Annotated in this window: 112 protein-coding genes and 1 tRNA gene (1 of these 113 running past the window's edge); 44 read left to right on the forward strand and 69 right to left on the reverse strand. The window is 41.3% G+C overall.

Going from position 1 to position 115,343, the window contains the following annotated elements:
• Positions 1–546: 546 nt before the first annotated feature.
• The 10 genes from J4E76_RS13700 to J4E76_RS13745 form a co-directional block, all read right to left on the reverse strand.
• Complete coding sequence (locus tag J4E76_RS13700; protein WP_208505089.1) at positions 547–897, reverse strand: hypothetical protein; 351 nt, start codon at positions 895–897, stop codon at positions 547–549.
• A gap of 286 nt (positions 898–1,183) precedes the next feature.
• Entirely contained in the window at positions 1,184–2,029 is an 846-nt protein-coding gene (locus tag J4E76_RS13705; protein WP_208505091.1) for a hypothetical protein, read from the reverse strand.
• Between the two features lie 56 nt (positions 2,030–2,085).
• Positions 2,086–3,381: a hypothetical protein gene (locus J4E76_RS13710; RefSeq protein WP_208505093.1), complete on the reverse strand. Its 1,296-nt coding sequence runs from the start codon at positions 3,379–3,381 to the stop codon at positions 2,086–2,088.
• Positions 3,382–3,847: 466 nt separating this feature from the next.
• Positions 3,848–4,708 carry a toxin-antitoxin system YwqK family antitoxin gene (locus J4E76_RS13715; protein WP_208505096.1) on the reverse strand — a complete coding sequence of 287 codons (861 nt, stop codon included), beginning with the start codon at positions 4,706–4,708 and terminating at the stop codon, positions 3,848–3,850.
• Positions 4,695–5,537: an RHS repeat domain-containing protein gene (locus J4E76_RS13720; RefSeq protein ID WP_208505098.1), complete on the reverse strand. Its 843-nt coding sequence runs from the start codon at positions 5,535–5,537 to the stop codon at positions 4,695–4,697. Before J4E76_RS13720 ends, J4E76_RS13715 begins: the two co-directional genes overlap by 14 nt.
• A gap of 264 nt (positions 5,538–5,801) precedes the next feature.
• Complete coding sequence (locus J4E76_RS13725) at positions 5,802–6,413, reverse strand: hypothetical protein (RefSeq protein WP_208505099.1); 612 nt, start codon at positions 6,411–6,413, stop codon at positions 5,802–5,804.
• Between the two features lie 178 nt (positions 6,414–6,591).
• Positions 6,592–10,827, reverse strand: a complete 4,236-nt coding sequence (locus tag J4E76_RS13730) for a DUF6443 domain-containing protein (protein ID WP_208505101.1) — start codon at positions 10,825–10,827, stop codon at positions 6,592–6,594.
• A gap of 5 nt (positions 10,828–10,832) precedes the next feature.
• On the reverse strand, positions 10,833–14,177 hold the full coding sequence (locus J4E76_RS13735) for a hypothetical protein (protein WP_208505102.1): 3,345 nt from the start codon (positions 14,175–14,177) through the stop codon (positions 10,833–10,835).
• Between the two features lie 13 nt (positions 14,178–14,190).
• The gene (locus J4E76_RS13740) at positions 14,191–15,342 is read right to left on the reverse strand and encodes a hypothetical protein (RefSeq protein ID WP_208505104.1); all 1,152 of its coding nucleotides are present in this window, start codon (positions 15,340–15,342) and stop codon (positions 14,191–14,193) included.
• Entirely contained in the window at positions 15,332–16,405 is a 1,074-nt protein-coding gene (locus J4E76_RS13745) for a hypothetical protein (protein ID WP_208505105.1), read from the reverse strand. The genes J4E76_RS13740 and J4E76_RS13745 overlap by 11 nt, the downstream gene beginning before the upstream one ends.
• Positions 16,406–16,742: 337 nt before the next feature.
• Here J4E76_RS13745 and J4E76_RS13750 point away from each other — a divergent pair, with 337 nt between their 5' ends.
• Positions 16,743–17,591, forward strand: a complete 849-nt coding sequence (locus J4E76_RS13750; protein WP_208505107.1) for a hypothetical protein — start codon at positions 16,743–16,745, stop codon at positions 17,589–17,591.
• A 361-nt stretch (positions 17,592–17,952) separates the two neighbouring features.
• Here the strand turns inward: J4E76_RS13750 and J4E76_RS13755 are convergent, their stop codons facing one another.
• The 3 genes from J4E76_RS13755 to J4E76_RS13765 all read right to left on the reverse strand — a co-directional run bounded on the left by J4E76_RS13755 (position 17,953) and on the right by J4E76_RS13765 (position 19,034).
• Positions 17,953–18,207, reverse strand: a complete 255-nt coding sequence (locus J4E76_RS13755; RefSeq protein ID WP_208505108.1) for a GIY-YIG nuclease family protein — start codon at positions 18,205–18,207, stop codon at positions 17,953–17,955.
• Between the two features lie 36 nt (positions 18,208–18,243).
• A tRNA-Ala gene (locus J4E76_RS13760) sits at positions 18,244–18,320 on the reverse strand.
• A gap of 240 nt (positions 18,321–18,560) precedes the next feature.
• Positions 18,561–19,034 (reverse strand): C40 family peptidase, encoded by a 474-nt coding sequence (locus J4E76_RS13765; protein ID WP_208505109.1) that lies wholly within the window; start codon positions 19,032–19,034, stop codon positions 18,561–18,563.
• A gap of 89 nt (positions 19,035–19,123) precedes the next feature.
• On the opposite strand from J4E76_RS13765, the gene J4E76_RS13770 reads away from it, so the two are divergent.
• On the forward strand, positions 19,124–19,783 hold the full coding sequence (locus tag J4E76_RS13770) for a CAP domain-containing protein (RefSeq protein WP_208505110.1): 660 nt from the start codon (positions 19,124–19,126) through the stop codon (positions 19,781–19,783).
• A gap of 4 nt (positions 19,784–19,787) precedes the next feature.
• Positions 19,788–20,381 carry a hypothetical protein gene (locus J4E76_RS13775; protein WP_208505111.1) on the forward strand — a complete coding sequence of 198 codons (594 nt, stop codon included), beginning with the start codon at positions 19,788–19,790 and terminating at the stop codon, positions 20,379–20,381.
• A gap of 90 nt (positions 20,382–20,471) precedes the next feature.
• Here the strand turns inward: J4E76_RS13775 and J4E76_RS13780 are convergent, their stop codons facing one another.
• The 3 genes from J4E76_RS13780 to dnaK form a co-directional block, all read right to left on the reverse strand.
• The gene (locus tag J4E76_RS13780) at positions 20,472–20,972 is read right to left on the reverse strand and encodes a thioesterase family protein (protein ID WP_208505112.1); all 501 of its coding nucleotides are present in this window, start codon (positions 20,970–20,972) and stop codon (positions 20,472–20,474) included.
• Between the two features lie 47 nt (positions 20,973–21,019).
• Complete coding sequence (locus J4E76_RS13785; RefSeq protein ID WP_208505113.1) at positions 21,020–21,568, reverse strand: TetR/AcrR family transcriptional regulator; 549 nt, start codon at positions 21,566–21,568, stop codon at positions 21,020–21,022.
• A 325-nt stretch (positions 21,569–21,893) separates the two neighbouring features.
• A complete protein-coding gene (gene dnaK, locus J4E76_RS13790) occupies positions 21,894–23,816 on the reverse strand; it encodes a molecular chaperone DnaK (RefSeq protein ID WP_208505115.1) in 1,923 nt (640 codons plus the stop codon).
• A 166-nt stretch (positions 23,817–23,982) separates the two neighbouring features.
• Here dnaK and J4E76_RS13795 point away from each other — a divergent pair, with 166 nt between their 5' ends.
• The 10 genes from J4E76_RS13795 to J4E76_RS13840 all read left to right on the forward strand — a co-directional run bounded on the left by J4E76_RS13795 (position 23,983) and on the right by J4E76_RS13840 (position 36,783).
• Complete coding sequence (locus J4E76_RS13795) at positions 23,983–24,849, forward strand: lysophospholipid acyltransferase family protein (RefSeq protein WP_208505116.1); 867 nt, start codon at positions 23,983–23,985, stop codon at positions 24,847–24,849.
• Positions 24,850–24,920: 71 nt separating this feature from the next.
• On the forward strand, positions 24,921–25,790 hold the full coding sequence (locus J4E76_RS13800) for a lysophospholipid acyltransferase family protein (protein ID WP_208505118.1): 870 nt from the start codon (positions 24,921–24,923) through the stop codon (positions 25,788–25,790).
• A gap of 110 nt (positions 25,791–25,900) precedes the next feature.
• On the forward strand, positions 25,901–28,255 hold the full coding sequence (locus J4E76_RS13805) for a PSD1 and planctomycete cytochrome C domain-containing protein (protein WP_208505119.1): 2,355 nt from the start codon (positions 25,901–25,903) through the stop codon (positions 28,253–28,255).
• A 1-nt stretch (position 28,256) separates the two neighbouring features.
• Positions 28,257–29,711 (forward strand): DUF1501 domain-containing protein, encoded by a 1,455-nt coding sequence (locus J4E76_RS13810; RefSeq protein ID WP_208505121.1) that lies wholly within the window; start codon positions 28,257–28,259, stop codon positions 29,709–29,711.
• A 5-nt stretch (positions 29,712–29,716) separates the two neighbouring features.
• Positions 29,717–30,751, forward strand: coding sequence for a 6-bladed beta-propeller (locus tag J4E76_RS13815; RefSeq protein ID WP_208505123.1), 1,035 nt, complete (start codon positions 29,717–29,719; stop codon positions 30,749–30,751).
• On the forward strand, positions 30,748–31,533 hold the full coding sequence (locus J4E76_RS13820; RefSeq protein ID WP_208505125.1) for a chitobiase/beta-hexosaminidase C-terminal domain-containing protein: 786 nt from the start codon (positions 30,748–30,750) through the stop codon (positions 31,531–31,533). Before J4E76_RS13815 ends, J4E76_RS13820 begins: the two co-directional genes overlap by 4 nt.
• Positions 31,534–33,654 carry a c-type cytochrome domain-containing protein gene (locus J4E76_RS13825; RefSeq protein ID WP_208505127.1) on the forward strand — a complete coding sequence of 707 codons (2,121 nt, stop codon included), beginning with the start codon at positions 31,534–31,536 and terminating at the stop codon, positions 33,652–33,654.
• Between the two features lie 82 nt (positions 33,655–33,736).
• Positions 33,737–35,317 carry a peptide chain release factor 3 gene (locus tag J4E76_RS13830; protein ID WP_208505129.1) on the forward strand — a complete coding sequence of 527 codons (1,581 nt, stop codon included), beginning with the start codon at positions 33,737–33,739 and terminating at the stop codon, positions 35,315–35,317.
• Positions 35,317–36,042 (forward strand): RluA family pseudouridine synthase, encoded by a 726-nt coding sequence (locus J4E76_RS13835; RefSeq protein WP_208505131.1) that lies wholly within the window; start codon positions 35,317–35,319, stop codon positions 36,040–36,042. The genes J4E76_RS13830 and J4E76_RS13835 overlap by 1 nt, the downstream gene beginning before the upstream one ends.
• Before the next feature lie 54 nt (positions 36,043–36,096).
• Complete coding sequence (locus J4E76_RS13840; RefSeq protein ID WP_208505133.1) at positions 36,097–36,783, forward strand: hypothetical protein; 687 nt, start codon at positions 36,097–36,099, stop codon at positions 36,781–36,783.
• Between the two features lie 7 nt (positions 36,784–36,790).
• On the opposite strand, the gene J4E76_RS13845 is transcribed toward J4E76_RS13840, so the two are convergent.
• From J4E76_RS13845 to J4E76_RS13860, 4 genes are all read right to left on the reverse strand, one after another.
• Entirely contained in the window at positions 36,791–37,381 is a 591-nt protein-coding gene (locus J4E76_RS13845) for a 2OG-Fe(II) oxygenase (RefSeq protein ID WP_208505135.1), read from the reverse strand.
• Between the two features lie 109 nt (positions 37,382–37,490).
• Positions 37,491–37,739: an ATP synthase F1 subunit epsilon gene (gene atpC / locus J4E76_RS13850; RefSeq protein WP_069842771.1), complete on the reverse strand. Its 249-nt coding sequence runs from the start codon at positions 37,737–37,739 to the stop codon at positions 37,491–37,493.
• 8 nt (positions 37,740–37,747) lie between these two features.
• The gene (gene atpD / locus J4E76_RS13855; RefSeq protein WP_208505137.1) at positions 37,748–39,259 is read right to left on the reverse strand and encodes a F0F1 ATP synthase subunit beta; all 1,512 of its coding nucleotides are present in this window, start codon (positions 39,257–39,259) and stop codon (positions 37,748–37,750) included.
• Between the two features lie 118 nt (positions 39,260–39,377).
• Positions 39,378–40,604: a PAS domain-containing sensor histidine kinase gene (locus tag J4E76_RS13860; protein ID WP_370592810.1), complete on the reverse strand. Its 1,227-nt coding sequence runs from the start codon at positions 40,602–40,604 to the stop codon at positions 39,378–39,380.
• A 137-nt stretch (positions 40,605–40,741) separates the two neighbouring features.
• Here J4E76_RS13860 and J4E76_RS13865 point away from each other — a divergent pair, with 137 nt between their 5' ends.
• On the forward strand, positions 40,742–41,458 hold the full coding sequence (locus tag J4E76_RS13865; RefSeq protein ID WP_208505139.1) for a Crp/Fnr family transcriptional regulator: 717 nt from the start codon (positions 40,742–40,744) through the stop codon (positions 41,456–41,458).
• Here the strand turns inward: J4E76_RS13865 and J4E76_RS13870 are convergent, their stop codons facing one another.
• The 14 genes from J4E76_RS13870 to J4E76_RS13935 form a co-directional block, all read right to left on the reverse strand.
• Positions 41,459–42,700 (reverse strand): pyridoxal-dependent decarboxylase, encoded by a 1,242-nt coding sequence (locus J4E76_RS13870; protein WP_208505141.1) that lies wholly within the window; start codon positions 42,698–42,700, stop codon positions 41,459–41,461. It abuts the gene before it with no gap.
• A gap of 53 nt (positions 42,701–42,753) precedes the next feature.
• Positions 42,754–43,536, reverse strand: a complete 783-nt coding sequence (locus tag J4E76_RS13875) for an ABC transporter permease (RefSeq protein WP_208505143.1) — start codon at positions 43,534–43,536, stop codon at positions 42,754–42,756.
• A complete protein-coding gene (locus J4E76_RS13880) occupies positions 43,529–44,233 on the reverse strand; it encodes an ABC transporter ATP-binding protein (protein ID WP_208505145.1) in 705 nt (234 codons plus the stop codon). The genes J4E76_RS13875 and J4E76_RS13880 overlap by 8 nt, the downstream gene beginning before the upstream one ends.
• Complete coding sequence (locus tag J4E76_RS13885) at positions 44,220–45,425, reverse strand: nitrous oxide reductase family maturation protein NosD (RefSeq protein WP_208505147.1); 1,206 nt, start codon at positions 45,423–45,425, stop codon at positions 44,220–44,222. Before J4E76_RS13885 ends, J4E76_RS13880 begins: the two co-directional genes overlap by 14 nt.
• 38 nt (positions 45,426–45,463) lie before the next feature.
• Positions 45,464–45,898, reverse strand: a complete 435-nt coding sequence (locus tag J4E76_RS13890; protein WP_208505149.1) for a nitrous oxide reductase accessory protein NosL — start codon at positions 45,896–45,898, stop codon at positions 45,464–45,466.
• Complete coding sequence (locus J4E76_RS13895) at positions 45,873–46,481, reverse strand: hypothetical protein (RefSeq protein ID WP_208505150.1); 609 nt, start codon at positions 46,479–46,481, stop codon at positions 45,873–45,875. Before J4E76_RS13895 ends, J4E76_RS13890 begins: the two co-directional genes overlap by 26 nt.
• Positions 46,482–46,597: 116 nt before the next feature.
• Positions 46,598–48,568 (reverse strand): Sec-dependent nitrous-oxide reductase, encoded by a 1,971-nt coding sequence (gene nosZ, locus J4E76_RS13900; protein WP_208505152.1) that lies wholly within the window; start codon positions 48,566–48,568, stop codon positions 46,598–46,600.
• Between the two features lie 21 nt (positions 48,569–48,589).
• Positions 48,590–49,159: a fasciclin domain-containing protein gene (locus tag J4E76_RS13905; RefSeq protein WP_208505154.1), complete on the reverse strand. Its 570-nt coding sequence runs from the start codon at positions 49,157–49,159 to the stop codon at positions 48,590–48,592.
• A 24-nt stretch (positions 49,160–49,183) separates the two neighbouring features.
• Positions 49,184–49,654, reverse strand: coding sequence for a cytochrome c (locus J4E76_RS13910; RefSeq protein WP_208505156.1), 471 nt, complete (start codon positions 49,652–49,654; stop codon positions 49,184–49,186).
• 195 nt (positions 49,655–49,849) lie between these two features.
• Positions 49,850–51,175, reverse strand: a complete 1,326-nt coding sequence (locus J4E76_RS13915) for an ABC transporter permease (RefSeq protein WP_208505158.1) — start codon at positions 51,173–51,175, stop codon at positions 49,850–49,852.
• Complete coding sequence (locus tag J4E76_RS13920; protein ID WP_208505160.1) at positions 51,172–52,083, reverse strand: ABC transporter ATP-binding protein; 912 nt, start codon at positions 52,081–52,083, stop codon at positions 51,172–51,174. The genes J4E76_RS13915 and J4E76_RS13920 overlap by 4 nt, the downstream gene beginning before the upstream one ends.
• Positions 52,084–52,240: 157 nt before the next feature.
• A complete protein-coding gene (locus tag J4E76_RS13925; protein WP_208505162.1) occupies positions 52,241–53,125 on the reverse strand; it encodes a hypothetical protein in 885 nt (294 codons plus the stop codon).
• 152 nt (positions 53,126–53,277) lie between these two features.
• Entirely contained in the window at positions 53,278–54,396 is a 1,119-nt protein-coding gene (dnaJ, locus tag J4E76_RS13930; protein ID WP_208505164.1) for a molecular chaperone DnaJ, read from the reverse strand.
• Between the two features lie 2 nt (positions 54,397–54,398).
• The gene (locus J4E76_RS13935) at positions 54,399–54,980 is read right to left on the reverse strand and encodes a nucleotide exchange factor GrpE (protein WP_208505166.1); all 582 of its coding nucleotides are present in this window, start codon (positions 54,978–54,980) and stop codon (positions 54,399–54,401) included.
• Positions 54,981–55,195: 215 nt separating this feature from the next.
• Between J4E76_RS13935 and J4E76_RS13940 the strand changes: the two genes are divergently transcribed.
• On the forward strand, positions 55,196–56,329 hold the full coding sequence (locus tag J4E76_RS13940; protein WP_208505168.1) for a DUF2911 domain-containing protein: 1,134 nt from the start codon (positions 55,196–55,198) through the stop codon (positions 56,327–56,329).
• A gap of 44 nt (positions 56,330–56,373) precedes the next feature.
• Here the strand turns inward: J4E76_RS13940 and obgE are convergent, their stop codons facing one another.
• The 4 genes from obgE to J4E76_RS13960 all read right to left on the reverse strand — a co-directional run bounded on the left by obgE (position 56,374) and on the right by J4E76_RS13960 (position 59,531).
• Positions 56,374–57,366, reverse strand: a complete 993-nt coding sequence (gene obgE, locus J4E76_RS13945; protein ID WP_208505170.1) for a GTPase ObgE — start codon at positions 57,364–57,366, stop codon at positions 56,374–56,376.
• A gap of 61 nt (positions 57,367–57,427) precedes the next feature.
• Complete coding sequence (locus tag J4E76_RS13950) at positions 57,428–58,006, reverse strand: adenylate kinase (protein WP_208505172.1); 579 nt, start codon at positions 58,004–58,006, stop codon at positions 57,428–57,430.
• A gap of 42 nt (positions 58,007–58,048) precedes the next feature.
• A complete protein-coding gene (gene hpt, locus J4E76_RS13955) occupies positions 58,049–58,588 on the reverse strand; it encodes a hypoxanthine phosphoribosyltransferase (RefSeq protein ID WP_236017473.1) in 540 nt (179 codons plus the stop codon).
• A gap of 28 nt (positions 58,589–58,616) precedes the next feature.
• Positions 58,617–59,531, reverse strand: coding sequence for an aminopeptidase (locus J4E76_RS13960; RefSeq protein ID WP_208505173.1), 915 nt, complete (start codon positions 59,529–59,531; stop codon positions 58,617–58,619).
• A 93-nt stretch (positions 59,532–59,624) separates the two neighbouring features.
• On the opposite strand from J4E76_RS13960, the gene upp reads away from it, so the two are divergent.
• From upp to J4E76_RS13975, 3 genes are read left to right on the forward strand one after another with little or no spacing between them, the layout of a single operon-like run.
• Positions 59,625–60,269 carry a uracil phosphoribosyltransferase gene (gene upp / locus J4E76_RS13965; RefSeq protein ID WP_208505175.1) on the forward strand — a complete coding sequence of 215 codons (645 nt, stop codon included), beginning with the start codon at positions 59,625–59,627 and terminating at the stop codon, positions 60,267–60,269.
• Between the two features lie 8 nt (positions 60,270–60,277).
• A complete protein-coding gene (locus J4E76_RS13970) occupies positions 60,278–61,219 on the forward strand; it encodes a calcium/sodium antiporter (RefSeq protein ID WP_208505178.1) in 942 nt (313 codons plus the stop codon).
• Entirely contained in the window at positions 61,219–61,677 is a 459-nt protein-coding gene (locus J4E76_RS13975) for a hypothetical protein (protein ID WP_208505180.1), read from the forward strand. Before J4E76_RS13970 ends, J4E76_RS13975 begins: the two co-directional genes overlap by 1 nt.
• Positions 61,678–61,811: 134 nt before the next feature.
• Here J4E76_RS13975 and sdaAA read toward each other — a convergent pair whose 3' ends face one another.
• From sdaAA to J4E76_RS13990, 3 genes are read right to left on the reverse strand one after another with little or no spacing between them, the layout of a single operon-like run.
• Complete coding sequence (sdaAA, locus tag J4E76_RS13980; protein ID WP_208505539.1) at positions 61,812–62,711, reverse strand: L-serine ammonia-lyase, iron-sulfur-dependent, subunit alpha; 900 nt, start codon at positions 62,709–62,711, stop codon at positions 61,812–61,814.
• A 59-nt stretch (positions 62,712–62,770) separates the two neighbouring features.
• Positions 62,771–63,472 carry a LytTR family DNA-binding domain-containing protein gene (locus J4E76_RS13985; protein ID WP_208505182.1) on the reverse strand — a complete coding sequence of 234 codons (702 nt, stop codon included), beginning with the start codon at positions 63,470–63,472 and terminating at the stop codon, positions 62,771–62,773.
• Positions 63,469–64,494 carry a sensor histidine kinase gene (locus J4E76_RS13990; RefSeq protein ID WP_208505184.1) on the reverse strand — a complete coding sequence of 342 codons (1,026 nt, stop codon included), beginning with the start codon at positions 64,492–64,494 and terminating at the stop codon, positions 63,469–63,471. Before J4E76_RS13990 ends, J4E76_RS13985 begins: the two co-directional genes overlap by 4 nt.
• Before the next feature lie 168 nt (positions 64,495–64,662).
• On the opposite strand from J4E76_RS13990, the gene J4E76_RS13995 reads away from it, so the two are divergent.
• The 3 genes from J4E76_RS13995 (at position 64,663) to J4E76_RS14005 (ending at position 67,880) form a co-directional block, all read left to right on the forward strand.
• Positions 64,663–65,421, forward strand: a complete 759-nt coding sequence (locus J4E76_RS13995) for a hypothetical protein (protein ID WP_208505186.1) — start codon at positions 64,663–64,665, stop codon at positions 65,419–65,421.
• Positions 65,422–65,446: 25 nt separating this feature from the next.
• Complete coding sequence (gene hemE, locus J4E76_RS14000) at positions 65,447–66,496, forward strand: uroporphyrinogen decarboxylase (RefSeq protein ID WP_208505187.1); 1,050 nt, start codon at positions 65,447–65,449, stop codon at positions 66,494–66,496.
• Positions 66,497–66,563: 67 nt separating this feature from the next.
• The gene (locus tag J4E76_RS14005; protein ID WP_208505188.1) at positions 66,564–67,880 is read left to right on the forward strand and encodes an amidohydrolase; all 1,317 of its coding nucleotides are present in this window, start codon (positions 66,564–66,566) and stop codon (positions 67,878–67,880) included.
• A gap of 93 nt (positions 67,881–67,973) precedes the next feature.
• On the opposite strand, the gene J4E76_RS14010 is transcribed toward J4E76_RS14005, so the two are convergent.
• The 7 genes from J4E76_RS14010 to J4E76_RS14040 form a co-directional block, all read right to left on the reverse strand.
• Entirely contained in the window at positions 67,974–68,297 is a 324-nt protein-coding gene (locus tag J4E76_RS14010; RefSeq protein ID WP_208505189.1) for a cupin domain-containing protein, read from the reverse strand.
• 65 nt (positions 68,298–68,362) lie between these two features.
• Positions 68,363–69,088, reverse strand: coding sequence for a hypothetical protein (locus J4E76_RS14015; protein ID WP_208505190.1), 726 nt, complete (start codon positions 69,086–69,088; stop codon positions 68,363–68,365).
• Between the two features lie 317 nt (positions 69,089–69,405).
• The gene (locus J4E76_RS14020; protein ID WP_208505191.1) at positions 69,406–70,299 is read right to left on the reverse strand and encodes a PD40 domain-containing protein; all 894 of its coding nucleotides are present in this window, start codon (positions 70,297–70,299) and stop codon (positions 69,406–69,408) included.
• Between the two features lie 28 nt (positions 70,300–70,327).
• Positions 70,328–71,065: a formylglycine-generating enzyme family protein gene (locus J4E76_RS14025; protein ID WP_208505192.1), complete on the reverse strand. Its 738-nt coding sequence runs from the start codon at positions 71,063–71,065 to the stop codon at positions 70,328–70,330.
• Between the two features lie 75 nt (positions 71,066–71,140).
• Entirely contained in the window at positions 71,141–71,659 is a 519-nt protein-coding gene (locus J4E76_RS14030) for a DinB family protein (protein ID WP_208505194.1), read from the reverse strand.
• Positions 71,660–71,744: 85 nt separating this feature from the next.
• Positions 71,745–72,521: a LytTR family DNA-binding domain-containing protein gene (locus tag J4E76_RS14035; RefSeq protein WP_208505196.1), complete on the reverse strand. Its 777-nt coding sequence runs from the start codon at positions 72,519–72,521 to the stop codon at positions 71,745–71,747.
• Positions 72,518–73,612 carry a sensor histidine kinase gene (locus J4E76_RS14040; RefSeq protein WP_208505197.1) on the reverse strand — a complete coding sequence of 365 codons (1,095 nt, stop codon included), beginning with the start codon at positions 73,610–73,612 and terminating at the stop codon, positions 72,518–72,520. Before J4E76_RS14040 ends, J4E76_RS14035 begins: the two co-directional genes overlap by 4 nt.
• Positions 73,613–73,714: 102 nt before the next feature.
• On the opposite strand from J4E76_RS14040, the gene J4E76_RS14045 reads away from it, so the two are divergent.
• Positions 73,715–74,155 carry a hypothetical protein gene (locus tag J4E76_RS14045; protein ID WP_208505199.1) on the forward strand — a complete coding sequence of 147 codons (441 nt, stop codon included), beginning with the start codon at positions 73,715–73,717 and terminating at the stop codon, positions 74,153–74,155.
• On the opposite strand, the gene J4E76_RS14050 is transcribed toward J4E76_RS14045, so the two are convergent.
• From J4E76_RS14050 to J4E76_RS14070, 5 genes are read right to left on the reverse strand one after another with little or no spacing between them, the layout of a single operon-like run.
• The gene (locus J4E76_RS14050; protein WP_208505200.1) at positions 74,152–75,144 is read right to left on the reverse strand and encodes a bifunctional heptose 7-phosphate kinase/heptose 1-phosphate adenyltransferase; all 993 of its coding nucleotides are present in this window, start codon (positions 75,142–75,144) and stop codon (positions 74,152–74,154) included. The two genes, J4E76_RS14045 and J4E76_RS14050, sit on opposite strands and share 4 nt — an antisense overlap.
• Complete coding sequence (locus J4E76_RS14055) at positions 75,145–76,341, reverse strand: pyridoxal phosphate-dependent aminotransferase (RefSeq protein ID WP_208505202.1); 1,197 nt, start codon at positions 76,339–76,341, stop codon at positions 75,145–75,147. It abuts the gene before it with no gap.
• Between the two features lie 8 nt (positions 76,342–76,349).
• On the reverse strand, positions 76,350–76,955 hold the full coding sequence (recR, locus tag J4E76_RS14060) for a recombination mediator RecR (RefSeq protein WP_208505203.1): 606 nt from the start codon (positions 76,953–76,955) through the stop codon (positions 76,350–76,352).
• A 27-nt stretch (positions 76,956–76,982) separates the two neighbouring features.
• Positions 76,983–77,264 carry an ATP-dependent Clp protease adaptor ClpS gene (locus J4E76_RS14065; protein WP_208505205.1) on the reverse strand — a complete coding sequence of 94 codons (282 nt, stop codon included), beginning with the start codon at positions 77,262–77,264 and terminating at the stop codon, positions 76,983–76,985.
• Between the two features lie 54 nt (positions 77,265–77,318).
• Positions 77,319–78,104: a helix-turn-helix domain-containing protein gene (locus J4E76_RS14070; RefSeq protein ID WP_208505208.1), complete on the reverse strand. Its 786-nt coding sequence runs from the start codon at positions 78,102–78,104 to the stop codon at positions 77,319–77,321.
• 232 nt (positions 78,105–78,336) lie between these two features.
• On the opposite strand from J4E76_RS14070, the gene J4E76_RS14075 reads away from it, so the two are divergent.
• From J4E76_RS14075 to J4E76_RS14115, 9 genes are all read left to right on the forward strand, one after another.
• Positions 78,337–78,732, forward strand: a complete 396-nt coding sequence (locus J4E76_RS14075; protein ID WP_208505210.1) for a YbjN domain-containing protein — start codon at positions 78,337–78,339, stop codon at positions 78,730–78,732.
• 11 nt (positions 78,733–78,743) lie between these two features.
• Complete coding sequence (locus tag J4E76_RS14080) at positions 78,744–79,451, forward strand: PspA/IM30 family protein (protein ID WP_208505212.1); 708 nt, start codon at positions 78,744–78,746, stop codon at positions 79,449–79,451.
• 37 nt (positions 79,452–79,488) lie between these two features.
• Entirely contained in the window at positions 79,489–79,704 is a 216-nt protein-coding gene (locus J4E76_RS14085; RefSeq protein WP_208505214.1) for a hypothetical protein, read from the forward strand.
• A gap of 168 nt (positions 79,705–79,872) precedes the next feature.
• The gene (locus J4E76_RS14090; RefSeq protein WP_208505216.1) at positions 79,873–80,373 is read left to right on the forward strand and encodes a hypothetical protein; all 501 of its coding nucleotides are present in this window, start codon (positions 79,873–79,875) and stop codon (positions 80,371–80,373) included.
• Complete coding sequence (locus J4E76_RS14095; RefSeq protein ID WP_208505218.1) at positions 80,360–80,905, forward strand: DUF4178 domain-containing protein; 546 nt, start codon at positions 80,360–80,362, stop codon at positions 80,903–80,905. Before J4E76_RS14090 ends, J4E76_RS14095 begins: the two co-directional genes overlap by 14 nt.
• An 80-nt stretch (positions 80,906–80,985) precedes the next feature.
• Positions 80,986–81,747 (forward strand): hypothetical protein, encoded by a 762-nt coding sequence (locus J4E76_RS14100; RefSeq protein WP_208505220.1) that lies wholly within the window; start codon positions 80,986–80,988, stop codon positions 81,745–81,747.
• A 24-nt stretch (positions 81,748–81,771) separates the two neighbouring features.
• The gene (locus J4E76_RS14105) at positions 81,772–82,632 is read left to right on the forward strand and encodes a DUF350 domain-containing protein (protein WP_208505222.1); all 861 of its coding nucleotides are present in this window, start codon (positions 81,772–81,774) and stop codon (positions 82,630–82,632) included.
• Between the two features lie 141 nt (positions 82,633–82,773).
• Positions 82,774–84,312: a polyamine aminopropyltransferase gene (locus J4E76_RS14110; protein ID WP_208505223.1), complete on the forward strand. Its 1,539-nt coding sequence runs from the start codon at positions 82,774–82,776 to the stop codon at positions 84,310–84,312.
• A gap of 9 nt (positions 84,313–84,321) precedes the next feature.
• Positions 84,322–85,095: a hypothetical protein gene (locus J4E76_RS14115; protein WP_208505225.1), complete on the forward strand. Its 774-nt coding sequence runs from the start codon at positions 84,322–84,324 to the stop codon at positions 85,093–85,095.
• Between the two features lie 11 nt (positions 85,096–85,106).
• Here J4E76_RS14115 and J4E76_RS14120 read toward each other — a convergent pair whose 3' ends face one another.
• From J4E76_RS14120 to J4E76_RS14135, 4 genes are all read right to left on the reverse strand, one after another.
• Positions 85,107–86,141 (reverse strand): hypothetical protein, encoded by a 1,035-nt coding sequence (locus J4E76_RS14120; RefSeq protein WP_208505227.1) that lies wholly within the window; start codon positions 86,139–86,141, stop codon positions 85,107–85,109.
• 92 nt (positions 86,142–86,233) lie between these two features.
• A complete protein-coding gene (locus J4E76_RS14125; protein WP_208505229.1) occupies positions 86,234–87,745 on the reverse strand; it encodes an FAD-dependent oxidoreductase in 1,512 nt (503 codons plus the stop codon).
• A 14-nt stretch (positions 87,746–87,759) separates the two neighbouring features.
• Positions 87,760–89,196 (reverse strand): hypothetical protein, encoded by a 1,437-nt coding sequence (locus tag J4E76_RS14130; protein ID WP_208505231.1) that lies wholly within the window; start codon positions 89,194–89,196, stop codon positions 87,760–87,762.
• Positions 89,197–89,204: 8 nt separating this feature from the next.
• On the reverse strand, positions 89,205–89,996 hold the full coding sequence (locus J4E76_RS14135; RefSeq protein ID WP_208505233.1) for an ion transporter: 792 nt from the start codon (positions 89,994–89,996) through the stop codon (positions 89,205–89,207).
• Positions 89,997–90,078: 82 nt separating this feature from the next.
• Here J4E76_RS14135 and J4E76_RS14140 point away from each other — a divergent pair, with 82 nt between their 5' ends.
• Complete coding sequence (locus J4E76_RS14140; protein WP_208505235.1) at positions 90,079–91,509, forward strand: sodium:solute symporter; 1,431 nt, start codon at positions 90,079–90,081, stop codon at positions 91,507–91,509.
• On the opposite strand, the gene J4E76_RS14145 is transcribed toward J4E76_RS14140, so the two are convergent.
• The 10 genes from J4E76_RS14145 to J4E76_RS14190 form a co-directional block, all read right to left on the reverse strand.
• Positions 91,499–92,236 (reverse strand): TerC family protein, encoded by a 738-nt coding sequence (locus J4E76_RS14145; protein WP_208505238.1) that lies wholly within the window; start codon positions 92,234–92,236, stop codon positions 91,499–91,501. The two genes, J4E76_RS14140 and J4E76_RS14145, sit on opposite strands and share 11 nt — an antisense overlap.
• A gap of 38 nt (positions 92,237–92,274) precedes the next feature.
• On the reverse strand, positions 92,275–92,613 hold the full coding sequence (locus tag J4E76_RS14150) for an MGMT family protein (RefSeq protein ID WP_208505240.1): 339 nt from the start codon (positions 92,611–92,613) through the stop codon (positions 92,275–92,277).
• A gap of 65 nt (positions 92,614–92,678) precedes the next feature.
• Positions 92,679–94,076 (reverse strand): sodium-dependent transporter, encoded by a 1,398-nt coding sequence (locus J4E76_RS14155; protein ID WP_208505241.1) that lies wholly within the window; start codon positions 94,074–94,076, stop codon positions 92,679–92,681.
• 94 nt (positions 94,077–94,170) lie between these two features.
• Positions 94,171–95,070: an NAD(P)-dependent oxidoreductase gene (locus J4E76_RS14160; RefSeq protein ID WP_208505243.1), complete on the reverse strand. Its 900-nt coding sequence runs from the start codon at positions 95,068–95,070 to the stop codon at positions 94,171–94,173.
• A gap of 7 nt (positions 95,071–95,077) precedes the next feature.
• Entirely contained in the window at positions 95,078–95,950 is an 873-nt protein-coding gene (locus J4E76_RS14165) for a peptidylprolyl isomerase (protein ID WP_208505245.1), read from the reverse strand.
• A 145-nt stretch (positions 95,951–96,095) separates the two neighbouring features.
• The gene (locus J4E76_RS14170; RefSeq protein ID WP_208505247.1) at positions 96,096–97,004 is read right to left on the reverse strand and encodes a peptidylprolyl isomerase; all 909 of its coding nucleotides are present in this window, start codon (positions 97,002–97,004) and stop codon (positions 96,096–96,098) included.
• Positions 96,994–97,926, reverse strand: coding sequence for a hydroxymethylbilane synthase (hemC, locus tag J4E76_RS14175; RefSeq protein WP_208505249.1), 933 nt, complete (start codon positions 97,924–97,926; stop codon positions 96,994–96,996). Before hemC ends, J4E76_RS14170 begins: the two co-directional genes overlap by 11 nt.
• Before the next feature lie 32 nt (positions 97,927–97,958).
• A complete protein-coding gene (locus tag J4E76_RS14180) occupies positions 97,959–99,080 on the reverse strand; it encodes a DNA polymerase III subunit delta (RefSeq protein WP_208505251.1) in 1,122 nt (373 codons plus the stop codon).
• Positions 99,077–100,234, reverse strand: a complete 1,158-nt coding sequence (locus tag J4E76_RS14185) for a GlmU family protein (protein ID WP_208505252.1) — start codon at positions 100,232–100,234, stop codon at positions 99,077–99,079. The genes J4E76_RS14180 and J4E76_RS14185 overlap by 4 nt, the downstream gene beginning before the upstream one ends.
• Before the next feature lie 69 nt (positions 100,235–100,303).
• Positions 100,304–100,549, reverse strand: coding sequence for a type B 50S ribosomal protein L31 (locus J4E76_RS14190; protein ID WP_069842835.1), 246 nt, complete (start codon positions 100,547–100,549; stop codon positions 100,304–100,306).
• Positions 100,550–100,706: 157 nt separating this feature from the next.
• Between J4E76_RS14190 and J4E76_RS14195 the strand changes: the two genes are divergently transcribed.
• The 7 genes from J4E76_RS14195 to J4E76_RS14225 all read left to right on the forward strand — a co-directional run bounded on the left by J4E76_RS14195 (position 100,707) and on the right by J4E76_RS14225 (position 109,268).
• On the forward strand, positions 100,707–102,365 hold the full coding sequence (locus J4E76_RS14195) for a hypothetical protein (RefSeq protein WP_208505254.1): 1,659 nt from the start codon (positions 100,707–100,709) through the stop codon (positions 102,363–102,365).
• 36 nt (positions 102,366–102,401) lie between these two features.
• Positions 102,402–104,234 (forward strand): ABC transporter ATP-binding protein, encoded by a 1,833-nt coding sequence (locus J4E76_RS14200; RefSeq protein WP_208505256.1) that lies wholly within the window; start codon positions 102,402–102,404, stop codon positions 104,232–104,234.
• Between the two features lie 62 nt (positions 104,235–104,296).
• Positions 104,297–104,881: a D-sedoheptulose 7-phosphate isomerase gene (gene lpcA, locus J4E76_RS14205; protein WP_208505258.1), complete on the forward strand. Its 585-nt coding sequence runs from the start codon at positions 104,297–104,299 to the stop codon at positions 104,879–104,881.
• The gene (locus tag J4E76_RS14210) at positions 104,874–106,409 is read left to right on the forward strand and encodes a YifB family Mg chelatase-like AAA ATPase (RefSeq protein WP_208505541.1); all 1,536 of its coding nucleotides are present in this window, start codon (positions 104,874–104,876) and stop codon (positions 106,407–106,409) included. The genes lpcA and J4E76_RS14210 overlap by 8 nt, the downstream gene beginning before the upstream one ends.
• A gap of 293 nt (positions 106,410–106,702) precedes the next feature.
• Positions 106,703–107,941 (forward strand): hypothetical protein, encoded by a 1,239-nt coding sequence (locus J4E76_RS14215; RefSeq protein WP_208505260.1) that lies wholly within the window; start codon positions 106,703–106,705, stop codon positions 107,939–107,941.
• A gap of 66 nt (positions 107,942–108,007) precedes the next feature.
• The gene (locus tag J4E76_RS14220) at positions 108,008–108,565 is read left to right on the forward strand and encodes a Crp/Fnr family transcriptional regulator (RefSeq protein ID WP_208505261.1); all 558 of its coding nucleotides are present in this window, start codon (positions 108,008–108,010) and stop codon (positions 108,563–108,565) included.
• Between the two features lie 70 nt (positions 108,566–108,635).
• Positions 108,636–109,268, forward strand: a complete 633-nt coding sequence (locus J4E76_RS14225) for a hypothetical protein (RefSeq protein WP_208505263.1) — start codon at positions 108,636–108,638, stop codon at positions 109,266–109,268.
• A 62-nt stretch (positions 109,269–109,330) separates the two neighbouring features.
• On the opposite strand, the gene J4E76_RS14230 is transcribed toward J4E76_RS14225, so the two are convergent.
• On the reverse strand, positions 109,331–109,705 hold the full coding sequence (locus J4E76_RS14230; protein WP_208505265.1) for a DUF6249 domain-containing protein: 375 nt from the start codon (positions 109,703–109,705) through the stop codon (positions 109,331–109,333).
• Positions 109,706–109,844: 139 nt separating this feature from the next.
• Here J4E76_RS14230 and J4E76_RS14235 point away from each other — a divergent pair, with 139 nt between their 5' ends.
• The 3 genes from J4E76_RS14235 to J4E76_RS14245 are packed head-to-tail and all read left to right on the forward strand — an operon-like array spanning position 109,845 to position 111,634.
• Positions 109,845–110,435: an RNA polymerase sigma factor gene (locus J4E76_RS14235; protein WP_236017475.1), complete on the forward strand. Its 591-nt coding sequence runs from the start codon at positions 109,845–109,847 to the stop codon at positions 110,433–110,435.
• Positions 110,432–110,821 carry a hypothetical protein gene (locus J4E76_RS14240; RefSeq protein WP_208505267.1) on the forward strand — a complete coding sequence of 130 codons (390 nt, stop codon included), beginning with the start codon at positions 110,432–110,434 and terminating at the stop codon, positions 110,819–110,821. The genes J4E76_RS14235 and J4E76_RS14240 overlap by 4 nt, the downstream gene beginning before the upstream one ends.
• Before the next feature lie 51 nt (positions 110,822–110,872).
• A complete protein-coding gene (locus J4E76_RS14245; RefSeq protein WP_208505269.1) occupies positions 110,873–111,634 on the forward strand; it encodes a carboxypeptidase-like regulatory domain-containing protein in 762 nt (253 codons plus the stop codon).
• Here J4E76_RS14245 and J4E76_RS14250 read toward each other — a convergent pair.
• On the reverse strand, positions 111,631–112,278 hold the full coding sequence (locus tag J4E76_RS14250) for an arylesterase (RefSeq protein WP_208505270.1): 648 nt from the start codon (positions 112,276–112,278) through the stop codon (positions 111,631–111,633). The genes J4E76_RS14245 and J4E76_RS14250 overlap by 4 nt on opposite strands.
• A 71-nt stretch (positions 112,279–112,349) precedes the next feature.
• Between J4E76_RS14250 and J4E76_RS14255 the strand changes: the two genes are divergently transcribed.
• Together J4E76_RS14255 and J4E76_RS14260 are read left to right on the forward strand one after the other, a co-directional pair.
• Positions 112,350–113,048: an ABC transporter ATP-binding protein gene (locus tag J4E76_RS14255; RefSeq protein WP_208505272.1), complete on the forward strand. Its 699-nt coding sequence runs from the start codon at positions 112,350–112,352 to the stop codon at positions 113,046–113,048.
• Positions 113,041–115,343, forward strand: partial view of an ABC transporter permease gene (locus J4E76_RS14260; protein ID WP_236017476.1) — the 5' portion only. Its footprint extends 289 nt past the window's final position; the window shows 2,303 of its 2,592 coding nt (coding positions 1–2,303); it begins with the start codon at positions 113,041–113,043; its stop codon lies beyond the right edge, outside the window. The genes J4E76_RS14255 and J4E76_RS14260 overlap by 8 nt, the downstream gene beginning before the upstream one ends.

A 115,343-nucleotide genomic window follows, 5' to 3' on the forward strand; every position in this document is an offset into this window, starting at 1 on the left:
AGTTTGACTTGCTCGATGGTTAAGATTTCTCCCAAGGTCGAAATGACATTCTAACTTAGAAGGAAGTAGCTATCAAATTCTTTCATTCGGAAATAGAAAAGGATATTAGGATGTAGTTACAAACTACATCCAGTGGGGACCCTGAAATCAATTCAGGGTGACGTAAGTTTAGGGGGCTTAGGTAAAATATTCAAATGTTTTACACCTGTCTGCCGACAGGCAGGAGAAGCGTAAGAATCTCCTTATTTTGACTACAAAGCCCGACTTGTAGGATGGTTAAGATTTCTCTCCCGAAGCCTCGGGATCGAAATGACGTGCTAACTTAAAATAGGTGGTAACCCTTCTTTCTTCGTCATTCCGGGCTTGACCCGGAACCTCGTAATTAAGTGGAGAGAAGTCCTAAGAGATAGAAATACTAAAGGATATTGGGATGTAGTTGCAAACTACATCCAGTGGGGTTACACCTGTCTGCCGACAGGCAGGAAGTAGCAGAACCTTCCAAACAGTTCGTCATTCTGAGCCTGCCGGGTGTCAGGGATAATTGATCTAACTACCCAAGATTTGTTCAATATGTTCTTCATCAATGATATATGGATACGCCATGGTTCTTAAAGATTCTTTTTTCACTCCCAAATCCAGATTTTCCCAATCATGTAAGTTTTTAGTTTTAGATATTATCAATTCTTCAATGTGTTTAGAATCACGAAGTAAGCGTTTTTTGCCAATGTCAATCTTTAAACCGTGATTTTGAACCATTTCCTTTTGGACAGAATCAAAGAGGTTATTCAAAAAAGGGCTGTTAGACAAAAAAGTGCTCTCCTCATCATTTGACGTGAACTTTATATAAAGAATAGCTTTATTGAGAACGATAAGCTCTGGTAGTTTTTTTATTTCCATGTCAGTTACTTTTAAATGCGTTCCCTCCTCTCCCGAAGCCTCGGGATCGAAATGACGTACTAATATCTATTTCGAAAGCTATAAAGTTTAGTCATCTCGAAGTATGAGAGATCTTATCACACCAGCGTAAAGAGCACTTTTTAAGGTATGAAGAACCTACAAACCTAAATGTAGTTTTGGTCCTTACTCATTTTTATCTAAGTCAAAGCCAAGTCGCATGACCCAGGCTTGATCATTAGGGGTGCTATTTCATTGGACCCTGAAATGAATTCAGGGTGACGTGAGTTTAGGGGTGCTTCTTTTCAGACTTCAACGCCTCTATCTCAGCCGATTGCTTTTTTACCGTCTTTTCCAGTTCAATCATATACAAAGTCAACTCCTCAACCTTCTCCAACAATTTTAGCTGCATATCTCCTACATCCTGGCCATTGGCTTCAACTTCTTTGGCACTGGGAATATTGGGTAGGTGTGAATACTTGTTGATAAAAGCTTCCAACTCTGACAGACTTCTTAGTTTGTAGTCAGCACTGAAGACATAATCCGGAACGGTGCCTGGTGTTGCGGTTACTTTGACTTTTTTGGATTCGATATCACCATGTACGTGCAAAGGTATATACGATGTAACAACAGTATTTGAGATACGCATTCGCGTATCTTGAGATGCAGTGGAACCGGCAATAAAAGTTATATCTCCAGTCCTCGACTTTAAACTTATCTCATTGGCCTGACTGGTATGGTTAGGACCATAACCGATGACGTATTTGTCATTATTAAAAAAATAGGAAACTCCATAGTCGCTTGTCGTCAAAACCGTGGTATGGCCGTTGAATGTGGTGTTACTTTCCATCAAAATCCCACCTCCAGCAAACATTCTAAGCTTTCCTCCTACTTCATTTTGCCAATAAAGGTCTGTATTACCAGAACTCCCATCTCCAAGCCAGCCTGTTCTCGTATTGTTAAACTGTCTCCATTCTATGTATCCAGAAGTAGAGGCTCCATTGGTATTGTTGTCTTTGAATATAAAAAGTGGGCTTGCATGATTGATAGTAAGACTACCGTATACAGTTTCATCCTGAGCATAAGACATTGTACTAATCAATAGTAGAGCAAGGGATATAATTCTAATTTTCATGTGCATAGATTTTTGAGGTGTTCTAGTTTCACTAGCCTGAAACAGTTGTTCAGACTTTACTTATCTTTTTTCAGATCAAAGCCCAATCGCATGACCCAGGCTTGATCATTGGGGCTTTTAGTGGCATCAAAAAAGAAGTCGTAAAACAGGCCAAAGTTCATTTGAATCTTTTTGGCTATGCTAAACTTCCTACCAATACCCAGAAGAGCTGTCTGAATCCATTGCTCACCCAGTTGATTATCATTCAAATCTTCTGTGATTAGTTTGGTCACTTCGTAATTAGCTTGTAGGTAGAAAGACTTGTAAATGGTATGGCGATAGAAGCTTCTGAAACCTGTCGCTTGATCTCTGGTGCTGGCTACCTTGGCTTTTTCTAGAAAAACGCGGGTGCCACCTGAAACCCCGATTGCTGATTTTTGTCCTAAGGGAAAGGTCAAACTTAATGAGAGATCAGCAGAAACCGGCTCTTGTCGGTTTACCTGTAAATTGCCTCCTAAGATAATCCGTTGTAAAAAGGGCTTGCCCTTGTGTGGGTTGTATCGTTTAGGAGCATCAGCTATACTTTCTAGACTAGGAAATTTTTCTTTGGCTTCGGTGACTCTAGCTTGGGCCTGGTCAAACTTTTCTTGCAGTGTAGTCTCTCCTATTTTCTTAAACTCCTCAGCCTTCGCTTCTAGCTTTTCCTTGACAAAATCATTAGTCTGAAACTGATCAATATTATCGCGATAACCCTCCGGCAAGGGCTTGTAGGCCTTCATCTTTTCTACCTGCTCTTTGAATAGTTTGGCTTGTGGTAAATTAGTCACTTCTTCGAGCAGGGCATCTTCCCATCCGTCAAACTCCGATTTATATTCTTCAAAAGAGCCCTTTAGGTCCACAACCTGCTTATTGAGTTTCTTGATTTCAGAGACATCCAACATTTCCACCAGTTGATCTTTGTCCTTCAACACACCTTGCATTTGCTTGAGCTGATCAATCTTTTCGACACTCTCTCTGATCTCACCTGCAATGGGAAGTTTCTCTGGGGTTTCCTTCAGGTCGGCCAGCAGGTCTTGCTTTAAGGTTTGTAGATAATTGGCTACACTGTCCTTCGCTTCGCCTTTGATTGCCTCTTTTTTAGCGGCCATGGCGTTTACTAAAGAATCCACTTTATCGACTGGCAGGTCTGGGTATAGTTCGCTAACGCTTTTACGAAGTTTCTTTGAGAGTTTATCCAGTTCTTTCTGGACCTTCTTATTTGCCTTTTCCAGTGATTTTGTACTGGTTTCAAGCGATTCGTCCTGCACCATCTCTTGCGCTAAAGTGGGCAAGGCGAGGAGGCCACAAATCAAAAAGGTCAATAGAATACGCATTCCTTGAATATGGCAGAAAAAGACAGATTCTTCAAGGATTATTTACAACAATATTTGAATGGTAAATGGAGAGAATCTACACTTAGTTGGGATAATAGGTTGTAGTTACAAACTACAACCAGAGAAGCTAGATCTAGTGGTAACCCCATAGTGTAACGTCATTCCGAGCAGGGCGAAGGAATCCCTTATCATTGACGTCATTCTGAGCGGAGTACAGCGAAGTGACAGAATCTCCTTATTTTGAATACAAAGCTTGACTTGCTCGATGGTTAAGATTTCTCTCAGTGCCTGCCTCTCGGCAGACAAGCTCGAAATGACGTGCTAATAAAGCTTATTTATCTACCCCGAGGTTTCGGGAGAGAGATATAAAAACTCCGCACCCCCCACAGAAAAAGCCCTCTCTCGAAGGCTTCTTTAATCTTTGTTTATGTTACTAGATAATTGATTGGATACTTTACTACCAGTTTTACATACTATTCCTTACAATTTTATAAACAACCCTTTTCAAGCTTCTCACAACAACTTCATCATCATTATTTTCCAGTGTCTCTAACTCCATCAATGTACCTTCCAAATTAAGTTCACTCCTGTCATCAGGCCATTCAAATTCATAAGTAAACCCTGAATTATCTGAGTACAATCTCTCTTGGAGAATGTCTAGAGTATCATTCTTTACTTTAAAATCATAAACATCGAAAATGTGTTTATCATAAAGTGGTTCAATAATTTCAACCTTCAATATGGTTCTATTCGAACCTTTAAACTCATGGCTAATGGCATAATCAATTGACTTAGCAACCAACTTTCCATTTTCATCAAAGTTCTTAGACTGAATTAAGCTGTCTTGGTCATACCTCTCAATACGAGTCAGTTTCTCATCCTCATTAAACCTTGACACATCACCATGTAACTTCCCTTCAGAATAGAAAGCACTGGTTTTTACCACACCATTTGTATGATATTCTAGATTCTCATCACTTAGAAGGTTTTGATCAAAATATGCCGTTTGATACTTCCTTCCCAATGAATCAAAATAGTCAACTTTACCATTTTTGACACCCTTGTCAAAATCAACTCTCCAGTGAACTGTTCCATTAATATGAAAGAATTCAGAAATCCCATCCAGAGCACCTTGGTTATACCTTGCAATAGACTCAAGTTTACCATTCGGGTAATATTCTTTACATAAACCATCTGGCTTACTTGAGCTCATTTGACACTCTTTTTTTATCAAGCCATTGTCATGATATTCTAAAACTTCGAATTCTCGATTACAAGATTGTAATAGTATCACCACAATCAGGATATAGAAATTACTTCTCTTCATTATTACTGTTGGTTTTCTTCCAACCTATGGTATCTCCTTCGTTTGTTGCAACTTTGATATCAACATATCCCCCATTCTGGGTATATAACCTTTGCCCTACAAATCTAACATCTTTTGGGCCAGCAATGATTGGTACGCTATCAGGTTTAACTACTGTAGATTTAACCTCATCTATCACATCAATGGTTTTGTCAATAGCTGAAGGAATACCTTGTTTTTGATTTGTTTTAATTTTACCCATCGTACCTCCTCTAGAAATCAAAGGTAGGAATCCAGTAGCATCTATTCTATTAGGCCTCATTCCATCTTCTATTTCAATACTTCCTCCAACACCCTCAGGAGCATCATCTGCATCAATTACGAGTCCATTTGGTTGAGTTTCATCCCCGCTACCTTCAGGAATTAATGCATCAGCAGCAGCCAAAAATCCTTCAACTTTCTTACTAGCAGCCTCAAGCAAAGCACTTCCAAAATCAGTCAAACCTTGTTTAATATTATCAACTGTTTGCTTTACCGTTTCTGCTACTTCTTGAGTTTTCCTCTCAATGGTTTGACAATTAATACCAGGAGGACAACTACCCTTCATACTTGGCATCATACCATCTGGATCAATAAACCTTATAGGATTATCAAAGGCATAGTTATAAGGAGAATGTCTTCTCATTAAATCAGCAGCAGGGTCTACACTTAAGAACCTTCCTAACTGTGGATCATATTGTCTTGCTTGATAATCATACCAGTTCAGATCAAAGCTTTCCTCTAGTTCAAAACCATTATACTTAAACTGATTAGGTTTACTGAGTGGAGCAGTACTAGAGAGTAGTTGCAAACTACACCTAGTCTCGTTTTTTATAACGCAAAGTAACCTGATAATTGATCGCACTTAGAATGAAAAAGGCCATTTAAAAGCAATATGTCGCATCATTTCAACCTGTCTGACATCTACATACCCTGCCAAAACTAAAGAAGCTGATCTTAAATCAGCCTCTATTATCTCTATTCTAACCCTTTTCCAAAAACCAGATAATTGATCGTACTACCAAACCAGATAATTGATCGTACTACCCCAGATGATTAGACTAATGAGTGTGTATCACCATTTACTCTCAGGTTCTCTTTTCTCAAAAAAATACCCCAAAGCAACTAACCAAATAAAATATAGTCCTATAGACAAATTTGTCCTAATCCAAGTGTCACTATTAAGAACAAATAAACTTAAAAATGTCAAGGAGAAAACTATAATTGTCGCAATCAAGGTAATATTGAATATCTGTTTCTGTTTAAAAATTAACCCAAATGATATTGTCAAGATCAGCAAAATCAGTAAGACAATAGTCAGAAAAACCACTGTTAAAAAAACCAATTTTGGATATTCATTTTCATTAAAGGGACTATAGGGTAAAAAGCCTAGAACAAGCCATAAAAGTCCGCTCAACAACACTAGCACTTTCACCAATTTGTATAATAACACGCCATTTGGGCTATTCATGAATAGTTGCAGAGAAAAGACTATAATAAGTCCGCCTGGAATTATATATAAAAACAATGCAATTAGACTTCTCAATTCCAACTCTTGCAAATTCAGGGCCGTTAAAGGCAAGTTTTTCAGTTCCTGAAGAGCATTTGGGTTGAAAAACACCAAAACTACTAACCCAAACAAAAAGGTAAATAAAGAGAAAATTAATACTGATGTACTTGACTTCATATTTAAACAAACGCCTTTACTAACAAATAAATGGAGCATAAAAGCATAAACCATCCCATGATGTTTAATGTCTGCTTTGAAGCATAAATATCTGTTTTGCTATACTCCATTTCTCTCGACCACAGAATAGCTATTAAACCTATTAATGCAAACAACAAACCATAAATCAATTCTTCCATTAATTATCTTCTCTATCATTTGTAACTTCTTTTACTACTTCTTTTATAGCTTCTTTGTTAGCATCTATTACAGCACCTGCTTGTTCAGAAATTCCTTGCTTCTTTAAAGCAGCATTTATCTTTCCTGATATACGGCGATCCAGTATTAAAGTCAGACCTCTAAGTAAAGCTTTTTTATAGTCCCCATTAGCAACATCGACAGTTGCAAGAGCAACAGTTCCTGCGCTTTCAGCATACCCCCCAGCTGTTGCAATTGGTACTCCAACCTCTGGAAGTCCTACTAAACTTACCACAATTCCAGCTTTTTGCAGTGCATCTCCTGACTCAGTTGCTGCTTCACCAAAATCAGTAAGCACCTCCTTTGTCACTTCCTCTGCTGACTCCATCACCTGTTGAGCATCATCTGCAATTGATGTAACCTTGACAATCTTGCGTGTATTATCATCAACACCTACAAAGTCTGGAATATCACCTGATTTATTACTAAATATTCTTTGACCTGCCTCTCTGCCTGGTTTTGAAATATCCGAATAGCCTTTCGCCTTTCCATAAACCTTTGCTGCAATAGATCCAATACATCCAAAAGGACATTTACCATCAGGGTCATTTAAATTATAAGGATTATTCCAACTAAACTGATATGGGCTTAGTGCTACTTGTTCTGGAGCATCAGTTAATGGATCAACAGAGATAAATCTACCAACAGCAGGATCATAGAACCTAGCATTGAAGTCAAATAAGTTTAGATCAAACTCTGTCTGCTCTTCATTACCATTAAACTTGTATTTATTAGGCTTACTCAATGGCGCAGTAGAAGAGAGTGCATTAATGTTCATCCCAAAAGGATAGTAATGATCTTCTTGTAAGATGGCTCCCTTGGTATGAGTGATTTGAAATTGATCAAAATAAACGGGTAAACTACTGGCACTCTCGTTGGATAAATACACATACAGAAACCCTCCTTCATCAAAAGTCAGTGTTTGACTTAGTATTTCATGCGCAGTTGCCGCACCTATACTTATTTGTTTAAACCCTGATTTAATTGAGTCAAGCTCAAAATTCTGATCAAAGAACAAATAATTCATATAGGCCCTTGGAGCATTGCTGTATTCTTCGCCTCCTGCTATCAAAACATTCCCTGAGTTGCTATTGAACAGGTCATAAATGGCCTGACTTTCTGCACTACCAGAGTTGTTAACCCCTCCGAAGACTGATGCAATTGCAGAAATCATAGCACTGGTGTTGTGACTACCTGAGAAAGTTCCGCTATACCTACCTTGTACGACTAAATCCATTTGGTCACCCGCTGATACCACAAGCATCTTTGCTGGTCCTACCTGTCCACCCACAAGCTGAGCGGCCTCGTTGGAGTTTATTGTTAGGTCTTGTGTGTTATCTCCCAGTGTGGAGACTACTCTAGTTGAAGGTAGGTTTAAGAATATTTGCTCTTCAAAATCCTTGTACTCAGTTTCCATTGTAGCCTCATAGATCGTTACATCTATGTCTTCAGTCAAAGTCATTCGGGTATTGCCCAAATGGTCTTTTACAAAGTAGTCATAGACCAAGCTGTTGTTCTTATTCTTCCTTACTCTACCTTCTTCATTGGCAAAGTGTTGCAGTTGGTTATTCTCGTAGGTAAAGCCACTTACATAGTCAGTGGTTGTTATCTGGCCATTGTTGTTGACGGTTTTCTTAAGCTTAATACCTGCTGCATCATAGGTATAGGTGATGGTCTTGCTCGCATTGTTGCTAAACTCTATGCGCTCTGGCAGGTTGAGGTGGTTGTAGCTAATGTCTCCACCGTTGATATCCTTGTTCAGGTCTTGGGTCATATTACCATTCAGATCATAGACATAATCGTCCCCTGAATTGGTACCATCTTTAAAGTCTCCCTGACCTAAATCGCCTGCTGCATCTGCAACAGCTGCCAGTTGGTTACTCTTATTGCTATTCAAGTAGGAGTAGGTAAGGTTATCAATGGTTTCTATACTACCTGCTACCACACCTTCTCTTTGAAGGGTTAGTATGTTGCCATTGGCATCATAAGTATAGTTGGTACTAAAATCATTGGTTGTATTTATCCAACCACTGCCTTGGCTGTAGTCTGCACTAGTCAGACGGTTTACTTTATCATACTCAAAACCGTAAGCTCTTTGGTCGGAGTGCGATGCACTGCGCCATTTCACCCCTGCTATATTTCCATTGAGTTGATTGGTATCGAAACCAAAGTCATAACTCAGGTCCATACCGAAGTAATGACCTCCAGTACCACTGGCTACATAAGCTTCATTAATACCTTCTAACCAGCCTCGGATGTTATAGTCATAGTTAAGTGTTTCTAGGCTATTACCATATACTTTGCTTTTTAACTGGCCTAGTTCGTCATAAGTATTGGTAGCTATGATTTTATGGTTGCCAGAAGCATTGTTTAGTTTCTCCTGAACGGTCAGTAGCCTGCCTGTGCCTGAACCATCATAGGTATACCTTTTCGCAATGGTGGTTTGTGCTGGAGTGGCATTGGGGTTATCGTGCACTGTATAGGTATTGAGCACCTTACCGCTAAAGTCATACTGAGTAGTGGCAATATCTCTGCCTCCTACATGATTGTCTGCCTGAGTTTGGATTACTCTGCCCCTATCGTCATAAAACATTACTGTGGTTAGCCATTCGTCAGCAGTGCCAAGTACTTTTACTTTGCTACCCGTGGCCATACCCGTTACGTTGGTATACTCACTTGGAGTCACTGCATTATTAACACCTTCTGCATAGAAGTCATTATAGCCTAGATTATAGGTTTGGGTAGTGAAGTCATAGTTGTCGAAGTAACTAAGGCTTAACACCTCGTGGGTATAGTCTTTCAACATTGGAAAAGTAGCATCATGATAACCCTGCACAAAAGTATAATCAGAACTGATAGCAGCATCGACTTCTGTTTCAAACTCCTCTCCGTTCGAATCAAAACCAGTTAGAAACTCAATTGTCGTTTTACTCCTGTATTTGACAGTTCCGCTTACATGAGCCGAAAGGCTAATGCTATGGCCTTCTAATACATTATAAGTATCTAAAGGTTCGGTACTTACATTGAACACGCCAGAGGCATCGGCTTGAAACTGCATGGTTGCTCTGCTGTTGGTACTGGTTACAAAACCTGTCATCACTGGCCTGTTCAAGTCGTCATATTTGGTAAAGAGCCATTTACCTTGAGTAGTCATATTAGCATCTCTGGTCGCTACCAGCCTGTCGAGCTTGTCATAGACCATTTCTACTATACCAGCGCCCGGTACTTTTTTAGTAATCATGCGATTACGGTCATCATAAGTATACTTGAATACCAGGGCATCCATATCAGTGGTATTCCAAGACCAACTGCTACCTGAGAGTAAGTCTACTGCTCTTGGGGGTAATACATGACTAAGGTTGCCGTAGACGTCATATACATAGTAGGTATTCAACCAGTCGTTATGCCCATCTGCAGAACCGCTGCCTTTTTGTACTTGCTTGAGTATGACTCTACCCAGCTTATCGGTGAACTGTTTTACCTGATTGCCTTCTTCATCAGTAGTAATGCTCACAATAAGAGCACCAACAGCATAAGTACTTGAAGTGGAAGGGTTGGTACTTAAGGTCCAAACACGAACAGCATCACCTGAGACATTAGCTCTCGAAGTGCTTGTAACCCCTACACCACTACCTGCCCAGCTATTACCCGGGGCCATTTGCTTGGTTACCCTACCCAAAGGAGAGTTATCATATTCGGCAAGGCCATAGAAGATATCTTCATCGGTATAGTGCCCATTCATAAATGTGCCCTGTTGCGTACTTGGCGTTAGGTGCAGTCGTCCATCGTTATGGTTAGACTGAAATGGTAGCGGTTGATAAACCTGTCTACCAAACTCATCATAGACACTGAACTGTACCATATCATAGCCACCTGGCAAGGCCCTGCGCGCTACAGATTGGATTGGCCTACCCAAGCCATCCACATACTGGGTGGACTGCATAACATTACCATTGGTGATTTCAGTACTTAAAGTACCATCGGAAGTAAGTGCTTTGTAGAAGTCGTAGCTTCTAACATAACTTACTTTATCTGTTGAGCCTATGATGACGCTGGGTAGTGCCGAAGTCTTAGCGGCTTTAGTACTGGTAGCATCTGGTTTGTTCTGGGCCAAGGCTGTTTGACAAACAATAGCCAACAAGAAAAGAACTGGGGTGATTTTATTTAGCTTTCTCATGGCTCTTAGTTGTTTGTGGTGTTAGCGTTTACTTTGTAGGCGTATTCATTCTTTTTCAGAATGTTACCGTCCTTGTCTTTGACATATTCAAGCCTACCGAATGAGTCATAGTGATAATAGACTGTTAATCCATTAGGACTGGTTTGTGAAGTCATCCCCACCCCTGGTCGGTAGGTCATGGTGGTGACCAGGGCTCCTTTCAGATCGGGGTCCGTCCGCAGTTTTTGGAGTTCCGTTCGAAGCGCATCATCATCCGTTGGGTCATTCAAAATAGTCTGACTGATCGCTGCGATTACATCGGCCTTGTCAGCATTCTGTATTTGTGCCACTGGTAGGGTATGATCGTAACCCCAGAGGTAAACAATCTTGGTTCCGTTGGTTTGCTGAAGTTCGACAGGATTACCATAGACATCGTAGTCATTGTATTCTACCCTGTTTTCAAGGCTATTGGTTCCTTTTGCCGTTTGCACCTGCTGAGGAAGGTAATGACCATTGCTATTGAAGCCTGCGTATTTTGTAAGGAGTGTTGAAAGCTTGGCAGTGCCTTCATAAGACTCTTGTTTCAATACTGCAGAAATCATATTCTTTGTATTGAGCATGGCCGTACGGGTAGCGGCCGGAACCTCGGTTACATTGTCATAAGGGAAGAAGTACTTGGTTTCCTGGGTATTGCCTTCACTGTTGGTCATGGTGGTTCGGGAGACGTTGAAGTAGTTGGTTCCCGTTTGACTCAAACCATCATAGTGATTAGTGCTAACTGTCTCTAAATATTCGCTCGTATTTCCGGTCAGATTGTACTGACGTGTTGTAGAATTTATGAGGTCCAAGCGCCCTGAATAAATTCGATAGCGTTTATACCTTGTATGACTGCCACTACCATCGAAAATTATTCCTTCGGCATAGGCATTGGTATTATTTTCTGCTGCATCGATCCAAATGCCCACACTAGCGTTAGTTTCACCATTGTCCTGAGGCAGTTTATAGGTAAGCTTATATTCGTTTTCGACCTCCTGAACTTTTTCATAGGCAGTTCCTGTCCATCGATAATCCGTTTGTTTCTTTAAAAGACCTCTCATAAAGTCCCTATTGTCTACCGGAGGCAAAGGCATGGTCTCATGACTTCCCGCACTGCCAAGACTATAATAGCTTTCTCCTACGAGGGGCGTTTCATAATAACCATCATAAAAATCAGGACTATCAGTAGAGGTCGAAAATTCATAGACACTCTTACCTTTTCCACTACCATCTCCGGTGATCACAGTCACCTTTCCATAACCCACATAAGAACCGTTGGTACTCATTAGGGGATAATGCGGTGTAATTGTTCTTATAAAACCAAAGGCCCTCATATCTGGTACCGATGTGGTTGAGGCATTATATACGGTCTGATAACCGTATTGTGGGGCATTCACTACGCGACCTGTAGAATTTCCTGCATCACCGTCCTCATTATAGTAGAAATTCCTGACAATGTCGTTGACAGAAGAAATGCCGTCATGATCTTTGATTGATTTAACCCTTAAACCTCCTACGGCTTTATTGGTTGTAGTTACCTCATCAGTGTATCTCAAATCCAGTCCATCGGTTATGTTGGAGTAACTACAATTGCCTACATAATCCAGGGTAACGTAGAAATCTCCTGCTTCCTCTAAATAGACATCTTTGTTATAGTTATAACTACCTGCTGAGAATTGTCTATTGATGGTAAAGCTCTTTACTTGACTGTCATTACTCTGTCTGTAAATACCACCTGTCACATCACAGTCCTTTGAAGTAACTCCATTGAAATTCAGGATGACAAAGGGTTCAGCAATTAGAGTAACGTTGTTAAGGTTATGGCGGCTTATACCATCAATCTTTACATTCGTAGGTCCATGACTATTTGTAGCATTAGGCAATTCATCAGCCTTAGCCGTATTGCCTTCCATTTCAAACTCTGTATAGCCACCTGTAGGATAGGTAACTTTCTTCAGCACACCTGACTTGGCCATGGCCACATCTGACCACTTGTCTGCAGAACCAATCTCAACATAGTTGGGATCATTATTTCCAAATACATAGTACTTTGATCTATAGTAAGGCTCTGGTGAAGTATTAGACGTTTTACCATTATAATAACCCCAATGGTCTGTAGCAAAGCTATAGCGGTGTGCCAGATAGTTGGTTGTATGATACTCAAAAAGGTAAGGGGGTAGTGACTGGGTCCCATTATTGTTCCACTCTTGTACTTGGTCAAGCTTCAAACGCTTTTTATAATCACCAATATTGGCTCCATTGTAGGTGATGTTTGTTGGTGTGGCATTAATGGCTGTAGTACCAGACTCATCAAAGTAGCTATAGCTCATTACGTACTCTTTGATCATGTTGTCTTCACCATCATAGATCTCCACATCCTGGAGGTATTTATCGTTTGTATAATCTTGTCTGGTGCTTGAAGAAAGGTTGAACTTTACTTTACCACCAGGATAGGTAATCTCCTTGATACGTTTGGCGGTTACATAGTGATCTGAGTGCGACATATCAGAACTATTGAAAACCGTGAAGTCATTCTTTTCAGATCTAGGAGCGTAGGTTCTATAGATGAGCCCGGTTATTGTCTCATAAGTAAATGTTAATAGGGTATTGCCTTTTTGATCTTTGATATTCGTCAGGTACCAAGAAGTAGTATTATCAGGCGAGTTGGTAAAGTTGCTAACTGTAGGCGTAGCCGTTGTAGAAACTACTATAGACTTCGTTTTTTCTAACTCACTAAAGGTGTAAACATAGCCATTGGTATCAGTAATAGTCCATGTGGTGATATTAAATGTAGAATTGTATTCAATCTTATGACCGCTCTTGGGTTTTTCTATAAGTGAAACGGTGGAACCATTCTTGTTAAACATAAAGGAGCCACTCATGCCATTGACGTTATAGTGAAACTGATCCGGTTGCCCATCTCTGGTACCATCTGCAAATTCTTGTCCTTCTGTAGTATTTGTAGAGCTAGGCAGGTTTACATGCAGGTATCCATAATCTGATTGGTTATCATCCGCCTTACCCCTTATGCTTCTTGACACAGTACCTGTAGCGTTCAACGACCAGCCTAATCCAGTCCATGGAGCAATAGCTTCTACATTTACACCCTGAAATCCAGAATAATTCAGGCTTATAGGAAACTGATAGCCTCTTACAGATATGGTATGCAAAGGCACCGATAAACTCGGCTGACCCGTGTAGAAACTAACCCCAGTATTACCATACTGAACCATAGAAATGGCCGAAGGTGATGGTGGTATTAAATCAGGAACGGTCTGAGCTTTGATGGTGCCGACCACTAAGATCATCAATAGGGTGATAATTAGATTTTTCATAGACAGGTAGTGTTTACTTATTGTCATTAGATGCAGATTCAAGTTTTTCGATTCGCGCTAAAAGCGCTTTGTATTGGGTAGAGAGTAGTGAGTACTGCGTATTAAGTATTGCGTATTTGGACTTAAGGACTTTGTTTTCGGTATTTAGGTCAGTCAGCTCTTTCAGTTTTTTTTCTTGAGCTATTGTATAGAGGGTTAACTCCTCAATTTTCTCCAATAACTTTTGCTGAATGAGGCCAAGGTCTTGATTGGAAGCCTCAACTTCTTCTGCTGAGGGAAGGCCTGGTAAATGACCATTTTGAGCTATAAATCTTTTAAGTTCTTCAACACTTTTTAGAGGATAGTTCTTATCAAAAACATAATCAGGCCAAGCGGATTCTACCTGCACCTTTACCTTTTCCATAATGGGATCTCCGCCTACCGAAAGCTTATAGCCAGATGGCAAATCGTCTGTCCCCACAGATAGCTGATCCAGGTTATGAAGCCCTATACCAAGCAATTCAGTGATTGAAGGTTCGTTACCATTGACTTCATCTATTCTAGGAGCATAGAAATACTGGCGGTCGGAAGTATTTGTGTCATAATAGAGATAAGAACGAAGTCTTAGACTCGTGGTAGAGATGTGAAACTTAAAATCATTAATGGTGAGTGATTTCTCACCTGTCGTACCGTCATAAATTCCGCCATAGTTTGTCATAGAATTGTCTCCGCTACCGTGCACAAATCCAACCAATAGATACCAACGATCTAAAACTGGTAGATCATTAGCCCAAAAGTAGGGATTGCCATTTGGAGTACCTGACAGAGAAGTAACTGCTGAACCGCCTCCATTTGTCCCGAGATAGGTACCGCCATTGGTTGAGTTGGTCTTTTTAACCCAAACTACCAACCGATACATTTTCGTGTGATCAATGGAAATATAAGAAGTGTTGAACCCACCATCAGGATCACTCGATGCATCAGGTGACGCTTTCCACAAAACTGCTCGCTGACCATGAGGACCAATACCCCATTCTCGAGTGTTTTCAGAAGTAGATCCATTTTGACTAAAACCTGTAGTACTACCTGTACCTATTGTCCAGCCATCCAAATTCAAAAGATTTTGGGCCGATAAGCCTGACATTATTGTGCCTAGCACTAAGCATAAAATGAGTTTATTTTTCATTTTGATTCTTTTCTAATTTTTCAATTCTTTTGAGTAACTCCGCCAGTTGATCTTTGAGTAAAGAGTTTTGCTTTTCCAACTTCCGTCTTCCGACCTCTGACTCATCTATCCTTTTCTCTTGCTTAATTGTATATAAAGTCAACTCCTCAATTTTCTCCAAAAGCTTTTGCTGAATTAGACCTAAGTCCTGGCCATTGGCTTCTACCTCTGCTGCCTTTGGAACATTGGGTAAATGGCCATTAGACTCAATGTAGTTGGCCAATTGGTCAAGAGGCATTAGTGAGTAATCCGGTTTAAAGACATAATCAGGAAAGGAGCCCGGGGTAGCCGTGACTTTTACTTTTTTGGATTCAATATTGCCATCTATTATAGCATCGTTGGCAATTCTAAGGTCACCGTTATCAAAAAATCTGGACATGATTATACCATCCTCCTCATTGTAGAAATAGATAGAGCTGACATCTTTCTCTATGGAAGTGGTCTTGCCTCCTGTTCTTAGAAATCTAGCTTTCTTATCATAAGCGGCATTGTCAAAAGTTGCTACACTCCCAACCAACAGGTTCTCGGCTATGTCTATACTTTTTCCTGTTCTAAGATTGTTCGAAAAATAATTCGTGTTTTGTATATCCCCAGTCTCTACCTGAATAGTTCCAGAACCAACTGGTAATACCCCTGATTTAATAGCAAAGCCTGAGATATACCCTTCTAGATCATAAAGGTAGAGTGAGGCATTGGAGGTGATAGCTCTATCAAAGTACACCTCTACATGATAATTTCCATCATACACTATTCTGACCTTTTCTAGATACTGATTCCTTATTCCCCAAGTTTTAATGGAAAGTCCTGAACTCCAATCTCTAAATACATCTATCACCAAAGATTGAGGAGTATAACTCCCTCCAAGCAGTGATACTACCACTCTAGCAGCTCCTCTATTAGATCCTGTTTCCGTCCAACCCCCTACTCGGTACCACCCAACTCCAGAGGTTGTAAATGAATTTTGAGCAATTGCAGAAATAGATACGACAGAAATGGCAGAGATTAGAAAAAGTAGCTTTCGCATGCGGTTATTGGTTGAGGGTAAAACATCATTCAAACTCACAAGTATAAGATGAAATCAGAGATATTAACTTATATGATTAGTCATGATTCAATCAACCACATTCATATAAGTTTGCATCATTATCAATGATAGAAATTTATTTGATTACTTAAAAGCCGTTCATCATCATTTATTTATTACAATTTATTAGCTCTAATATTAAATTGAAAAATCTCTTCAATGAAGCCATATTGATCAATAAGGGCTCGACAGTAAAATGCATGTAAATTTTAAGCACAACACCGGTTTTAAACCTTCCTTTATCTTTATTGTCAAAACACGGTTAAACCACAACCGCATGAAAAAACTCTTTACTACTCTTTTTGTCTGCTGCTGCTTCATAAGTGGCCTAAACGCTCAAGAAACAACTATAGATGGCCTCTCCTCCGATTGGTCCAGTGACTTACTCAAAGTCGACAAAAAGACCAGGCTCACAACCGCTATCAAAAATGATCAAGAGTACCTGTACATTCTCTTTCAGGCCGATAATCAAGCAAGTATTGGAAAGATGCTTCAGGCTGGTATGGAGATAACTTTTAAAGCCAAGGTAAAACCTAAAGTGAATGCCAAGATCGAGTTCCCATTGGAAGCTGAACGAGGACAAAGGACTCAGGGTGCTCAAGGACAAAGAAGACAAGCAGGTCAAGGTGCCCAGAGAGGTGATAGAGCCGCACAGATGAAAGAAAGAATGGAAGGCTTACTGGCCACTAAGAGTGAGGCTAAGTTCAAAGGTTTCTCTACAACTAATGGGCAAGTTGCCTTAAGCGATGTTGCTGGCATACAAACGGGACTTGCCTTTGATGAAAATGCTGAACAACCTGTGCTTAATTATGAATTGAGAATTCCTCTGACAGAACTATACGGTGCCAGTATGAACTGGGATAAGATTACATCAACTGATTTATCCATTAGCATCAGGGTCAATGGAATAGATGCTCCACAAAGTGCTGGAGGCAGCGTTGGTGGTCGTGGAGGCAGAGGCGGTGCTGGAGGTAGAGGTGGTGCCGGAGGCGGTGCTGGCCGAGGAGGAGCTGGAGGTCGTGGCGGTGCAGGAGGTAGAGCTGGCGCAGGAGCTGCTGGTGGCCAAGGGGGTTCGAGTATGTTTACTGATCAAATTATTAAGCTTAGCTATCGCATTGTAAAATAGTCATTAACTAAAGTTCAAAGAATTAAAAAAGGTCACGGCAAGTCGAGGCCTTTTTTTGTGGAGCATACCAGGGTCTAAACACTCTGATTCACACTTGTGGTGCGGAATATTCAAGTGTTTTACACCTGTCTGCCGACATGCAGGAACTACACCTAGATTAGGTATTTAGTTTAATCGATCGTACTAGCCAAAGGCGTCATCACAACTGCCCACATAAAATCTATCTCTAGAATTGGAATAGATGATATACACATAAAACTCAGTCATAGTAAACCAAAAAAGCCCCGATACATCGAGGCTCTTATTGTGGAGAATACCAGAGTCGAACCGGTGACCTTCCCGAGATGCCTCGGGACGCTCTCTAGTCCAATGAGTTAATCAAATACTCGATATAGTTTCTCGACTTCTTACGCTTGATCTCTGCCTCGCGTCTCCTTGCTTCAGAGCGAGTGTCATAAACCTCTGAATACTTCAAAACCCAGGGCTTACCTCTCTTTGTATAAGTAGATCTGCCAGCATTATGGTCCACCAGACGATTCGTCAGGTTATCACAGCTCCCAACATAATAGCGATCGCGCGTCTCCGAATAAATGATATAAACGTAAAAGTCTTCCATAAAAAAAGGCCAGCCAACGCCAGCCTTTTTAAATAATGGTGGAGAATACCGGAGTCGAACCGGTGACCTCTACACTGCCAGTGTAGCGCTCTAGCCAGCTGAGCTAATCCCCCATTGTAATCTGTTCTTACTTTTAAGAACAGTAAAATTCTTTTCTATTAACCGCTGACCTTCCCGAGCAGTGACTCGGGACGCTCTAGCCAGCTGAGCCTGTCTGCCGACAGGCAGGCTAATCTCCCTCTTAAACACCGAAGCTTTAGCGAAGGGTGCTTGATCTAGTCTCTAACAGACCTTCCTATTCCAAAGCTATCGCTTCGGAAGGGACGGCAAATATAAGTTGGCGATTAATCAATTCAAAGTATTCTTCGGGCGCGAAGGAAACGCTTCATATAATAAGGTGAGTAGAGATTACTCTCAGTCACTCCAAGGGAAGTTGAAGAATGAATAAATCGTATATCTCCTTTGCCTCTTACAGCAGTAACAATCCCAGCGTGGGTAACTTTTCTTTTGCTTTTCCCAGTAGCAAAAAACACAAGGTCTCCAGGCTTCAATTCCTTTAGTCTAACTTTAACTCCACTCTTTGCCTGATCTTGTGATACCCGAGGCATTTCAATATTGATACTCCGATAGGCATGAAGTATAAGTGCTGAGCAGTCTATACCCACACGGGTGGTACCTCCAAACTTGTAGGGTGTTCCTGTGTATGACCTAGCCGTTTGTACTACTGCATCAATTTTCTTCGTCTTGGCTAGGTTGCCAGCACAACCAGAGATAAAGATTAGTAGGATGAAAAGAGAAAGGAAAAGACTTTTGGGTAATTTAGACAAGGCATCAGCGTTGGTTGTAACAAAAATACGAGAATTCGTCTATTTCCTTAGGTAGTCAACCTCACAAGAACTGCTGCGTAAATCAAAACATGAAAAAGGTCTTAGTACTCATTTTGTTGACCATAGCCTTCAGCACCGATTCGTTTGCCCAACGAAAGTGGAAAGATGAGTACTATCAAACTCTCAATGATGATAACTTCCGTGATTTCAAACTCTTTAATAAGTCACTGGATCTTAAAAGAGTCGACTACAAAGTTTTAAATGCCGCAGTTTTCTTCGTTACCAATGAGGCCCGAATCGAGCAAGGCCTTCAAATACTAGCCTACCAGCCTAACTTAGAAATTATGGCATGGAATCATTCGATCAGCATGGCCAAGAAGGACTTTTTTGATCACATAAATAAAAAAGAACGCAAACGAAAGAGTCCGATCAATCGCGCCAAACTAGCGGGAATTAGAAACCCCAACATTGGTGAAAACATTTCCGCAGTAGGCGGTAGATCTTTCGGAAGTTACCTGCAGCTGGCCGATCACCTGGTGCAAGGTTGGATTGACTCACCTCCTCATCGTAAAACACTTTATTCTAAAAATGCCTTGCAACTGGCTTGTGGTGTCTACTATTTTAACGGTCTTTGGCAAAAAAACAGAGATGTTTATAAACAAGGGAACGGTTTTTGGTTAGCTACTCAAAACTTTCAGATGTTTACAAAAGTTGAAAGTGGAGCGTCAAAGGATAAGGGACCAAAATAGACTTATGAAAAAGATATTATTAAGTATAGTACTGATACTCGGTGTAGCAAGTTTAAGCGCACAAGAACTGAGCACCAAAGATGTTCAAGCGATTGACCAGCGCACAGGCAATTTCCTAGACTTGATTAAAACGAAAAAATACACTCAGGTATTAGATTACATCTACCCCGAACTATTCGAGCACACCAGCAAGAAAAGCATGTTTCAGATATTCGATTTGCTAGAAAAGGCAGGAATCGAGTTGAAATTCAACAGTTTTGACGTTGTCAGCAAAAAACCAATTGCCGCTGAAGGAGATATCAAATATGCCATGATTAAGTATAAAATGGATATGACATTACCACTCGATACAGACGACCTGAAAGGTATAGCTGCCCTGTTGGTACCGTCCATTCAAAGTAGCTTTGGCAAAGAAAACGTGGAATACAATCGTGCGGAGAGTTATATAAATGTAAAGGGGGAAAAGTTTTTATTAGGCGTATCAGACCCCAAGTATGGTGAATGGATGTTTATCATTTATGACGACAGCTTTAAAAGTGCTATAGATAAGACACTCCCACCCAAAGTAAAAGCGGCTGCAGCTGCCAGTGCTTACTAAATACTTAATGACATAAAACGAAGAAAGGCCGTCCATATGACGGCCTTTCTTTTTAGCCAAACTCTACTCAAATGAATAAGAAGAGTGTTATCATACAGCCGCTGACTCTCTAAGTTCACGGGCTAAAAATCTTGCTCTTTGCTCTACGTTATCTTGCGCTACTTCTATCTTAAGGCTATCAAAGAGGCCTAAGAGCTCGTCATGATGCTGAACGCCCTGGCCAACTTTAAAGTCAAAGTGATAGAACTTTGTCCACAGCACTGCCTTGACGTGCGATCGGTTCTTATCCATCATCACCATTTCTGCTTTGACATATTTTTCTGTGAAGTCTATCAATGCGGTTTGAATACAAACTTCCTCCATAACATTGGCTGGTTTCAGATAAGCGATCTCATTGTGGCCGACAAGCCATGATCGCTTGTCTATCTGGGCCATAGCAAAAACATTGAGGCCATACTCATTCATCAAATGATCTTCCCGCACATTGATCATATAGTCTATATACTTGGCATTATTCAGGTGACCGTAAGGATCGCAATCTTGAAACCTGACCGTTCTATGACCAATTGGTGTTTTGTTGAGTTTTGTCATTATTAAAAAGTTTACAGACCAGTCGGTCTAATTATTAACAAATTTTTTTAAGCCTCTAGCACTACTTTTACAAACTTCTTCTGCAGTTCCAGGTATTTTACATCACGATGCGCCTGACTTAAAATATAGGCTCCTTCAAACATTGCATAGAGCTGCTCAGACTTCTCAGTAGTATTCTCAATACCTCTGCGTTCCAAGTAACCGGCCAAGCTCTGCTGCCAACCCTTAAACACTTTGTCGCAGGCCTTTCTAATGGTTTCATCAATGTTTCCAGCAGCCAATGCCACTGCGGCTATTGGACAGGCATCCTCAAAATTTGAGTCTATGAGCTCTTTCGACATTACATCTATCATAGCATTCAAACCAGTCTCAGCAGTTTTCCCCCTTAAGGCTTCACCATACTTTAGTATCTGGGCTTCACCACCGTAGAGTACAGCGGCAATAATCAACTCATCCTTTCCTGCTGGAAAATGATGGTACAGGCTACCCTTCGGTACCTCTATCGATTTTAAAATCTCATTAATGCCCGTACCGAAATACCCCTTCTTCCGAATAATTTTTGAGGTAGTGGAAACAAGTTTTTCTCTGGTATTCACATTTCAAATATATAGAAATAGACTGAATGGTCCACTTATTTTTTACTTTTTCCATTGTACATCCAATTAAACCAAGAGGTAGCACATTATATTTCTTATGCTTTATCAACCTTGTAACTACGGTTGGCCGTCATCCTGCCCTGAAACTTCGGGGTGTTCAGGATCTAAAATGAAGAAGACACTGAAACAAGCCTGTCTGCAGCAGGCAGGTTCAGAGTGACGTAAGGATCTGGCTTGATAATGAATCAAGAGAGGCGATAGTAACAGGCATAAAAAAAGCCCCGACATGTCGGGGCTTTCGATTTATAATTATCGAGTTCAGAAGCTACTTCACTTCCTCATACTCTACATCTGATACATCATCTGCTGAGCCTTCTGAAGACCCTGCATCACCAGCATCTGCTCCCGCATCAGGACCTGGCTGTCCACCTTCAGCAGCTTGCTGTGCAGCGTACATTTCTTGAGAAGCAGCTTCCCAAGCTTTGTTCAGTGCCTCAAGTCCAGCATCGATAGAATCAACATCCTGACTTCCGTGAGCCGTCTTCAGATTAGCTAAAGCTTCTTCGATTGGCTTCTTATTCTCCTCTGAAAGTTTATCACCGTACTCGCTCAATTGCTTTTCCGTCTGGAAGATCAATGAATCAGCAGTGTTCAGCTTATCAATTTTCTCTTTCTCTTTTTTGTCAGTTTCAGCATTTGCCTCCGCTTCCTGCTTCATTTTCTCGATTTCCTCATCTGTAAGTCCAGAAGAGGCCTCAATTCTAATGTTTTGCTCTTTTCCAGTGCCTTTGTCTTTAGCAGACACGTTCATGATACCATTTGCATCGATATCGAAAGTCACCTCAATTTGAGGAACACCTCGTTGTGCTGGTGGAATATCACTTAAGTGGAAACGGCCTATAGTTCTGTTATCCTTAGCCATTGGTCGCTCACCTTGTAAAACGTGAATCTCTACTGAAGGCTGGTTATCCGCAGCAGTTGAGAATACTTCAGACTTCTTAGCCGGAATAGTAGTATTAGACTCGATAAGTTTGGTGAACACACCACCCATTGTTTCGATACCTAGAGAAAGAGGCGTTACATCTAGTAACAATACGTCTTTCACTTCACCAGTTAATACACCACCTTGGATCGCTGCACCAATTGCAACAACCTCATCAGGATTTACTCCTTTAGAAGGTTTTTTACCGAAGAACTTTTCTACTTCTTCCTGAATTTTAGGGATTCTTGTAGAACCACCAACCAAGATTACTTCGTCAATATCAGAAGTGCTGTAACCAGCATCGTCCATTGCTTTTTTCACTGGCTCCATTGAACGTCTTACCAAGTTTTCGGCAAGTGATTCAAATTTCGCTCTAGAAAGTGATCTTACTAAGTGTTTTGGCACACCATCAACTGGCATGATATAAGGCAAGTTAATCTCTGTTGAAGCAGAAGATGACAATTCAATCTTAGCTTTTTCAGCAGCTTCTTTCAAACGCTGCAATGCCATTGGGTCTTTTCTTAGGTCGATGTTTTCATCGCTTAAGAATTCTTCAGCCAACCAATCGATAATTACTTGGTCAAAGTCATCACCACCAAGGTGAACATCACCATTAGTAGATTTTACTTCGAATACACCGTCACCCAATTCAAGTACAGAGATATCGAATGTACCTCCACCCAAATCGTAGACAGCGATCTTCTGATCTTTATCTTTTTTATCTAATCCATAAGCCAAAGCTGCTGCTGTAGGCTCATTGATAATTCTCTTTACTTCTAAGCCTGCAATCTGACCAGCTTCTTTAGTCGCTTGTCTTTCTGCATCATTGAAGTATGCTGGAACAGTAACAACTGCTTCTGCCACTTCAGTACCCAAATAGTCTTCAGCAGTAGACTTCATTTTCTGAAGTATCATTGCTGAAAGCTCTTGAGGTGTATAGTTTCTGTCACCGATTTTTACTCTTACGGTGTCATTATTTCCTTTTTCTACCTCGTAAGCAATACCTCTGAGCTCTTCAGAAACATTAGTATGTTTCTTACCCATAAATCGCTTCACTGAGCTAATGGTATTCTTCGGGTTGGTAATCGCCTGTCTCTTTGCTGGATCACCCACTTTTCTCTCCCCGTTGCCATTATCTAAAAATGCAACGATGGAAGGAGTAGTTCTTCTTCCTTCACTGTTAGGAATCACAACTGGCTCATTACCCTCCATTACCGCTACACACGAGTTGGTAGTACCTAAGTCAATTCCAATAATTTTTCCCATGATCTATAAATAAATTTCTTCTTAATCAATTTGCTGTTCTCCCTTTATCAATGGTTGTGCCAATTGAAATTCACTGACATTTGGTGACACATTGGCAGAATTGAAATGTCTTAAGTAAAAGATACCTGACACATGTTATATTTGTGGCAATTCAACCCAATAAGAATTGATATTTCTCTATTACCTGGTTTTAAAGCCACTGTCACTTTTGCCTTGGCCCCTGGCATATGGCGTCTCTAATTTTTTATACCTCCTGCTCTACAAAGTATTTCGTTACCGGGTAGATGTTGTAGACCAGAACATCCGCAACTCATTTCCTGAGTTCACAGATAAGCAAGTGAAGGAACTCCGAGGGAAGGCACTCAAAAACTTTTTTGATGTGATGATTGAAGGCTTCAAGGTCTTTAGCATGAGTAATGAAGAGCAACATAGACGTATGGTGGCCACCAACCCCGAAATTGTTGACAAGTACCTAGAAGACAACCGAAGTGTGATCATCACCGGTGGGCACTACAATAACTGGGAGTTCATTGCTAACGGCATTAACCCTTGGATGAAGCATCAGACTTGCGGAATTTACCACCAGTTCAAGAACAAATTCGTTGAAAGAAAAATGCTGGAGAAGCGAAGCAGAACTGGCATGTTACTCGTTTCTAGAAAGCAGGTTAAAGAAGGGTTTTTCGATACATATGATAAGCCTCTGGCCACATTTTTTGCCACAGACCAATCTCCTACAATTGCCAAAAAAGTATACTGGACCACTTTCTTAAATCAAGAAACTGCCGTTGCTTTCGGTGCCGAAAAGTTTGCTAGGTCGCAAAACGCTGCAGTGTTCTATGCCTACAACGACAGGGTGAAAAAAGGGCATTATCAGATGACCTTTAAACTACTCTGCGATAACCCTAATGAAATGCCCATGGGAGCCATTACTGAAGCCCATGTGAGAACACTCGAGGAGGTAATATTGGACAAGCCAGAGTTTTGGCTTTGGACACACAAGCGATGGAAGCGCAAAAGAAAGCCAGGAGAATAGCCTGTACTTGTATTCAAAGCAGTAATTTTGAACAAGTTAAATCGGCAATTGCTCGTTGTCGAAAACCCTAAATGACTCAGGTTCTCTACTATCTTATTATTAAACCGATTTCACTCCTACCCTGGCGTGCGCTCTATATGCTGTCAGATTTTCTCTATCTGATTATTTACAAACTGTTTAAGTACCGTATAAAAGTTGTTAATCAGAATTTAGAGAATTCATTTCCTCAGAAATCGGCTGATGAAATCAAAAAGCTCAGAAGACAGTTCTATCGACACTTTTGCGACATAACCGTGGAAAGCCTTAAAATCTTTAGCATCAGCGGTGAGGATGCCAAAAGGCGGTTTGTAGTGACCAATCCTGAAATACTTCAGCCCTATTTTGATGCTGGCCGAAGCGTCATCATTGCGGGGGGGCATTATAATAACTGGGAGATGCTAGCAGTTGGGGTTGATAGTTACATTCCCCACCAATCTGTTGCTATCTACCACAGACTTGGCAATAAATTCATGAACGAGAAAGCCCTGAGCTCCAGAGGCAAGTATGGGCTAAAAATGGTCTCAAGGCAAGAGGTCAAGGACTACTTCAAAAACACCACTGAACTAACCGCAACTATTTTCGGAGCAGATCAGTCACCAAGCATTGCCAAGAAAGTCTATTGGATGCAGTTTTTGAATCAAGAAACTGCCGTGATGTTCGGGGTAGAAAAGTTCGCCAAAGAAAAGAACTCACCAGTGATTTTTGGGGGAATTGAAAAAGTGAAAAGAGGTTTCTATGAGTTCACCATAGAAGTACTGATCGATGATCCCAGCAAAGTTGAGCATGGGATTATCACAGAAGCGCATACCAAAAGATTGGAGCAACAGATCATAAACGACCCTCAATATTGGCTCTGGACACATAAGCGTTGGAAACGCAAGAGAAAACAAGGGGAAGAATAAGGCATTTCCATGGCCATCAAACCGATCTCGATCTACATAATTAAACTGTATTTAAACAGGCAACCATTTTCTTAGCTGAGACTGAATAATTAAATTCAGAGCTCTATAAGATGTCAAGAAAAGAAGTATCCAAGATTAATTTTAGACATGTAGGCCTAGTAGCACTGCTGTTTGTGAGTCTAGTGATACTTAAGTCATGTCAACAAAAAGAGGCCGTATCCACCGAATTCAATGTTAGTTCAGATTCATCAATCTCATCGAGCTACGTTCCGGATCAGGTAGATTTTAATTTACATGTCAGGCCATTACTCTCAGATCGTTGTTTTGCCTGTCATGGACCAGATGCTAACAAAAGGGAATCGGGGTATAGACTAGATACTGAAGAGGGAGCGTATGCCGCGCTAAAAGATAGGCCTGATGTTTTCGGGATAGTCCCCGGAAATGCCCAATCCTCGGAAGTAGTTCACCGTATTAGTTCGGAAGATCCAGCATTGGTAATGCCGCCACCAACTTCCAACCTGAGCCTCACTTCAACTGAAAAAGAAATACTGACAAAATGGATAGATCAAGGTGCAAAATGGAAAAAGCACTGGTCGTTCATACCCTTGGAAGAGCAAACAAGACCACAAACTGCTGAATGGGCTCAGAACGACATTGACAATTGGGTAGCACTCAAGTATGTAGAAAAAGGATTTACCCCTGCTGAAAAGGCATCCAAAGAACGGCTTTTGCGCAGAGCTAGCTTTGACCTAACTGGCTTACCTCCTTCTGACGAATTAAGAAGGGCCTTCCTTTCAGATAATGCACCGAAAGCCTTTGAAAAGGTAATCGATCAGTTGATGTCAAATCAAGCCTATGGCGAGCACATGGCCACTTCATGGCTCGATTTAGCCCGTTACTCAGACACCCATGGCTATCAAGATGATCTCGAACGCATCATGTGGCCTTGGCGAGATTGGGTAATTAAGGCTTTCAACGAAAATATGCCTTATGACCAGTTTGTCACATGGCAATTGGCAGGCGACCTGCTACCTAATCCTACCAAAGAGCAAATTCTGGCTACTGCCTTCAACAGGAACCACAAAATCACCCAAGAAGGTGGTGTTATTCAGGAAGAGTATAGAGTGGAGTATGTGACTGATCGTGTCAATACCTTTGGGAAAGCCTTTTTAGGGCTAACGCTTGAATGTGCCAAATGCCATGATCATAAATACGACCCTATCTCACAGAAAGAGTTCTTTAGCGTCTACTCCTTCTTTAATTCAGTTCCAGAAAAAGGCAGGATAGACTATGGTGAAATCCCTGAGCCAAAGATCAAAATTACCGATGCAGACCTCAATGGAATTCTAAGCTTTGTTAATGCATCGAACTTCAATGGTGACGACTTGAGCCTTATGGTTATGAGGGATTCGGTAAAACCAAGACCGACCTATGTCTTGAATCGAGGCCAATACGATGCACATGGAGAGCGGGTCTATCCTACTACTCCAGCTGCCGTCAACCCATTTGGCGATGAGCTTTCTAAGGATAGAATGGGACTAGCAAAATGGTTATTCGCGAAAGAAAACCCCCTAACCGCAAGGGTAGCAGTAAATAGAATTTGGCAATCATTTTTCGGCTCGGGACTGGTTAATACGCCTGCAGACTTTGGAAATCAGGGCAGTCTCCCTTCTCACCCCGAGCTCCTAGATGACCTTGCCTATCAATTCATGACTTCGGGTTGGAATATTCGTGACATTCAGAAGAAGATCATGCTGTCCGCAACCTATCAGCAAAGCTCCAAAGTGAGCCCAGAATTGTTGGAGAAAGATCCTGAAAACAAGTGGCTTACTAGAGGGCCAAGGTATCGCATGACCTTCGAAATGATTCGCGACAATGTACTTGCAGTAAGTGGCCTCCTCGATCGAGAAGTTGGTGGTCCGAGTGTTAAGCCCTACCAGCCGGATGGCCTTTGGGCTGAAACTACTTCTGGAGTTGGGCTGACGAATTACATTCCCGACAAAGGAAAGTCTCTATATCGCAGAAGCTTGTATACCTTTTGGAAACGGACGGTTCCTCCACCTGCCATGATGACTTTTGATGCAGCCTCCCGAGACCTTTGCGAAGTAGACCGCCAAAAAACCAATACACCACTTCAGGCTTTGGTGATGATGAATGACCCTCAAATATTGGAAGCGTCAAGGGTACTAGCCTACCGGGTATTGACTGAGAGAAAATCCGACTCGGACAGACTCAACTTTGCCTTCGAAAAAATCTTGGGCAGATCCCCTAGCCAACAAGAAGCTGATATATTGGATAGCTTCCTAAAGAAGGAGAGGGAACGTTTTGAACAAGCACCTGACCAGGTAGAAGCATATCTGACGGTGGGGCAATATAGACAGGAGGCACAATCGGCAGAAGTTGCAGCCTATATGTCCATGATCAATACAATTTTTAATTTAGACGAAGCTGTTTCTAAAACCTGATATGCATAAGGAAGAGGAAGAATTTCAGTATAACATGAATAGGCGACACTTCCTGTCGAAGGCCAGTCTTGGTCTCGGTGGCTTAGGACTAGCTTCTCTGCTTTCTCCAAAAAGCCTACTCGGTAATAGTCGAACGCCAGGCCCAGAAGACTTTCGGCATATCGCTCCCAAAGCCAAGCGTGTCATATATCTATTTCAAAGCGGAGGCCCCTCGCAGCTCGAGCTTTTTGACTACAAGCCTACCTTAAGGCAAATGAATGGTGAGGAATTACCAGAATCAGTCAGAAACGGACAGCGCCTTACCGGCATGACATCTGGGCAAAAGAACTTTCCGCTTGCCGGCTCTATTTTCGACTTTAAGCAATATGGACAGAGTAGAGCTTGGGTAAGTGACATCATGCCTTACACTTCCAAAGTGGTAGATGAGCTATGCTTTATAAAGAGCATGCATACCGAGGCCATTAATCACGATCCTGCGATCACCTTTTTTCAAACAGGTTCGCAGCAGCCTGGTAGGCCAAGCATGGGATCATGGCTAAGCTACGGACTGGGAAGTGACAATGATAATCTTCCAGCATTTTCGGTGCTTCTCTCAAGAGGAAGTGGACGACCCCAAGGCCAACCACTCTATTCTAGACTGTGGGGAAATGGTTTCCTAAACTCGATCCACCAAGGAGTTCAGTTCAGATCTGGCAAAGATCCCGTTCTCTATTTGAAAGACCCTAAGGGCATGTCTAAAATGGACAGGCGTAGCATGTTGGATCATCTATCGCAATTGAATTCCATTCACTCAGCAGAATTTGGCGACCCAGAAATTAATGCCCGAATTGCTCAGTATGAACTGGCCTACAGAATGCAGACGTCCGTTCCCGAAACCATGGATATCACACAAGAGCCAGACTATATCTATAAAATGTATGGGGCGGATGTGGCACAGCCGGGGACTTTTGCCGCCAATTGCCTTTTAGCAAGAAGGCTAGCGGAAAGAGACGTCCGCTTTATCCAACTCTATCATATGGGTTGGGATCAGCATGAGAATCTTCCTGGTGCCATTGAAAAGCAAGCCAAAGACGTAGATCAAGCATCGGCTGCCTTGGTCATGGACCTAAAACAAAGAGGAATGCTCGATGATACACTTGTGATTTGGGGTGGTGAGTTTGGCCGAACGAATTATTCCCAAGGCACACTGACAGATACTAATTATGGGCGTGATCATCACCCAAGATGCTTTACCATATGGATGGCAGGAGGAGGCATCAAGCCGGGAGTGTCCTATGGAGAAACTGACGATTTTGGATACAATATTGCCAAAGACCCGGTTCATGTACATGATTTTCAGGCCACTATGTTGCACCTTTTAGGCATTGACCACGAACAGTTGACCTATAAATATCAAGGTAGAAGGTTTAGACTGACCGATGTAGGTGGCAGAATTATCCATGACATTCTAGCGTAGTTTTGATGAATCGCAGGGCATTTGTACAAAAGACTTTAACGGCATCTACGGCAATTGCAGCGATGCCCTCCCTCCTTGTGCCCAACAGCACCGAGGAATTGATTCTTGGTCATAATTCTCATCGATATCGAATTGATACCAAGTGGGGAAAGCTCGACCCTTCCAAATATCCAGTAAAGGATTGTCATGAAATGGTTCAGGACTCCCAAGGACGAATCTTGTTACTGACGAATCACACGAAGAACAATGTGCTCGTCTATGATAAGTCTGGCAAACTGCTTAAGACATGGGGTACCGAATATCCAGGGGGACATGGGTTGACACTTTCTAAAGAAAATGGAGAAGACTTTCTATTCATTTCCGATAATGATCGTCACCAAGTGATTAAGACCACTATAGACGGAAAAGTGGTCATGACTCTGGACTACCCAAAAGAGTCGGGGCATTATGAAAAAGCTGACCAATACATTCCAACAGAGGTAGCCATCGGTCCGAATGGCGATATCTATGTAGCCGATGGCTATGGGGCACAATGGATCACCCAGTATTCCCACAGTGGCAAGTTTGTTAGAAGCTTTGGAGGTCGAGGAGATGGACCTGAAAACCTTCAAAATGCTCATGGTATCTGTCTAGATACACGAAACTCATCCAATCCCAGTCTGATTGTATCGGCACGAGAAGAGAATGCTTTTAAACGCTATAGTCTAGCGGGCGAGTATTTGGAAACCATCCCATTGCCGGGTGCTTATGTTTGTCGTCCGGTGATTCATGGCGATTACCTCTATGCTGCAGTGCTTAAATCAAGAGCTTATGGAGACGACCCTTCTGGATTTGTTACCATTCTCGACAAGGAAAACAAAGTAGTTTCCAACCTAGCAGGTAGCACTCCAACCTATTCAAGTGGCACGCCTGATGAAATGTATCAGACGATCAAGGTCTTTATCTACCCGCACGATGTCTGCATCGATGATGATGAGAATATGTATGTTGCCCAATGGAATTCGGGTCATGTTTATCCTTATAAACTGACTAGAGTATGAGAAGGTACTATCTAATCATACTATCCCTTATTTGTGCTTTTGCCCTCCATGCGCAAGAATATCAATTGGCCAAGCCATTGATTAAAGTCGAGGGAGGTCCATTTTTCGAGAAGCAAGCAATGGTAGTTGCTGACTTTCGCTTGGAAGGAGCTAAGCTTTTTTATACCCTCGACAGTTCTGAGCCATCAGAAAAATCCAAACGATATAGAAAAGCCATCAAAATAAAGACTGGTAGTACATTCAAGGTCAAAGCATTCAAAGAGGGCTTCATACCTTCTGAAACCGTCACTACAGAACTGGTACAACTTAGAGAAAAAGTTGTCAGCGCAACGGTAAGTCCAGAGCCAAGCAAGACCTACGCTGGTGATGGTGCCAAAACACTAGCCGATCGGCAAGGAGGCTCATTGAATTTCAGAGATGGTAATTGGCTTGGTTATAACGAGGGACCTATTACTATCACGTTAGACTTGGGAGAGGTTAAACCAGTAAATGAAGTCATAATCAGTACACTTACTTCTTCTGGATCTTGGATCATGCCACCGACATCAATATCGGTTCGAGGCTCTTTCGATGGCATTCACTTTATTGGTAAGCAGGAATTAGATATTCCTCGTTTAAAACAAGAAGACCCGTCTGGTAAGGCATATTATAAGTTATCCCTTTCAGAAGCCAAATACAGATTTATTGAGCTGGTCATTAGTCCACTTGACAAGTTGCCAAGCTGGCATCCAGGAAAAGGCAATGCAGCTTGGGTATTTTTGGACGAAATCATAATCAACTAGATGAACATTAAAGAAAAGCCACTTCTTATTCTTTTATGGTCGCTGAATGCCATTCTTGTGCTGCTGGTTGTTATCCCAATTTCGGAATTACCAGCAATATTTCAGTTTGTAGGACGACTGCATCCTTTAGTGCTTCACTTTCCAATTGTGCTTATCCTGGCATCGTTTCTATTCGAAGTATTAGCACACAGGGCAAACAAACCAGCATATGCTGAACCTGCATCTCTCCTCCTTTGGTTAGGAGCTTTTTCAGCGGTATTTAGTGCCATTGCAGGCTACCTCTTATCGGTAAATGGTGGCTATGGCGGAAACACGTTTGCATTTCACCAGTGGTTTGGATTAGCCACGTCCGTTATTGCGGCCCTATTGATTCAGATACGGGAAAATGAGGGCTTTGCAAAACTATTTATCCCGGCCTTCGGTGGTCTGACGATTCTACTCATTGTCACAGGACACTATGGTGCCTCCCTAACTCATGGTGAGGATTTCTTGACAGAAGTATTTGAAGAAAGCGCCACTTCTGCCCTAGTCGACACCGAACCCATATTCACCCAAGTCGTCAAGCCCATTCTCGAAAGCAAATGCACGAGCTGCCATAATCCCAACAAGATCAAAGGGGGGCTTTCCCTGGCCTCAGCAGAAGAAATTATGAAGGGTGGAGAAAATGGAGCAATTCTTAAACCCGGTGATGTTTTGAATAGCACATTTACTAGTCACTTGATACTTCCGACAGAGGACAAGTTACATATGCCTCCAAAGGGAAAGGCTCAGCTAAGCAATGAAGAAATTAAGATGCTTGAGTATTGGGTAGCATCTGGCGGCTCATTCAGCCAACTAGTAAATGAGATACCTGCAGAAGACCCAGTTCAAACAATTCTAGCCGGTTACTTTACTCCAGAAGAACCATTAGATATCGATTTTGTCTCCGCTCAAACACTGTCTTCTCTTAACACCAGTAAGGTCAGTATAAAGCAGATTGAGAATGATAAACCCTACTTAGAGGCTTATGTCGGTCAGCACGATTCGCTTCAATTAGCAGAGATAAAAAGTCTAAGAAACGTTCGAGAACAGGTCTACTCCCTCGACCTTGGTGGAAGCCGCATTGACAAATCAATTATGAAGGAGGTGGCCAAGTTTGAGAACCTGCATCGGTTATACCTTGACAATACGGCAATAGATGATGCCATGATCGGTTCCTTGCGTAAACTGAAGAATTTGGAATATTTGAACCTTTACGGAACGAATATTACGCGCAAGGGAGCTGCTCAAATGCTTGGCCTAGAGAGTCTAGAAAAGCTTTATTTATGGCAGACAAAAGTGAATGCCGAAGACTTAGAAGAACTCAAATCGGATTATCCGGATGCAGTTATTAATGGAGGATCAATAGGTGATACTACCTTTGAGGAAGTTCAGCTCAACACGCCTCGCATGGTTTATGAATCGAGTTTCTTTGACGATAAAATGACGATCACTGTTCCTTACAGCTTATCGAATACTGATATCTATTACCAGATTGGTAATGACGATCCACAAATTCTTCAGGGAAGAGAAATAGAACTTACAGCAAGTTCCAAGGTCACCGTCTATGCTAAAAAAGAAGGTTGGAAAGACAGTGAAAAAGCTGAGCAAGCCTTTATTCTCGTTAGACCCAATCGCTTCAAAAAGAACGATCTCAAATTTGACCCAAAAGGCACCTACAAAGCAAAAGGTATCGAAACCTTGTTTGACCTTAAGAAAGGAAGTGAAAACTTCCGAGACGGGAATTGGCTTGGCTTCAATGGCGATGATATGATCGTAGATGTCGAGCTTTCGGAAACTCGCTCTTTAGAATCGGTATTCATCAGTACCTTGGATGATACAGGTTCATGGATATTTCCTCCAACTGAATTGGAGATCTGGGGAGGAAGCACTTCTGGCAATCTCAAAAAACTCAATACCCTTTCCATTAGCTCTCCCGATGGTCCTGAGCCTAAACATATGATCATTCATGAACTGACATTTGACAAAGCAGATTTGAAGTACGTCAGGGTAATTGCAAAGAACTATGGAGACCTACCTGACTGGCACCCAGGGAAAGATACTCCGGCATGGCTATTTATTGATGAGATTGCTTTTCAGTAGTTATTTCCTCACCAGCTAATGATCTAGGTCCACGGCTAATACACGACATTTTTTAGTACTTTTGCAGCTCAATTTAGTATCAATGAGTTTAGCGCAGGAGATAGATAAAAGAAGGACTTTCGGTATTATTAGTCACCCCGATGCGGGTAAGACAACTTTGACGGAGAAGCTTCTATTATTTGGAGGTGCCATTCAAAAAGCGGGAGCTGTTAAGTCGAATAAAATCGATATGCATGCTCGTTCGGACTGGATGGATATTGAAAAGCAAAGAGGTATCTCTGTTGCTACCTCCGTGATGGCTTTTGAGTACGAAGGGAAGCGCATTAACCTGTTAGATACGCCTGGTCACCAAGACTTTGCCGAAGATACATACAGAACGCTGACCGCAGTCGATTCGGTGATCATGGTGATTGACTGTGTGAAGGGTGTGGAGATTCAGACCGAGAAGTTGATGGAGGTTTGTAGGATGAGAAAAACTCCTGTGATCTCATTCATTAACAAACTCGACCGTGAGGGTCAAGATCCCTATGATCTATTAGATGAAATCGAGAATAAGCTCGGTATCAATGTTCACCCTCTCAGTTGGCCCATCGGAATGGGGAAAACTTTCCAAGGGGTTTACAGTCTTTATGACAAGAGTCTACGCTTATTCAAAGCTGGCCAACAACAACTCCATGAAGAGGCTACCAAACTCGAAGATATCAACGATCCCAAACTGGTTGAATATATCGGTGAAAGCTATGCAGCACAGCTTCGCGAAGATGTCGAAATGCTTGATGATTTGTATGGCCCATTGGACAGCGATGCCTATTTAAGTGGAGACGTTGCTCCTGTGTTCTTTGGCTCTGCGGTCAACAACTTTGGCGTGAAAGAATTACTCGATGCCTTCCTAAACATTTCTCCCAGACCCATAGGTCGAATGCTGGATGAGAAGCAGGTCGAACCTGATTATAAAAACTTTACTGGTTTTGTGTTCAAGATCCACGCGAACATGGACCCTAAGCATAGAAACAGAATTGCCTTCTTAAGAATCTGCTCAGGTAAGTTTGAAAGAGGCTCGAATTATTTCCACACGCGTCAAGACAAGAAATTTAGAATATCGCAAGCCACAGCCTTTATGGCTCAGGACAAAGAGACGATTGATGAAGCCTACCCTGGTGACATTATTGGCCTCTATGACACTGGGAATTTCAAAATCGGTGACACGCTCACTGATGGTGAAGGCGGTATGTATCGTGGCATCCCTAGCTTCTCACCAGAGATTTTCAGAGAGGTAATTAACAAAGACGCCATGAAAACCAAGCAGTTGGAAAAAGGCCTTAACCAGTTGATGGATGAAGGTGTTGCGCAACTCTTTAACTTTGAACTAGGAAGCCGTAAGGCTGTTGGTGTTGTTGGTCAGTTACAGTTCGAGGTGATTCAGCACAGGCTGAAGCATGAATATGGCGCCACGGTTGAGTTTGCAGGTATGCAACTCTATAAGGCCTGCTGGATCTCGTCTAAAGACGAGAAGAAGCTCGATGAGTTTATCGCTTCTAAGCAAAGACATATCGCTAAGGACAAAGACGGAAAGCTTGTTTTTATGGCAGAGTCTAAAGCTTGGCTCCAAATGGTTCAGGACAATTTCCCTGATATTGAATTCCACTTTACCAGCGAGTTCTAATGAAAAACATTGTACAACCTCTTTACGAAGACAATCATCTATTGATTGTCAATAAACCGGCTGGAATCCTCATTCAAGGAGACTCCACTGGAGACAAACCATTAGTAGAACACTGCAAGGACTATATTAAAGAGAAGTACAATAAGCCAGGGGCTGTCTTCTTGCACCCAGTCCACCGATTAGATCGGCCTGTAAGTGGTGTTATCGTATTTGCACGAACTTCTAAGGCTTTGGAGCGAATGAATAAAATATTCGCTACACGCAAGGTTCAGAAGACTTATTGGGCTATTGTAAAAAAGCACCCTCCACAGAAAAAGGGTAGACTAATGAGCTGGTTAGTCAAAGACCCAAAACGGAATGTTACTACTGCTTATTCTGAAGAAGTTGAAGGTGGGCAGAAAGCCGAGACAGATTTCAAAGTACTGGGTAAACTGAACAATCACTACCTGATTGAAGTGGAGCCATTGACAGGTCGACCGCATCAGATTAGAGTCCATCTCGCTGAAATGGGTTGCCCGATCAGAGGTGATCTTCGTTATGGCTTCTCTAAACCAAATCCAGACAAGAGCATTAATCTACATGCACGTAGACTTTACTTTGAACACCCAGTGAAAAAAGAGCCTATTGTAGTTAGAGCGGGTTTACCAGGAGATCAGTTCTGGGAGCAGTTCCTTACTCTTGAAGACATCAAGGTGAAGGACAAAGACATTGACAGGCTTTACTAAGAGTTATTTCTAAATCCATTATCTATTCACTTTTTCACTCCTTAACTTAAGAATATGAAAAAGGCTCTTCGCATAATCGCCATTGTAGTGCTTGGTCTCATTGCCCTACTTTTCGTAGGCTTTCTAATTCTAGATGAGAAGTTACCAGAAGGAGAATGGAGCCCTGAAGCGGACCTAATGGCCGAACAAATGTTAGCGGCTATGGACAAAGAAGCCTGGGATAATACTGATGGTGTAAGTTGGACTTTCAAGGGGATACATGACTACGATTGGGATAGAGAAAACCATGTGGTTGGTGTCAAGTGGGACGACAAGGAAGTGGCACTGCAACCCCAATACAAAACCGGAATAGTCGCCAATGGTGGTGATTATACAGGCACTGAGATTAGCGAGATGGTCACTACATCCTGGGATTTCTTTAATAACGATAGCTTCTGGCTTTGTGCCCCCTATAAAGTGTTTGACCCCGGAACGGAGCGAAGCATTGTAACGCTAAAAGATGGTAGAAAAGGACTGAAGGTCACCTATACCTCTGGCGGCACTACTCCTGGCGATTCTTATGTATGGATCTTGGGAGAAGACTTTTTACCTGTTGCGGTAAAAATGTGGGTCTCCATTATACCCTTAGGAGGTATCGAGTTCACATGGGAGAATTATGCCTACCTATCTTCGGGTGCTATGATCGCACAAGATCATTGGTTGTATGGGATGGTCAATATTGATTTGACCAACGTGCAATAAAAAAGCTCTACCTATACGGAGGCCCTGCAAGCCAGGCTACAATTGAATGTCGAGTTCCTTTGGTGATCGGGGTAACACGATGCATAATAAAGGAAGGGAACACTACAACAGTGCCCTTATCCCTAGGTGCATCATATGTGTTTTTATTAATCTTGAATTGAAGATCACCACCCTCATACTCAGATGGGTCAGAGAGTTGCACTGTTATACTCAATTTACGATGTGAAATCTCCCCTGCTCCAAAATCCAGGTGCCAGTCAAAAAAATCGCCAATTCCATACCTGGCAAGCTGTAAACGATGATGAAAGCCCATCAGGTCATAGCCATAGCGTTCATTATTGCAGTTTATCCCGAGTTGTCCTAGTTTCTGATAGATCCATGCATTTTCATCACTATCATCGATGAAAGTGAGCTTCGTTTTTCTTAGTTCTTCGTTGTATTCAGCACCGCTCCCACTAAGTGTGGCATCCACTTCACTGTCTGCATTCCAGAGGGCTCTTATTTTATCTACTTCTTGAGGGGAAAAGAAGCGATCGAAAACAACAAATTCGGCAAAATGAGGCCTAGTTGGCTGGTGGAATGGAAAGACTACGGACATTGTGTTTGTGTATTATTTATAGAATGATTTAAGCTAATCAAAATTCCAAAAAACAAAAAACCCTGATGGATGATCCATCAGGGTTTTAATTCTTAAGCTGTAGAGACTACTAGTCTTCTATTACAGACTCGGCTAGTACAATCACTTTATTGTTGAGTACTTCTACTACACCGCCATCGATCACAACAACCTCATCTTGACCAGAAGCCTTGATGGTCATTTTGCCTTTACCCAAGGCACTAATCATTGGAGCGTGATTGCTCAGTACTTGAAACTCGCCATCACTTCCAGGGAAAGTCACTGAAGACGCTTCGCCTTCAAATATCTTCTTGTCTGGAGTTACAACTTCTAATAACATAGTATTGCTTAGTTAGCGGCTGCTTCAGCCAATAGTTTCTCACCTTTCTCTCTTGCTTCCTCGATAGTACCTACCAAGTTGAAAGCTGCCTCAGGAAGATCATCGTGCTTACCATCCATGATTTCGTTGAAACCTTTGATAGTGTCTTTGATGTCTACCAACACACCTGCAAGACCAGTAAACTGCTCTGCTACGTGGAATGGCTGAGAAAGGAATCTCTGAACACGTCTTGCGCGTGTTACAACTAATTTATCTTCGTCAGACAATTCGTCCATACCAAGGATGGCGATAATGTCTTGAAGTTCTTTATAACGCTGCAAAGTTTCTTTCACACGTTGTGCACAGTCATAGTGCTCATCTCCTAAGATGTCAGCCGTCAAGATTCTTGAAGTAGAATCCAATGGATCTACCGCTGGGTAAATACCTAGCTCAGCAATCTTTCTTGAAAGTACCGTTGTTGCATCCAAGTGAGCAAAAGTTGTCGCTGGAGCAGGGTCAGTCAAGTCATCCGCAGGTACATATACTGCCTGTACAGATGTAATTGAACCATTCTTAGTGGAAGTAATTCTTTCTTGCATCGCACCCATCTCTGTTGCCAAAGTTGGTTGGTAACCTACCGCTGATGGCATACGACCTAGAAGGGCAGATACCTCAGAACCCGCTTGGGTAAATCGGAAGATATTGTCAATAAAGAATAGGATGTCTTTTCCTTGGCCATCGCCTTCACCATCACGGAAGTACTCAGCAATAGTAAGACCTGAAAGGGCCACTCTTGCTCTCGCACCTGGAGGCTCATTCATTTGACCGAATACGAAGGTTGCCTTAGATTCAGCAAGTTTTTCGCTGCTTACCTTAGAAAGGTCCCAGCCACCTGACTCCATAGACTCATTGAACTCTTCACCGTAGGTTACGATGTCAGACTCAATCATCTCACGAAGCAAGTCATTACCTTCTCTTGTTCTTTCACCAACACCAGCAAATACTGAGAGTCCAGAGTATGCTTTCGCAATGTTGTTAATCAACTCCTGGATCAATACTGTTTTACCAACACCAGCACCACCAAACAAACCAATCTTACCACCTTTTGCGTAAGGTTCGATCAAGTCAATTACTTTGATACCTGTGAATAAAACTTCGGTTGAAGTAGAAAGGTCTTCAAATTTAGGAGCAGCCCTGTGAATAGGAAGTCTCTTGTCTCCTTTTGGTTGAGGGATACCATCGATAGCTTCACCAACTACGTTGAAGAGTCTACCTTTGATGTCTTCACCAACAGGCATTGAGATAGCCACGCCAGTATCAGTTACGTCCATGCCTCTAGTCAAGCCTTCGGAAGAATCCATCGCGATGGTTCTTACTCTGTCTTCACCTAAGTGCTGCTGGCACTCCAATACTACTTTTTGACCGTTTTCTTTTGTTACTTCTAGTGCGTCAAGAATGTTCGGCAATTTAGCGCTCTCGGCATCGAAACTTACGTCTACGACCGGGCCAATTACCTGAGTGATCTTTCCAATATTTGCCATTTGTTATTCTTTATTAAGAAAGGAAAAATGCGATTAATTTTCTGGGGGCAAAGGTATGCGTATAATGTATTAAACCAAAGGCTTATCTCGAAAATAGCGGGTATATTTTACAGTAGTTTTAGGCAGACAAAATGATCCGAAAAACTGTACCGACATCTACTTGTGAAGATTTAACAAAAATCCGCCCATTGTGGTAATTTTCAATGATTCTTTTCACCAAGGCCAGGCCCAAACCCCAGCCTCTTTTTTTAGTGGTAAAGCCAGGTTTAAAAACCTCACTGACCTTTCCTTTGGTAATTCCTTTACCGTCATCAGCTATATCTACGAAAACCTCATGTTCAGATTCCTGACCAATGGTCACGGTAATGTTGCCAATACCGCTCATTGCGTCAACTCCATTCTTGACAACATTTTCCAAAACCCATTCGAAAAGTGGCTTATTGAGGTTGGCCATAATATCTTCCGAGCCCCCCTCAATATTGAGATTGACTTTTGAAGAGACTCTAGGTTTTAAGTAGTTCAAAAGGCCATTGACAGTATCATACACGTTTTGGCTCTTTAACACTGGTACCGAACCGATATTTGAGAATCTCTCTGTGATCATCTCAAGCCTTACCACATCCTTTTCGAGCTCCACAATAATATCATCCCTATCCTTCATCTCGTCCATTCCCTTGAGGTATTCTACCCAGGCGATCAACGATGAAAGTGGAGTTCCTAGCTGGTGAGCAGTCTCTTTGGCCATTCCTACCCATACTCTGTTTTGCTCGGACCTTCGGGAATAACTAAAGGCCAAGTAGGCTATAAAACCAAAAATGGCAATCACTGAAAGCTGGATATAGGGATAGGTACTGAGTTGTCTCAACAGGTACGAATTACGATAGTAGACGTACTGAATATCAGAAATTTCACCCTTGGGACCATTGTGAATAATGATCTTGAAGGGATCATTTTCGGATCGCATCTTTCTGAGCATTCGCTCTCGTAAACCGGCTTCTTCCCCTACATTTCGTGCATCATAGATTTGTTGGGTAGCTGAGTCTACCACAATCACGGGTAATGTGTTATCCGGACCAATGATGTTATTAGAAATAAAAGTCAAAGCGGACGCATCGACCTCAGGTAAACTTGAGAATTCAACAGCTTGCGCCCAAAGCTTAATTTTATCTTCCTCCCCTTTCTTCAGCTTGGCTACCAAACTATTGGTATAAACAATTGACCCACCGCCAATGATAATGGCCACAATCAGGATAAACCATTTGATCCTTGCCTGATTGGTGTAAAAGTCAATATTAATAGCTCCTTTGAAAGGGTTTTGCATGCCGAAAAGTAATAAAAATCTCACCTTTTAAACGACCTTCCTTCTGGAATCGCATATTGACCCCAAGGGTAAGGGGGTGAGAAAATCTCTGGAGAAATCAAATGGCATAGGTTATTAGCCCACTCCTACTTAACTTAACTCTGTAATTCCGAACAAACTTTATGAGTGAAATGCACCTTCAATGCCAGATTTGTCTATCAGGCCATATGTCATTATTGTCAGAGTTAGACAACAAGGAAATGACGAAGATCGCTAGCCGAAAGTCTAGAGTGGCTTATAAAAAAGGACAAATACTATATTATCAGGGAACAACACCTATGGGTTTGTTTTGCATTCACTCAGGCAAAGTCAAAGTCACTCATGTTGGCCAAAATGACAAAGAACAGATCTTATATATCGTAAAGGAAAACGACTTCTTAGGCTATCGTTCTCTCTTAAGCGAAGAGCTATATACAATGACTGCTACGGTAATTGAAGAGGCAGAAATCTGCTTCATCCCAAAAGAAGACTTTTTAGAAGTCATTAGCAGCAACCCAATATTCATGCAAAAATTATTGAAATATGTATGTCATGATTTGGGTATCATGGAACAAAAGTTATCGCAGTTTATTGGGAAAAATGTTAGAGAACGACTGGCATCTGTTCTTCTTATGCTTAAGGAGACATATAAAATGGAAGGAGAAAAAAGTGAGTCCATTGCTATAAATCTGACCCGCAAAGATCTAGCTGGCATTACCGGGTCAACCACCGAAACTGTAATCAGACTCTTATCGGAGTTTAAAGATGAGGGCTTGGTAGCGATTGAAAACCGAAAAATTCGAGTCATAGAAAGTGAAAAACTAAGTCATATAGCAAACTTCACCAGCTATAATGACTGATTAGACCAGTGACTTGCGCTCTAAGTCTAGGTCCATCAGAAAACTATCGATCACACCTTGCTTTACATGCTCCATTACCACAATCTTCCACCATTTTACATTATCTCCATGGGCATCTGGCACGAGCATATATTCGTTAGCAAGCTTTGCAGAAACAAACTGAGATTTAATGGTCACTATATTCATCTGCGGGTTCCGGAAGTACTCAACACCTCTTTGGTCAAGGTCTGCACATAGGCGATCTGTTTTCCTCAGCAGTTTCTGAATTTTTGACTTCCATCCATCAGAGCCATAAGTCCTCATAATCATCCAGATGGCAATGGCATTTGCTCCAGACCGACTGCCTACCAAGGTATAGTCCTTTCCTTTTACATAATTAGCCTCCTCCGTCAAGGCGTATTCCATAAAGCCTTTGCGTGTCAGGTAAATCCCAGTACCATATGGAGACTGCAGCATTTTATGGCCATCCAGAGTGAAGGAATTAATTTTAGGGTTCTGAAAGGTTAAAGAGGACTCTTCAGTAGCAAAAGGATAAATATAACCACCGAAAGCACCATCGACATGCACCTTATAATCAACATTTAGATCATCTAACCATGTCGTTATTTCATCGATATCATCAACCGATCCAAACATAGTTGTCGACATATTCATAACGACAATAAAGTGCTTAACTCCAGCATCTCTCGCTGACTTAATACAATCTTCTATGCTCGACTTTTCTACCCTTCGGGTATCCTCTGAAACTGAAGTAACAAAAGACTTAAGTCCTAATAGTTTAGATGCCTTTGGCATAGAGTAGTGTGCATCTTCTGAATAGATCACACCTATTTCATCTGGCGTTGACTCAAATTCAGTTTCATAATAGCGCTTCAATATCCAAATCGCCTGAATGTTTGCTTCCGTTCCTCCTGAGGCAACATAGCCATCGAAGGCTTCATCTTCTCCAGCAAAAATTTGTTGGGCGCATAGGTCTATCAGTTCTTTTTCAATTTTATGAGTTCCTTCAAAGGCCGCCTCTGATTCATTTAAGGTATGACAACCGATATGATTTGGATTGGCGATAAGGGCCGACAGAAAAGGTGCATCTTTTAAAAATGGAGCATCGTCATAGAACACTTCAGAATCCAGATAAGACGCTGGCAATCCCAAAACTGGCTTCTCCCTGTAGTCCAGGTTCCTTTCTAAGGCAGAGAAAATGATCTCTTTTATCTTACTATGTGAGTAACTATCCCAATGCATAAAATGTAACGCTTAAAATTTGGCCGCAAGTTAGATCACTAGACTTAAGTAAACTAAAAATCCTTCCTTTTAGCCGTTCTGATTAGAAGGCCAATCGGGAGTATTGCCCATAATGTCAAAACAAGGAGTGATATAATCATACCAGAACCGTTGCCAAAGAAGTTTTGAAAAAGTGCACCCGTATAACCGAGCAAAGCGGATATATCAAGCTTTAGTAAAACCAAAATTCTGGACAGATCGATTGGGTTAAACATACTGGCGAAAAGCGTGAACTTATCAAGCGGGTAATCATCGAACATTATCAGTGAGATGAGGAACAGTCCATCATAGATTACCGCCATAAAAAGCCATAATAGTATGGCATAGCCAAAGCCTTTCACTTTGTTTTCATTTCGGAGAGAGATATTAACTGACAAGGCTACGAAAATGAAGGTCAGAAAGGCTCCCACTAAGAGTAGCAAGGCAAAATCCCAAATCTCGGATGATTGAGCTACACCATATATAATAAAAGGTATACCCAAGCCAACGACTAAACTCAGAGACAAAGAAAGAGCAATACCGAGGTATTGGCCCAAGAAAATATCTCTTCGCTTGATGGGCTGTGATAACAACAGTTCAGTAAATTCCCGAGCACTATAGAAATACATAATTCCGAAGATGGTACCGATCATTGGCGTTAAGACTACAATGACATTCATCAGTGTAATCACCGCTTTTGACAGATCATTATTAAGGAACAAGAGCACGAAGCCCAGCAACAGATAGAAACCAAAGTAGACATAACTCCATCTACTTCTGGCAAGATCGGCAAAGCTATATTTCAATATCTTAAGCATCGGATTCTAGTATTTTAGCGATAGAATGCTCAAGATTCTTTTGACCTGTTTGGTCCTTCAGCTCTTGAACTGAGCCCTGGAAGAAAATCTGCCCCTCTAACAAGAAAACGATCTGATCAGAAAGCTCTTCAACCAAACTCATAATATGTGTAGTGATGAGAAAAGTCTTTCCCTTTTCCTTTTCCTCCTGAATCAATGCCTTCAATCGAATCAGTGAAACTGGGTCTAGGCCCGCTGTGGGCTCATCTAGAATCAATAAGGGGCTGTCAAACATAAAAGTCAACACGATATTGACCTTCTGCTTGGTGCCACCAGACAGTTGTCCAAGCTTTTTGTCCATTGAACTCTCAAGTCCAAACCTCTCGATCAACGCATGCTCATTGGCGTCCACATCACGAATATTCTTAATCATTTCGATCAATTCGCGCACCGTAAGATTATCCGGAAACCGAGCAATCTGAGGCATATAGCCAATCCGATTTCTATAATCCCAGTTATTCAACACTGGTTGATTGTCAAAATAAATCTCTCCCTCTTGAGGCAGCACCATTCCAAGTATGGTTTTCAGGATAGTCGTTTTACCAGAACCGTTAGGCCCCAATACGGCAACAACCCCCTGCTCCTCTATTTGGAAATTAACCCCTTCCAATACCTGAAGCCTGCCGAATCGTTTATATAAGTTTTCAATTCTGATCATAAGAAAAGCTTTTCATAGCCGGAGCATTATCAACAAGATTATCAGGGGTGAAAACTGGAGAAACTCGTTCTGAGAAATTGATGATATCGACAAAGAGACTTCTCAGGAGTATGATTGTCTCTGGGGTTTTATTTACTACGTAAGAGAAGAGTTTTACGGGCCTGTAAGGAACATCTCCAACACCATTTTTGTCAAGGTCATATCCAGCGTATGAACTCCAATAATTGCCTTCGAACTTATTGTCATTCATTTTCGAATTGTAAGAGACATCAAATGAGTTGCTCAGAAAGTTATTCTTTGAAAACACATTGGTATAGGAACCACCACTCACTTTTATCGCCCAACCATTCCTTTTGAAATCATTTGACAGGTAATTCACCCTAGTGCAGCCTTCAATGAAAATGCCTATCGTATTCTCCTCGAAGGTGTTGTCTACTACCTCTGCATCGTAAATTTCTTTGAGGAGCAATCCATAGGATGCGGTACCCCAATTTTGAACAAAACGGTTTCGTTTCATCTCAATAAACTTGGAAAACATGACGGCCACGCCTGCACCGTTTTCTCTGAAGGTATTGTCAAGATATTTATCGTGGTTCGAAAACATAAAATGTAGTCCGTATCTAATATTATTATGACTGTTATTTCCTGAGACAGTACTCTCATTAACAAATTCTAGATAGACACCATCCCGCAGTCCACTTAATTCATTACCGCGAATCATAAGGTTAGAACTGTGCCAGGCATGTACGCCATTGCCAGAATCATCCTCACGTATGCGATCACTCTCAACTTTGTTTTCTGCAATTAGGCCGTGATGAGATTTCTCTATGAGTACACCAAAGAATGGATCAATGATTGTATTGCGGACGATGCTAAAATGACTTGATCTTGAGATATAAATGGCCGCATAGTCTTTTGTATAGCTCCTTCCTGCATTGATGAGCTTGAGGTCAAAAACATGCACCTCATCACTCAAAATCTTCAAAATGTAGTTCTCCCCTTTGCCGTCTAGAACAGCACCGACCTCACCAATGATTGTAATAGGTTTTCTTATTTCGAACCCTACTGTTGTGTAAGTGCCCTTCTTTATCAAGAGTGTATCAAAAGGAGATGCTTGGTCATATGCTGCTTGCAGTGTATTTGCCTCACAACGACTGCACACCTCTACTATACCCCCCTTAAGAAGGGTCACAATAGATAACAGTAAGAATCCTATTAAGTACCCTCTCATTATTGATTTCTGAGTTCATCTAAAAGCTGATTCCAGCCTAATGTCTTTGTAGTTCCATGGGAGAGATGCTGCTGCAAGTCATCTGCGTTTTCGAAAGCCGAAAGATTGGCTCCCATAGGGCTTGGTATGTTTTCGGAAATAAGATAGTGTGCTTGTTGTGCATCTATCAGGATCTTCGGGCTTGCATAGTCGACCACTAGGTAGAGCTCAATAGGTGCCTGATCCCATGCTTTCAAATGATTGACCATGCATTCAATTGCATCATAGTTAAAAGCCTTCCCCTTGGTAGTGACAATTTGAGCTGCGTGTTTAGAATCGACTATTGTCATTTTACAAAAACTACACCCATCAGCACCGTAATGAATCTCTTGAGGTGCTACTTCGCACGAAGCCAAGAAAACTATGAGGCTAAGCAGTATCCAAACCTTCTTCATATCCTTCTTCTTTTTTTGCTTGATAAAATGCCAACACTGTCAAACCCATTCCCAAAAACATGAGATACGCTCCTGCCCTCGGCATAGAAATGGCTTTAAAGTTCAATATCATTTTTGCCCCGATTAATGGTGGCTGGTAAGACATGGGTTCACCATCTGGAGTAGTGAATTTAATTGCTGCATTTTGCTTGAGGTTGTGTCCATATTCATATTCCCATTGATAGAAATCATACATGCCCAGTGTACCCAAAGTCGTCATTAATATAAACCAGGCGAGGTATAGCTTCTTCCTACCAATTAACCCTACTACAACTCCCAGTACGGCCATTCCTGCAATGATCATTGGGAAATACTCAAACTCGGGAATGGTTTCTGGAATATCTTTCATGCCCACATAATGGTTCATGATATTGATGTTTTTGATATCATTTGGTGCTGCACCTTCAAATCGATTGATATAAATATCCATGCCGATACTTTCGGGATACTGAGGGGCTTCCAATGTGATATTCCAGAGAGGAAGTACAAACAATGGAAGAAGTAGCAAAGCACCGAACATCATTAAGAGTTTCGACTTTTTCATCTCTAAAGGTTTTTAAGTTAATGGCAGAACTATACTCTGTAACAGACTACAGAAAAAGGTGTGTTAATAGAAAAGAGAGGGTAACCTGCTAGACTTCAGGCCACCCCCCACTCAAACTAGTTCAATTCATCTCCATCAAGGCTCCATTTTAGAGCAATACTTGAGTTTCTCGGAGATACTCTTATGTAGCCCTGCATTTCCTGATGCAGTGCGGAACAAAAATCGGTACAGTAGAATGGCCAAACACCTACTTTTTTAGGCTCCCAAACCGAGGACTTTGTCTGACCAGGCATAATGAGGAGTTCAGAAGAGTTCTGGCCGATCATGGCAAATCCGTGAGGCACATCAAAGTCTTGCTCTTGGTTTGTAATGTGGAAGTACACTTTGTCTCCAACTTTTATTCCTTCAATATTATCTGGCGTAAAGTGACTACGTATGGTAGCCATGGAAATGTGGACTTCATTACCTTTTCTCTCTATTGTAACTTCATTTGGAGTTGTCACTGCATAAGGGTGCTTATTATCTTCCAGCTTATAGAACTTTTTAGCCTTAGGTGCTAATAGCTCGGCAGGAATACCAGCTGCATAGTGTGGCTCTCCATGGGTAGGGAAATCGTAGAGAAGCTCCATTTTATCACCAGAGATATCATAGATCTGTGCAGAGTGCTCCATTTCTGGACCTACAGGTAGGTACCTATCCTTCGTAATTTTATTCATTGCTACTACATACTTACCGAAAGGTTTTCTGGAATTACCACCTGGGATCATTAAGTGACCCACAGAGTAATAAGTCGGCTGTCGATCGAGCACTTCCCAAGTACCCAATTCCCATTTTACCACTTCAGAAGAGATAAAAAAAGTAGTGTAGGCATTCCCCTTACCATCAAACTCAGTGTGCAATGGCCCTAAACCACCGCTTCTTACAGTTCCTGCTAAAACATCCTCATAGTTCAAAATAGGAATTCCGTACGCATCACCGTCAAACTTTTCAGCCTCAATGGCAGCAATCATTTTATCAAAAGAGTGTACTGTTAAATCTGCTGACAATTTCCCACTACCGATAATGTATTCCCCTGATGGGTCAACATCACAGCCATGTGGAGATTTTGGAGTTGGCAAAAAGTATATAGCTCCTGGTATATCGATTGGATTTACAGTCAGCACTTCTTTTTTCATAGTACTTGTAGCCATATGTGTAGATTCATCATAGACATTATGCGCATATTCCGCAGGCATTTTAGTACCACCACCGTTATTCACGTATTCTTCAATTACCTTCCAGTTAATTGCCGCAATAAAGTCCTTATCGTTCTGTGAAGAATTTACCTCTTGCAAAGAGTTAGCTTCTTCCGTGTTATATGTAGAGAAGAACATCCATCCGTGAGACTTACCGCGTCCTGGATGGGAAAGGTCATAATTAAAGCCAGGCATGATTATTTGGAATTTTATATCCATGTGCCCGTGCTCTGGATCTACGCTAATAAATGAAAGGGCTCCTTTAAAGTTTCCTTTATACTCATCGATTGGCATATCACGTTGTGGAACAGGCACTGAAAAACGAGTACCCGCTACTACATATTCTGTATTTTCAGTCACGAAAGAAGAACTATGATTACCGGCACTATTAGGCACCTCAATAATTTCTTCTGTCTCAAAAGTGCTTAAACTTATTCTCGCGATTCTGGGCGTGTTATTACCGTTGATGAAAATCCAACGTCCATCAAGTTCCCCGTTAGTTTGTGAAATATCTGGGTGGTGAGCATCATCCCAAGGCACAAAACCATGAGAGGTTTCGAACATCGGCTTAGTCTCTTCAGAGTAGCCATATCCAGATGTCGGAAATTGTGAAAAGACAGGGATTTCCTTGAACATTCTACCAGAGGGTAATCCGTATACCGTAAGGTTACCACTATATCCACCTGACAAGAATGCATAATATTCGTCTTGCTCTCCTGGAGCCACATAGACTCTTTCGGCAACACTACTACTTAGGGCTCCATTGCTCCCACTATTAGGAGAACAGCCCACAATGATCATTGCCAATAGCACGCTAATGACAACTGAGGTTCTATTTATAACTTTCTTCATTTCTTTAGTTTTGGTTGGTTATTAAGGTAAAATCACCTTGTCTACCACATTGATGATTCCATTTGACGTCTGAATAGAAGCGAGCACTTTGGCACCAGCTACCCAAACATCCTCTCCATCGACAACGACTTCTAAGTAGTCACCGGTGGCCATATAGATTTTGCGGCCTTTGCTAGCTTCTCTTTTTAAGTCCTCCATATTGTAAGACCCTGGGGCAGCATGTCTGGTAAGAATAGTAGTTAGATCTCCCTTGTTTTCAGGCTTTAATAGATTATCTACTGTACCCTCAGGTAATGCTGCAAATGCATCGTTGACTGGTGCAAAAACCGTGAGTGGTCCTGCATTTACCAAGATGTTTTCAATCTGTGCCGCTTGTACCGCTACAACCAGCGTACTATGTGCTTCCGAGCCAATCGCTACCTGCAGTATATTTTTATCCGACTCATTATCTTCGACAGAAGCCTGTCCTTGAAGATGAGAAGGAGTCTCTGAAGCAGTCGTTGAACTCTCTGTCTTACTACCGCTGTTACAGGCCATTATTGAGCCTAGCGACAGTAGTAGCACCAATATTTTTAATTTAGTTGCCTTCATAATCTTTCTTTTAAGGTTTTATATCTAAAGCGATCTGAAATACTCCAAAACCGCTCTTGCGTCTTCTTCGCTAAGGTTTTGATTGGCCATAGGCGAACCATTAGCTTCAATCAATAATTGCTTAGCTATGGGGTCCTTCTGAACCATTTCACTGGGATTTAAAATCATATTCATCGTCCATTCCGGAGTTCTTCTTGTCAGAATATCTTTTGGTGAAGGACCGATGAACTTTTTATCAATCTTGTGGCATGCCGAGCACATTGACTCAAAAATCTGCCGACCGCTGGCTATTAGCTCAGGATCCATCTCGCTGGGAAGAATTAGGCTTTTGACAGGCCCTATTCCTTTGTTTGACTGCCATTCGGCCATGGGGTCAGAGGGAGCTTTTTGGGTCTTAGCCTTTATTTCGTCAATCTTACTTTGACCGCCTCCACAGCCGAGTATTCCTACAAAAAATAACAGTGTTAGTAAGAGGTTTATAGTCGGTTTCTTCATCACAATCTTGGTTTATATATTGAGACAAAGGTATTTCCGGATGCATAGAGATCTCGTGATATGCATCACCGACAATAATGATCTTGTCATTGGTCCTGTTATGACCAATTCGACTTTAGAATTATGACGGATATCATAAAAAAATCCTCATTGAATATCAATGAGGATTTTAAAACCTAAGAGGCTACTCTCAAGCTATACTTTCATAGTAAACCATTTACCAATAGTCTTCCAATTTACCTTAACACCATACATCAATATACCGATGCGATAGACTCTTCCAGCCATCCAAAGTGTTCCAATAAACCCTCCGATTAGAAGTACCATTGAAAGAGCCAGTTGCCAATCCGGCACTCCGAATGGAATTCGAGCCATCATGATAATTGGAGAAGTGAATGGTATCAGAGATAGTGTCACCGCCAGTCCACCATTCGGATCATCCAGTACAAAGAACATAGCCATTATTGATGCTATGATAGGGATGATGATAGGGAACATAAACTGCTGAGCATCTTGAATACTATCCACTGCCGATCCTATCGCTGCATAAAGGGCTCCATACAGTAAGTAGGCACCCATAAAGAAGAATAGGAAGCAAAGTAATATCTTAACCACAGGGACTGTGGCAATCATGGCTTGGATATCGGCCGCCATCTCTTGTTGACTTGTCAATTCCATAGCTTCTTGAGGAACTTGCTGAGAGGCTGCTTCCATCACTGCGCTATCGCCAGATAGAATACTTAAACCTACAGTACCCAACCCACCGATAAGTACAAACCAAATCAACAACTGAGTAAAGCCTACAGCACCAACTCCCAAAACCTTACCCATCATTAATTGGAAAGGTCTCACTGATGAAACAATTACCTCAACAATTCGTGAGGTCTTCTCATCGAGCACTGACTGCATGATTTGCGCACCGTAGATAAAGATGAACATATAGATCAGGAAGCCTGTGCCGTAGCCGATCGCAAAGCTCAATTTAGCATTACTCTTCTGTGCTTCTCCACTCTCGGAAATATTGAACGAATCCAGATCTACACGGACCCTTAGGTTATTAATTACCGTGGGGTCAAGACCAGATTTATCGAGCTTGATATCCTCAAGTTTATTACGGATATCGCCTTCCAGACGCTCCATTGCCTGAACACTCGGATTTGTCTTAGAATACAGCTCAAACCCTGAAAAGTCAATCACGGAGCCATCTCCTAGATCGACATTGGGTAGATAAAGAAGTCCGAAGGCTCCTTGCTCAAGCATATCCTTTTTAGCTGACTCCAGATCACCTGTGATATACTCAAACTCAAAGCTCGTTACATCGAAGGCATCATTGAAATAGCCACTTTCGTCTAAAACTAAAACCTTATCGCTTCTAGATTCCTTCTCCTGAGTGGCAAAGTATACTATCGCGAAAATAATGGCTGGCATTACCAATGGGGTAAGGATGGTCGCTAACAAAAACGACTTCTTCTTTACCCTTGTCATGTACTCTCTTTTTAGTACTAAGAATATCTGCTTCATGATTTACCTCCTTCTACGATGTCGATGAAAATGTCATTGATGGAAGGCACCACTTCGACAAATGAATGCACTTCAATGAGACTGATCAGTTCTTTTAGAATATCGTTAGGCGACTGACCTTCTTTGGCCTGAACGGTTGACTCAGATAAATCATCGTCCACGCTAGCTGTATCTAGAACATCAAAGTTATTACTTAGCCCATTCAGAGAGCCCTTATAGTTGACAACGTACTTTCCTGACTTAAAGGAGTTTTTAATGTCTTTTTTGGTACCATCAAGAATCTTCTCAGACTTATTGATCAAAGCGATGTCATCACAAAGTTGTTCTACCGATTCCATTCTATGGGTAGAGAAGATAACGGTTGCCCCCTTATCTCTCAGCTCAAATATTTCATCCTTAATCAGGTTGGCATTCACAGGATCGAAACCTGAAAACGGTTCATCCAAAATCAAAATATCCGGTTCATGTAGCACGGTGGCAATGAATTGAATTTTTTGGGCCATACCTTTTGAGAGGTCTTCGACTTTCTTTCCAGACCACTCGGTTAAACCCAGTTTATCCAACCAGTTCTTAATCCTTTTCCGAGCTTCGCCACTAGGCAAGCCTTTCAGTTGTGCGAGATACATCAGTTGCTCTCCCACTTTCATTTTCTTGTAAAGGCCCCTTTCTTCAGGCAAATAGCCTATGTCTTTGATATGCTTAGGGTTAAGTTTTTCACCTTTTATGGTAATCTCACCCGCATCAGACATGATGATTTGATTGATGATCCTTATGAGCGTGGTTTTACCCGCTCCATTTGGTCCCAAGAGGCCAAATATAGACTGCTTTGGTATTGCGATACTCACATCATCCAATGCCTTATGTGCGGCATAGTTTTTTGTGACATTATTCGCTTCGAGAATATTCACTGTAGCTTCAATTTAATGGTGAATAAAAATAGTCGCTTTGAGATACAAAACCTCAATGCGGATGCTAAATAGAAAAAACAGTAAATACTAGATGGTGTTTAAAAGGTAAGCGGAAGAAGAAGCCGTTTTACGGATTAAAACAACCGCTCAGATTTGATCACTTTGAGAAAATGACGCTACCCATTGACAAATCAATATTGAATTCTAATAAATTCTCAGCATCAGGATCGTAGCTGGAGCTCACAAAAACATTGTCCCGTATTTTTTCAAAGCCAGGTGGTATTTTGAACTTGCGATAAGACGTGTCCTTCATTCGAACGATAATAGGAATGTCTTCTTTGGGCAAATTGATCTGCAAAGAGCCTGCTCCTACCCTTGCCCAAATCTCACTGGCTCTTTTGGGAAGCTCTTCAAATCCCAATACTAGTGTGCCGAAACCTACTTCAGCAAAGATATTTTTTGCTCGTGCCAGATTAAGCCTCTCAATTTCTATATCACCCAGATCTACAGTGACACTGAAAGTATCCATCTCCATCCTGTTCTGCATCTTGGAGAGATAACCCACCTTTACATGCGCATTAGCAGAGCTGATTTTCAAATTCTCAACGGCAATATCAGAAAGGTCAATGTATGCCTTCCCCACACCATAGTTAAGGTCTAAGTTGTAGGGCTTGTAATTGGTGAAGTAGATATTCCAATAGTTTTCATCATCGGTCTTCTTCTTACCAATGATCTTTGAAATTTTGGCACCGAAGCCCTCTTTTCCATTATCCTTGAGGTTTAACCAAGCGCTTAGGACCTCTCCCTCGTGTTTTTCACCAAAGTCACTTGTTATGTATTCTTCATTATGATGACCCAATATATTGATTGGGTAATTGCCTTTTCGTGTACGGATTTCACAGGTGCCTGAAGCGGCTTTCAGATGGAAATATACCTTCTCGCAAGCATCGCTGTCTTGCACGGTAAAGTGCTTTTTTGTTTGAGCCAAAACATTCATCCCTGCAATCCCTACTATGGCTACTAGTAAAAGTACTTTTTGCATTCAGTTGCTTACGTTTTGTTTAAAGTTTGGGTTACACCACCCACTTCAAACCGAAGTATACAGCTTTAGTTTTGAATTGTAGCTGACATTCATAAAAAAAGCCTCGATCCCAATGTCTGAGATGAGGCTTTTACTCCTTTATAGTAATGCTCTTAGAAAAACTCTCTTACTCTATCAAAGAAGCCTTTCTCTCCCTTACCGGGTTTTGGCTGGAAATTCTCAGATTCTCTCAATTTTTCAAGAATCTCAGTTTCTTCTTTCGAAAGCTTTTTAGGTGTCCAAACATTCACATGAATGAGCTGATCTCCTTTGCCATAACCATTGATATCTTTAATCCCTTTTCCTCTAAGCCGAAGGATTTTTCCGCTTTGCGTACCCGGGTCAAGCTTAATTCTCACCTTTCCGTCAATTGTCGGTACTTCCATGCTTTGGCCAAGCGCTGCATCCGCAAAGTTCACGTATAGGTCGTAGACTACATTGGTACCATCTCGTTTTAAGCTCTCGTGCTCAATCTCTTCAATAACAATGAGTAGATCTCCAGGTACTCCACCACCTGGAGCCATATTTCCTTTGCCTGACATTGACAACTGCATGCCATCACCAACGCCCGCAGGAATTTTGATTGGAATCACTTCCTCCTGCATTTCAAGACCAGTGCTATCTACGCCTGGAGGTCGTTTGTCAATGACCTGACCACTACCACTACACGTGCTACAGGTGGTTGCAGAAACCATCTGGCCCAGCATAGTATTGACCACTTTTTTCATTTGACCCGATCCGCCACAAGTAGGACAGGTTTTGAAAGTAACGCCTTCGGCATTGATCAGGCGATTTACTTTAATCTTCTTTTCAACACCATTAGCAATCTCTTCTAGTGTCAGCTTTAGCTTAATGCGCAGAGCAGATCCCTTGCGTTGCCTTCGGCCACCGCCTCCACCTCCGAAAAAGCTTTCGAAAGGGCTACCGCCTCCACCGAAAATATCTCCGAATTGGGAGAAGATGTCTTCCATGTTCATGCCGCCACCGGCACCACCACCGAATCCTCCACGCATGCCTTCATGACCAAATCGATCATATTGAGCACGCTTCTCGGCATTGCTGAGCACTTCATATGCTTCAGCGGCTTCTTTAAACTGCTCTTCAGCCTCTGGATTATCTGGGTTTTTGTCTGGGTGATATTTGATCGCCATTTTACGATAAGCCTTTTTCAGCTCATCTTCAGAAGCGCCCTTGCTCACTCCAAGAATTTCGTAGTAATCTCTCTTTGCCATAATTAAGATCCTATGACCACTTTCGCAAAGCGAATTACCTTCTCACCTAGATAATAGCCCTTCTCAACAGTGTCGATTATTTTTCCTTTTAATTTTTTCTCTTCTACAGGAAACTGGGTAACGGCTTCATGCAAGTCTGCATCGAAGTCAGTTCCTTTTTCGGTTTCCATAAGTTTTAGCCCTTTAGCTTCTAAAGACTTCAAAAGCTTATTGTGAATCAGGCTGAAGCCTTCTTTAACAGCATCAATATCCTCTTGCTTTTCATTGGCCTGGTTGGCTCTTTCAAAGTCATCAACAATTGGCAGTAACTCTGTCATTAGGTCAGAAGAAGCTGTCTTAATCAAGTCAATTCTTTCTTTGGCATTACGTCTTCTGAAGTTTTCGAATTCAGAATATAATCTCAAGTATTTGTCCTTAGCCTCGCCTAATTCAATCTCCAGTTTTTCTTCTGCAGTCAAATCATCCTCTTCCTGCTCTTCAGATTCGGTCTCTGCCCCGTTTTCTATCGTCTCCTCAATTGGTTGCTCTTCAGTAACCACATTGGTTTCTTCAACAGTTTCTTTCGTCTTCTTCTCTTTTGCCATTTTTGCTTAATTCTAAACGCATTGCCAGTCAGCAATTTTATTGCCAATGGAAAATAAGTGTCAATATGACATGATCTCAGGATTTGACAACCAATTAACCCTTGTCTGACAAACAAAATAGACCACATCTCGTATATGGTCGATGAACTACCAAGAGATCCTTTTTTATAAACAACTCCCGATCTCCTGATCATTTTTAAAACTTAAAAACAACCATGAAACGTAATTCAATCTATTTAATGGCCTGTATGGCGCTGTTTGTCCTAATGGGCAATCAGACATTTGCGCAAAACACTATCACCACACCCAGGGCACCTAGCCCCGCAGCAGAGGTGAGTCAGACCATTGGTATTTCCAAGGTCACTATCAATTATTCCAGACCATTTGTCAATGGTAGAACTGGAAAGATTTGGGGACAATTGGTTCCATTCGGCTACACAAATTTAGGCTTTGGCAATGGCGGCAATAATCCATGGAGAGCTGGTGCCAATGAAAACACAGTAATCACATTTTCTGATGACGTTAAAGTAGAAGGCAAAGATTTGGCTGCAGGTTCATACGGACTGCACATTGCAGTATTCGAAAATGGAGATGCCGATATCATCTTTTCTAATAACACCACTTCTTGGGGAAGCTACTTCTACCTTGAATCAGAGGATGAATTAAGAGTAAAAGTCAAATCAACTGAAAATGCTTTTACAGAATCATTAACCTATGATTTTGTCAATATCGATGCTACTTCAGCACAGGTGGTTTTGGATTGGGAAAACAAGCGATTCCCTTTTAAAGTAGAGTTTGCGGTACACGATCTTGTTGTGGAAAATGCAAGCAATCAATTGCGTAGTACTGCTGGTTTTGGGTTCCAAGGCCCTATGAGTGCCGCTCAATATTGTGTGAATAACAATGTGCACCTAGACAAGGCCTTGGCTTGGGCTGACCAAGCCATCGCACTTCAAAGAAATGCTCAGACTTTAGGCTTAAAAGGTCAGATTCTATTCGCTACTAAAAAGAACGATGAGGCAATTGCGGTGATGAATGAAATGGTAGATCACCCAACTACGCAAGCCAATAATGTTTACGCTTATGGCAACCAACTGATCACACTTGATCAGGACAAAGAGGCCTTAGCAGTATTCCAGAAAATGTACAAGAAGTGGAAAACAAATATTTTTTCACAGCACGGTATGGCTAGAGCATACTCAGCTAATGGCGATTTCAAAAAGGCTATAAAGTATGAGAAGGAGTGCTTGGCAAATCCAAACCTACCTGCTAACAACAAGGCAGCATTGGAAGGATTCTTAAAGCGACTAGAAGCGGGTGAAGATATTACTGCACCGCCTGCTGGATAATTTTTATTGAAATGGAGCGTTAAGGTCGGCCCAATGGGTCGACCTTATTTATTTGTGGATTTCCAGATGGCGTCTTTCAATTCAACCAACCCCATATTGGCCAAAGAAGATATGAACAGGGTTTCTATGTCTTTGGGCAAGTTCATTTTAATCTCTGCAATCAGTTCTTCATCTAGCATATCGCATTTAGAGATGGCCAAAATCCTCTCCTTATCGAGCAATTCGGGATTGTACTTTGTCAACTCATTAAGTAATATCTGATATTCCTTAACGATGTCATCTGCATCTGCTGGAACCAGAAAGAGTAGAATTGAATTTCGTTCGATGTGCCTAAGAAAACGTAGCCCTAAGCCCTTACCTTCTGATGCACCTTCAATGATACCCGGAATATCAGCCATCACGAATGACTTATGGTCTCGATACGAAACTACACCTAAGTTTGGCACAAGTGTGGTAAATGGATAGTCTGCAATTTCAGGCTTAGCCGCTGAAACTACTGAAAGCAAAGTTGATTTACCGGCATTAGGAAAGCCTACCAGACCGACATCGGCCAAAAGTTTGAGTTCCAGAACGCAAGTCTTTTCCTCCCCTTCTTCCCCCGGCTGCGCATACCTCGGAGTTTGTTTGGTCGCTGTCTTAAAGTTCTCATTGCCCAAACCACCCCGACCACCAGGCAGCAGAACTGCCTCTTGACCTTCTTCGGTTACTTCGAGTAATACCTCACCTGTTTCAGCATCTTTAGCAATTGTACCCAAGGGTACTTCAAGAATGACGTCTTTACCATCTGCTCCTGAACTTCCATGCCCGCTACCATTGCCACCATTATCTGCGGTTACGTGCTTCTTGTATCTCAAATGGAGCAAAGTCCAAAGCTGTGTATTTCCTCTGAGGATGATGCTTCCTCCTTTGCCACCATTGCCGCCATCAGGTCCGCCTTTCGGCACATGCTTTTCTCTTCGAAAACTTACGGCACCAGCTCCCCCCTTACCTGATTGGCAGTAGATTCTTACGTGATCGATAAAGTTAGAACTGGCCATATTTCATAGAATAAAAAAAGATGACCCTGAGGTCATCTTCAATATAAAATTTTATTGGGCATTAAGCCATATGAGACGCTACTGCAGCTGATATATCAGCAAAAATACTCTCAATTGTGCCTACCCCATTGATCTTACAAGTCTTGTCTTGCTTTTCGTAGAAAGCCGCAACTGGCAATGTTTTATTCAGGTACTCTTGAATTCTGACATTGATCTTTTCTTCGTTTTGATCGTCTACGCGACCTGAAGTCTTACCTCTTTCTAAAAGTCTTTTCTTGAGTTCATCTTGTGGCACGTCTAGCATAAGCATACAACCAATGGCTGTATTATGACTGCTTAACAAGTCATCCAGAGCTTCTGCCTGAGCCACTGTTCTAGGAAAACCATCGAAGATAAATCCCTTAGCGTCTGTATTGGCCTGAAGGAAATCTTCTACCATACCGATCACCACTTCATCGGGAACCAATTTGCCATTGTCCATGAAAGACCTCGCTTTCTGACCAAGCTCGGTTCCTTCTCCCAAATGCTTTCTAAATAAGTCTCCTGTAGATATATGTTTTAAGCCAAATTGCTTAATAAGATTTTCACTCTGCGTTCCCTTACCTGCACCAGGAGGGCCAAATAGTACAATATTAATCATCTATTGATTGGATTTAACAGGCCACAAATATAAGGATTATCCTTACTCCTGCTTGAGTTGATAGATATCTTTAAAGTTCCTTCCGAGGCCATCATAATCGAGACCATAACCCACTACAAACTTCTCTGGTATCTCGAAGCCTTTGTATTTGATATCAAGTTCGCATTGCAGGCAATCTGGTTTTACCAAAAGCGAAGCAATCTCTATCGAGCTTGGGTTTAATGCTCCAAGGTTTGCCAAAGCCTTTTGCATGGTCAGTCCGGTATCCACTATGTCTTCCACCAAAATAACGTCTCTACCTGCAATATCTTCTTGCAGGCTGACTACGCTACGGACTTCCCCGGTGCTTTCCATTCCATTATAGGAGGACAGCCTCACAAAAGTCACTTCGCATGGCACATCAACGGATTTCAAAAGGTCACTGCAAAACATGAAAGCACCATTTAATACACCTATAAACAGTGGGGTCTTATCAGCATAATCATTTGAAATAGCAGTTCCTATACGAGATATAGCCTCTTGAATTTCTCCTTCAGAAAGAAATGGCTGGAATGTTTTGTCGTGGACGGTTATGTAGTTCAATTCTCCTTCGGATTAGAGGGCGAATATATTACAATTGTTCCATAAGCACCTTGTACAAAGCGACCATACAATCAATGTCATGTTTGTGCACAATTTCATCAGGACTATGGACATTATCTTCGGGCGCACCGACAAAACACCAATCGAATGGATAAGGCGAGACCTGCAGCTCTCGGCCATCGCTCGAACCAGCACCTTCTACTTCCAATTGAAAATCGATCTGGCTTTCACGAGCAATACCTATGATCTTGTCGATAAAGCTTCTCCTGGGAACATTCCGATCGCGCATTGAAATGGCAACACCTTGACCATGCACAACACCTTCGGTTACCCAAGTGATATCAGAAATCAGGGCTTGTCTTACCCCCCACTCTTCAAAAATGAATTTGGCCAGATAAGGCACCGACCCACCACCATGTTCTTCCCAGCATGAAAAGACGATGACTCCATTTTCTAAAGTTTCAGCTACTTTGAGCGCATTAAAAACACCTAGACGATTATCAAGATAGCAAGACTGAACATAGTCATCGGTATCACGAAAGTCTCTTTTGAAAACCAGTTCGGTTCCACGATCGACCCCTCTAGGGAATTTATAATGGAGGTCTCCATCATTTTCAATCAGTTCACACTCAATAGGCCCCATTGAGTCCTGGCCTACTAAAGTATATCCAGTTTCGGCCTTTGGCCCACCAATCGGCACCAATTGATCGTGATAGCGCACCGTAAAGCCAATGCTATCAACATGTGCGAAGATGGCCGTTTTTGGCTGTCCAAATTTCAGGATGATAGCATCTTGAAAGTTTTCTCCAATATGAACTTCAGGCTGCACCCTCCATTTCTTTTGGTGTGCTTTAATATAATCGAGCAGAAACTCTTTCATCGCTCCCTCATTGCCAGAGGGGGCATGAATTCCACACATTGTTTCTAGTAAGGAGTAGTCCATAGAAATATTTTGCCCTAAAATTAGCAGAGACCCAACACATTCTTGTTGGTAGCGTTCAGAAAAATATAAATTGCCGTTCGAAATTCTCAGTTGATGTTCATACTGAATCAAACCAATTCTATTGCTAACAATTATCTGGCCCAGCTAAGGGATCAGCGTATCCAGACTGATCGACTTAGATTTAGGCAAAATCTGGAGCGTCTTGGCACTTTACTAGCCTATGAAGTGTCTAAGGATTTGGCCTACTCTACTAAAATGATTCAGACCAGCTTGGCACAAACCAGTGCTGAAACTGTTAGCGATGATGTAGTAATTGTATCAATTCTCAGGGCAGCCATTCCTTTTAGCAATGGCTTTGTTCAAATTTTTGATCAAGCCGAGTTCGGGTTTATAGGCGCGGCTCGTCAAGAGTCTGAAGGTGACGAGGTAAAAGTCAATTTAGACTATGCCGCTGCGCCAGATTTGACAGGGAAAACTCTCATTATTGCAGACCCTATGTTGGCTACTGGAAAATCACTGGTAAAGAGTATCGATCGTCTTAAAAAAAATGGCACCCCTAAAACTGTTCATTTAGCCTCTGTAATTGCCGCTCCTGAAGGAATTGCATACTTAAATGAAAACTTAGGTTTAGATTTCAAAATCTGGACCTGTGCTCTCGATGAGAAGCTCAATGAACAGTCTTATATCATACCAGGTTTAGGTGATGCTGGTGACCTAGCCTTTGGCCCCAAATTGTAGAATATTAGATGCTGTTGGACATACTTATCTTACTGATTGGCTTAGCCACCTTAATTCTTGGCGGTGATGTCTTGGTAAAAGGTGCCTCTCGTGTGGCATTGAGATTTGATGTCAGCCCAATGATCGTGGGCTTAACCATTGTAGCGTTTAGTACTTCAGCTCCTGAGCTATTGGTCAGTTTGAAGGCTGCATTAAAAGAAGCACCGGATTTTGCCATGGGCAATGTGGTTGGCTCCAATATTTCTAATTTATCGCTGGTACTCGGTGTGGCCTGCATGTTTGGTTACATACCTATTCACAAAGGAACAGCAAGAAGGGATTGGCTGGTCACCATGCTTTCATCAATCCTTCTGCTTTATTTCATTTCTGATGGTGACCTTTTGTTCTGGGAAGGCATTGTCCTTTTTACTGGTATACTCTCATACCTTTCTTATTTGTTGATTAAGACCAAAAAGGATCAAATAAAGCTGGATGTCACTTATGATCGATCTCAAGATACCCGGTTTGAGCAATTCAAAGACTTGTTTTACATCATTATTGGCGGTGCTTGTCTGTATTTTGGTTCTGAATGGTTTATTGATTCCGCACAAGGACTGGCCTCGGGGCTTGGGATTTCCGAAAGAATCATTGGCCTAACCGTACTCGCCTTAGGTACCAGCTTACCAGAGCTCTTTACCTCAGTCATCGCAGCTCGAAAAGGCGAAACTGATCTAGCACTCGGTAACCTTTTTGGTTCGAACATTTTCAATATTCTTTCCATTTTAGGAATCACAAGCATCGTTCACCCGCTCAGGGTCAATGAGGTCATTATCAATAGTGATATGATTTGGATGTTAGTACTCACATTAGGTATCCTTCCTCTCATGCTTTTCCGTAGAAGATTAGGAACCGTATCAGGAATTATTCTGCTTTCCTTTTACGGCCTATACATTTTTATGGTCTTGAGATAATGTGGCAAGAAGTACTGACGTATATAGGCATCTATTTATTAGCCTGCCTTAAATCTATTTTCCCTCCTTTGCTTGGGCCGGCTGCTGGTATGTCAAATCTTGAAATCATTGTCATCACAATTGCAGGCTTAATGACCAGTGTGATACTCTTCACTTTTCTAGGTGAAAAGATTAAAAAGCACATCATTCCTATTTTTATTAAGAACCCAAAAAAATTCTCTCCTAAAAGCCGAAGAATGGTTAGGCTCTGGAAGAAGTATGGCATTATTGGAATCTGCTTTTTGACCCCACTAATTTTATCGCCTCCAGGGGGGGCATTACTTGTTTCTTCTGTTGGAGCGCCTAGAAAGCAAGTGTTTATTTATATGCTGCTTTTCGGCATTATGTGGGCCACCATCTGGACCTTCTCTGTAGACTGGTTGATGGATTTGGGCCTAGTTAAGACAAAGGGGAATTAGGGTATTGGGTATTGGGTATTGGGTATTGGGTATTGGGGAAACTTGATCGCAGATAGATAGGTTACATTCGTAATTCGTAATTCGTAATTCTTAATTCTTAATTCTTAATTCTTAATTCTTAATTCTTAATTAAATCAATCCTCATCTGGGAGCATCTCAATATCTTGAATGAGTACTCTCTTTGAAATGGCTTGTCCGGTTGTAGTCGCGGCTAAACCACCCATGGCGGTTTCTTTATAGCGGGTTTCCATGCTTTGTCCTACTTCGCCCATAGCTTCCACACATTCGTCCACAGGAATTACCGCACTAACATCTGCCAAGGCAATTTGTGCTGAACTATTAGCAATAGCGGCTGCACTGGCATTGCGCACTACACAAGGTACTTCTACCAAGCCGGCCACCGGATCGCATACCAAGCCCAACATACATTGCACAGTAATTGCCACTGCATTGAAAACTTGATCGATATTTCCACCTAAGCAATACACCATGGCTCCTGCCCCCATCGCTGCAGCACTACCGGTCTCGGCTTGACAACCGCCAACTGCGCCTGCAATTGAAGCTCTCTTTTCCATAATGAGGGCAATACCCGCCCCTACTAAAAGCCCTTTCATAATACTGCGATCTGGAAGGTCATGAAGCTCTTGCAGTGTTACTAAAACCCCTGGAAGAATTCCTGAAGCACCTGCCGTTGGCGCGGCAACCACCCGACCCATGCATGAGTTAACTTCTTTGGCTGCCAAGGCCCGTGAAATGAGCACTTGAAATTCTCTTGAAAGCACAGGCTTTGGATAATTATAAACCTTTTTTGCCCCGTTGTTTATCATTCCAGAACGAGAAGTCATCTCTTCAGTTAAACCCGTTTGGACCGCTTCTTTCATTACCTGATAAGCCTTGCCCAAGCCTTCCCACATCAGTTCTTCTGTGGCCTGCTTTTGGTCAACTTCATATTCAATGACAGACTGGGGTAATGACACATTGTTCGTTGTGCAGTATTCTTTCCAGCCTTTAAAATCTTCAAACAAATAGCTCATCTCAACTCGTTTGCTCAAAGCTAATCGATTTTATACAAACGATTGAGGATTTATGTGCATCAAGAATAACGATCTAAGAAGGATCTTACATGGAGCCGATAAGTTTGGCTGATGGGTAGGTATTCCTCCATAATTTTCACCTTGTCATTAGAGATGGATTGAAGATGCTCTAGATTAACAATGTATGACTGATGAATTCTTATGAATTGGCTTTCAGGAAGGTCATTTTCAAGATCTTTTAGATTCATGAGACTCAAAATTTTTGAACCTCTCATTTGAAACTGTACATAGTCCTTCTGACCCTTTATGTACAGAATATCCTTGAAATACACTTTAACCAATTCTCTTCCGTCCTTGATAAAAAGGAAATCTTTAGCCTTCTCTTCCCCGTTTTTCGAGGCAACACTTTCAACAGCTTTCAGTCGGTTAATCGCTTTGACAAACCTGCCGAAATCAAATGGCTTCAATAAATAATCAACAGCATTGAGCTCAAAAGCATCCACAGCATATTCAGCGAATGCCGTTGTGAAAATTATACTTGGTGATTGGCCAATAGATTTGCTCAGTTCAAGCCCTGAAAAATCTGGCATTTTTATATCCAGAAAGATCAGGTCAACCGTATGATCTTTTAGAAAAGTTAAAGCTGTCAACCCCGAAGAAAAATCCCCAAGCAATTCGATATAGTCCACACGTTGGCAGTAATCAACGAGTAGTTTTCGAGCCAAAGGCTCATCATCGATGATTATACATTTTAACTTCATTTTAGCTCCAATTTTAAGGTAACCCTGAAGTCCTCAGCTGAAGGTGATATATCAAGGCTATACTGATCTCCATAGCTAAGGTCAAGTCGTTTCTTTACATTTTCTAATCCAAAGCCCGATCTCTCCGAAACCCTTTCAACATGCTTATTGAGGCTATTTTCAACCTGAAAAACCAAGTCTGTCTTAGTAGACTGAAGTTTAATACAAATGCTCGATTTATCATTGGCATCGCTAACCCCATGCTTAAAGGCGTTCTCTACAAAAGGGATCAAAATCAATGGAGGAATATCAATGTCGAAATCGACTTCTGATGTATCAAAAGTCAAATCGAAAGACTTATTAAGGCGTATTTTTTCCAGGTCTAGGTAGTCTCTTAAATAGGCAATTTCACTATGCAGAGGCACAAGGGGCTTATCGGATTCGTAAATCATGTAGCGCATAATATTCGAAAGCTTAACAATCACTTCTGTCGCCTCATCGCTTTTGACCTGGGTGAGATAATTCAGGTTATGCAGTGTATTAAAAAGGAAGTGGGGGTTGATTTGAGCCTTTAGATAATTCAATTCGGCATTGAGCTTCTCATTTTCGAGTGTTTTCTTCTCTCCCTCCAAGACAAACTTATCCTTGGTAAACTTCATTAAAGATGTGAAAAGGATAAATGAGGTAGTTGTCCAAAAAATATTGAAGACTCTAAGAAAGTCGATTTTGGTATAATAGTCTGTCCCAAAAACCTTGTCAAAAAATATTGCTTCTAGCTGGGTACGCCCTAAGATCACGACAAACATCAGAAGCAGAAATAGTAGCAGGTATTTACCATAGCTCTTGCTCTTAAAAACTAGCGGAAGCAGGAAAAAGTAATGAACGTAAGAGGCAATAATATTGAATCCATTCTGCACGCCAAGGAGTTTCAAAGCCACAGCTGTCTGCAAATTCTGATTGTAGTCAATGAATTTGAATGACAGAAACAATACCCAAAAGGCGATATGTATAACTAGGAAGAGTCTCTTGTTCACGTTGTTCATCAACCAACAATTTCCAGGATTTTGAAGCCCAAACCCATTTCAATCTACAATTTGCCCCTTTTAGTCGACAACTCGGATAGAAAGATTAGATTCTACCAATTGTCGTACTAAATGACTCAGTCTGTCGATTAGTAGAATAAAATCCTGGAGTCAGTCACATATTGGTGCATGAAAGCATCAGTTCAAACAATTATTGGTTTAGTCTTAGTTTTTAGCCTTGGTCAAGTTCAGGCCCAAGACATCGATCGTCCCGATACCATCAGAGTTGGTCATAAATTCAAAAACTTCCAAGACCTAGAAATGGGTGTCACGAAAGACATTATTTACACCAAAGCGATGGGGAAAATAATGAGTGTCACTATAAATATTAAAGAGACAAAGACGATAGAAGTTGATGGTCAGAAACTACTCTACTTCTCCCATAATATCCAAGGACCAAAGCCCGATTTTAATGGTTCATTCGAATACATCTGCGAATATGAAACTTTGAAACCTATTCAACTTATCAGTGATTCACCAAGGGCTGGTAAAGAAGGCTTCAAATTTTCAGAATCTCTTATCACCAGTCTCGATACAGTGACGGACAACAATCGTAAAGACTTTGCTCTGGTTCTAGACCAACCCACATTCAATTGGCAAATAGATCTGGAAACATACTCATTACTACCCATGGAGGAAGGATATCATGCCGTAATGAACTTCTATCATCCTGGCAGTCAAACGGAACCTAAATTCTATCATTTAAAAGTTATTGGGTCTGATATGGTCCTACTTCCTGACAGTCGTAGTATGGACTGTTGGATTGTTTACACAGACTATGGTGGCACTCAACCCACACGCTTCTGGTATACAAAAAAGGGTCAGAATTTCGTAAAGATGGAAGGAAAATATAAGCAACTGACAATTCTAAAAGAGCGGATATATTAGATCAAACTATCATTATCTTTGCCGCATGGAATTGCAGAATGATTTATTGATTAGAGCGGCAAAAGGTGAAAAGACAGAAAGAACCCCTGTATGGTTAATGCGCCAAGCTGGACGTATTCTACCTGAGTACCGCGCTGTGAGAAACTCTCTTAGTGGTTTTATTGAGCTTGCCAAAACACCCGACCTTGCTGCAGAAGTAACCATCCAACCTGTCGACATTTTGGGAGTTGATGCTGCCATTATCTTTTCTGACATTTTGGTAATTCCTGAGGCCATGGGCCTGAAATATGAAATGGTTGAAAAGAAGGGACCATGGTTCCCAGAAACCATTAATGGCTATGATGATTTCAATAAACTAAAAAAGGCAGATGCAGAATCTGATCTTGCTTATGTACTCGAAGCGATTAAAATCACAAAGAAAGAGCTTAATGGTCGCGTTCCTTTAATTGGATTTGCGGGTGCTCCGTGGACAATCTTCTGCTATATGATCGAAGGGCAAGGGAGCAAGACCTTCTCAAAGGCCAGAAGGATGCTTTATACTGAGCCTCTTCTAGCCGATCAATTACTACAATTGATCACGGATAGCACCATCGATTACTTAAAAGCTCAGATTGCAGCAGGAGCCGACATTGTACAAATCTTTGATTCTTGGGCGGGCATTCTTTCACCTGAGCACTATCAAAAGTATTCGATGAAATACATCACTCAAATCTGCGATGCCATTGATGAGGTGCCGATAACCGTTTTTGCCAAGGGCGCTTTCTTTGCGCGCAGCGAGATGCGTCATCTCAACTGCCAAACGATCGGACTAGACTGGAATATGGATATTAAAGAATCGAGAAGGCTTATTGGCGAAGGTAAAACCCTTCAAGGTAATCTTGACCCATGTGCTCTTTATGGATCGACTGTCGAAATAGAGACCGCTACAAGAAAGATGCTCGATACTTTTGGCACCAGCAGACACATTGCCAACCTTGGTCATGGCGTCTATCCGGATACCAATCCTGATAAGGTTAAGGTGTTCATCAATACTGTAAAAGAGTATAGCGCTGTCATGCGTAGTACTGTTGACTGACCGAAGCAGTAGTTTTTCTTTTGGTTTATTCAGGTTTAAGCTAATTTGATGCTTCAAACTAATAACTATGAAGAGATTATTTTCTGTCTTTGTTGCGCTGGCCATGGTAACCCAGCTCACTGCATCAACCATTAAAACTGATCCCAAACCCTCTCTTAAGGAAAGAGTCATAACCCTTTCTAAAGAAATTGAGCCTAAAGTTGTCAATTGGAGACACTGGGTGCATGAAAATGCTGAGTTATCCAATCGAGAGTTTAAAACAGCTGCCTATGTAGCCGCTCATTTGAAAAGCCTCGGTTTCGAAGTACAGGAAAATGTAGCCAAGACGGGTGTAGTCGGAATTCTCAAAGGGGGTAAGCCGGGTCCTGTTGTGGGGTTAAGGGCAGATATGGATGGGCTTCCCGTGAAGGAGAGAGCCGATATTCCATGGGCTTCGAAGCAAATTGGAGAGTATAATGGCGAAGAAGTGCCTGTAATGCATGCTTGTGGGCACGACACTCATGTGGCTATTCTGATGGGTGTAGCAGAAGTACTGAACTCGGTGAAAGACGACCTGCGAGGTACAGTAAAATTTATCTTCCAACCTGCCGAAGAGGGAGCACCTCCTGGTGAAGAAGGTGGCGCAGAATTAATGGTTAAAGAAGGCGTTATCGAAGGAATGGATGCCATCTTCGGTTTGCACATCAATTCAAAGACCGAGGCAGGAAAAGTACGATATCGCCCTGCTGGAATTATGGCTGCAGTTAATAGCTTCAACATAAAAATCAAAGGCGTTCAAACTCACGGTTCCACTCCTTGGACAGGAGTCGATCCTATTGTAACCGCTGCCCAAATCATTAATAACGCGCAGACTGTGGTGAGTAGAGGCTTACCATTGACAAAGGCCGCTGCCGTTTTGAGTTTTGGTAAAATCGAAGGTGGTGTACGTAACAATATTATTCCTGAAGAGGTGAATATGATTGGAACGATAAGAACATTGGATGCTGGCATGAGAGAAACACTTTTTGAGCGCTTCCATACCATAGTAAAGAACACTGGCGAAAGTAATGGCGCAGAAGCCATTCTGACGATTAACAGAGGCTATCCAATCACCTATAACAACCCTGATCTGACAGCCATGATGGCCAGCACTTTTACGGAAGTGGCAGGTACAGAAAATGTTGAATCAAGCATGGATGCGATCACAGGTGCGGAAGACTTTTCCTTCTTCCAAGAGAAAATCCCTGGCTTGTATTTCTTTATCGGTGGAATGAGAAAAGGGCAGGATCCAAAGACTTCAGCACCGCATCATACCCCTGACTTTTATGTAGATGATTCAGGACTTCTTACTGGCATCAAGCTCATGAGTAGAATGGTGGTGGACTATGGGGAAAAGAGGAAGTAGTATTGGGTAGGGCGTAATGCGTATTGCGTAGTGAGTACCTCGTATTGAGATTAATAGAGAAGGTCTCAATACTCGATACCAAGTACGCAATACTTACAAGTAATCCTCTCTTACCGGGCTAAAGACATCCAACAGTTGGCAATCCGTAATTGCTCTACCGCTATGTACTGCATTTGAGGGAATAACGGCTATGTCACCGGCTTTCATAACCTTAGACTCTCCTTCTAATGTCAATTCAAATTCACCAGACATTACTTGGGCAGCAACTTGCTCATGGTGATGACTATGCTCAGGTAGGACACTTCCGGCTTTGATATCCCAATAGGCAAGTGTCATTTTTTCAGTGTGAACAAATTTTACTGAGAATCCCGGGAGCAGTTCTTTGGATTTTACATTCTCTAATTGGATGAAGGGCATATAAATTCTTATAAGACAATAATACTAAATATTGGCGCAATGAGGTCTATACTCACCTGAGTCTATCACTCAATCGAGCTCCTCTGAGCAACCAACTGAATGACCAAAGAGGCACTCGGCACTTCAAAGTTGACAATTTGTCTTGGGCTCTCTCTACTTATCCAAATTTTGTTGCTCGGCATATTACCATCTGTATTCAAAACTATGATGTCACAATCGAAGACTCCCATCTCAGTAAGAATGGAATCACGTGAATCATAAGTAAGCGTAGCTTCAGCCAAACCCAGGCTAGAAGGAACCAGAGCACTAAACCTGAGCGTGTCACCTTCGCCTATTGATAAGGTTTGAAGTAGCATGTAAAGTTCGCTTCTAACGATATCATAGTCGAAGTTTTGGTCAATGGGAATCGTTCGGGTAGTGTCACTTGTAATAACTTTTGCTTCACCTTTTACAGACTGTCCTTCCATATTGAGATTCGTAATGATCCGCCTATTAGCCAAAGTCATATCAATGTGAGTAGAATTGATTTTGAAATTGGTTGTATCAAATCTAAACTCAGCCTGTTCATATACACTACCATCATCAAATTGCGAAGTATCTCTTGAGACCAATTGACCATCCTCGAAAAAGGTCCCAAAAATCATAGATCCAACTTTATCACCCTCAGCATTAAACATGTGATAAGTATTGACAACCTCTTGAATGCTTTTAAAATCTACAGGGTATCCCAACCATTCTTTGTTGATTTCATGACGCCCTGAGGTACAAGCCGTAAAACTTAATATGATCATGCAAAAAAGGACGACATATTTCATAGAGGCCTTCATTTTTCTTTTGATAAGACTATAGTGATTCAATTTCGGAGTACAATAACTATTGATAACTAGCAATCTTTGTGACAAAGCAATCTACCGAATTCCAAATACCCTAGATATGGTGAAAACCAACAACTTTTTGAAGTATGGCCTAATTACTCAACTCTGGAATTCAAATTTTCTGAATAGCGCATTCAATGTTGTTCTGCAAATCAGAATCTCTGGTTTGTATCATAACCACAATGATGATGTCCCTTTCTAAATTCAGGTAAGTATTTTGAAACAAGATCATTTCAATTAGACCAATAAGGTGCTATATCAGTGTCTTTGTTTTTGGTGATTCTTTCAAGGTTCGTTCCGTCTGAGTTAACAGTAAATACCTCATGGTTTCCTCCAATCATCACGTTAAAAACAATCTGTTTACCATCTGGCGACCAAGATGTGCGATAAGCCCAGAAGCCTTCCTGTTTAAATCTATCGGCTTCTAACTCAGTTGTTACCTCAATCTCTTTACGGTTGCGAAGATCCATCGTAAACAATGAAATTCGACCTTTATCTGATGACAAATAAGCTATTCGACTATCTACTCTGGAAGCACTGACCGCAAAGGTGTGTCTTTCTTCCTTAATAAGATTTGTTGGTTCACCACCATTAACAGGGACAATGAAAATGTTATAATAGTCTTTATATGCTGATGCATAAACGATTTGCTCGCTGTTCTCCGTCCAGTCAAAAGCTTGGTCAGAGTTTGAAACTTCCACAAGTTCTTTTTGATAAACCCCTTCGTTATTGGCTATGCAAAGAGTGGACCTCCTTTTGCCCCAATCATATTCTTGATAGGCAATTTTAGAACCGTCTGGAGAGAAACGGGCATTATACTGGTATCGCCTACCTTTGCCAAACTTAGTTACGTTTTCAATTCCTGACTCCCTCAAATCTCCTAAACCTAATTTCCAACCACCGAATCGATATGTTGTGAATGCTATTTTGGAACCGTTATTGGAAGTCGATACATTATACTCTCCCCTTCCCCTTACCGAACCTCTTAAGAGTTTCTTGGTGATACCAGATTTGGGGGTATGCATCATCAGTTCAAGAGTACCTCCACTATTGAGGGGACCCTTGCTTTGCGAAAAGATAATTTTCGTTTGAGAAATTGACTCTAGGTTCAAAAGACCTAGGCTCATAATAATTAATAGAGTGTGCTTCATATACTTACTTATCCTTTACCAGCCTGAAGCCTACAAAAAACATCCTTTTATCTGGTTCTGAACTCTGACGATCGGCAGATCTTGAATGCCTTTGACGCCCCGAAAACTGTCCTCCCCTTTGTACAAATCTAGTTTCCGTAAACTTATCAGAACACCATTCTAATAAGTTTCCATGCATATCATAAAAACCCCATGGGTTGGGCTTCTTTTGTTTTATCGGGTGTGATTTTCGTTCAGAATTACCGCTATGCCATGTCATTTCATCCTTGTCTCCGGCATATGGTCCAGTAGTCCCTGCTCTGCAGGCATATTCCCATTCAGCCTCAGTAGGTAACCTAAATTTACCTCCACCTGCATTTACTTTCTTCAAGAACTCCTGAATGTCGTAGTACGACACTTGATCTACAGGCAAGTTCTCTCCAACATTATTGCTGGGGTTACTACCCATCACCGCTTGCCATTGTTCTTGAGTAAGTTCAGTTTCAGCAAGCCAATAACCTTTTTCGATTTTGACGGTCCGTTGCTGCTCTCTTTCGGGTGTCCTGCCTACTTCACTTTCGGGGCTCCCCATCACAAATTGCCCGGGCTCTACCCAAATCATGTTGACTTTCATTCCTTCGATTAGATCGAATACTTGAACATTGCCGAATGATGTCCCATTGCTTAGCCTCTCAGGTGTTATACTGACAAGAGTACTAAAACTGAAAAGGGCTGTCAATAATATTGATCTCGTAAGTCTCATATTAAAATTTCTAATAAAGAAGGCACGGGCAATCACCGCCCATGCCTTCAGTAAAACCACAATCGAATCTACTTGTTACCAACCCCTTCCGCCCGCGGGAGTAACTCCTTTCAGCCTAGCATAGGTAATCACTTTGCCATATTCTCTTTCTATATGATCAGTTAGCGATAAGATAGCTTTGAGTCGAGGCATCTTACTGCCGAACCAATCAACTTCTTGGGACAAATCGCTATCACTTAAATTCGATATAGCGTCATTAATGTATTTAAAAGATGCCTCCATAGCCGATATGACTTCCTTCTTGTTCGAATCATCGAAAGAAGGTCTATCTATTTTGGGGGCATTCACCGTAGGACCAAAAAGATAGTTAGCGCCTATCGTATGGCCCACTAGGCCACCAAATGGCGCAACCTCTTTAGTAGGTTGGTATGTAAAGTGTTCAGCAGGCATCGCCTTGGTAGTAGTAAGGAACATATTGGTCATATTCTGCCAAGCGCTCACTAAATCGGATTGCTTAATTCCTTGTGCCTTGACGTTCATACTTCCGATGGCGATGAGGCAAATGATTAAAAAAGTTCTGTTGAGTTTCTTCATGATATTTTCTGTTATACCATGAACTTACGTCCATAAAAGAGTCTTGGAGACTCGGAATGGGATGATCAGAATAGTTTGGGACGACTTACTTGACGAAGTATAAATCCATGAACTGAGTGATCAATGGCTTCTGACTTTTGGCCGATCGTAAAGTCTTGCCATTCTTCATCTGGAAGCTAAACTCATTGCCGGTGAGGTATTGATAAGATTTCACAAACCGTCTATTAACCAGAAATGACCGATGAATTCGCAAAAATTCTTCTTTGTCGAGTGAGCTCTCCATTTGATTCATGGTAGCCCGATAAACATACTGCTGATCACTGGTATGCAACACTACATAGTTGCCGGCCGACTCAAGAAACTGCACATCATCTACCTTGACATAGATTTCCCGGCCCTTGTCTTTCAACATGAATGTTCTCAGTGTTTCTGCGCTCTCCTGCGCAACCGAATCAATTAGGTTCTGGACATGCTGATTATAAACTGAAGTTCTCTCAAGCTTCAACTGTTCCTTCGCCCGTGAGACAGATTCATCAAAACGCTCTTGTTCAAATGGCTTCAATAGATAATCGAGTGCATTTACTTGAAAAGCATCTAGCGCAAATTGGTCATAAGCTGTTGTGAAAATGATAACCGGAAGTTTCTTGAGACTCAGCTTGCTCAGTACATAAAATCCATCATGACCTGGCATTTGGATATCCAAAAACAGCAAATCGGGCTCGCGTTCGTGAATCAGATCTATCGCCTGCTCTGCATTTTTTGCTTCAGCAACTACCTCAATATCGTCATGTACTTCTAATAGTTTAAGAATCCGTTGGCGAGCCAAGAACTCATCATCTACTATGATGGCCTTTATATTCATAGCGGTTGAAACTTTAGAAACGGCACATTCATTTCCACTTTATAACCAGCACCTTCCAATTGGCCGCTTTCAAGTTCAAAATCATTCTGATAGAACTGAGACAAGCGCTTTAACACATTGCTTAGCCCAATACCCGATCCCGGAACATCACTAGAAACACCTTCTCCATTATCTTGAATAGTGATTACCACGCGATCGCCTGAAACCTTGGCTGACAATTGAATTGAGCCTCCCTCCTGCATATCCTTTATTCCATGCTTGATGGCATTTTCAACAATCGGCTGCAAAATCAGATAAGGTAAGGTGGCATTTAATGCCGCTTCTTCAATGTCATAATGAATCTCAAGTCGATCTTGAAACCTCACATGCTCAATGCCCAAGTAGTTTTGAATGTACTCAACTTCTTCAGCCAAACTGGCCTCCTGTTTTCTCTCATGGTCTAAAGTACTCCGCATGAGCTGACCAAGTCTTGAAGTCATCTTCTGTGCATCTTTAGGATTTATATCAATCAAAGATGAAATGGAGTGAAGTGTATTAAATAAGAAATGAGGATGCAGCTGCATCTTGAGAGCTTTCAGTTGCGCGAGATTAAGCTCCTTCTGCTTTTCCAGATATTGTTGATAATAGAGAATGGCTATAAACAGGCCTAGCAAAATCCAACCCTGAATAAGGCTTGTTAAGGTTCCTGAGTACAAAAGCTGAAGATTCTTTTCACTCAGTGGGCTTGCCATAAACCCTGACTTGAAAAAATAAAGACCGTCAAATGCGATGGTTGATAAAAAACGATGAACGAAGGCCATCAAAAGGGTGGTCAGAAGAATCAATATTATTTTTTTATACCGATCGGTATTTTTATTTAAAACCACTGCTCTGGACTGCCAGTCAACAATTGGAGTGAAGAGAATCCATATGAAAAAGTTTGTCACAGCCTTGGCTGGCACCGCGTACCAACTGTATTCATAATTAAACTCGTTGACCACATAGGTTGTATAGTCTTCGAGGATAACCAACAGGGAAATTACAGTTGCTCCCAAAAACAACCATTTCATCCCAATGGATAACTTATGATATGGATTAATCGATATTTTCAAGACCCAATGAATGAGGGTTAACTAAACAAAAGTACTAACGTAATTTTATACTAATGTTTCGTTGTTGATTAACGGAACAGAATGTGACCAAACCTAAGAACCATGTCGAGACCTTTCGCTATCCTATGTACAATTCTGTTACTTTCATCTTGTGGGCAAACCAAGGAACGGACAGACGTATCCGCCATAACCTACAGAGAGTTCTACGACCTGATGTTCGAGGACTATGCCAATCGAGTCGAGTGGCATGAGGATGATTTTAACCAAGAGGCTACGGCCTTTATTCAACTCAACAACAAGGGTGCTTGTGAGTCCGAAAACTGTGGAGAAAAAACATTTGTGAAAAACGAGAGTACTGATCGTTCGATTAGAGTAATTGTAAAAACGGCCTTCTCAATACCTAATACGCTTCCTTATATAGCCAATCAATTCGTGTTGGCACCGGGAGAAGAAGTCTACCTTACTTGTACAGAGTTTTGCTTAAATGATGAGCACTACGATTTAGACCAGTCTATTGTAGTCGCTGCCTTTGTCAACGATTAAAGAAGTTCGAATCTCTCGATTTCTTTCTTAAGGTCTTCCTTTTCAACCGGCACTACACCCACATGCTCACACACCAAGCCACCACCCAAGTTAGCAAGGGCTGCAGTCGTTTTCGCATCAAGTCCTGCGGCTAAACCACAAGCAACAATACTGATCACCGTATCTCCTGCACCTGAAACATCCGAAATCTGACGAATGTGAGCTGGAATCAAATGAGTGTCTCCGTTGTCTTTGATAAAAACACCATGCTCAGAGAGCGTAACCATCACCATTTTGGCATCTAGAGCTTCTTGAAGAGCCTTAGCACCTGATTTCACTGACTCTAAATCAGTAGGGTCACAATCAATTTTGAGGCCTTCTCTCAACTCCTTCAAGTTCGGCTTAAAGAGTGTTGCGCCTTTATAGTCCAGGAAGTTCCTCTTTTTAGGGTCGACCACGGTTGGTATGCCAAGTCTATTGGCTTCGGCAATGGTCTCTGAAATGATGGTCTTATTAATTACACCTTTGTCATAATCCTCAAAGATGACTGCATCACATTCGGGAAGTAAATTCTTGATGTGCGCCAAAAGACTCTTCTCCTCAATAGGAGATAATCCTTTGTCCGTTTCATAGTCAACCCTTAGCAGCTGATGCGCTCCCGAAAGCACTCTTTCCTTTACAGTAGTCTGGCGATCCGTACTGACAATTACTCCTTTACCGGGAATGCCTCTTTCCTTCAACCTTTTCAAAAAGAACTCTCCATCAATATCATCGCCTACAATGGCACATGGAATTGGCGTGGCACCCAAAGCCTGTACGTTCAAAGCAACGTTGGCTGCTCCTCCTAGTCTTTTGTCTTTTTTGCTTGCAAGAACCACTGGTACAGGGGCCTCCGGAGAAATTCTAGAAACTCCACCAAATACATATGAATCCACCATTACATCTCCAATGACGAGAATCTTCAGTTTGCTGAAAGCTTCAAATAGAGAGTTGGCGTCTGAAAAATTCATTTATGAAAGTTTGGCTAGGGCTTCTTTAATTCGTCTAATGGCTTCTCTTAAGTCTTCTTCCGAAGCGGCATACGAAAGTCTGATACAGCTAGGGTCTCCGAACGCTTCACCTGTCACAACCGACACCTGTGCATGATCCAAGATAAACATGCTCAGATCGCTTGCATTGTTAATACTTGTTTCCCCATCAGATTTACCGAAGTAGGCACTGATATCTGGGAAGAAGTAAAATGCACCTTGAGGAAGGTTGGTTTTAAAACCAGGAATACTATCGAGCAAATCTTTCACAAGATCCCTTCTGCGAAGATATTCCTTAGCCATCTCGCGTGTAGGTCCTAAGTCTGAGGTTAGTGCAGTATAAGCCGCTCTTTGGGCAATACCACAATTGGCAGAAGTAAATTGACCTTGTACTTTATTACAAGCCCTAGCCAGCCAAAGTGGAGCTCCAATATAGCCAACCCTCCAGCCAGTCATCGCAAAGCCTTTGGCCATTCCGTTTACCGTCACGGTTCTATCAATCATACCTGGCAGCGCGCCAATACTGGCATGTGCACCTGTATAATTGATATGCTCATAAATTTCATCGGCTATAACAACTAGGTTTTCATGTCCTAAAATGACTTCTGATAACTCAAGAAGTTCTTCTTTGGTAAACACCGAACCTGTCGGATTACAGGGGGATGAAAAGATTAATGCTTTGGTTTTTGGCGTAATGGCCGCTGCTAGTTGATCCGCAGTCACCTTGAAATCAGATTCGATGCCCCCATTCACATACACTGGAACTCCGCCAGCTAATTCTATGAGCGCAGAATAACTCACCCAGAAAGGTGCGAAAACAACAACCTCATCGCCTTCATTAATCAGGGCCTGAAAGACATTGGCTATTGATTGCTTAGCACCGTTGGAAATTACGATTTGATCTGCCGAATACTCCAGATCATTTTCTCTCTTGAATTTCTCAGAAATGGCCTGACGTACATCTAAGTAACCGTTGACGGGTGGGTATGCAAAGTACTTCTCCTCATCAATGGCATCTTTCGCGCCTTGTTGAATATGCTTTGGCGTTTTAAAGTCCGGTTCTCCCAAACTTAAACTAATGACATTTATACCTCTCGCCTTGTACTCTCTGGCTTTGGCAGCCATGGCCAAAGTAGCCGACTCGGCCATGTTTTTAATACGATCTGAAAGCATTTCCATATTCGGACTTATTCGTATGTTGTTCTAGTCATGATACTCCTACCTAAGGTTACTTCATCGGCAAATTCAAGTTCTCCACCAATTGGTATGCCTCTGGCAATTGAAGTGATTTTCACACCGTATTCCTTAAGCTTCTTTGTCAAGTAAAATGCGGTTGTATCGCCTTCCATTGTAGGATTCAGTGCCAAAATTACTTCTTCTATTTTAGGCTCACTATCTTTTATCCTTTTTATTAAAGTATCAATATTCAGCTCCTCTGGACCGATACCTTCAATAGGTGAAATTACCCCTCCTAGTACATGATAAAGTCCTCTGTATTGAGCTGTATTTTCAATGGCAATTACATCTGGGGTGTCTTGCACCACACAAACAGTTGTCAGTTCTCTTTTGATGGTTCTACAGGTACAATCAGTGGTATCGGAAATGATATGACAAGTATTGCAATACTGAGTGTCTTCTCTTAATCGATTCAGGGCATCCGATAGATGAGTGGTGGTAATCTTATCTTGCTTTAAAAGGTGAAGTACTAACCTTAAAGCAGTCTTCTTACCGATCCCAGGTAGTTTAGATATCTCCTCGATTGCATTTTCAACGAGTTTGGGAGGGAAATTCAAGGTCTTTTTTAAGGATTAAGGAATGAATCACATGACCGTGGCAGTAATGCCGGCATCCAAAATATTCTCACACATTGGACGCAATTCTGTGAACGATCCTGATTTAACAGTACACTTTCCTTTATAATGAATTAAAAGTGTGCATTGCTCCGCTTGTTCTGCAGAATGACTACAAATCTTTATCAATGTATTAATGACATGCTCAAAAGTATTCACATCATCATTGAAAACGACCAAATCACAAAGGTCATCCTCAACGGCTACTTCCATCAATTCAACTTCCTCTTCTTCTTGGTAATTCAAATGCATCGCTTAGAATTTTGACAAATTTAATAAAATTTCAACTCTCAAGCCACTCTACAGCTACTGGTTCTTCTGTTCGATATTCTCCATTCGCTGCATCAGCGCTTTCAATTGTTCTTCCACAGAATGTACTTTCTCTTCAATCTTTTTCGGGGAATTGAGATGAGTACTCAATTTACCTCTGACCACCCATAGTTCAATAAGAGATTCCATATCAATTGACACCGGCTTAAAGCTTGGATTATCGGCAGCCAATTCTAGGGTGTCAAACTTCTCTAATCTACCAACAGCAATCACCTCCTTCGTCACTGCCAAGAGTACTGAATTCTCGTGAGATTGATCTATACTATCCCAATCCACCTTTTCACAAAACAGAAAGTCACCATGATGAAGCCCTTGTTGGTCAACCACCATATGGTCACCTATCATTTCGAATAGTCGATTGACTCCTTTTCCAAGAAACGGCAATTCGCACTTGGGTAAGGACTCCAAAAAATCACGCTTTTGATGATTGACTATATAATTGAGGTGTTGTGATTGAAGGACGAGACTGGCTTTGCTGGTTTGTTTAGGTGAGGGTACCCCTTGATGCAATGCATCCAGCTTTTGATTAACTAGATTAAAGCTATATAGATCATTAACCGTCAGCTCTTTGGTCAATAACACGTCAATTGATAAGCCAAAATAATGAGCAATTTCGATCAATGTCTGAATTTTTGGTTCAGATCTACCCTCCTCATAGGCCCCTACACTTGGTCTGGCCAAATTAAATAATTCGGCAAAATTAGCCTGAGACAGCTTTCTGACCGCTCTAATGCGCTTTATGTTCTGACCTACGTATGACATTGAAAAATAATTGCTAATTTTTTGAGCAACTCTAAAACTTTTTGCATATTTGTTTCGTAAACATAGAGTAATTAATTCAAAACATAAACGGTCATGATTAAAAATAAGCCTCCAAGGCACCAATTCAAAAGTTTTAGGGCACCACCAACTCTGGTAAATCCCTAAACTTAAGGTAACCTTAAATTTCTAAATTTGATGTTATCAAAAAACAGACAATAAAATCAACTCAAAAATGGATAACTACTTTCAGAAAGTTAAAAACTACATCACCGACCTAGACTATGCCATACTCATGGAAGATGAGGCGGATGGTCTAATGGTCATCGAAAGTGAAGAAGACGGAATCAAGAATCTTGTCTTAGGTATTGAAGAACCATTACTCATTATAGAGCAATCACTGGTTAACCTTAACGATACCTCGGCAGAAACATACCTCCACTTACTTCAGAAAAACAGAGATATCGTACATGGAGCCTTTGTGGTAGATGAAACCGGTAAGCGAGTAATCTTCAGGGATACGCTACAGTTAGCTAACCTTGACCTAAACGAATTAGAGGCCTCATTCAATTCTTTGGCCTTACTACTGAGTGAATACTCAGAACAATTATTAAGTGTAGCAGAAAAATAAAAAATAAAGATATGAACGTATTCAAACGAATGTTTAAAATGGGCCAGGCAGAAGCACATTCTGCATTGGATCAATTGGAAAACCCAATCAAGTTAACAGAGCAAGGCATAAGAGATCTTAAAAAGGATCTTGACGAAAGCTTAAAAGCTTTGGCCGAAGTAAAGGCAATGGCAATTCGCTCAAAAAATGATCTTCAGACTTCTAAAAGCAAGGCTAAGGATTATGAAAACAAGGCCATGCTTCTATTGAAGAAAGCACAGAACGGTGATTTCGATGCTTCTGAAGCAGACAGACTTGCCAGCGAAGCTTTGGTGAAAAAAGAAGAAGAGCTAGAGCACGCCACTAGATCACAGGAAGAGGTAAATCGTTTCGAAACTAACATTGGTCAGTTGGATCAGAATGTTAAGAAAATTAGAGCGACCATCAGTAAGTATGAAAACGAACTGAAAACCTTAAAAGCTAGGGTAAAAGTGAGTCAAGCAACAAAAAAGCTCAATAAGCAGATGGCTCAAATTGACTCATCTAGTACTGTGACTATGCTTGAGCGTATGAAGGATAAGGTTGCCCAAGATGAAGCCTTGGCTCAGTCTTATGGAGAAATTGCTAACGAGAGCAAGTCCATCGATGATGAAATCGATAAAGCATTAGAAGGTGGTGAAAGTCAGGCGAAAGCTGCTGACAGTCTAGCTGCCCTAAAAAACAAACTAGGAATGGAGTAATCCATTCTTAGTTTTTCAACCAAAAATAATCACGGTCATGATTACCCAAAAGTCAAAAAGCTCAAAATATGTCAGCCTCACTATTGGTGTTGTAGTAGCACTTCTATCGGTTTGGCAAGTAAGTGGTAGATCCATTCATTTGAGTAATCGATTTAGAAAAGCAACGAAAAAAGCCGTTCTGGTACCAGCTATTTATAGCAGTGCCATGACAGCCATTTCGTTACACATTAGTCAATATTTTATTTATCAGTGAGATGAGAAGTTTAAGTTATATGGGAGATTTAATTAAAGGCATTTTAGCGATAGCAGTGATCGTCTTTGTCTTCGGATTCGTATTCAGTTTCCTTTTCAAAGTAGGAATTATACTATTGATCGGGTTAGGAATTTTATACCTGATCCGAAAAGTGTTTATCGACTAAGAATGATTCCTTGGTATAACAAGTTACATCAAGTTGCATATGACACTCGTGAATCGACTCTTTCATCCGAAGAAATTAGGCATAGAATGGTTGAGCACTTCGAAAAAATAGAGATTAATCCAATCGGCTTTTTTCAAAGAGCAAAAAACCCTTACGGCTTGAAGTTTAGAAAAGATGATAGCTTCGTAATTCGCCAAACTAATAAGCCTCGTGGAGGAATAGATCCATCAGAAGCAAGCATAACAATTATAAAAGGAGTTTTAATTGACTTAGGTCAAAATAGAGAGATTAAGTTTGTAGGACAAATACCTTGGATGTGGTTCTTAGGTTTATTTGCTGCTGTATTGATAACATACTCAATTGGTCTCTTTGCATTTATCTTCTCATGTCTAATCGGATTCATTATTTTAATGTGGTTTAGATATGGTGTCAAATCAGATATGCAAAAAGTTGATATTGAACTATACAAATGCCTGAAAGAAAAAGAAAATGGGAGTATTTGATTTTCTAAAAAAGAAAAAAGAACCGGCATATGATGTCACCAATCTCAGCGTAGCTGATTTGGACGAGGGCTTTGTGTTTGACTACAATCTTAAAAGTTGGGTGGTCAAAGAAGTCTATCAGTACGATTGGGGGAAAAACATTTTCACCAAAGAGTTTAAAATAGATGCCGGAGACGAAGCAGCATATTTGAGTGTCGCCAACGAAGGTGAATTATCGTTGAGCATTTCTAAGTCCATCAAGATTCAAGAGCTGGGAGATGGCATCCGAGAAAAAATTCGGAAGGCCGAAACAGCTCCAGAGAAATTAGAATATCAAGGAATCACCTACTATCTGGATGAAGATTCTGCAGGCTATTTCAATGATGTTTCAGCAAAAAAGTCAGATTGGGAAGAATTGGTTAGCTATGACTACCTAAACGATGATGAGACACTTTGTGTCAATATCACCCAATGGGACGAGCGCAATTTTGAGGCGTCTGCCGGTAAAGTCATCAAGTCATACGAGATTTCTAATATCACACCAGACGCATAGTGGCCTCTAAGAGGATTTACTTAACTTTAACATATTAGACCTGGATGTATTTCCAGTTTTAAATCAAGACTAAAGGTTTTATGAAATACGCCAAATTAACCGCCATCACCCTTCTGCTTATCGCAGTATCTAGTTGTGGTGGTCGCAGAGATGAGTTTGTCAAAAACCCTGTTGATGATCTCGTAAGAGACATGCCAACCGATAGGGTCTTTTCCATCGCCCTATACGATATGAACGTAGAGGGCAATTTCTTTGAAGATTACTACCATAAGTATCGAATCATTGAAGAAACAACCCCAGGGCAGCCTGAAGAAAGAATAACTGACTGGTATCAAGTATCAGAGAGCCAATTCAAACAGCATGTCGATGACATGGGAATGGAACTCGTCTCACGTGGTGAGGACGGCAAATTGGTTAAGGAGGTCAGCCCGCCAGGTTACAATAACTATGTTGGTAATGAGAAATATGGTCAATGGACCCAAAGAGATGGTGGCAGTTTCTGGGAGTTCTATGGCAAGTATGCCTTTATGTCTTCCATGTTCCGGATGTTTACATATCCAGTAAACAGATCATACTACAATGACTACAGGGGCAATTACTACGGAAGAGGTAGAGCGTATTATGGACCTACTTCTGGTGGTAGTTCTTACTACGGCACTAACAGTAATTACACCAGAACTAGTAGATCCAATTCTACCTGGAGTAACAATAGGTCATCGTTTAAAAATAGGGTCAACAGTAGAACTTCTAGATCTAGCAGTTCTACCTCAAGAACATCACGCTCCTCATCGAGATATGGTGGTTCTAGTTCTCGTTCGCGAGGCGGAGGATTCGGTAAATAAGCATCAACCCAGACTAACAACCTTATGCAATACTTAGACGGAATACTTTACTCAATCTTATACCTAGCCGCTTCCTTTATACTTTTCTATATTGGTAAAGTGGCTTACCAACTTTTCCACCCCAAAATTAAGGTAGCCGAGGAGCTAGTTGAAAAAGACAACTTTGCTTTTTCTGTGGCCTATGTGGGCTATTTCATAGGACTGGTAATTGCGTTGGGTGCCGCAGTATATGGTGAGTCCAATGGCTGGCAAATCGACTTGATGGACATGGGAGTTTACGGACTCTTGACCATAATATTGATGAACGTCTCTCTGATCATCAACGATAAAATTGTACTTAGCAAGTTCAGCGTCAAAAAAGAGATTCTTGAAGATCGGAATGTTGGTACTGGAGTACTCGAAGGGGCCAATGCCATAGCTACAGGACTGATTGTTCTGGGTGCAATTCACGGTGAAGGACATGGCTTTGGAGGTCCTTTAGTAACCGGTGTTCTTTATTGGGCCCTAGGTCAATTCTTGCTTTTCGTTACTGCTAAGGTTTATGATGCCATTACTCCATATGATGTCCATGCTGAAATAGAAAAAGACAACGTGGCGGTTGGTATCGCTATGGGTGGGGCAGTCATTGCCATTGCTAACTTGATTAGGTTTGCCTTGATGCATGACTTCGAGAGCTGGATCATTACCGTTGAAGATGTAGCCATCGATGTTGCGATTGGTTTGGCCTTCTTACCATTGGCCAGATTGCTTACTGATAAAATCTTGCTCCCTGGCAGAAAACTGACTGATGAAATCGTCAATCAGGAAAAGCCAAACAATGGAGCAGCTCTTATCGAGGCTTTCGCTTATATCGGAGGGTCTGTACTGATTACTTGGGCACTCTAATTGGGCGTCATTGCGAGTGTGGAAAGTCTAAGAGACTTTTTGCCGAAGCAATCCCCCAATTTAACGCACTATCTTAACCCTCCTTAAAAATATTGAGATTGCCGCACCTCACTGCGTTGAGGCTCGCAATGACGACAAACCATGTCAAAATCCAACATACTCAAATTAGCTTTATTTGCTACCGGTCTTTCCGGTATTGTAGCTGAGTATGTGCTATCTACTCTGGCTACCTACTTTTTAGGCGACTCCGTTTTTCAATGGACCATGATTGTTTCTATCATGCTCTTCTCAATGGGTTTGGGAAGTAGAATAAGCCGATATATTTCGGGTGACCTATTAAAGCGATTTATCTATATAGAATTTATACTCTCCTTACTCACAGCATTTGTTTCAGTAATTACCTATTTGAGTTCTGCTTATTACGGAGACAATACCATAATCATTTACGGTCTTAGCATTTTGGTTGGGCTTCTCATCGGTATGGAAATACCCATTGTTATGAGGCTCAATGATGAACACGAAGAATTAAAGATCAATGTCTCTTCAGTGATGGAGAAGGACTACTATGGCAGTCTGCTTGGAGGTGTCTTTTTTGCCTTTATAGGCCTACCCTATTTAGGGTTAACCTATACACCTTTCATTCTTGGAAGCATCAATTTCCTAGTGGCCTGCCTGCTCATTTATATCCTGTGGAAATCCATTGAGAGAAGTCTTCAAAAAAGGCTTTTTGTTTTAATTGCTGGTGTAGCACTAATCATTGGGGCAGGAGCCTTTACCGCAAAGCGTATCATTGACTTCGGTGAAGAACTGCGCTATAAAGACAGGGTAGTTTTCTCGGAGCAAACCAAGTATCAAAGAATTGTAATCACCCAATCTAAAGAAGCCTATTGGTTGTTTATCAACGGTAATCAGCAATTGAGTTCTATAGACGAAGTCATGTACCACGAACCATTAGTTCACCCGGTAATGGGTCTTTTGAAAAACCCAAAACACATTTTAGTAATGGGTGGCGGTGATGGTGGTGCTGTTCGCGAAATACTAAAATACCCTTCGGTTGAGAAAATCACTCTGGTAGACCTAGACCCAAGAATGACAGAATTGGGTCAAACCCAAGAATGGTTAGTGAGCATGAATCAAGATGCGTTGAATGATTCTAAAGTCGAAATAATCAATGCGGATGGTTTCACATGGTTAGAAAATAATCAAGACTACTTCGATGCGGTAATCATAGACCTACCTGACCCTAAGACTGTAGAGTTGGGCCGACTCTACTCCTATGAGTTCTATCAGTTATGCTACAATCATCTCAGGCCATATGGTGTCATCACCACTCAAGCAGGATCTCCTTATTATGCCGCAAGGGCATTTAACTGCATTGACCAAACCATGACAGATGCAGGTTTCACTACTGCACCACTGCACAATCAAGTAGTGACTTTAGGAGAATGGGGATGGGTTATGGGTGTCAAGGAAGGCGATAAACAAGAACTCAAAACTGCACTTCAATCCCTCAGTTTTGAGGGAATAAAAACAGAGTGGATGAACCAAGAATCCATGACCCTGATCACCTCATTTGGTAAACGAGTTTTTCCAGACGATGATAAGCCAGTGGAGACCAATCGTATCCATAACCCAGTTCTCTATAAGTACTATTTAAAAGGGAAGTGGGATTTGTATTGAGCTATTAAAATGAAACTCAGTTTAAAAAGTAAGCTTAAAATCTTATTTATTCATACCAATTACTTGGTAGCCATTTCCATGATTTTTATAGCTGTTTTTATCATAAGTAATTATGATTTCTTTGAACTTAGGTCTGCATACTATCTAAAGTCAGAAAGTGAAACTACGAAAGGGGTAATAACTAAGAAGTGGGTAGCAAACGATCAATATGACTTCAAAATGGCCTATGATTTCTCCTTTCGATTAGACGACTTTGGAGAATTCACAGGAACTAGCTACTCCAAATTCGACAAGTTCAGTAAAGGAGACACCATTTATATTGATTATGTCCCTTGGGGTCCTTCGTACTCCAAGATTCAAAGATTTGAATTAATCGAAAAGTCAACAGCTACCCTGTGGATTAGTGGGTTTCTCTGTCTATTCTCCCTAATATTATTTCTTTACTCATTCTTCGATAGGCTATCACTCATCAAAGAACTGAAGCATGGTCAAATAATAAAAATTGAATTTGACTTTGTCTCATCACCCGATTGGTTTATTAAAAAAATCTACTCTCCAGAAGATGGTTGGGAGTTAAATGACTTTTTCAGAAAGTATACCTTCTCGTATCAACTTGCCGGTGAAAAGCGACAAGTATTCAGTCTCGTCAGATTTTCGAGGGAAAAATATAAATCGAAAAACCAGTTCGGCTTGACAAGAAAAAATAAAAGGCCCCGCCTGTTAGTACTCTTACCAAAGACGATACTCAATTCATTTCTTAAGCAATCAGGGCATGAGAATTAAAGACACGGTCGTCAAATATCAATAGCATCAAACCCATCGAAGTCACCCATATCAAACCAGCTGCCAGAGTCACTCACATCGGCCACTGATTCAAAGCCATCCGTGTCTCCGAAGCCATCCAGTTTGGAATCAAAGTCCAGATCGTCATTGAATAGGTCGGCCTCACCAGCATCTAATCCTGCACTATCAATGGAACCTATGATATCGGCTTCCTCCCCCACTAGGGTAACATCACTTATATGCATATGATGATCATGCAGAAGTTCCGACCATAGGAAACTGTAAAGAAGAATTTCTCCGAAACCAAAGTACCCATCAAATACCGGATCGTAGTCTCTGGTAGGATTCTTCCTCCGCCCTTTCATGATCGGCTTTCGATCTTTTGATTTTGGTATTACAACTCGCTTATCGATTTCAATCTTCACATCATCGACTTTCATGTGCTTTCTAACTCGCATTCCCAGATCGTTGACAAAGGTCTCGAAGGCTAATTCCTGCTCATTCACAAAGCCATTCAAAACTTCCTGAGAGCCAAATCGAGTTTTCATTCTCGCTTTAACACTTTCCTGATTTTCGCCTGACTCTGCCTTAAATTCCTTCATCAAACCATTAATCTTGATTTCAATGGGATAGGCACCAACGGCATGAGATCTATTGATATTGATCTCCATGAGGTATACAAAATTCTTGTCCTCATGCTCTAATACCATATACAATGTTTCGAAATGATGCGACATGGCATCATTGATGGTCAATTCATAGTTATCAACCGCTTCTTTTAAATCATCTTCTTTGCCCTCCTTGTCGTAGTAGATGTCTATATCATCATGAGACAATCGGATGATGTTATTGATGTTCAGCTCCCAAAAAAGCCTGTTCAATTGTTGAAGCACTGAAACTGCAGTGAAGGTCTCTCTTTCAATTTTTTTGGAAGTAGCACCAGAAGTAATGTAATGCAAAAATTTCTTGAACATTTCATCCGGCTCCACGCGCTCAATCTTGGTGAGTTGGGATGGATCTATAGAAAGTCGGGCACTGAAATACATGGAGTATTGGTTGAATTAATAGAAGTATCAAGATACAAGGAAAGCGGGGCTTCTACCTGCTTTTCATCAAGAGATATTTCCGCTTATGGCGATCATTTGCCTAATAGTTTGGCAGCCTGTATTCCGGAGTCCATTGCTTCGAAAAATAGAGGTAATCTAGCGTTGTCAACGCCTGCGAAAGTCATGTTTGTGTATAGGCGATTCTCATTCTTGTCATCGAACAAATAGTCAGGTGTTGGTATTGGCATCGCATGCCCCATCACCTTAATATGCACCTCTTTGATCATACCTGAAATGTCTTGATCAAAATACTCGTTTAAGTATCCCACTGTCTTTTCAACGATCACTTCTTTGTTCGCTTCAACATTTTTAAGATCATTTCTTGAAGCTGGTGGCAAACAATAGTAGGCGGTCAAAACCCGACTTTCAGTATCTCCGGTCTCTTGCATGTCTGAGTCTACGAAACCCATAAAAGTTTCGTCTTCCATTAGCATCTCGTTTTGCCAAAAGCCTTTCTTGTCGAGTTTGTTGTCGAGGATAAAATTAAGCACCAACCAAGGAGCATAAGTGTTTTGTTCGAAGTAGGTGTACTGCTCTGGCATGATGTACTTTAGGGCATGCTTTTGTCCTGCATACACAACATTCAGAGATTCAATCTCCTTTACCGTCTTGGAAGCAATGTCAACTACCTGAGTTACAAAACCACCATCGTTAGCCTGAATCGACTTTACCAAATGACGAGTGCGCAGACTTTCAGCAGGTAGGTTACCAGCTAGTCTTTTAATGAAATAGCCATTGCCATCTGGTGGAGAAAATAGGTCGACTACTTGTGTTTCATAGGGTCGGCAGGTGAAATAATGTATGCCTGCCAATGCAGAAACCTGATCAGTAGTTCCTCCCCAATCGTCTAGCATATGATAGTCCAATCCTCTTTTGAAGGTTGGCGTGAGGCTCAAATTTTGATTGAGGAAGTCATGAAAACTAATTTCATTTAGCCCTTTGAGATCCTCATCGATCTCAGTTGTGGGCATAGGCATTCGGCCATAATAAGGCTTGAGCAAGCTTTGAAAATTCTGTTTCAACTCTCCTTCTGGCAAAACATCAGACCTCATCTTTCCATCTTGAAAGCATTGGTTTTTCCGAGGGTTCGGAATAATGAATTGTCTGTCTTTAAAAGACCATGAGTCTTTCCAAGGTTGATATTCAACAATGTCTAAGGACGCTAAAAGCGCCAAGCCTTCTTGACCGTAATTAGATGGATAAGCCAAGTCATAATGTGCACCCTGGGCGAAGGTGGTCCCATTAGAATCGATTGAAGAGGAGGTCCCTCCAAGGTTATCTGATAACTCGCAAAGCATAAAGTCTTGCCCCTTCAGATAATTGGCAGCACTTAGTCCGGCAACACCACCTCCAACAATTAATGTCTCCGTGGTGATCTTTTCATCTTTAGGAAAGGTGCTACTCTCAAAGATGAGATGACCAGTATGTATATCCGTATAAACAGTAATAGCGAAGTCCCTTTTTGGCGAAGACCAATCACAAGACTTCAAAATCAAAGGCAGTGTGGCAAGTGACGATATTTTTAGAAACTTTCTTCTCTCCATCTATGCGTGGCCCTCTACTTTAAGGCATAGTTACCATTTAAATAGTACTTGTAAAGTGTAGGCTCAATCATTGTATTCACTTGCAGGTCGTTTGTTACACGTGTTGGCTTGCCAAAACTCAGCATCATCTGCATAGCCTCTTGGTTGAGCCACTGTGTTTGAAAGGCATCAAATTTTGAATTAAAGAGCTTTTCCCTTAGCCTCTCACCTACATCCGCATTCGCTCCAATAATCCAGGACCACTCTCCTAAAGTCAAGATTTGATTGTGAAAAGTAATCGGGTCAAAGCCGGCTGAATGCACTGTTTTCTGAACTACTTCAAAGGCCTCAGTGGCGAAATAAGGACTACCGGATTGTGTGACGAACAGACCATCATCTTTTAAAGCAGTTCCAACCAGCTCATAGAATTCCTTGGTAAAGTATTGGTTTCTTTCAAGGTCAATGGGATCGGCAACATCGATAAATATCAAGTCAAAGGATCGTGGATTGTTATTTAGAAAAGTAAAGACATCATCGTTGACATAATCGAGTGTCTTATTTGAGAGACTATTTTCATTGAGTGCTGTAAACAGTGTCTCATTTTGAGCCAGTTCATGTAGTTCTTTATCAATCGGGATCAGTTTTAGGTTAGTAATTCTTGTACCTTCGAGCTCTTTAACCAGCATACCATTCTCTCCCCCAATGACCAAGACATGCTCATAACTTTTGGCCAATTGCAAGGCGGGGTAAACGAAGGGTTCATAGAACAGCCATGAGTCTATAGAACTGAATTGGTTGACACCATCAGTATAAAACCAATGGTTGCCTCGCCATTCTGTGATATCAATGACTTGCAAATCCGTCTCATAAGAGAAAACAAGTTTATCGTGATACTTTGCCTGTCTTTCAAAAAACTTTGGCGATTCAAACACCTGAGCTAAGGCAACAATTCCCAACCCGAAAACCAAGATTACGAATGCCTTCATCTTGGACTGCTCCCAATTGTAAGCCAGCAAACCAACTACGAAAAAGAGCACTAACAATCGACTAAACTCATGGTCAGTTGAGAACAAGCTCATGATAAAACCCGCGCCCATGGCGGGAATTAAAAGAAGACTGATCCAATTCGGGTCTTCTGTATTCCTGCCAAAACGTAGGACTGACACCATTATACCAGCCAATAAGACCAGCAATATGTAGGTCACAAACTGAGGCGAATTAAGTTGAGAATACAGCCAGAATTCTAGTTTTAACCAGGCTAAGGGAAGTATTAGAAGTACGAAAACCAGATTCTTAATCCAGTTCTTTTTTGAAAGGTTTTTCCATATGATATAACATGAGGTCAAAAAAATGACACCAAAGACCACAAAGTCAATTTGGGGTTTTTCATAGAAATACTTAGCAAGCACTATAGGGTAAGCCAAGCAATAGCCCACAAGCAAACCTCCTGAAATCAATAGTTGTCCTTTCAAGACATTGTTCATTCTTCTGCCTTCTCCCCTTTTTTATTTTTCTTCTTGCTACTCAGTTCTGACTCAAAGCCTCCAGCTATAATACCGGCTGGTAGTGCAAAGAGTCCAACTCCCAAGATGGCGATAACTGCGCCAAGTACTTTGCCCAAAGCGGTGACAGGATAAACATCTCCGTACCCTACAGTAGTAAGCGTGGCAACACCCCACCACATGGTCTCCGGAATACTTTGAAAACCAGCTTTATCCGGCTCATATTCGATATAATACATCAAGGTTGATGCAAAAATCAAGAGGATAATCAATAGAGTCAATGTGACAACCAACTCTTCTCTTCTCTTCTTAATAACGGTGGTAATCAAGCCGAAGGCGAGTGAATAGCGTCCAAGCTTAAATATTCTAAAAAGCCTAAAAAGCCTCAATACTCTTACTATTCTTCCGTCTGCATGATTGATCAGGAATGGTAAGTAAAATGGAATGATTGCTAAAAGGTCTATAATGGCTTCGACAGAAACCATGTATTTCAGTCTACCCCAAAGTGGGTGTTTATACTTTTCAAGAGCAGTACATGCCCATACACGAATTATATATTCTACACTGAATACAATAACAGAAAAGATCTCGAAGTACTCAAAAACCAATTCATATTTACTATGAATCGAGTCTACGGTTTCAACAATGACCGCTGCCACATTGAGCAGGATCAAGGCCATAATGAACTGATCAAACCGCTTACTGACGATGTCTTTTTCGTCCGCTTTGTCTAGCGTTCTAAGTACCTTTTGTTTAGCTGACTTACTCATTTCAGAAAGATAAAGATTTAAGAGGCTTTGGTCACTCTTAAAAATTCAATGATATTGAAATTTAAGTAAACCCTGATATTTCATGAGCCCAGGTTTGGTGATCGGCTTAATAGCCGGATATTTTGCGCTATTGGTGGTTGTCGCCAAAATCACTTCTAAAGGAGCCACCACAAGCACCTTCTTTACTGCCAATAAACAGTCTCCTTGGTTTCTTGTAGCCTTTGGGATGATCGGGGCCTCCCTCTCAGGAGTTACTTTTATTTCTGTCCCAGGAGAAGTTGGCAATAGCTTCTTCTCATACTTTCAAGTGGTCTTGGGTTACTTACTCGGTTACTTGGTAATTGCCAAGGTTCTCTTGCCTCTATACTATCGGCTCAACTTAGTATCTATATATGGCTATTTGGAGCAGAGGTTCGGGTTCTGGTCTTACAAGACAGGTTCTGCATTCTTTCTACTTTCAAGGGCTGTTCAGGCTGCCTTCAGGCTCTTTTTGGTTGCCATAGTTTTACAGACTGCCTTGTTCGATAGTTTCGGAGTCCCTTTCTGGGTTTCTGTGGCTGTCACTATCTTATTGATTTGGGTGTATACCTTTCAGGGAGGTATCAAAACGATCGTCTGGACCGATACCTTGCAAACCTCCTTCTTACTTATCGCAGTGGTTACCACCATTTTTATTGTCACTAAAGAACTCGGTTGGAGTCTTTCCGAGGCGATTGGCGAAATTCAGGCAAGTGAACTTTCCAGAACTTTCTATTTCGACTGGGGCAGTGCACGCTTCTTTCCAAAGCAATTCATTTCAGGAGCGCTTATCGCCATTGTGATGACTGGTTTGGATCAAGATATGATGCAAAAGAACCTGACTTGCAAGTCGCTCAAGGATGCACAAAAGAACATCTTCTGGTTCAGCGTCATCTTGGTTATTGCCAATATTCTTATCCTCAGCATGGGGGCACTTCTATATTTCTATGCTGAGCAAAATGGCATTTCTGTTCCTGATAGGACAGATGGACTATATCCGTTGTTGGCTTTAAATCATCTAGGCACATTTGCCGGTATAGTATTCCTGCTCGGCATCATCGCTGCGGCCTATTCTAGTGCAGACTCTGCATTAACTGCACTGACCACTGCTTTTTGCGTTGACTTTCTGAACTTCGATAAGAAAGAAGAAAGTGACAAGAAACGCACAAGACTTAAAGTACACATTGCCTTCTCTGTCATATTGTTCTTAATCATACTTGTCTTCAATGCAATCAATGATGACAGTGTAATCAACTCAATTTTCAGAGCTGCAGGCTACACTTATGGGCCTTTGCTAGGCTTGTTCTCCTTTGGGCTTTTGACCAAGCGATCGGTCAGAGATAAGTATGTAATGATCGTTTGTATTGCAGCACCATTACTATCCTATGCTATAGATCTAAATACCAATGGCTGGTTTGGCTTCTTTGTGCTCGCATTAAATGGAGCACTTACCTTTTTAGGTCTCCTGTTTATCTCAAAGAGAACTAGCCCGTAATTCGTTTCTTGAGTTTTAGTGCTGCGACCTTACGTCTTCTGCGCATATTCAAAGACTCTACAGTCAAAGAAAAGAATACGGCAAAATAGATATAGCCTTTAGGAATATGCTGACCAATACCTTCCAGTACTAGCATAAAACCAATCAATATTAAGAATGACATCGCCAACATCTGCAAAGATGGATGCTTGTTAATGAAGTTACTGATGCGACCCGCGAAAGTCATCATTACAATCATCGCAATAATAACCGCCACTATCATAATTGTCACCTCAGTAGTCAAACCCACGGCTGTTAAGATAGAGTCGAATGAAAACACCATATCCAAAGCTACAATCTGAAGAATAACCTTACTTATAGAAGTGGCGACTTTTTCCGTTTCCTCATGTTCATCCACTTCAAGAGACTCATGAATTTCGGTAGTACTCTTACCAATTAAGAATAAGCCACCAACAATGAGAATAAGGTCCTTGATACTGATCTCATATTCAAAAGCAGTAAACAGAGGTTCTGTAAAACCTATGATCCAACTGATCCCCAACAGAAGTCCGATGCGCATTACAAGCGCCAAAAATAAACCAAGGTTTCGCGTTTTGGATTGCTGATGCTCTGGCAATCGGTTTGAAATAATCGAGATAAATATGATGTTATCTACCCCTAAGACTATTTCCAAAAAAGTAAGGGTAAGTAAGGCGATAATGCCTTCTGAGGTCAATAAGACTTCCATTTATATGAGAAAAATGTTGATGTACAAATATAGGAGAATTAGAGTGCTAGTTCCTCGGTGGGGTCCCAGTAGACTTCTTTCAAGTTTTGAATTTTATCATTAACCACAATAACGCCCTCTGCCTCCAATCGTTCTTGCATTGGGTTGATCGTACCGAAATGATGTTTACCGGTCAGTATTCCAGCTCGATTTACCACTCTGTGTGCTGGTACATCTTCATGAATTCCAGAGGCATTCATGGCCCAACCCACAATTCGAGCACTACCTTTTGTACCCAGATAATGAGCAATGGCTCCATAACTTGTCACACGGCCATAGGGTATAAGCCGTGCCACATCATATACATTATTGAAAAAATTGGTGTGATCTTTTGCCATAGTTGAAGCTAATAAAAAAAGTCCCAACCATTGGAAGGGACTTTAACATTTTGAAATATTTGGAACTATCCTCCGCCTGCAAAAACGCCAAAGACGCCTAGCATATTCAATAGCACAGCCAAAATTACAAGAGGGCAAATATACTTTATGAAGAACATTAATCCCTTTGCCTTAGCAGTCCCTGATTGAAACTTCTCAGAACCTTCGGCTAACTCATCAATAATTTTGTTTGCTCCAATTTTCCAGGCAGCATAAATACTAGTGACTAGTGCCACAACGACTATGAAAAATTCACCAAACAAATAATCCAAAATGTTCTGGAACCCAACCTTAGGCTCATCTAGCCATGGCAAAGGCAATGACATGTTCGTAAAAAACTCACTCGAATTATGTGAAAGTGCCGAAGGAATACCAACTAAGAACAAAAGACCACCAACAACCCAAGCAGATTTACTACGACTCCATTTCTTTTCGTCCATAAAATAGGAAGCTGGCACTTCCAACATAGATACTGATGAAGTTAATGCTGCAACCAAAAGTAGCAAGAAGAAGAAAGCGCCTATAATAGCACCGCCCGGCATGCTTGCAAACACTACAGGCAGTATTTCAAACACCAATGCTGGCCCGGCAGCAGGATCCATACCAAAGGCAAACACTGCTGGGAAAATCATAAATCCTGCAAGTAAGGCAACGCCAGCATCCATAAAACCTACCCAGACACCACTACTCACAATATTGGCCGATTTAGGCAGGTAAGATCCATATGTGATCATAATACCCCACCCTATACTCATAGAGAAGAAAGCTTGTCCAAGTGCTGCCAAAACAGAGTTCCCATCAATCTTACTGAAATCAGGTTTTAAATAGAACTCAACTCCGGCCATTGCACCTTCCAAAGTCAAACTTCGAATGGCCACAACTGCGATTAGAATAAAAAGTACTGGCATCAAAATTTTTGCTGCCTTTTCGATTCCACCTGAAACACCGAGTCTCACAATTAAAATAGTAGCAATTGTAAAAACACCCATTAGCGCAATAGCAGTCCCTCCGTCAGCGGCAAAATCTGCAAAGGATTGGGTCGAGCCGGTCAGAGATTTACCGATATAACCAATCGTCCAACCAGCAATATTTCCATAAAAGGAGAGTACAAAAAAGCTTACAGCTAATGCTAAAATGGCACCAAGTCCCATGAATAAAGGGTTAGCACCTGTATCTTTAAATGCACCAATGGTACTCTTCTTAGTCATTCGACCAAGTCCCATTTCAGTGAATAATAACGGGACACCGATTAGGATAACACATAGCAAATAAACGAGGACGAATGCCCCTCCTCCATTTTCTCCTGTGATGTAAGGGAAACGCCAAATGTTTCCCAGTCCGACTGCTGAACCCGCTGCAGCCATGATGAATCCAAACTTGGATCCCCACTGCCCACGGTTGTCGGAAGAAGCATTGATTGCCATAGAATTAGTATTTAAGGTTTAGTTGAGATTAAAAAATAACAGACCAATATATCTAAAAACGTGGAGACTTCAACCTAAAATGCGCTGGATGGCTTTAGGACAACTGTTTGACTAATATTCCGATGCCTTCTTCAAAGGAATGTGGCGTATAGCCCAGTTCTCGGACTGCCTTGTCAATCAAGAGCCCAGTTTTAGGTGGTCGTTTGGCTGTTTGTGTAAAAGTGGAAGCATCAGCCCTCTCCATCGTTGAAGCATCTAAGTCGAAATAAGCAGCTGTTTTTAACGCCATTTCATAAGGAGTCAAAAGGTCCTTGCCTGAGATATTGAAAATGCCTTCTGCTCTTTTATCTGTAATCAAATAACAACCCATAGCCAAGTCCTCAGCCAGTGTGGGACTTCTCCACTGGTCATCAACAACTTTGATCGCTTTGCCACCTTCAAGACTCTTTTTAACCCATAACACGATATTTGATCGACTCATATCATGAGCAATTCCATAAACCAAAACTGTTCGGGCAATCGCATACTTTATACCGCTCTCCAGAAGAAGTTTTTCAGCAGCCAGCTTGCTATCTCCATAGTAGCTAATGGGGTTCGGAGCTGCCTCCTCATCATAAGGGCCGTCTTCCCCATCGAAAATAAAGTCTGTTGAAAGGTGAAGGAGAAAAGAAGCATTACGCTCACACGCCCGAATTAGGAAGTCAACCGCATCCACATTTTGCTTCCAACAATCTTCACGTTCAGTTTCACACTGATCCACATTAGTCATTGCTGCAGTGTGAATAACGACATCGGGAGAATACTTATCTATCACCTCATCTACTTGGGCCTGATCCGTAATATCCATCTGGTCGAATCTATATCCTGACTCAGGATAAGGCAGTCGATTGGCTCCCCTAGCGGTAGCTATCAAATCATCCCCACCCTTGTCCAAAATGAGTTTGACCAATTTCTGACCAAGGAGTCCATTGGCACCCGTTATTAATACTTTCAAAGCGCGGCTATTTTGGATATGTAATACCGTATTTCTTAGTGATTTCTGACTTACTCATACTTACCACTTTAACATCCATTCGGATATCTTCAAGCGGTCTGTCTCTTTGATTGGTAGCTGTACCAGCGATTTGATCAATGACTTCAAGTCCTTCTACCACCTTGCCAAAAACAGTGTATTGCCCATCCAAATGCGGTGCTCCACCAATTGTTGCATACACTTCTTTTGCCCAGTCCGGGTAGCCCGGATCGGCTTGTGGGCCAAACGCCTCTTCGATTACCTCAATAGAATTAAAGATCAAGTCACGTTGAGCTTGATTGAAGTTGTAGGTAGAATCTTCTCTAAACTTGTTTACATGGTAGTTATACTTCTCTGTTAAATCTGGAAAACGCTCTGACCTTAGCATTCGCTGGAAGAGCCCTGATAATTTTAAGTATTGTCTTCTATCAGCACGAGCAGCTAAACCTTCATTATCGAACTTCTCGCCATGCACAATATAGAATTGTGAACCACTTGATTTCTTTTCAGGGTTTGAAGCATCGCCTGTTCTGGCTGCGGCCAAAGCTCCTTTTTCATGAATGTACTTTTCTGCCATAAATTCGGCTGGCAAAGTGTATTTCACACCTGATTCTAGTTTACCTGTTGCCAGATTGCCAGTCTGAATCATAAACTCGTTAATCACTCGGTGGAAGAGAACCGAATCGTACATGCCGGACTTAGCCAGCTTTAGAAAATTCTCTTTATGCAAAGGTGTTTCATCGAAAAGAACAGCAGTCATATCTCCATAAGGAGTTGAAATCACAATAATTTCATCCTGCTCTTCTGAACAACCCACTAGGACAATAGCCAATAAGAGGGCTACTAAGAATTTGAATTTCATAAGCTTAATGTTGAATCAGGGTGAATTTACATTACACATTCCGATATACACACCCATTCTTATAATTCCGTCATTTCTAACTACACCATAGCACAAAAAAAGGGCTTCACGTCAATGAAGCCCTTTTCTTTAAAATTTTCTGAGCTTACTGCTCCAATACCACAGGATACTTGTATCCATATTTCTCTTCAATTTCTGCTCGTGGCATTACCTCCACAGAAATAAACATTCTGATATCTTCAACAGGTCGATCGCCCGGTGCTGTTTGAACACTAGCGATGTTGTCAACAATATCCAAACCTGAAATTACCTTACCAAAAACAGTGTACTCATCGTCCAGAAAAGGAGTTCCTCCAATGGTGGAATACTTCTCAATACGAGCCTCAGACATAGAAAAGGTTCTTCCTGTCAGTTCCGTCAATCGATCAAGAGTAGATTCCACCTTGGTCTGAATCGCAGCATTGTCACCAGGATTTTCAGTCAAAACTGTCTGATATTCCTTAGCTAAATCACTTTCAGGATAAGTCTGCATGCACTCTCTAAATGCCGTAATGATCTTTCTCTGATCAGTTCCTTCAAGTTGTTCTCTTGGCGTCACCGTCCCCTGAACAATATAGAACTGGCTTCCGCTAGATGCTCTTTCAGGGTTTACCTGATCGCCTTGTCTGGCAGCTGATAATGCTCCTTTTTCATGAAATAAAGTAGGAACAAACTCAGCAGGAACAGTATAACCCGGTCCACCTGAACCCAAAGGTTGGCCTTGAGCAGCATTCTTAGACTCAGGATCTCCACCTTGGATCATGAATGAACTGATCACTCTGTGAAAGATCAGGCTATCATAAAAACCATCGTTGACCAACTTCAAGAAATTCTCTTTGTGCTTAGGAGTTTCGTCATAAAGTATGGCCTTCATTTCGCCCATGCTTGTTTTGATGGTCACTAAATAATCGTCACCCTCAGCTGCTGGAGTCTCTGAAGACTTGGTCTCTCCACAGCTTGCAATAATAAGTACGAGACATGCTGCACTTAGTATTTGAAATATTCTATTCCTCATTTATCTGATTTTTTATGTCTTTCAAAATTTTTTCTCCGCCCGAAGATAATACTTCTCTGGCGAGTTGTTCACCTAATTCGATCGCTTGATCAGAATTGGCCATTCGTTTATATGATATTCTTTCCTCTCCGTTCAGGCTGATAATGCCTCCTTCGATCTCAAGCTTAGATTCATTGAGGGTAGCCCTGGCAAAAACAGGTATGCTACAACCTCCATCCACTGTCTTCAAAAAAGCTCTTTCGGCCTTAAGACAGGTCTCTGTTTCTGAGTGATTCAATACTTCTCTAATCCTGTCTGACTTCTCACCTTGAAGGCTTTCGTGCACTTCGATAGCAACACTCCCCTGTCCTACTGCTGGGATAAATTCTTCGAATGATAGTTCCTTACAGATCATGTCTTCATAACCCATCCGATGCACACCGGCATAGGCCAAAAGCAATGCATCGCAAGCACCTTCTTTCATTTTTCGAATTCTAGTCTGCAAATTTCCCCTAACCGCAACAGTTTTGATATTCGGATAAAAGCGTTTTAAAGTAGCTACTCTTCGGGTTGAAGAGGTACCAAGCACAAAATGAGAGTCTTGGTTCATTTCTAAGCCGTCCTTATGGCTAATGATCACATCATTGGCTTTTTCTCGCTCCATAAAGGCGATCAATTCAAAACCATTTGGCAAAGTGGATTGCATATCCTTAGCACTATGCACAGCAATATCGATTTGTCCGGTCGCCAATTGATCTTCGATCTCCTCTGTAAAAACACCTTTGCTGCCAATTTTTGCAATGGAGACGTCAAGAATCTTATCCCCTTTAGTTTCAATGGTCACAATCTCGGTTTCAAAACCCGCGGCTTTTAGCTTTTCCTCTACATGATAAGCCTGCCAGAGTGCAAGCTTACTTCCCCGAGTACCAATTCGTATTTTCATGAGGTATTGAGTTTGGACTTATTGCCTATTGCTTAGGCTCGCGCAATTTGGGCAATCGTAAGAGATAAATCAAGAAAGAGGATTTTAGGATTGGCGTTCCTTTCTATATGGTACTGCGCCTCATCAAGTTTCGGTGAGACTTCCATGATCTTCTCAGGAGTGAACACTTTACCAAACTTTTGAATAAAGTCCTCTTCTTCGGCAGGTATTCTGCAAATCTCATTGGCCTCAGAGGCAAAAATCAGAGATTCTCTCATAAGACCTGAACCAACACCAAGCAACTCCTTCTGAAACTCTTTACCCTTCTTCTGAAACTCATCGGCCATAGAGATAAGCTCTTCAAAATTATAGGTAAAGCACTGCCGAAACCAATTCTTGAAATAACTCTGAGTCTCATTATCTTCTCCATTGACCATCTGTAAGGCAGTCCGCATACTTCCTTCAGACATATAGGCTATTTGTGACGCTCTTTCCCTTGATATACTCTCTGAAGCAATAGCCTGCTGAATTTCAGCATCAGAAAAAGAGGGTACTCTAAACTGTTGCGTTCTAGACAGAATTGTCGTCAATAGTTTATTCGCATCATTAGTCACCATCAAAAAAACTGTCTTCTCTGGCGGCTCTTCCAATATTTTCAGAATACCATTGGCAGCATTGGCATTCATAAGTTCGGGCAGCCAAATAATCATAACCTTGAACTGGCCTTCAAAAGCCTTCAAGGACAAAGCTTTTACAATGTTCCGGCTCTCCTGCCGTGGAATCATCAATAACTTGTTTTCCCAACCGAAATGACTACTCCAGTCGGAGACATTGCCATAGACAGATTCTTGAAGAAATACCCTCCACTCATTCAAAAATTTCTCACTAGTAGCATCCTCTCTTTTAAGTTTAATGGTTGCCGCTGAAGGGAAAATAAAGTTTACATCAGGATGTATAAATTTTGCATTCTTTTGACAAGAAGAGCACTCACCGCATGAATCTGTATCAGAAGGATTCTCACAGTTCAAATACGCAGCAAATGCAAGAGCCATTGCCAGGTTGGCGCTTCCTTCGGTACCCGCAAACAATTGAGCATGTGCCACATGATTTGATGCAACCGCTTCGACCAGCTTTTGCTTTGCGATTTCTAAACCAGGAATGTCTTGGAACCTCATGCCTTATTCTCCCAAATTCTGTAGGCCGCAGTAAGCTCAAAAACTTTAGATAGCATATCTCTTTCTTGATCATCAAGCTCGATACTCCTACGTTTCATTACTGCTTCTGCCACTTCATAAAACTTTCTCAGCTGAAATGTAGTTAAACCACTCGCACCACCCCAAGCAAAAGAGGGCACAAAATTTCGCGGATAACCCGAACCGAATACATTAGAACCTACACCTACTACAGTCCCTGTATTAAACATGGTATTAATACCGCATTTGGCATGATCACCCATCATAAGCCCACAAAATTGCAATCCAGTATTGGCGAATCTTCCACTCTGGTAGTTCCAGAGTTTCACTGCAGCATAATTGTTCTTGAGGTTAGATGTATTGGTATCAGCACCAAGATTGCACCATTCACCGATTACCGAGTTACCCAGAAACCCATCGTGCCCCTTATTTGAATAACCAAAGATTACTGAGTTACTGATCTCACCACCTATCTTAGAATAAGGGCCTATGGTGGTATCACCTTTTATTTTTGCACCCATGTTGACATGTGATCCTTCACACAATGCGAAAGCACCTTTTATAATAGCACCCTCATGCACTTGAGCATTCTTTCCAATATATATTGGGCCTTCTTCGGCATTAAGAATAGCAGCTTTGATCTCCGCACCTTCTTCAATGAAGATATTCTCACTATTGTAGACTATAGTATTCGGATCAGTAATGTCGGCCGAAGTTCTACCCTTAGTCAGGAGAGCATAATCTAATAATATCTGTTCCTTGTTGTGCTGGAAGATTTCCCAAGGATTAGCAATCAGCCTTATGGGACCTCTAAATTCCACGGACTCTTTACCCTCCCCAACTTGCGCTAGCACCGTATTTTCAGAAACCAACTTCTGACCTTCTTTTAAGGACTTGATCGCAGAAACAAGTGATTCATCTGGACATAGCGCACCATTTACTTTGAGGCTACCATTATTTGATTTGAATTTCGCTGAAAGGTATTCCTCAGTCAAGAATCCAACGCTGAAACCAAAGTGCTCCCACTTTTCAGAGATTTTTAAGATTCCGACTCTAATATCAGCAACAGGCCTTGTAAAAGTAAAGGGTAGCAGGCTGCTTCTGATCTCGGCAGGATCGTAGAGGTTCATGTCCATGCACAAAAATAAAAAAGTCTCCAGCTTAATCGCATGGAGACTTCCTTAAATGACTTATATAGTCTAAGCCTATTTTTTCTTGTATCGTTTGTTGAACTTCTCAACTCTACCTGCAGTATCTACAAATAGTTTCTTACCAGTGTAGAACGGGTGTGATGCAGAAGAAACTTCCACTTTAATCAAAGGATAAGTGTTTCCATCTTCCCACTCGATAGTTTCGCCCGAAGTCATAGTAGACTGAGTCATAAACTTAGTTTCACTTGATGTATCGTAAAATACAACTGGTTTATAGTCAGGGTGAATGTCTTTTTTCATTGCGCTAAATTTTACTTCCCTCAAAAAGGACTGCAAATGTAGTGACTTGGAGAATATTACACAAACATATTAGTTTTATAATTCAAAGAAATTCAAGTCTCTTGGATTATTAAAGGTTAGAACCGTTCATTCATTATCTTAGGACTTCGATACGCCTATGAAAAAGCTACTCATTCTGTTTGTGTTTTTGCTGACACAAGGTCTAGCCACTGCCCAAAGCACGTTTATTCCTTACAACCGAGATTACTACCATCTCATCGACCGGTTTCAAATCAAGTATGGCAACCCTGACAACTTGCTGCAAACTACTTTCAAGCCGCTCAGGAGGGTTGATCTGGCTAATTTTTTATTGGGAATGCAAGATGAATATGAGAACCTATCCTCTCAAGACGAATTCAATTATCAGTATTTGATGAACGACAACTGGGAATGGACAAACTCTCCATATAACGAGAATGACAAGTCTTGGTGGGACTTGATGTATACCAAAAAGTCTGATTTCCTCTACTATGGAGCCGATAACTTCTCTCTCCGAATCAACCCAGTGATTGATTTCTCTGTAGGAAATGACGCGGATGCTCAAAGCACACTCTATACAAATACTAGAGGAATTGAGGCACAGGGAATGATTGACGATAAGATTGGGTTTTACACCTTTCTAACCACAACGCAGCTTGTTTTTCCTAATTATGTCAGGAACTCTATTCTAGGCAGGCGAGCGGTCCCTAATGAAGGTTTCTGGAAAGCAGATGCTGATGTATATGATTTGACACATGCAAGAGGTTACCTAACTTTTAACGTAACCAAAAGCATCGATTTACAGGCAGGCTATGATAAGAAATTTATTGGCCATGGCCTTAGGTCCATGGTCCTATCCGATTTTTCCAGCCCATTTCTCTTCGGGCAGATCAATACCCGACTAGGCAAATTTCAATACACCAATTTATTCGGGCAGTTAACATCGGATATCATTTTTGCTAATGCCCTTTCTCCAGGTGACGGCAACTACCCTAGAAAATATTTGAGTATGCATAGGTTGGGCGTGAATATTACCAAGTCACTTGAGATAGGACTTTTTGAAACCATAATTTCAGAGGAAGCAGATATCAACTATTTCAATCCAATCATCTTCTATCGTGCTATTGAGCAACAAAGAGGCAGTCCAGGAAATGCGCTGCTAGGCATAGACTTCGCATATAATTTCAAAGGAAAATATCAATTCTATGGCCAGTTCATTTTGGATGAGTTTGTTATTGACGCACTGAGAAGTGGTGATGGCGACTGGAGAAACAAGTTTGGGGTGCAATTGGGGGCAAAATATATTGATGCCTTTGATGTAGCAAACCTTGATCTTCAGGTTGAGTATAATGTTGCTAGGCCCTATTTCTACGCTTCAGATACAACAGTTCTCAGTTATACCAATTACAGAAACCCATTGGCACACCCCCTTGGGGCTAACTTCAAAGAGCTAATTCTGTCAGCTCGATACCAACCCATCAATAAACTTTACGTTACGGGTAAGATCATTCGAAGCAATTTTGGTGAGGATGAAAATGGTCTTAATTATGGTGGCAATTTATTGAGCAGCACGGATGATCGGATTGGCAACACTGGTAATACGATCGGCCAAGGTGTGGCCACTACCAATACCTATGTCGAACTATCAGGATCTTACATGCTCGTGCAGAACTTGTTCGTAGATCTTAGAACCATTTATCGAAACTTTGACAGTGCTTTGGCTACACGATCGGCAAGTAGCTTCATTACAATGCTTTCACTCAGGTGGAATCTTCCTCAGCGCCAGCATGAATTCTGAAATATTTATCTATAACTTGCCTCCGAAATTGACTCTATGAGTACTTACGGTCGGATTATTTCATACGCAAAGCCTTATCATAGGTATTTTCCGCAATATGTAATCTTTGCTTTTTTAGCGATCATTTTTGGACTGGCAAACCTAGCTTTGCTGGAACCTTTATTCACCGTTATTTTTGAAACCAAAGATGAAGCTGAGCTTTTGGAGAAAGCGAATACCGAAGGGTTAAACTTTGGGATTGACTATCTAAAAGCCTTGTTTTTTCAAAGACTCATTGAATTCAAAACCAGCAACGGACCGCAAGGCGCACTCATTTATGTGAGTATAATTATTGGTATCTCGGCTTTATTCTCGAACCTGTTTACCTATATCTCCAATGTGATCATGGGTTACATGAGGGCTGATTTGATTGAAAAAATCAGGAATAAGGTTTTCAATAACACTTCTAAGCTACACCTAGGCTTCTTTGCAGGTGAAAGAAAAGGTGACATCATGTCTAGAATGACCAATGATGTTCAGGAAATAGAAGTGACCTTAATGAGTTCAATAAAGGTCTTCTTTCGAGAACCGACTACAATTATTGTTTATCTAACTTTCCTATTTGTCACCTCTGTCCAACTCACACTCTTTACACTGGTCTTTTTTCCAATCATGGGATTGATCATTTCTGAAATTGTAAAGAAGCTCAAAAAGAAGGCGATTCTAAGTCAGGAAAGCCTTGGAAGAATTGTTAACCTCATGGACGAAGTATTTGGCGGCATGAGGGTAATCAAAGCCTTTAATGCCCGCGACTATGTAGGCGATCTTTTCGAAAAGGAAACAAGGACTTATCGAAAGATTAACGTATCCATGGCGCGTAAAAACGAGCTCGCCTCACCTATTTCTCAATTCTTGGGAATTCTTGTTGTTGCTACCTTATTGGTAGTAGGCGGAAATTTAGTATTGAATGACGAAACGAACTTAGATGGCGAAGGACTTCTGGTTTATATCATTGTCTTTAGCCAAATTCTGAATCCGGCAAAAAGCCTTTCCCAATCCATCAGTAGTATCCAAAGAGGTTTAGCTTCGGCAGAACGTATCTTCAAACTGATTGATGAAAAACCCCAGATTCAAGATAAACCAAAGGCTAAAATCAAACCTTCGTTTGATTCCAATATCTCTTTTAAGGATGTCGGCTTTATTTACGATAAGGAACCTGTTCTTAGCGATATCAATCTCACTGTTGAGAAAGGCCAAACAATAGCCTTGGTTGGTTCTTCAGGCGCTGGAAAATCAACCTTAGCGGATCTCGTCCCTCGGTTTTATGACACCACACTAGGCGAGATCAGCATTGACGGCATCCCTATTAAAGACATTGAAATCAATTCCCTAAGAAATCTGATGGGGGTTGTAACCCAAGAATCTATCCTATTTAATGACTCGGTGGCAAGGAACATCGCCTTTGCTATGCCAGACGCTAAGAAAGAGGACATTATAAAGGCTGCAAAAATCGCTAATGCCCATGATTTTATTATGGCTTTGGAAGATGGTTACGATTCAACTGTAGGCGAACGCGGTGGTAAATTATCAGGTGGTCAAAGACAACGCATTAGCATAGCTCGAGCTATCATGAAGAATCCTCCAATTCTTATTCTGGATGAGGCTACTTCGGCACTCGATACTGAATCAGAAAAACTTGTACAGGAGGCTCTGACTAACCTAATGAAGAATCGTACTTCAATTGTCATTGCCCACAGGCTGAGCACTATTCAGCATGCCGATCTAATTCTTGTCATGGAGAAAGGTCGCATTGTAGAAAGAGGTAACCATGAGGCTCTAATCGTCCAAAAAGGTATTTATCACAAGCTGATTAACATGCAGTCCGTTTAGATTAAATCATGTTTTTATTGACTTATATATAATAAATCATTTCCTTCAGTAATCTTGATATAATGAATAACCAGCAACTGATCTTAGAAGAATTGAAAGAAGCGGCCAAAGTACTGGACCAATTCTTAAATAATGACGATAACCTAAGTCAGATTGAAGCTGCTGCACAATTAATGTCTGATGCCATTAACAATGGTGGTAAAATCTTTTCATGCGGTAATGGCGGCTCACATTGCGATGCCATGCACTTTGCTGAAGAATTGACCGGCCGTTATCGTGAAAACAGAAAAGCACTTCCGGCCATTGCTATTTCAGACCCAAGCCATATTTCATGTGTTTCTAATGACTTTGGATATGACTTCATCTTTTCGAGATACATTGAAGGTCTTGGTAAAGAAGGGGATGTTCTCTTAGGCATTAGCACGAGTGGAAACTCAAAGAATGTGCTCCGAGCCGCAGAAGTAGCACGGCAAAAAAAAATGAAGGTTGTTGCCCTGACAGGAAAAAACGGTGGAGAACTGGCTGATCTTGTCGATGTAGAAATTCGAGTCCCACACATTGGTTTTGCTGATCGTATACAGGAGATTCATATCAAGGTGATTCATATTTTGATTCAACTGATAGAAAAACATACCATTGATTCTTAGTAAAGGTTTTGGGAGTGCCGTCTTTGGTGTTGATGCTCAAATCATCACCATTGAAGTGAATATTGTCGATGGTACTAAATTCCATCTCTCAGGCCTACCCGACAATGCTGTTAAGGAAAGTCAACACCGTATAGAATCAGTTTTCAAGTATTTCAATTACCGTTTTCCACGCAGGAAGGTTGTGGTGAACATGGCACCAGCGGACATTCGAAAAGAGGGTTCCGCTTACGATTTACCCATTGCTTTAGGTGTTCTGAAGTCTTCAGGTCAAATCACAGCTGATGACATGGAGCAATATGTCATTATGGGAGAACTAGCACTTGATGGCACACTCAGACCAATAAAAGGTGCCCTTCCAATCGCCATAGAAGCACGGAAGAAAGGCTTCAAAGGCTTTATACTTCCCGAGGAGAATGCCAATGAAGCAGCCATCGTCAATGACTTAGACATTATAGGCGTTCAAAACTTAATCGAAGCAAAAGAATTTCTGGATGGTAAGAGAAAGATTGAACCTGTCATATACGACACCCGCGAACATTTCTTCGAAAACCTAGACCAGTATGAGGCCGACTTTTCCCATGTTCAAGGGCAGGAAAATATTAAGCGTGCTTTAGAAATTGCCGCAGCTGGTGGGCACAATGCGATCATGATTGGTCCTCCAGGAGCCGGCAAAACCATGCTTGCGAAAAGACTTCCTTCAATCTTACCTCCACTGAGTTTGCATGAGGCTCTGGAAACCACAAAGATTCACTCGGTAGCCGGGAGATTAGGCGGCAATGCACAACTCATCACCCAAAGACCGTTTAGAAGTCCTCATCATACCATTTCAGATGTGGCTTTAGTCGGTGGTGGTGGGGTACCGCAACCGGGAGAAATATCATTAGCACATAATGGTATACTATTTTTAGACGAACTACCCGAATTCAAGAGAACTGTCTTAGAGGTGATGCGCCAACCGTTGGAGGAACGCAAAGTAACCATAAGTCGAGCACGTATTTCGGTGGAATTCCCGACCAACTTCATGCTGATTGCCAGCATGAACCCCTGCCCATGTGGCTACTATAATCATCCTGAGAAAGAATGTGTATGCGGCTCAGGCCAAGTACAGCGCTATCTCAATAAAGTCAGTGGCCCACTTTTAGATCGAATTGATTTACATGTGGAAGTGACCCCCGTTTCTTTCGATCAGATGACACAAGATCGCAAGGCCGAAAGCAGCGCGGATATTAGACAAAGAGTCATCAAAGCACGTGAGATACAACAAGAGCGTCTTAAAGATCTTGGCATACACTCTAATGCTATGATGGGTAGTCAGATGGTCAAACAAGTATGTCAAATCAATGATGCTGGGAGAATACTTTTGAAGAAAGCAATGGAAAGACTGGGCCTTTCAGCAAGAGCTTACGATCGTATTCTCAAGGTCAGTCGCACCATTGCAGATTTATCGGCCAGTGAAGAAATTCGAATAGAACACCTTGCCGAAGCCATCCAATACAGAAGTTTAGACCGAGAAGGTTGGGCGGGGTAATACTCAACTCGTTGTCCTATTCATATTTCTTCTACAACACATAACGCGCCATTAAGGAAGACAGCTATCCCTTCTCGCGGATTCAATTCTCGGAAAGAAAAAACTGGCTTGAAAATATATAACAAGACTAGACCGCATAAATACATGTCAAAGAGACATAATTTCTGAGTACTCTTTGTTATTAATGGGCTATAATGCTGCCAAAAGTTTTATTACATCTGCATTTATAATTAGTACTAATTTTTATTCTAAATAAAAATTAGTACTATATCTATAGAAATAAACACAATTACATGAAAACAATTTTGCAAACTCTTCTTTTAATAGTCCTATTACTGGGTGTCCCAAATTTTACATTGGTCGGATTTCAATCTGATTATGAGTCCAAGCTTACTAAAGCGCAAAAAGACTCAGGAAATATAGCTCTGGGTTATTTAACAATAACTACTGAAAAGGTTCAAATCTATGACCACACCAACAAGCCAATTTCAGGCAAGGAGTATAAAATTGAGAAGGCAGAAATTCGAATTAAAGAGGGCTTTATCTCTGATATTAGAATCTATGTAAATGGTAATCAATACATAAACTCGAAAGCTCCTATTAACTTAATGAAATTTGGGAAAAGGATTGGAGATAAGTTATACAGTCTGAACGGCAAAAAGAATGAAAAGAATTACATCTTCATCTTCCCTGCCGTTCGCTATGAAGCATCAATCAAAAACAAATTTGTCCCTGACGATTACGTTAATGATAATTTGATCCCAGGAGAAATCAACATAATTAAAAAAGATAAGAACCTAGAGGCTGTAGTCGATTTCAGAATTTATTCTGACTTTCTAGGTGTTATCAATGAAGAAGAAAATGGAATATTACAACTGGAATCCAAGGCTAAAATATTTCTTGGTACGAGCAATATTAAAAATGCTGATTTAATTCCTCTGAAGTATATAGAACCTTATATGAGTCTAGTCCGTTTTGATCAATCAACTAATAAAGTAGCGCTAATTCAGGAAGTCAATCAAACAAATTTTCGAGTATCTGAACCAATGGATTTACTTGAAAAATCATTCTTAAGTGTGGGTGGGCACATTAATATCTTGTCTTATGGCTTGATGAATGATCACTTTAGCTTTAATGTAAACACAGGCATGGGAGTAAATCTAAGTCGAACTATTACTCCTACTGATAATAGGGTCTTAGATTTCAATACTTTTCAAGGAATGGCAGAGATGGGAATAGAGGCAAGGAGATTTGAAAACTTTGGATTAGATTTCAGAATGACGGGTATCTGGCTAAACCCTCTTAGCGTTGATGAAATATCTGACTTCGAAGCATTCTGGATTCTAAAAACTTCTGCTGAGATCAATGGGTATATTGCAAAGGATATTAGAAAATCAGTTTTCCTCAGATTTAACTATTTCGACAACCTTGCAAGTTCGGGAGGCAGCTTCTATCAACTACAAGTCGGTTATAAAGCTCCACTGAACTTTGGAAGCGTTAAAGCTCCAAAGTCGATCACCAATGAACAGTAGTCCTTTTAATATGCCTTGAGCAAAATTTATTGTTACTTACCCATAATGTTCTTCTAGCTTTTTTTCATGTATCAGTCATTCCTTAAGTCGATTAAAAAAGTCGGAAATTTCTCCCAAGAGCAATTAGATCAAATTACTGATAGAATTGAGGTACGTACGCTTAAAAGAAACGACTTCCTCCTTAAGGAAGGAACCACATCCCAATCCCTTTACTTCTTAAATTCCGGTAGTCTTCGGCATTATAAAGACATTGATGGTTATTCGGAACTAACTATTAACCTCTTTATTGAAGGTGATTGGGTCCTAGATCATCACAGTTTCGTAGGACAACGACCTTCGGAGAACAACATTCAGGCTTTTGAAGACTCAACAGTATTGGAACTCCCTATGCACGTTCTTCACGATCTAATTGCCAAGTCACCATCCTTCTTTATGCTTGGTAAAATCCTGGAAAATGCAGAGCCTACTAAGGAAGAGAGTATCAAATCTCCTGAAGACAAGTATCGTACGCTGATGGAGAACTCACCACAAATCATTCAAAGATTTCCTTTAAAGCACATCGCCTCCTACCTAGGTATGACACCTGAAACGCTCAGTCGAGTAAGGTCAAAAATTAAAGATTGATTCTTTATTGATTTCGATCAAGCGATTGAAAGTCTAACAGATTTAACCTTTGTGAGATAAAATCTATCTCATGAAAAATCAACTCGAAAAAAACGCAGGTATCTCACTGATCATAGGATCAGTCTTAGGTATCATCACCATGGTCTTACATCCGGTAGGAGGAAATATCGATCACTTAATTAATATATCCCCTATGATCATTACAAGCCATGTTATTGCCTTGTTCTCCGTTCCATTTTTATTATTTGGTTTCTGGGGGCTAAGTGGAAGAATTGGTTTTGATAATTCCTTCTCAGTACTCGGTTTTATCACAGGAAGCCTCGGTCTGGTGGCTGTACTTATTGCAGGAGCAGTTAATGGACTAGTGGTACCTTTCTTTGTAGATAACCTAGCTGATGCAAGCCCTGACAAAATAGAAATGGCTGAACTTGTTTTATCCTATGGCTTCGCTCTAAATCAAGCCTTCGATTATATCTTCATAGGTGCTATTTGTGAGGCATTTCTTATCTGGTCAATTGCCATTATGAAATACAAGGTTTTCGCAAAGTGGATTGCATTTCTCGGCATTCTACTCGGAATAGGATTCATAGGAATGTTGGTTGCCGGCTTCGTGCTTGTGGACCTTCATGGTTTCAGAATATTCATTTTCGGAATTGTAGCATGGATGTTGGCAGCTGGCATAATGCTGCAAAGAAGTAAATAGCATAAAAGAAGCCCTTGCCAAATGACAAGGGCTTCTAAACACCTCCAAATCGGTCTTAAAAACTATTCTTTATTAATCAATTTCTTATTCAAGAAGAAGGATATCACAAAGCCTACCCCAAGCATGAAGAATATCCCAAAGAAGTAAGGTCCCGGTCTGTCTCCATAGCCATTATAATAGCCGGCATTTTCAAGCCATCCATCGAGTAAAAACCCTAAGCCAATTCCTAGTGAGAGGCATACGAAAAGTACTCCCAGCAACATGATAATGAAGTAATTCTTCTTTCTTGGTTCTGATTGAAACAGAGAAGCATCTGCTCCTTTTTCTATCATTTGAGTTCTTTCTCTATGTCGTGTAAGCATCCAAAAGAAGACCAAGCCTCCGAAAGAGATCAACAGAGATGACATAAAGAGGAATGCTGCAAATTCACCGTTCATTGTTTTATTAATTTTGTTTCAAAGGCTTTGATGCTGGTCAGACGAGATAGGTTACACCCGTTACGAAAAAACCTCTTTTATCAAATCTCTGTACCTTAATGTAACCTATTTTCAGATGACATAGTCCAATGAGAAAATAATGCAGAGGGAAAATGAGCAATATGCTATGGAGTTAATCATCGCCAAAGTCAAAGAAGGCGATATGGCTGCATTTAATGTGCTCATTGATGAACATAAAGCTATGGCCTTCACCTTAGCCCTCAAACTGATGAAGAACCGGGAAGATGCTGAAGAAGTGGCACAAGATGCATTTCTGAAAGCTTACAGAAACATCCATCAATTTGAGGGGAATTCAAAGTTCTCAACATGGCTTTATACTATTGTTTACAATACCGCCTTAACACGGTTGCGAAAAAAGAAATTACAGACCACTGACCTGGACTTTCATCAAGAAGAAAATTTGGCTTCATATAGTGAGTCAGATAAGGAATGGCATCGATTACAGAAGTTTGAGCGGTCTGGATATATCAAGGAGGCCTTGGATTTGCTTTCTAATGAAGATCAGATAGTGATTACCCTTTTTTACTTGAATGAGAACTCACTTCAGGAAATCTGTGAAATCACAAATTGGGAATTATCTAATGTAAAAGTTAGATTGCACCGAGCAAGAAAACGACTATTAAAGGCTTTAGAACAGCTATTGGACACGGAGGTTAGGTCATTATTATGAAAGAGTTTAATCTGTCAGATAAAGAATTAAAAGCACTTCTTCAGAATGAAGGAATGGATGAGCCTTCGTTGAGTTTCAACAGAAATATTCTGGAGCAAATCAAAAAAGAGGAGGTGCGAAGCACTATCTCTATTCCACTCTGGTCAAAAATTGTTTTCATCATTTTAGTACTCAGTCCATTGGCTTATTTAGCTTTTACTACCGGAGACATTGACTTGGGATTACAACAATTGAATGAAATTAGAACGCCTAAATTATCGCTTAACTTAGGCTTGAGCTCAACTTATCAATACATCTCTTTGCTCGCTGTTGCCGTGATTTGGATGGCCTTTATCTTCAACAGATTTCTGGAGCAGCAGAACGAAACCAAGGTTAAAAAGGGTTAATCACTTACTTTAAAATACTTTATCTGCCATTTTCGTTTTGTTAATTGACTAATGAAGCGATTATTGACCATATGCACGCTGTTGCTATTGACTGGCACTGCTTACGCACAAAATCAGCCTGATTTTTTCCTCAAAGGTCAATTGCTTGATTCTGCGACAAAGAGGCCTATGGCGTTTGCTAGTGTCTTAGTGCTCAACAAAAACAAGGGCATCGCATCGAACCCTGCCGGAAATTTCGAAATCCCTGTCAACCTTGGTGACTCCATAAAAATTTCATCGGTTGGATATGCTGATTACACATTTGTTGTGACTAGCGAAATGCGTAAACAAGGTTATATGAAAATCATTGAGATGACTGAAGAGGCACTAGCACTTGATGACTTTAGAATTTACCAGATGTCTGATAATTTCTACCTAAGAAGAAAAGTCCTTGATACTTTGGATCCTCCTGTTAAAGGCGTCAATGTACTAGGTATGCCACTTTATGGTCCGCCTAGCAAGTTCGTTCCTCAAGAAAGTGGGGATGTTACACTACTTTCCATACCTATTTTTCAAGAGATTAGTAAAAATCCAAAGCAAGCCAGAATCATTAGAAAAATGGAAGAGGCATCTGATTTTCAAGCCCAAAGAAAGAGAGAGCGGGAAAAATACTTTAACAAAGACTTGGTCAAAAGGGTGACTCGGATTGACGATCGTGTGATCGATGAGTTCATGGAATTTTGCAACTTCCTCGATGGAGAAATCTTGGGGAGGAGTGAATTCGATATCACTAAGAAGATACTTATCAGGTATCAAGCCTTCCTAAGGCGCTAATCCAAGTGTTTCTTTAAGTTCTGCCAAACGGTCGTTGCAACAATTTGATGCCCCTCCACATTCGGATGAATTCCATCTGGTAAATTCAATTCTGGCTCTCCCCCCACATTTTCCAAGAGAAAGGGAATCAACTCTGTCTTGTTCGCCTTAGCAACTTTTGAAAACAGGGTCCTGAACCTTTCAGTGTATTCTTGTCCAAGATTTGGTGGAATTTGCATCCCCGCTACGAACACCACAACTTCTGGATTTCTTCCTCTGACCTTTTGAATCATGGTGGTCAGGTTCTTCTCGGTTTCATCCAAGCTTAGTCCCCTTAAACCATCATTGCCTCCTAGTTCAAGAATAAAAATATCTGGTTTGGTCTTCAAAATCCAATCAATTCTGCTCAAGCCTCCGGCAGAAGTTTCTCCACTTAAGCCAGCATTAATCACCTGATAAGCCATTTCACTGCTGTCAATTTTTTGCTGAATCAAAGCAGGAAAAGCCTGCTCTGTCGAAAGCCCATACCCAGCGGTAATACTGTCTCCAAAAAAGACAATTCGTTTCTTTTCATCTTGGTCAAAGGGAGTAAACCAGGCATTCAAAATGCTTAAAGAAAGTAGCAAACCTCCGACTGTATTAAAGAATTGTGTATTAATCTTCATTAAATCACTAGTCAAACGAACCTAAACCAAGTAGATTCGTCTTGAATATATCAAACATTTGAATCTCGAATATGTCAAATATTCTGGAGGTTTCTAACCTCACTAAAACATACTCAAGCGGAACAAAATCATTAACGGTACTTTCTGACATTAGTTTTAGCATCCAAAGTGGTGACAAACTAAGCATAGTCGGATCATCTGGGAGTGGAAAAACTACCCTACTTGGGCTCTGTGCAGGGCTCGACAGGGCTACATCAGGATCTGTGATATTGAATGGAATTTCATTGGATAACCTTAATGAAGATGAGAGAGCTTATGTTCGAAATCAGCATGTGGGTTTTGTCTTCCAGAACTTTCAATTATTGCCCACACTAACTGCCTTGGAGAATATAATGGTACCCATGGAGTTGCGCAGGGAAAAGGGTATTAAGAAAAGGGCCCTGGAGCTATTAGACAGAGTAGGACTGGCCGAAAGACATGATCATTACCCGACCCAACTCTCGGGCGGAGAGCAGCAAAGAATTTCGATTGCCAGAGCCTTCTCAAACAACCCACAAATCCTTTTTGCTGATGAGCCTACAGGCAACCTGGATGAAGAGACTTCAGAGAAAATTGAACATCTGCTATTCGACTTAAACAGAGAATCAGGCACTACGCTGGTACTCGTAACGCACGATCTAGATCTGGCCAGAAAAACAGATCGGATTATAAGACTTAAGGGAGGAATGGTACAACAAGCCTCAGATGAAATGGTAGCTGAGAATGGATAAAAAAATATCGGTACCAGATCAAAAAGTTGCCTGGCGATGGATATTTCTGATGGCCTGGAGAGATGCTCGGAAAAGTAAATCTCGGTTATTTCTTTTTATATCGTCCATTATCATAGGCATCGCGGCACTCGTTGCTATTAACTCTTTCAGTGACAACCTCCAGTCCGACATCAACAGTCAGGCAAATGAACTACTCGGTGCCGACCTTGAGCTGGCAAGTAATGATTCTACATTCAAGTATCCCGTCATAGAAGCGATGGATCATGTGGTGTCTTATGAAAACAGTTTCGCATCGATGATTTTCTTTCCCAAAAACCAGGAAAGCAGACTTGTGGATGTAAGAGCGCTTGAAGGAGCATTTCCTTATTATGGAAAAATAGAAACTGAGCCAATAAGTGCGGAAGCCTCCTTTCGTGACGGTAAGAGAAAAGCGCTTGTAGATCAAAGCGTGATGGTTCAGTACAATGTTGAAGTGGGTGATTCCATCAGGATTGGTAGAGTAATGTTCAAAATTGAAGGGTCACTCATAAGCTCTCCTTCTCAATCGATTGGTGCTACGCTTGTTGCTCCAGCGGTCTATATCCCAATGGACTATCTAGACGATACAGAGCTGATTCAAAAAGGAAGTCGTGTGTATTATAGAAGATTCTACAAATTCCTAGATCCACCTAATGACTTCGACATAGATGAGCAAATCCGTACAGATAGCGACTCTCTAAGGGCTGCTAAAATCAGCAGTGAAACGATTAGAGAACGGAAGGAAGATACAGGAGACACTTTTGAAGATTTAGCTGACTTCCTAAATCTGGTTGCTTTTGTAGCATTATTGCTCGGGTGTGTAGGTGTGGCAAGCGCGGTACATATCTATATCAAGGAGAAAATTCGATTGGTGGCTATTCTGAGGTGCTTAGGTGCCAGTGGAAGAGATGCCTTTTACATTTATCTTACCCAAATAGGACTACTGGGGCTCATTGGCTCCATATTAGGCGCAATTGCTGGGACTTTTATTCAAACTGTATTACCAAAAATTTTCTCTGACTTTTTGCCTGTGGACGTAACCATTGCACTATCATGGACATCCATTTTGGGTGGAATACTTACTGGCTTTTTTGTCTCTATTCTATTTGCACTTTCCCCTCTAATCTCGGTAAGAAGGGCCTCTCCTTTGATTACCCTGCGGGGAATTCAAGAGGGTGGAAAGCTCAAACTAGATCGTGTACAATGGCTCATCTACGGTTGCATTTTCTTATTCGTTATTGGTTTTGCCTTTATACAAATTGGATCGCTTGGTGACAGCCTTGTATTCACCCTCTTTATCGGATTGGCCTTTGGGTTTTTGGCATTAATTGCCAAAATCAGCATGTGGCTTGTCAAGCGATTTTTCCCTGATTCATGGAGTTATGTTTGGAGGCAAAGTCTAGCCAACCTGCACCGCCCTAACAACCAAACATTAGTACTTATTTCATCTATTGGGCTGGGGACAGCCTTGATTACCACACTCTATTTCATTCAGACACTATTGATCAATGAGGTAGAAATAACAACCAATAATGATCGGCCTAACCTTATGATCTTTGATATTCAAAGTCATCAGGTAAACGAGATTAATGACCTCGCTTTGGAAAGAGGCTTGCCTATTCTGCAAAGTGTACCCATAGTCACTATGCGATTAAGTTCGGTGAATGGCATCACTTACAAACAAGCCTTAGAAGACACTTCCATCAACCTAAGAGGGGGCATGTTCAGAAGAGAATGGCGAGTTACCTACCGTGATAGTCTCATCGATTCGGAAGAGCTCGCAAGTGGAACATTGACCATTCCCGAAGGGAACTCAGAAGAATATAAAGATTATAGTAAGGATGCTGTTTTGGTGAGCCTTGAGGATGATTACGTTAAGCGGAATAATCTCGAACTGATGGATACTCTGGTTTGGGACGTTCAAGGTGTTCCGATTACAACGATACTCGGCAGTACTAGAGAAATTGATTGGCAACGGGTTCAAACCAACTTTTTAGCCCTATTTCCAACGGGTGTTTTAGAACAAGCTCCTCAATTTCATGTGCTGATTACACGAGTGAAAAGCACAGAAGAGGGCGCGCTTTTTCAAAGAGAGATAGTGAAGGATTATCCGAATGTATCGGTTATTGACGTTGGTCTTATTCTAAATACACTCGATGATATTCTAGACAAAATTGCCTTCGTCATTCGATTTATGGCCCTCTTCAGCATCATCACAGGATTGTTGGTACTCATTAGTTCAGTAATCCTATCCAAATTTCAGCGTATCAAGGAAAG

Origin of the sequence: Roseivirga sp. E12 (genome assembly GCF_017592825.1) — a bacterium.
Classification (GTDB): Bacteria; Bacteroidota; Bacteroidia; order Cytophagales; family Cyclobacteriaceae; genus Roseivirga.

What these genes read in the sequence shown, in the direction of transcription:
- J4E76_RS13870 (WP_208505141.1), bottom strand. Translation starts at nt 42,700, where the DNA reads ATGCATTGGGATAGTTACTCACATAGTAAGATAAAAGAGATCATTTTC.
- J4E76_RS13880 (WP_208505145.1), bottom strand. Translation starts at nt 44,233, where the DNA reads ATGATCAGAATTGAAAACTTATATAAACGATTCGGCAGGCTTCAGGTA.
- J4E76_RS14005 (WP_208505188.1), top strand. Translation starts at nt 66,564, where the DNA reads ATGAAGAGATTATTTTCTGTCTTTGTTGCGCTGGCCATGGTAACCCAG.
- obgE (WP_208505170.1), bottom strand. Translation starts at nt 57,366, where the DNA reads ATGGCCAGTTCTAACTTTATCGATCACGTAAGAATCTACTGCCAATCA.
- J4E76_RS13725 (WP_208505099.1), bottom strand. Translation starts at nt 6,413, where the DNA reads ATGAAGTCAAGTACATCAGTATTAATTTTCTCTTTATTTACCTTTTTG.
- J4E76_RS13975 (WP_208505180.1), top strand. Translation starts at nt 61,219, where the DNA reads ATGTGGCAAGAAGTACTGACGTATATAGGCATCTATTTATTAGCCTGC.
- J4E76_RS14110 (WP_208505223.1), top strand. Translation starts at nt 82,774, where the DNA reads ATGTCAAAATCCAACATACTCAAATTAGCTTTATTTGCTACCGGTCTT.
- J4E76_RS13990 (WP_208505184.1), bottom strand. Translation starts at nt 64,494, where the DNA reads ATGAACAACGTGAACAAGAGACTCTTCCTAGTTATACATATCGCCTTT.
- J4E76_RS13905 (WP_208505154.1), bottom strand. Translation starts at nt 49,159, where the DNA reads ATGAAGGCAACTAAATTAAAAATATTGGTGCTACTACTGTCGCTAGGC.
- J4E76_RS13780 (WP_208505112.1), bottom strand. Translation starts at nt 20,972, where the DNA reads ATGACAAAACTCAACAAAACACCAATTGGTCATAGAACGGTCAGGTTT.
- J4E76_RS14070 (WP_208505208.1), bottom strand. Translation starts at nt 78,104, where the DNA reads ATGTCATACGTAGGTCAGAACATAAAGCGCATTAGAGCGGTCAGAAAG.
- J4E76_RS13995 (WP_208505186.1), top strand. Translation starts at nt 64,663, where the DNA reads ATGAAAGCATCAGTTCAAACAATTATTGGTTTAGTCTTAGTTTTTAGC.
- J4E76_RS14050 (WP_208505200.1), bottom strand. Translation starts at nt 75,144, where the DNA reads ATGAATTTTTCAGACGCCAACTCTCTATTTGAAGCTTTCAGCAAACTG.
- J4E76_RS14250 (WP_208505270.1), bottom strand. Translation starts at nt 112,278, where the DNA reads ATGAAGATTAATACACAATTCTTTAATACAGTCGGAGGTTTGCTACTT.
- J4E76_RS14255 (WP_208505272.1), top strand. Translation starts at nt 112,350, where the DNA reads ATGTCAAATATTCTGGAGGTTTCTAACCTCACTAAAACATACTCAAGC.
- hemE (WP_208505187.1), top strand. Translation starts at nt 65,447, where the DNA reads ATGGAATTGCAGAATGATTTATTGATTAGAGCGGCAAAAGGTGAAAAG.
- dnaJ (WP_208505164.1), bottom strand. Translation starts at nt 54,396, where the DNA reads ATGGCAAAGAGAGATTACTACGAAATTCTTGGAGTGAGCAAGGGCGCT.
- J4E76_RS14180 (WP_208505251.1), bottom strand. Translation starts at nt 99,080, where the DNA reads ATGAGGTTCCAAGACATTCCTGGTTTAGAAATCGCAAAGCAAAAGCTG.
- J4E76_RS14010 (WP_208505189.1), bottom strand. Translation starts at nt 68,297, where the DNA reads ATGCCCTTCATCCAATTAGAGAATGTAAAATCCAAAGAACTGCTCCCG.
- J4E76_RS14045 (WP_208505199.1), top strand. Translation starts at nt 73,715, where the DNA reads ATGTCGAGACCTTTCGCTATCCTATGTACAATTCTGTTACTTTCATCT.
- J4E76_RS13775 (WP_208505111.1), top strand. Translation starts at nt 19,788, where the DNA reads ATGAAAAAGATATTATTAAGTATAGTACTGATACTCGGTGTAGCAAGT.
- J4E76_RS14155 (WP_208505241.1), bottom strand. Translation starts at nt 94,076, where the DNA reads ATGGCAATCAATGCTTCTTCCGACAACCGTGGGCAGTGGGGATCCAAG.
- J4E76_RS13985 (WP_208505182.1), bottom strand. Translation starts at nt 63,472, where the DNA reads ATGAAGTTAAAATGTATAATCATCGATGATGAGCCTTTGGCTCGAAAA.
- J4E76_RS14215 (WP_208505260.1), top strand. Translation starts at nt 106,703, where the DNA reads ATGAAAACAATTTTGCAAACTCTTCTTTTAATAGTCCTATTACTGGGT.
- J4E76_RS14200 (WP_208505256.1), top strand. Translation starts at nt 102,402, where the DNA reads ATGAGTACTTACGGTCGGATTATTTCATACGCAAAGCCTTATCATAGG.
- J4E76_RS14225 (WP_208505263.1), top strand. Translation starts at nt 108,636, where the DNA reads ATGAAAAATCAACTCGAAAAAAACGCAGGTATCTCACTGATCATAGGA.
- J4E76_RS13865 (WP_208505139.1), top strand. Translation starts at nt 40,742, where the DNA reads ATGAGTGAAATGCACCTTCAATGCCAGATTTGTCTATCAGGCCATATG.
- J4E76_RS14185 (WP_208505252.1), bottom strand. Translation starts at nt 100,234, where the DNA reads ATGGACATGAACCTCTACGATCCTGCCGAGATCAGAAGCAGCCTGCTA.
- J4E76_RS14190 (WP_069842835.1), bottom strand. Translation starts at nt 100,549, where the DNA reads ATGAAAAAAGACATTCACCCTGACTATAAACCAGTTGTATTTTACGAT.
- J4E76_RS14125 (WP_208505229.1), bottom strand. Translation starts at nt 87,745, where the DNA reads ATGGAGAGAAGAAAGTTTCTAAAAATATCGTCACTTGCCACACTGCCT.
- atpD (WP_208505137.1), bottom strand. Translation starts at nt 39,259, where the DNA reads ATGGCAAATATTGGAAAGATCACTCAGGTAATTGGCCCGGTCGTAGAC.
- J4E76_RS13800 (WP_208505118.1), top strand. Translation starts at nt 24,921, where the DNA reads ATGACTCAGGTTCTCTACTATCTTATTATTAAACCGATTTCACTCCTA.
- J4E76_RS14055 (WP_208505202.1), bottom strand. Translation starts at nt 76,341, where the DNA reads ATGGAAATGCTTTCAGATCGTATTAAAAACATGGCCGAGTCGGCTACT.
- J4E76_RS13935 (WP_208505166.1), bottom strand. Translation starts at nt 54,980, where the DNA reads ATGGCAAAAGAGAAGAAGACGAAAGAAACTGTTGAAGAAACCAATGTG.
- J4E76_RS13815 (WP_208505123.1), top strand. Translation starts at nt 29,717, where the DNA reads ATGAATCGCAGGGCATTTGTACAAAAGACTTTAACGGCATCTACGGCA.
- J4E76_RS13950 (WP_208505172.1), bottom strand. Translation starts at nt 58,006, where the DNA reads ATGATTAATATTGTACTATTTGGCCCTCCTGGTGCAGGTAAGGGAACG.
- J4E76_RS13890 (WP_208505149.1), bottom strand. Translation starts at nt 45,898, where the DNA reads ATGAAGAAGGTTTGGATACTGCTTAGCCTCATAGTTTTCTTGGCTTCG.
- J4E76_RS14145 (WP_208505238.1), bottom strand. Translation starts at nt 92,236, where the DNA reads ATGGAAGTCTTATTGACCTCAGAAGGCATTATCGCCTTACTTACCCTT.
- J4E76_RS14080 (WP_208505212.1), top strand. Translation starts at nt 78,744, where the DNA reads ATGAACGTATTCAAACGAATGTTTAAAATGGGCCAGGCAGAAGCACAT.
- J4E76_RS14245 (WP_208505269.1), top strand. Translation starts at nt 110,873, where the DNA reads ATGAAGCGATTATTGACCATATGCACGCTGTTGCTATTGACTGGCACT.
- J4E76_RS14115 (WP_208505225.1), top strand. Translation starts at nt 84,322, where the DNA reads ATGAAACTCAGTTTAAAAAGTAAGCTTAAAATCTTATTTATTCATACC.
- J4E76_RS13825 (WP_208505127.1), top strand. Translation starts at nt 31,534, where the DNA reads ATGAACATTAAAGAAAAGCCACTTCTTATTCTTTTATGGTCGCTGAAT.
- J4E76_RS14135 (WP_208505233.1), bottom strand. Translation starts at nt 89,996, where the DNA reads ATGAGTAAGTCAGCTAAACAAAAGGTACTTAGAACGCTAGACAAAGCG.
- J4E76_RS14195 (WP_208505254.1), top strand. Translation starts at nt 100,707, where the DNA reads ATGAAAAAGCTACTCATTCTGTTTGTGTTTTTGCTGACACAAGGTCTA.
- J4E76_RS14020 (WP_208505191.1), bottom strand. Translation starts at nt 70,299, where the DNA reads ATGAGCCTAGGTCTTTTGAACCTAGAGTCAATTTCTCAAACGAAAATT.
- J4E76_RS13735 (WP_208505102.1), bottom strand. Translation starts at nt 14,177, where the DNA reads ATGAAAAATCTAATTATCACCCTATTGATGATCTTAGTGGTCGGCACC.
- J4E76_RS14015 (WP_208505190.1), bottom strand. Translation starts at nt 69,088, where the DNA reads ATGATCATATTAAGTTTTACGGCTTGTACCTCAGGGCGTCATGAAATC.
- atpC (WP_069842771.1), bottom strand. Translation starts at nt 37,739, where the DNA reads ATGTTATTAGAAGTTGTAACTCCAGACAAGAAGATATTTGAAGGCGAA.
- J4E76_RS13700 (WP_208505089.1), bottom strand. Translation starts at nt 897, where the DNA reads ATGGAAATAAAAAAACTACCAGAGCTTATCGTTCTCAATAAAGCTATT.
- J4E76_RS13915 (WP_208505158.1), bottom strand. Translation starts at nt 51,175, where the DNA reads ATGAAGCAGATATTCTTAGTACTAAAAAGAGAGTACATGACAAGGGTA.
- J4E76_RS14035 (WP_208505196.1), bottom strand. Translation starts at nt 72,521, where the DNA reads ATGAATATAAAGGCCATCATAGTAGATGATGAGTTCTTGGCTCGCCAA.
- J4E76_RS13830 (WP_208505129.1), top strand. Translation starts at nt 33,737, where the DNA reads ATGAGTTTAGCGCAGGAGATAGATAAAAGAAGGACTTTCGGTATTATT.
- J4E76_RS14230 (WP_208505265.1), bottom strand. Translation starts at nt 109,705, where the DNA reads ATGAACGGTGAATTTGCAGCATTCCTCTTTATGTCATCTCTGTTGATC.
- J4E76_RS13805 (WP_208505119.1), top strand. Translation starts at nt 25,901, where the DNA reads ATGTCAAGAAAAGAAGTATCCAAGATTAATTTTAGACATGTAGGCCTA.
- J4E76_RS13820 (WP_208505125.1), top strand. Translation starts at nt 30,748, where the DNA reads ATGAGAAGGTACTATCTAATCATACTATCCCTTATTTGTGCTTTTGCC.
- J4E76_RS13740 (WP_208505104.1), bottom strand. Translation starts at nt 15,342, where the DNA reads ATGAAAAATAAACTCATTTTATGCTTAGTGCTAGGCACAATAATGTCA.
- J4E76_RS14235 (WP_236017475.1), top strand. Translation starts at nt 109,845, where the DNA reads ATGCAGAGGGAAAATGAGCAATATGCTATGGAGTTAATCATCGCCAAA.
- J4E76_RS14100 (WP_208505220.1), top strand. Translation starts at nt 80,986, where the DNA reads ATGAAATACGCCAAATTAACCGCCATCACCCTTCTGCTTATCGCAGTA.
- J4E76_RS14065 (WP_208505205.1), bottom strand. Translation starts at nt 77,264, where the DNA reads ATGCATTTGAATTACCAAGAAGAAGAGGAAGTTGAATTGATGGAAGTA.
- J4E76_RS13970 (WP_208505178.1), top strand. Translation starts at nt 60,278, where the DNA reads ATGCTGTTGGACATACTTATCTTACTGATTGGCTTAGCCACCTTAATT.
- J4E76_RS14025 (WP_208505192.1), bottom strand. Translation starts at nt 71,065, where the DNA reads ATGAGACTTACGAGATCAATATTATTGACAGCCCTTTTCAGTTTTAGT.
- J4E76_RS14150 (WP_208505240.1), bottom strand. Translation starts at nt 92,613, where the DNA reads ATGGCAAAAGATCACACCAATTTTTTCAATAATGTATATGATGTGGCA.
- nosZ (WP_208505152.1), bottom strand. Translation starts at nt 48,568, where the DNA reads ATGAAGAAAGTTATAAATAGAACCTCAGTTGTCATTAGCGTGCTATTG.
- J4E76_RS14085 (WP_208505214.1), top strand. Translation starts at nt 79,489, where the DNA reads ATGATTACCCAAAAGTCAAAAAGCTCAAAATATGTCAGCCTCACTATT.
- J4E76_RS13745 (WP_208505105.1), bottom strand. Translation starts at nt 16,405, where the DNA reads ATGCGAAAGCTACTTTTTCTAATCTCTGCCATTTCTGTCGTATCTATT.
- hemC (WP_208505249.1), bottom strand. Translation starts at nt 97,926, where the DNA reads ATGAAAATACGAATTGGTACTCGGGGAAGTAAGCTTGCACTCTGGCAG.
- sdaAA (WP_208505539.1), bottom strand. Translation starts at nt 62,711, where the DNA reads ATGAGCTATTTGTTTGAAGATTTTAAAGGCTGGAAAGAATACTGCACA.
- J4E76_RS14140 (WP_208505235.1), top strand. Translation starts at nt 90,079, where the DNA reads ATGAGCCCAGGTTTGGTGATCGGCTTAATAGCCGGATATTTTGCGCTA.
- J4E76_RS13770 (WP_208505110.1), top strand. Translation starts at nt 19,124, where the DNA reads ATGAAAAAGGTCTTAGTACTCATTTTGTTGACCATAGCCTTCAGCACC.
- J4E76_RS14220 (WP_208505261.1), top strand. Translation starts at nt 108,008, where the DNA reads ATGTATCAGTCATTCCTTAAGTCGATTAAAAAAGTCGGAAATTTCTCC.
- J4E76_RS13835 (WP_208505131.1), top strand. Translation starts at nt 35,317, where the DNA reads ATGAAAAACATTGTACAACCTCTTTACGAAGACAATCATCTATTGATT.
- upp (WP_208505175.1), top strand. Translation starts at nt 59,625, where the DNA reads ATGTTCATACTGAATCAAACCAATTCTATTGCTAACAATTATCTGGCC.
- J4E76_RS13910 (WP_208505156.1), bottom strand. Translation starts at nt 49,654, where the DNA reads ATGAAGAAACCGACTATAAACCTCTTACTAACACTGTTATTTTTTGTA.
- J4E76_RS13705 (WP_208505091.1), bottom strand. Translation starts at nt 2,029, where the DNA reads ATGAAAATTAGAATTATATCCCTTGCTCTACTATTGATTAGTACAATG.
- J4E76_RS14170 (WP_208505247.1), bottom strand. Translation starts at nt 97,004, where the DNA reads ATGAGGAATAGAATATTTCAAATACTAAGTGCAGCATGTCTCGTACTT.
- dnaK (WP_208505115.1), bottom strand. Translation starts at nt 23,816, where the DNA reads ATGGGAAAAATTATTGGAATTGACTTAGGTACTACCAACTCGTGTGTA.
- J4E76_RS13750 (WP_208505107.1), top strand. Translation starts at nt 16,743, where the DNA reads ATGAAAAAACTCTTTACTACTCTTTTTGTCTGCTGCTGCTTCATAAGT.
- J4E76_RS14120 (WP_208505227.1), bottom strand. Translation starts at nt 86,141, where the DNA reads ATGTATTTCAGTGCCCGACTTTCTATAGATCCATCCCAACTCACCAAG.
- J4E76_RS14030 (WP_208505194.1), bottom strand. Translation starts at nt 71,659, where the DNA reads ATGAAGAAACTCAACAGAACTTTTTTAATCATTTGCCTCATCGCCATC.
- J4E76_RS13730 (WP_208505101.1), bottom strand. Translation starts at nt 10,827, where the DNA reads ATGAGAAAGCTAAATAAAATCACCCCAGTTCTTTTCTTGTTGGCTATT.
- J4E76_RS14240 (WP_208505267.1), top strand. Translation starts at nt 110,432, where the DNA reads ATGAAAGAGTTTAATCTGTCAGATAAAGAATTAAAAGCACTTCTTCAG.
- J4E76_RS13755 (WP_208505108.1), bottom strand. Translation starts at nt 18,207, where the DNA reads ATGGAAGACTTTTACGTTTATATCATTTATTCGGAGACGCGCGATCGC.
- J4E76_RS14075 (WP_208505210.1), top strand. Translation starts at nt 78,337, where the DNA reads ATGGATAACTACTTTCAGAAAGTTAAAAACTACATCACCGACCTAGAC.
- J4E76_RS13710 (WP_208505093.1), bottom strand. Translation starts at nt 3,381, where the DNA reads ATGCGTATTCTATTGACCTTTTTGATTTGTGGCCTCCTCGCCTTGCCC.
- J4E76_RS13875 (WP_208505143.1), bottom strand. Translation starts at nt 43,536, where the DNA reads ATGCTTAAGATATTGAAATATAGCTTTGCCGATCTTGCCAGAAGTAGA.
- J4E76_RS14165 (WP_208505245.1), bottom strand. Translation starts at nt 95,950, where the DNA reads ATGAAATTCAAATTCTTAGTAGCCCTCTTATTGGCTATTGTCCTAGTG.
- J4E76_RS13715 (WP_208505096.1), bottom strand. Translation starts at nt 4,708, where the DNA reads ATGAAGAGAAGTAATTTCTATATCCTGATTGTGGTGATACTATTACAA.
- J4E76_RS13840 (WP_208505133.1), top strand. Translation starts at nt 36,097, where the DNA reads ATGAAAAAGGCTCTTCGCATAATCGCCATTGTAGTGCTTGGTCTCATT.
- J4E76_RS13925 (WP_208505162.1), bottom strand. Translation starts at nt 53,125, where the DNA reads ATGCAAAAAGTACTTTTACTAGTAGCCATAGTAGGGATTGCAGGGATG.
- J4E76_RS13810 (WP_208505121.1), top strand. Translation starts at nt 28,257, where the DNA reads ATGCATAAGGAAGAGGAAGAATTTCAGTATAACATGAATAGGCGACAC.
- lpcA (WP_208505258.1), top strand. Translation starts at nt 104,297, where the DNA reads ATGAATAACCAGCAACTGATCTTAGAAGAATTGAAAGAAGCGGCCAAA.
- J4E76_RS13960 (WP_208505173.1), bottom strand. Translation starts at nt 59,531, where the DNA reads ATGGACTACTCCTTACTAGAAACAATGTGTGGAATTCATGCCCCCTCT.
- J4E76_RS13940 (WP_208505168.1), top strand. Translation starts at nt 55,196, where the DNA reads ATGAAACGTAATTCAATCTATTTAATGGCCTGTATGGCGCTGTTTGTC.
- J4E76_RS13845 (WP_208505135.1), bottom strand. Translation starts at nt 37,381, where the DNA reads ATGTCCGTAGTCTTTCCATTCCACCAGCCAACTAGGCCTCATTTTGCC.
- J4E76_RS14105 (WP_208505222.1), top strand. Translation starts at nt 81,772, where the DNA reads ATGCAATACTTAGACGGAATACTTTACTCAATCTTATACCTAGCCGCT.
- J4E76_RS13895 (WP_208505150.1), bottom strand. Translation starts at nt 46,481, where the DNA reads ATGAAAAAGTCGAAACTCTTAATGATGTTCGGTGCTTTGCTACTTCTT.
- J4E76_RS14090 (WP_208505216.1), top strand. Translation starts at nt 79,873, where the DNA reads ATGATTCCTTGGTATAACAAGTTACATCAAGTTGCATATGACACTCGT.
- J4E76_RS14095 (WP_208505218.1), top strand. Translation starts at nt 80,360, where the DNA reads ATGGGAGTATTTGATTTTCTAAAAAAGAAAAAAGAACCGGCATATGAT.